Source organism: Thalassospira sp. MCCC 1A01148 (assembly GCF_001613795.1).
Classification (GTDB): domain Bacteria; phylum Pseudomonadota; class Alphaproteobacteria; order Rhodospirillales; family Thalassospiraceae; genus Thalassospira.
Map to the genome: position 1 here is coordinate 1 of NZ_LPVZ01000001.1, position 115,343 is coordinate 115,343.

Below are 115,343 nucleotides of genomic sequence, written 5' to 3' on the forward strand. Positions count from 1 at the left end.
GTGGATTTCGCGGACATCGTCCTCGGTCACGATCAGCGGCGGGCAGAGTGCAACCGTGTCATAGACATTGCGGCAAATAAGCCCATCTTCCGCGGCAAGGGCGACCACCTTGGCGGCAACAGCACCCGGTTTGCCAAATGGCTGTTTGGTTTTCTTGTCTGCCATCTCAAGGCCTGCAATCAGGCCAACACCGCGGATTTCACCAATCAGCGGATGATCGGCAAAGGCACGCAAACCATCCTGGAACATTGGTTCCAGACGTTTGGCATTGCCCATCAAATCGCGCTCTTCGATGATGTTGAGGTTTTCCAGACCAACTGCACAGGCAACCGGATGTCCGGTGCCGGTAAAGCCGTGGCCGAAATTGCCAAGCTTGGCGGTGTTATCGGCAATCGCGTTATAGACCTTGTCATTCACCACAATCGCGGCAAGCGGCATGTAGGACGAGGTAAGCTGTTTGGATGTCACCAGAATGTCCGGCGTGAAGCCGTATTTTTCGCAACCAAAGCGTTCGCCGGTCCGGCCAAAGCCGTTAATGACTTCATCGGACACGACCAGAATGTCGTACTTGTGGCAGATTTCAACCACACCCGGCCAATATCCCTCAGGCGGGGTCATCACACCACCGGCACCCATGACCGGTTCGCCGATAAAGCCAGCAATGGTTTCCGGGCCTTCGGCGATGATCGTGTCTTCAAGTTCCTTCAAAAGACGCGCGGTGAATTCGGTCTCGGACTCGCCTTCTTCGCCATAGCGCCAGTAATGCGGGCAGGTCAGATGCGTCACCGGAATGGCAGGAAGATCAAAGTCCTTCTGGTTGCCGGCAAGCCCGGTCAGGGAGCCCGATGCAATCGTAATCCCGTGATAGGCCTTGGTGCGCGACAGGAACTTCTTCTTTTCCGGGCGACCAAGGCCATTATTCAGGAACCACGCCATCTTGACGACGGTATCGTTGGCTTCCGACCCGGAATTGGTAAAGAACACGCGGTTCAGGCCTTCGGGCGTCATTTCCACCAGCTTTTCGGCCAGACGGATCGACGGCTCATGCGCCTTGTGCGCAAAGCTGTGATAGTACGGCAGGCGTTTAAGCTGCGCATAGGCGGCATCTGCCAGACGGGTTTCGGAAAAACCGACGGCAACCGACCACAGGCCAGCCAGCCCTTCGATATATTCCTTGCCTTCGCTGTCGGTGACGCGCGCGCCATTGCCCTCGGTCATGATCATCGGGCCCTTTTCCTCATGCAGGCGCATGTTGGTATAGGGATGCATTGAGTGGGCGACGTCCGAGATGCGGAGCGAATTCGGGCGATGGTTCATGTGAAACTCCCGTTTAAAAGATGATGCCCATGCTGGGGGCGGCGATTATGGGTGTAGTGTAATTGGTGGCGTTAAAATGCGCCATTGGTGAGATTGCAAATGGCGCGGATCAGGTTGGCTCAAGGGCCGGTGCCCGGACCCCCAGATAACCTGACAGGAACGATGCCAGCGACTTGGGCAATGCTGGCGAAAGATAACCGCCCTCTTGCACAAGAACGGTGGGGTAGCCTGCGGCCGCGATCTTTTCGCCCGCATGACGCAGCCCGTCCCAGGTTACTTTCATGCCCATTAACGGATCATCCTCATGGGTATCAAGCCCCAGGCCAAGAACCAGCGCATCCGGCTTGAAGGCGGCGACTCGCGTCAGTGCGGTATCAATGGCCGAAAGCCAAGCCGCATCGGTGGTGGTGCGAGGGAGGGGGAGATTGAGGTTATAACCCTCACCGGCCCCCGTGCCGGTTTCCCCGGCAAAGCCGGTAAAGAACGGGTAATAGTCCGTGGGATCCGCATGGATCGAAACCGTCAGGACATCATCACGGTCATAGAAAATATCCTGCGTCCCGTTGCCGTGATGAACATCGATATCCAGTACCGCAACGCGTTCATGCTTGGTGCGTAACCGTGCTGCTGCAATCGCGGCATTGTTCAAAAGACAATGACCTGCGGCAATTTCCGCACTGGTATGATGCCCGGCCGGGCGACACAGCGCATAGGCGTGGGGCGCGCCTGCCAGCACGGCGTCCGTTGCCGCAACCGCGCAATCGGCGGCCCGCACAGCTGCCCGCCAGCTATGCTTGCCGATCGGGGCGGATGTATCGCCCATATGCCAGCCGGCACGGGCCAGAATGGTTTCCGGATAGGATGATGTGGCAGCACGGGGGAACACATTGGGCACAACTTCCGGGCCAGCGTCGGGCAGTTTTTGCCAGTCGTCCCAGGCGGTTTCAAGGAAGTCGAGAAACCGTTTTGTATGGACGGCTTCCAGTGCCGCCTGTGGGGCAGGTGCGGGGGCAGTTACCGTAAGCGACAGCGCATCAAGCCCGGCAAGCAGAAGCCTTGCGCGTTCGGCCTGTTCGGCATTGCGCTGGATCTTGCCATAGGTCAGGCGAAACAGCGGATCATGCGTTTCGGTTTCGGGGGCGTAGAAGCATTTCATATAGAAGTCTTGCCTTCTTCGAGGATGCGGAACTGCTTGGTGACGATGCGTTGCGCCTCGCAAATGTGATAGCGGATCGCATCAATCGCCATCGCCGTATCTTGCGCACGCAATGCCTCAAGGATCGGCTCGTGGGTTTCCGCAATCTGGGTCGGATCATCGTAAAGCTGTCCGATCAGCATGATGCTGAATTCGGTTTCGATGGCGATCTGTTCAAACACCGTCAGGAATTTCGGGTTGCCACTGCCCGTACACATCAGACGGTGAAACTGCATGTCGGCTTCGACCTGGATGAAGATATCGGCATCAAGGGTCGCGACCCGGTGCAGTGCTTCAACCTGTGCACTAAGCGCGGCTTCCGTCTCTTCGTTCCAGTTTTGAACCAGCCGTTGGATTACCGCAATTTCGATGGCCAGACGCAGCTCATAGAGATCATCAAGCGCCTTGGCGGAAATCTGACGTACGAAAAAGCCCCGGTTTGGTTCGGATGTCACAAGCCCCGAGCTTTCCAATAAACGTGCGGCCTCACGGACAGGCGCGCGGCTCACACCCAGTTCGCGGGCCACAACCGATTCCGACAAACGTGCACCGGGTGCAAGCTTTCCGCTGACGATTGCCTTGCTCAGCAGTTTGGCGACGCGCTGTACGAGTCCCTCGCGATCAAGCTGTTGGAAGCCGGAAGATGGCTGTGTTTCTGTCATGTGCAAGCCTGATGAAGATGTGTCCGAGTTCTTTGTAATCAGCGCGTCGGCAATGCCAACGAATTTGTATGATTTAAAGCAGTCTAGGGAATGAATTGTAGATTGTCGACAATTTACTTGACTGGACAAAGATCATACCGCAGCCTTGAAGCAATCAAAAAAAGGCAACACGAAAGGGCGGCACTAATGCGCGACGGTGCGGGTGGTCAGACGATTTCTGAAATACGACGCGATCTGGCAGCGGCCTACCGGCTGATCTCGCTGGAGGGCATGGATGATGGCATCTATACCCATATTTCGGCACGACTCCCCTCGGGACCGGGGGGCGAACAACGCTTCCTGCTCAATCCTTATGGGCTGCGCTTTGACGAGGTCACCGCAGCCAATCTGGTTACCGTCGATGAAACCGGGGCTGTGATCGACGACCCCTATGGCGCGGGTGTGAATGCGGCGGGCTTTACCATTCATTCGGCGGTCCACATGGCGCGTCATGATGCGGCCTGTGTGCTTCATACCCACACGGTGGCCGGGGTCGCGGTATCTTCGAACAAGGAAGGCCTTTTGCCGCTTAATCAATGGTCGGCACAGTTCTATGACCGGATCGCTTTTCATGACTACGAGGGCCTTGCCCTTAACCTTGATGAACGTGCCCGCATCGTTGCGGATCTCGGGGATAAATCGGTCATGCTTCTGCGCAATCACGGAACGTTGCTTTTGGGGCGTTCCGTTGCCGAGGCGGTCAAGCTGGCCCTAAATCTTGAACGGTCCTGCAAGGCGCAGGTGGCGGCCCTTGGCATGGGGCTGACACCGGTTGTGCTCCCGCACGAGGTTGCAGAACACACCGCTGGCCAATACCAGTCAATGTACGACTCTTTTGAAAACAAGGGCAAATCAGACCCGGAATGGGCGGCCCAACTTCGCAGGCTGGACGCCTGCGCACCGGGTTACCTCGGGTAATCCATTCCACCTTGTCCAATGGCGGCACATGTCGGCTTTGGACAAGGTTAATTACGCAAAACAAAAACAACAAAAATCTGAAATCCAGAAAACAATCAGGGATTGCTATGAAATACCTAAAACTGAAAGCGACTACTTTCCTAATCGCTGCTTCCTTGGCGTCGCCTTTGGCCGCCCAGGAAGCTGGCGGTCGTCTTGACATCGTTGTTCAGCCCGAACCGCCGGGACTGATGCTTGGCCTCGTTCAGAACGGCCCGACCCAGCTTGTCGCGGGTGATATCTATGAAAGCCTTCTGCGCTATGACGGCGATCTGAACCCGATGCCGAGCCTGGCCAAAAGCTGGGAGATCTCCGAAGATGGTCTGACCTACACCTTCAAGCTTAACGAAGGTGTTAAATGGCATGACGGCGAAGATTTCACCGCAGAAGATGTTGTGTTCTCTGCCGATGTTTTCCTGCGTGAAACCCACGCGCGTCTGCGTGCATCGCTGGCGTATGTCGAAAGCATCACCGCCCCGGATCCGATGACGGTTGTCTTCAAACTCAAGGAACCGTTTGGTCCGTTCATCAACGCCTTTGAAAACGGCACCATGCCGATCGTGCCCAAGCACATCTACGAAGGTACTGATTTCGCCAACAACCCGGCAAACGCCAATCCGATTGGCACCGGCCCGTTCAAGTTCAAGGAATGGGTCAAGGGCAGCCACATTCATCTCGTCAAGAACGAGGACTACTATGTTGATGGCCTGCCATATCTGGATGAAGTCTACTACCGTGTGATCCCGGATGCTGCGGCCCGTGCGGTGGCGTTCGAGACCGGCGAAGTTGATGTTCTTCCGGGCGGTTCGGTCGAAAACTGGGATATCCCGCGTCTGGCCGAAATGGACGGTGTCTGTGTCACCGAAAAGGGCTGGGAATTCCTCGCACCGCTGGCATGGATGTGGCTTAACAACCGCGAAGGTCCGACCGCAAACGAGAAGTTCCGTCAGGCCGTCATGTACGCCATGGATCGTGAATTCATGCGCGACGTGGTCTGGAATGGCTATGGCAAGGTCGCGACCGGTCCGATCGCGTCGAGCACCAATTTCTATTCCGATGACGTGACCATTTATGATCACAACCCGGAAAAGGCCAAGGAACTGCTCGCCGAGATGGGCTATGACGGCGAACCGGTCAGCATCCTGCCGCTGCCATACGGTGAAACCTGGCAGCGCTGGGCCGAGGCTGTTCGTCAGAACCTCAGCGAAGTCGGGATCAATGTCGACATCGACAGTGCCGATGTTGCTGGCTGGAACGAAAAAACGTCCCAGTGGGATTACGACATGGCCTTCACCTATCTCTATCAGTACGGTGATCCGGCCCTTGGTGTATCGCGCAACTATACCGCCGATCGCATCAAGAAAGGCAGCCCGTGGAACAATGTCGAGGGCTATGAAAACCCGTCCCTTGATGAAAAATGGGCTGCTGCGGCAACCATGGTCACACCTGAAGAGCGCGAAGCAGCTTATCTCGAAATCCAGAAGGAAATCGTCGATGACGTGCCCGTTGCCTGGATGCAGGAGCTGACCTTCCCGACGATCTACCGTTGCAACGTCAACGACCTGGTGACGACGGCCATCGGTATCAATGACGGTCCGCGTAACGCCTGGATTGAAAAATGAGTCTGCGGGCGGGCCTCCATCGGCCCGCCCCTTTTTCTGACACCCCGCAGCAAGCGGGGCTTTCAAATACGGGATGCGACAGGGACATATGACCATTTTCGCTGTGATCGCTTCGCGGCTTTCCAAGGCTATTCTGACCTTGCTGGCCATTGCGATTCTAAACTTTTTCCTCATTCATGCAGCACCCGGTGACCCGGCTGTCGTGCTTGCGGGTGAAGCCGGTGCCGCCGACGAGCAGATGATCGAACAGCTGCGCGAACGCTTCGGGCTCGATCAGCCGCTTTATGTTCAGCTTGGCAAATACATCGCTGGTATTGTGCAACTTGATCTTGGCTATTCCTTCCGCCAGGGCGCACCGGTTGCCGAACTCATTGCTGATCGGCTGCCTGCCACACTGTTGCTCACCATGACCGCCTTTGTTGTTTCGCTTGCCTTTGGCATCGCCTTTGGCGTTGCCGCGGCTGCTCGCGTTGGCAAGCCATCCGATACTGTGCTGACGACGATGGCGCTTTTATTCTATGCAACACCACTTTACTGGCTGGCACTTATGGCTGTTTTGGTGTTTTCAGTATGGTTTGGATGGCTGCCGGGCTTCGGTTATGAAACTGTCGGTGCCAATTACACCGGTTTCGCCCGCGTCATTGATATCGCCAAACACCTGGTCCTGCCTGCCCTGACTTTGGGGCTGTTCTTCACAGCCGTTTACATGCGGATGGCGCGTGCCTCCATGCTTGAAGTCTCGCAGCTTGATTTCGTCAAGACCGCCAAGGCCAAAGGCCTGTCTGACCCTGTCATTCGCCGCCGCCACATCCTGCGCAACGCCATTTTGCCGGTGGTGACACTGGCGGGTCTGCAGGCCGGTCAGCTGGTCGGCGGGGCCGTTTTGACGGAAACCGTCTTTGCCTGGCCGGGTATTGGGCGTCTGATGTTCGAAAGCTTGGCTGCACGTGACTACAACACGATTTTGGGCGTGTTCCTTGTCTCTGCCGCCATGGTGATCCTGTTCAACATTGTGACCGACATTGTCTATCGCATTGTCGATCCCCGTATCGGAGCCCGTAGCTGACATGTGGAAACGTTTCAGAAGCAATATGGGCGCCATGATTGGTGTGGTCTTGCTGATCGCGGTTATCGTCATCGCCCTGATCGCCCCCTTGCTCTTTCCCGATGGGCCGTGGCAAATGGTCCAGCGCCCGTTCCTCGCCCCGTTTGCCGTTGATGGCTTGCCTTTGGGCACCGATACACTGGGCCGCAATGTTGCCGCCCAGCTGGCCTATGGTGCGCAGGTCTCCCTTTTGGTCGGGCTGGTTTCAACGCTTGTGGCACTGCTGATCGGTGTGCCGCTCGGTGCGCTGGCCGGGTTCTATGGTGGTTATGCCGATGAAGGTGCGATGCGCTTCACCGAATTCTTCCAGACCATCCCGAACTTCGCGTTGGCCATTGTGCTGGTGGCGATTTTTGAACCGACCCTGTTCTCGATCACGCTGGCGATTGCGATCGTCAGCTGGCCACCGGTTGCCCGCCTTGTGCGTGCCGAAGTCATGTCGGTCCGCACCCGCGAATTTGTTGATGCCGCACGGCTTGCCGGTCTTTCCAAACCGCGCATCCTGATCCAGCAGGTCCTGCCCAATACGGTATCCCCGATCATTGTGATGGCGTCCCTGATGGTGGCAACCGCGATCCTGCTTGAAAGCTCGCTTTCCTTCCTCGGGCTCGGTGATCCCAATGCAATGTCGTGGGGCTACATGATTGGTGCGGCCCGCACGGTCATCCGCACCAGCTGGTGGCTCAGCTTCTTCCCGGGCATTGCCATCGTGATCACTGTTTTGGCGCTCAACCTGATCGGTGAGGGACTCAATGATGCCTTCAATCCGCATCTGTCGCGAAAGGGCAAAGCATGAGTGAGACTCTGACAGTCGAACGGCTGACCATTGGTCTGCCCGAAGGGGCGGATCGCCCCTTTGCGGTCGAAAATGTCAGCCTGACCATCAACAAGGGGGAAATCCTTTGCGTGGTCGGTGAGTCCGGCTCTGGCAAGTCGATGACGGCCAATGCCCTGATGGGGCTTCTGCCCCAGGGGGTAGAGGTCAAATCCGGCCGTGCCCTGTTTGAATCCCGCGATGTTCTGCGTCTGTCCGAGGCCGACAAACAGGCCTTGCGCGGCGCACAGATCGCGATGATCTTTCAGGAACCCATGACGGCACTGAACCCGCTGATGCGCATTGGCGATCAGATATCCGAGGTCTTTGCCGCCCATGGTCTTTACACCCAGTCCGAACGGCGCAAACGTGCGCTTGATCTGGTGCGTGAAGTCGGCCTGCCCGACCCGGAAAAGATCATTCGGGCCTATCCGTTCCAGCTTTCCGGTGGTCAGCGCCAGCGCGCGATGATCGCCATGGCGCTTGCCCTGGAACCGAAACTCCTGATCGCGGATGAGCCGACAACCGCCCTTGATGTGACGACACAGGCACAGATCCTGAATCTTATTCTTGATCTGCGCGAACGGCGTGGCATGGCGGTGATGTTTATCACCCACGATTTTGGGGTGGTGGCCGAAATCGCCGATCAGGTGATTGTGATGCGTGAAGGCAAGGTTGTTGAACGCGGTGATGCGGCGGCAGTTCTTGATAACCCGCAGCACGAATACACCAAACGCCTGCTTGATGCGATTCCGACCGGAAAACTTCCGGAAGCCCGCGAACTAAGCGATACACCAGCGCTTGAAATCAAGAATCTGTGCAAAACTTTCCGGACGGGTGGCGGGCTGTTCAAGCCCGTGCGCGAAGTCCGGGCGGTGGATGATGTGTCGCTCACCGTGGCACGCGGCGAGGTGCTTGGTCTGGTGGGCGAGTCAGGCTCGGGCAAATCGACCCTTGGCAGAACCGCTGTGCGCCTTGTCACGCCCGACAGTGGGCATGTGATGGTTGGCGGTGTTGATCTTGCAGCCCTGTCCGAGGAAGAACTCCGTCGTCAGCGCAACAAGGTCCAGATGGTCTTTCAGGATCCCTATGCCTCGCTCAATCCGCGACAGCGGATCATGGGGGCCCTGACCGACGGCCCGATCAATCGCGGCGTGCCCAAGGAACAGGCACAGGCCAAAGCCCGCGAACTGCTTGAGATTGTCGGTCTGGGGGCTGATGCCGCCATGCGCTATCCGCACGAATTTTCCGGCGGGCAGCGCCAGCGCATCGGGATCGCCCGGGCCTTGGCAATGGAACCTGAACTGATCATCGCGGATGAGGCCGTCTCGGCCCTTGATGTGTCTATTCAGGCACAGGTGCTTGATCTGTTGCGCGAACTGCGTGAACGGCTGTCGCTTTCAATCCTGTTCATCACACATGATTTGCGGGTTGCAGCCCAGCTGTGTGACCGGATTGCGGTGATGCAAAAGGGTCGCTTGGTTGAAATCGGCCGGGTCGAGGACATCTTCCTGAACCCGCAGCAGGAATATACCCGCCAGCTTCTGGCTGCCGTTCCGGGTGCGGACTGGGCACAACCGGAAGAAGCCATGGCATGATTGGCGTTCTTTCCTGTAGCAGGCTCGATTTGCGGGGCATTTATGGCCCGCATTTCGAGGCCCTGGCACCCGAGCTTGACCTGCGTCTGCCAGATGAAATCGACCGGCCCGAAGATGTCAGCTTCATGGTCACCTTCATCCCGGCAGACGACGCGTTTGTTGCCTATCCCAATCTGCAGGCGGTCTATTCAATCGGGGCGGGGGTAGATGCGATCATGTCCTGTCCATCCCTGCCGCCCGGCTTGCCGGTTCACCGGGTCGAAGACCCCGATCAGGCGCGCCAGATGGCCGGTTTTGCGACCTTCCATGTGCTTTGGCATCATCGCAATATGGGCAATTACCTCGCCAATCAGAAAGCCGCCCATTGGGAACGCCATCTGACCGGCCTGTCGCCCAGGGCCCAGCGGATCGGTGTGGCGGGTTTTGGTCATATGGGCAGGGCTGTGGCCAAGGCACTGGTCGCACTTGGCTATCCGGTGGCAAGCTATTCCCGTTCCCGTCCGCAACCGGCCGAGGATGGCGTCACCCATTACACCGCCGGTGCATTTGATGATTTTCTCGCCCAAAGCGACATTCTGATCAATGTCCTGCCCCTGACCGAACAAACCAAAGGTCTATTTGGCACCAATACGCTGTCAAAACTGCCAAAGGGCGCGGCATTGATCCATCTTGGTCGCGGTGGACAGGTCGATGAGGCGGCCCTGATGGCAGCCCTTGATCGCGGGCATCTGTCGGGCGCGTCGCTTGATGTGTTTGATTCCGAACCCTTGCCGCCCGAACACCCGATCTGGACCCATCCCAAGGTTTTCGTCACCCCGCATGTTGCCAGCATCTGCGAACCGCAGACGACTGTCCTTTCCATTCGCCGGACCCAACTCCAACTCGTGCCCCTGTCGGCTTAACCAGCAAAGGTAGCGCCCCACATGACGACCCAGATGAGCATTGATCCGAACTCCCTTTCCGCCCGTGAATTGGCGCGCCGCATCAAAACCGGCGAACTCAGCGCGACTGCGGTCATTCGCGCGACGCTTGATCGTGTGGCGCGCATCAATCCGGGTATCAACGCCATCGTTCAGGATTGCGCAGCAGAGGCGATGAAAGATGCCGAGCATCTCGATGCCCGCATTGCTGCGGGGGATGAAGTTGGTCCGCTGGCCGGGGTGCCGGTCACGATCAAGGTGATTTCAGATCAGGCGGGCTATGCCACAACCAATGGCACGACGCTGGCGTCTGATCTGATTGCGACTCAGGACAGCCCGTTTTTGCGCAACATGCGCAACAAGGGCGCGATTGTCATCGGGCGCACCAACACACCGGCGTTTTCCTATCGCTGGTTTACCTCAAACAAGGTGCACGGCACGACGCTTAATCCCCACAACCCGGCCCTGACACCGGGCGGGTCATCGGGCGGGGCCGGCGCGGCCACGTCGGCGGGCTTGGGTCATATTGGTCATGGCACCGATATCGCGGGTTCTGTGCGCTACCCGGCCTATGCCTGCGGCATTCAGGGGTTGCGCCCGACCCATGGCCGCATTCCGATGTTCAACCAGACGGGTGGCGACCGCCCGATTGGCGGGCAATTGATGGCGGTATCGGGCCCGCTTGCGCGCAGTGTCGATGATCTCAGGCTCGGGCTGGAAGGCATGTCGGGTTACGCCCCCGAAGATGTCTGGAGCGTTCCGATGCCGCTGCGTGGTCCTGATTTTGTCAAACGTGTCGCGCTCGTGACCCATCCGGGCGGGATCAACACCGACCCAAGGATCGTCGCGGATCTGGAACGGGCGGCCGACATCTTCCGATCCGCGGGCTGGACTGTCGACACCCCGGAAATCCCCGAAATCCGCGAGGCCGTTCAACTGCAAATCGACCTCTGGCTTTCCGATGATCACGAGGCAAAACTCGCCGCCGCACGCAAGGAAGACGATCCGGGCGCGATTGCCCTGCTTGAACATTATGCTGACCGTGCGGCATCCATTGATATGGCAGCCTTCAGCCAGCTCTTCGTCCGCCGCGCGGCCCTTATTCGTGCCTGGCGGGCGTTTCTGGAAAACTATCCCGTCGTACTGATGCCGGTCTCGGCCGAACTGCCGTTCCGCAAGGATGAAGACCTCGAAGGCTCTGAAACCATCGCGCGCCTCTGGGAATCCCAACTCCCGCAAATCGCCATTCCGCTGCTCGGCTTGCCAGCCATCTCGATCTGCTCGGGCGTTGAAAACACCATCCCTTCGGGCGTTCAGCTCGTCAGCGCCCCCTGGCGCGAAGACATCTGCCTGACGGCCGGCGAAGTCCTGGAGCAAGGCTTCGGCCTGCCGCAGATAACCCTTTAACCTCAAAAGGGCCCGCTTTCGCGGACCCTTTTCTTGGTGTCGATGGGGGGCTTACCCAACCACATTGAACTCCGGCCCATAAGGATAGCCGGTGATGTTTTCATTGCCGTCTTCGGCGATCACCAGAATATCGTGTTCGCGATAGCCACCCGCACCCGGCTTTCCTTCGGCGATGGTCAGCATTGGCTCCATGCTGATCACCATGCCCGGTTCAAGAACCGTGTCGATATCCTCGCGCAGCTCAAGCCCGGCTTCGCGCCCATAGTAATGCGACAGCACGCCAAAGCTGTGGCCGTAACCAAATGTGCGATATTGCAGCAGATCACGCTCGGCAAAGAACGCATTGATCTTTTGCGTCACCTCGGCACAGGACGCACCGGGCTTAAGCAGGCTCATGCCATATTCATGTGCACCCACATTGGCGTTCCAGATATTGAGGCTAGCGTCATCCACCTCGCCAACGAACATCGTGCGTTCAAGGGCGGTGTAATAGCCCGAAATCATCGGGAAGGTGTTAAGCGACAGGATATCACCACGCGCAAGCTTGCGGGCCGTCACCGGGTTATGCGCCCCGTCGGTGTTGATCCCGGACTGGAACCAGACCCACGTATCGCGATATTCCGCATTCGGGAACCGCTTGGCGATTTCAAGCTCCATCGCATCACGTCCGGCCATGGCAACGTCAATTTCGCGCACCCCTTCCCTGATCGCGTCCCGGATGGCATAGCCGCCAACATCGGCAACCTGCGCACCATGGCGGATCAGTGCGATTTCTGCGGGCGATTTGTGCATGCGCTGGCGCATGGTCGCCGGCGCAATATCCTTGCTGTTTGACGGTTTGAGGAACTCATCCAAAAGCGCCTTTTGCGCGAGGTTGATATGATCGCCCTCATAGCCAATCACCTTGCCCGGCCCGGTCACCGACAGAATGGCGCGCCAGTAATTGTTTCGCTGCCAGTCGGTATAGGTGATGTTGTCGCCATGACAGCGCCGCCACGGCTGGGCGGCATCAATGCCGGCACTGATCGTGACACTTTCCGTTGCGGTGACGACAAGCCCGTAAGGCCGACCAAAGGCGCAATACAAAAAGCCCGAATAATAGGCGATGTTATGCATGGAGGTGAAAACACAGGCCTCAACCCCGGTATCGGCCATGTGTCTCCGCAAGCCCGCAAGACGGGCATCATATTCGGCCGCCGCAAACGGCAGGACGCGGTCACCTTGGTGAAAACGGTAAAATTCCGGGCGATCCATAAACGAGTTCCCTCTTTTACGCGCTGCGCATCAAAAGGGGCTGAGACCTCCCCTTGTGCAAACAGCGACAAAGCAAGATCCCGGCGTTCAGGATATGTATGGTGATGGTCGGGCGCGTGTTTCAGATCGTTTTTCACGCTGGCGACGCCATCGCCTGCCCTGGATGAACTTTGGCGATGGGCGCTTCCAATGGCAAGCAAATTTTACGCACCCATAGCATAGATCACAGCACGCCCCGCCTTGTTCCCATATGGTCACAATATCACAAGCAAAACGGGACCCCTTGTGTGCGCCTCACCATACGTTTGTATGGTTAACAGTACTTTTTTAACAGCTTGGCGCTTTACTGTCAGAGAACGAGGGTCAGGCCCTGAGCTTATAACGCAGGCAATCAACGGACACGCGGCGTGGCAGAAGAAAACGACGACGATAACGGTACGAGCGGCAGAACAGCCGCTCAGTCTGCGATGAAACGCATCGCCGCAAAGGAACGACGCGAAGCACTCCGCCGTCAGCGTCGACGGCGCATGATTGTGTTCGGGGTGTGTTTCTCTGTCGTGTTCCTGACCATTTTCGGCATCATCTATTCAATCAAGTCCAATCTGGACCTGAGCCGCAACATGGTGCGCAGCCCGGAAATCCGGATTCTCGGCTATGACGGTGCCCTGCTTGAAACCATCAAGGGGCATTACAGCCAGGATGTGTCTCTGACAACATTGCCCGAACGGGTTCAGAATGTCTTTGTCGCGGCGGCTGATCCGGACTTCTTTGATCATCTCGGGGTATCGGGCGCTGATTTCGCACGGATTTTCAGCACCCAAGATGCGCCGGGATCGACGATTACCATGAAAGTCGCGCGCAGCTTCTTCAAGCGCAAGGACAGTGGCCCCGGACGCCATATGCAGGAATTTCTGGTTGCCCTGTGGCTGGAATGGAATTTCAGCAAAAAGACGATTTTGCGCAGCTACCTTGAACGCAGCTATGTCGGGCGGGGTATTTTTGGCATTTCTGCGGCCTCCCGGCTTTGGTATGGTGGCCCGGCAGAGCGCATGACCCTGCATCAGGCCGCTGTTCTGGCCGCAGCCATCAGCGATCCGGAAACCTTCAATCCGCTGTTTTATCCGCGCGAAGCCGCCGAAGAAGCCAACAAGATTTTGGCCCGTCTGGGTCAATACAAGTTCATCGAGGCGGACCGTGTTTCGGCCTTGACCTTGATTGAGCCGCAACTTGATGTGCAATACGCCGAAAACGTGCTTTCGGGCTATGTCGTGGACATGGTGCTCGAAGAAGTTGCCGACATCGTCGGCTATAGCAGCCGTGACATCGACGTTCTCACCAGCATCGACTGGACAATCCAGAATCTGGCACAGCAAATTGTCCCCGAAGTCGCCAAATTGCGCATCAAGACGCGCGGCGCAAACCAGACCGGGCTGTTGTCGATCAGCCCCGAAGGACGCATTCGTGCGATGATCGGCGGTGCGGATTATTCACCATTCCAGCGCAACCGCGTGACCGAGGTTAGGCGTTCCGCCGGGCGCATGATCAAAATCGCCACCTATTATTATGCCCTGAATCAAAACAGCGACCCGGCGCAATGGGTGCGCGACAATCGCATGGCGGTGGGCGGCTGGCGGCCGATCAACCCGGATCATGACTATATGGGCATGATTTCACTGCGCGAGGCATTTGTACGCGACGTCAATACGGTACCAACCAGCCTGGCTGATCACTTCGGGCTATTGAATGTCCGGCAGTTTGCCCACGACATCGGGATCAAAAGTCCGCTTTCAACAGACATCCGGACCGTCGTCGGGCTCGACCCGGTCACCATTTCCGATATCACCGCCATCCATGCCCTGCCGCAAAACTCCGGCAAGCCGGTCCAGATGACCCTGATCAACAGGGTGTCATATACCGGCGATGACAGCGCGACACCGGTCTATCAGCGTGTTGACGCGGTTCAGGAAAAACAGCTGACCGACGAGGCCATTCAGGGATCATATGTGCTGTTTGCCAGTGTTACCGATCCGCAGGTGCGCCTTGATCGGCCCTTTGCCGGGTATGGAACGGTGGCCGGCGGGCGTTCTGATGCGTGGTATGTTGGCTTCTCGTCCGACCTGATTACAACGGTATGGGCTGGCAATGATGACGGGTCGCGCATGGACGTGCGCGGCGAGGTAGAGCTTGCGTCTTTGTGGCGGTTATTTATGCTGGATGCGCATGATGGATTGCCCATTCGTTCAATGGTCCGTGCATCATCAGAACGCCGTCGCGCAGGCGATGGCATAAAGGATCTGTGGAAGCACGATCAGGCAAGCAATAATAACTGATAAAACCGTCGCAGAACGGGGAGACGGGGGACTCCCTCCTCGGTTGGGACAAAAATTGACATTCGCCGGAAACAGCGGCGCGATCACCTGTTGGACGCGATTTTGGGGCGCGTTGACATAACCGGTGAGTTCGCGTGTGCCAGGGCCGGACCAGACCGATAGGTGCGTTTGTGGCGCAAAGAGAATTCAAAAGACAGAAAAGTGTCCGTAAGGGATCGAAAGGTTCCAAAAAGACCAAAAAACGGGTCAGCAGCGCGCGCAGGAAGGGCGGTGGTCTTTTTGCGCGCCTCGGCGATATGATTCCGGGGCCGGAAGCCATTGCAAAATTCATTGTGCTGGGCTCGATCTGGGTCATGGTTCTGGGCGGCGGGGTTGTTGCCTATTACGGCTATGGCCTGCCAGACAAGGTCAGCTTTGATGTCGCCAGCGAACGCAAACCATCCATCCGCGTGATCAGCATTGATGGCCAGAATCTGGCCGCCTATGGCAATCGATACGGAAACCCGGTCGAAGTGCGTGACCTTCCCGACTATGTCGGTCAGGCCTTTGTTTCCATCGAAGACCGCCGCTTTTATGACCATTTCGGCATTGATGTCGTCGGTATCATGCGTGCAGCCTGGGCCAACCTGACCGCCGGGCGCATTACCGAAGGCGGCAGCACCATCACCCAGCAGCTCGCCAAGAACCTGTTCCTGTCACCTGAACGTTCCTTTGGCCGCAAGATCGAAGAGGTGCTTCTGGCCATCTGGCTGGAGTTCAAGTTTGATAAGCAACAGATCCTGTCGCTGTACCTCAACCGCATTTATTTCGGATCGGGTGTTTATGGCATTGATGCCGCAGCACGCCATTATTTCGGCACCGATCCACGTCGTCTGAACCTGTATGAGGCGGCGGTTCTGGCCGGTCTGCCCAAGGCACCAAGCCGTTATAACCCGATGGTTGATCCCGAAATTGCCGCTGATCGCGCCAATGTTGTTCTGGCCGCGATGGCATCGACCGGGGCACTGACCAAGGCGCGCGCCGAACGCGCCAAACAGACCCGTGTACGAACCGCGCGTTCCGCTCAGAGCGGGCCGGGGGTTCGCTATTTCTCGGACTGGGTTCTTGATCGGGTGCGCGATTATGTTGGCTATGTCGATCAGGATCTTCTGGTTCATACCACGCTTGATTCCCGCCTTCAGGAAATCGCCGAGGAAAACCTGCTCCGTGCGCTCGAAAGCAACGGTGCCAAGGAACACAATGTCGGACAGGCTGCCCTTTTGGCGATGACGCCCGATGGGGCGGTGCGCGCCATGGTCGGTGGCCGTGATTATTTTGAAAGCCAGTATAACCGCGTCACACAGGCCCGCCGTCAACCGGGCTCGGTGTTCAAGCTGTTTGTCTATCTGGCCGGGCTTGAAAACGGTTTTGGCTCGAATGACTGGATGCGTGACGGACCGATCGTCATTGACGGGTGGGAGCCGCGCAACTTTGATCGCAAGCACCACGGCACCATGTCGATCCGCGATGCGGTGGCGACCTCGAACAACTCGATTGCCGTGCAGCTTGCCCTTGAGGTCGGCCTGGACAAGGTCATTCAAAAGGCCCGCGACATGGGCGTTTCATCGGAACTCAAACCGGAACCAAGCCTCGCCCTTGGCACCAGTGAAGTCTCGATGCTCGAGCTCACCGGCGCCTATGCCATCGTTGCCAATGGCGGTTTCGCCGTCTTCCCCCATGCGGTCAGCAAGATCACCGGCAAGGGGGGCGAAGTGCTGTATGAACGCTCTGACGACTTCCCGTCCCGTCTGATGAACCCGCTTCATGCCGGGGAAATGAACAACATGCTGGCCGCGGTCGTGTCCAAGGGCACCGGGCGCAACGCCATCATCGACCGCCCGGCCGCGGGCAAGACCGGCACGACGTCCGATTACCGCGATGCGTGGTTCATCGGCTACAGCTCCGATCTGGTTGCAGGCATCTGGATGGGCAATGACGATGGCAGTCCGATGGATGAACAGGTCACCGGCGGTGCGCTTCCCGCCGCCCTCTGGCGTGACTTCATGCTCCACGCCCACCAAAACATCCCGGTCCGGTCGCTTGGCAAAGCAGCCCTCGCGCGGTCTAAAAAGATCGGCGAAGACGACAGCTGGCGCGACTTCACCGCCGGCTACAGTTCGGGCAACAAGAAGCAGTAAGGCACCTAAAGTGTCTTTGGCGAAATTACAGGCGGTCTTCGGGCCGCCTGTTTTCGTTCAAACCTTTTCCTGTGCCGCCCCATCCGTCATTCCCGCGAATGCGGGAATCCACGATGGTTGCAACGTGCTCAGAGCTCCACCAACCGCTCTTCGACCGGTGACGACTGAACGATGGACGAGTTCGTCGCACCAAATGGCACGATCCGGTCGATGACGGCCTCCATCTCGGCGACGTCACGGACATGGGCGCGCGCAACAAAGCAATCTTCGCCAGAAACACGATCACAGGCAACGATCTGCGGGGTTTCCTGGATCGCCTTGATCATGTTCTTCATCTCGCCCGGCAGCGGCCGCGCACGGATCAGAATGGTCAGGCCATAGCCAAGCCGCGCCGGGTCAATGCGTGCGCCGTATCCCGTGATGATGCCGACATCCTCAAGACGCCGCACACGGTCCGCCACACTTGGGGCCGACAGGCCAACGCGGCGCGACAACTCGGCACGCGGAATGCGGGAATCGGCGCAAAGCTCGCGCAGAATTGCGGCGTCGATGCGATCAAGACCGGTTTCTACTGATCGAAGGTTATTGCTCATTTTTTCCTTCTTTCATGCATGTAATATCGCCTATGGGGTATCTGATCTCCATATTACGATCTGATTATACCTTGTATTGTAGGGGTATGACAAATCAAGCCCCCACAAAACCCGTCCTCACCAACGCCCCCGGCGCCACCGGTGCCATGTCGCGCATGTCCGAGGCCGTTCCCCCCGCATGTTTGGTTCGGCGTTTCCGCCGTTTTCCATTATCTCGGACCGGCTTTCGCAGTCCTGCTTTTCCCGGTCGTAGGTGTGCTTGGCGTTGCCTGGTTCCGCATTGCTTCGGCAGCCCTGATCTTTGCACCGATTACGAAGCCTTGGCGCACCTTCAAGAACGCGTCCCCCCGCGAGCGTATTCTGTTTCTTGCTCTTGGCGGCTGCCTTGCCGTGATGAACAGTTCTTTCTATCTGGCACTTGACCGGCTCCCGATGTCGCTGGTTGCCGCCATTGAATTCGTCGGCACCATCGGGATCGCGCTGTGGGGTTTGCGCACCGGGCGCAACTATCTGGCGTTCGCCCTCGCCGTCGTCGGTGTGGCGCTTCTGATCGACGTGCCATCGCTCATGGCGGCCGGCGGCCCTGCACTGATGTCTGATCTTCTGGGCCTGTTCTGGGCGGTGCTGAATGGCGCGCTTTTCGTTCTCTACATCATTCTCGGCCACAAGATTTCCGAAGGCGGCGCGTCCGGCGGGGTGGAGCGTCTGGGGGCGGCCATGACGGCGGCCTTCATCTTCGTAATGCCAATCGGCTACCTGCAAGCTCTCGAAGCCTTCGGCGCACCTTTGCTGGTGATGGCCGGGATTGGCGTGGGGATCTGCTCGTCTGTGATCCCCTATGTCTGCGATCAGCTCGCGATGGCCCGTCTGCCGCGCGCAAGCTTCGCCTTCCTGCTCGCCCTCCTGCCCGCATCTGCCACGATCATCGGTGCAATCGTCCTGCGCCAAATTCCAAGTGCGGTGGATGTCTTGGGCGTGGTCCTTGTCATGACAGGTGTCGCCGTTCAGAAACCCGCACCGATGCCCGTCCCGGCGGAGCCGCAAGATCATACCGTTTGATCTGTCCCCAGCCCATCTCTTCCGTCATTCCCGCGAAGGCGGGAATCCACGATGGGTGCAACGCTGTATGGATTCCGGGTCTGCGCTCCGCTTCGCCCGGAATGACGGTGCTGGCTACTGTGCGTTTCTCAACTGTCAGAACCCGTAGGCATTGTTGCGAGGAACCAACTTACGGTGCGGAGTAGCGTGTCGTCACGCTGCTATCCAGCGCAACCAGTTAACGGTAAAGCCGAAGTTTGTGGATGAAGTTGCCAACATTATCGGCAGGCGACTGGAGCAAAGAGGACCGAGACGACCTCGCAAAAGCACTGAAGATTTGGAAGTTCAAAATTAAATCTGTCCTCTTTTTTAGTGATTCCCCTTTTTTAAATTGCATACATTAAGGTGGAGCATACGCGGTCTCAAAAATTCGATCAGGGGGGAGACGATGTTGAAATTGAAGAAGGCAACCGGGCGTGAGAAAGGGCTAGTATACATCAACATTGCCTTAGCCGTTGCAGGATTAGCTTTCATGGCTTTTCTAACTTTCAGTGTATTATCAGGCGATCAGCGGATGCTGCAAGCGCACCCCAGTTGGACAGCTGCATTTTGCCTTTTGGCCGGGTTCTTCGTTGTGAATTTATGTCGTGGTCGATCAGCCAAGTTCTGGAAATGGATTGACCTACTCTGGATTTGTACTTTCCTAACTTCATTGCTGGCCACACTTTGGCTGCATCAACAAAGGGAGCTATGGACGGATTATCGTCAGAAGGTTTCTTTTTCTGTCAGGGAGCATTCGAATTTTCTCAGATTTTGGGACCATATTCATAGCAACTACTGCTCTGAAGAACCTGGTGATTATCTGGGTGCATGCCTGATTATCCAGTCTCATGGTCAGTGGGTTAAGTTGTTTTCCCGAACAGAAGATCATTTCACTGCGTTTGTACAGAAAGAGAAGAACTGGGAGAACCCAGGTGCGCCGGACGATTACTCTGAAATCTTGCCGGTCGCCGAATACTACGGAGAGAGCAGCCAAACCGCGATCAGCTTAGACCTCGATATGCTGTTGAAGCAGCTTGGCGACGTTGCTCAACAGGTCGAAGACTTGGATAAAGAAGGTTTGGTATTTCCACTGAAGCTGGACCAAAGTGGATTTGATCTCTTGGAAACACGCTTAATTGAGATGGGATTAAGGTTTCAAGTAAGTGCAGCAGAGCTTCACGGAAACACTGATCAGCTTCCTGCCAACTGGTTGAAAGTACGAAACCTAGCAGACATGGTTTATACAGTGCAGCGGTCACTTGAGAGCCTTGACAACCTCTCAGAATTTTATGAACAGGAACTTAAAGACCAAATACCAGTTTCCCAAGTCACCCCACTGCTCTTTGCTTGTTTCGTCTTCCCATTTCGGGTTGGGAAATCGTTCTACGACATCGCGGTTGAGAGGGACAAAGAAAAAGAAAATACTCCCATGCCGTCTTGAAGCGATCGAAGCATTCATTGAGGATAAAGTTCGACGGTGAGCACAGAAGAGTAGATCGTGCTCGTCAGCACAAAGGGACGGATTTACTTTTCTTTTTTTCGTTAAGAACAAAAAAAGACCGGCATCGAAAATCGAGCCGGCCTTGAGTTTGGCTTGCTTTGATCACATCGGGGGGGATGTGATCGGGAGTTTCTCACCTGTCAGAACCCCGTTGATGCAGCATCGGGTTGGGAGACATTCTGCTGCGGGGCGCCAACTGACAGTGCGGGTGGCGCATCGTCATGGTGAGATATCAGGCCGCGATGGCCTGATCCGTTAACGCCTCGAGGAACTCCAGACATTCCTCGATCTGCGAAATTTCAATGAACTCGTTGGGCTTGTGGGCCTGTCGGATGCTGCCCGGACCGCAGATGATCGACGGGATGTTGCCCTGCTTTTCAAATACGCCCCCTTCGGAGCCATATGACACCTTGCCCGAAATTTCCGGGATGATGTTGCTGACATAGGAAAAGGCGTCCGCATCCGTGCAATCACCCATGCCCGGATAGGAAAAGATCTTCTCAAAGCTAAACCCGGTATCGTCCGCCTTGGCCTTCATCTCCGCATCCAGGGTATTCATGATGGTCTGTTGCAGACCGGCAATCACGGCTTCGGCGTCATGGTCGGGCAGATGGCGAATTTCAAAGGTGAACTCGCAATATTCCGGGGTGACGTTGGTTGCCGTCCCGCCACTGATCGTCGTGGTCAGCATCGTGCTGTGCGGCACGGTGAAATCTTCGTCAAACGGGCCGTTTTCTTCGAAATCACGGGCCTGCTCGGCGATCAGGTTAATCGCGCGTGATGCATATTCGATGGCATTGACGTGATTGGGCGCAAAGGAACTGTGTCCGGCCGTACCCGTGACACCGACCCGCATGGAATATTTGCCCTTCTGGCCGTTAATCACCTTCATGTCGGTCGGCTCGCCAATGACGGCCAGACGCGGCGGGGTCTCCATCGCGGCCAGATGGTCGACCATCGATCCGACACCGATGCAGCCGACTTCCTCGTCATAGGACAGGCAAAGATGGAACGGGATTTCAAGATCACGTTTGACCAGTTCCGGGATCATCGCCAGCGCACAGGCTGAAAAGCCCTTCATGTCCGCCGCACCCCGACCATAAAGCTTGCCATCCCGCTCGGTCAGCTCAAACGCCGGGCTTACCCAGGTGGTCTCAAGCGCTGGCACCACATCGGTATGACCCGAAAGTGCAATGCCCGGCACCCCTTTGGGACCAATGGTCGCCAGAAGGTTGGCCTTCTGTCCGGTTTCGTCATGGAACAGGGTCGACTCAATGCCATAATCGGCGAGATAGTCGCGGACGAAATGGATCAGACCAAGATTGGAGTTTTTGCTGGTCGTGTCGAACGCCACCAGTTTGCCAAGCAGATCAATGGCATTGTGGAGACGCGACATGTTTGGTTTGGACATTTTAAAGCATGTTCCATTTAATGTACATCATTTTGCCGGAGACAGTCTTCTGTCCGGCAAGGAAAAGGCCCGCAGGGCGTAGTGGGGCTACGTTCAAGGGTTTTGACGCTGCGGGGCGGAAGACTGTACCGGCCCGCAGGGTTTGATTTTGGCGGCGTTTCGCGGCGTTACACCGTTTGACCGATGCGCCGCATCGCTCTGCACGCCGTGCCTTGCCATCCGACATGCCAAAATCAAACAAAATGCGGTAGATTAAATCGAACATGCTTTAATCTTTTTGCTCGATTTAATTCGCGGATGCGCTGTCGGCATTGCGGTTGTTGCGCCATTTCTTCCATTCGCGGCGAATGGTCAGAATGACGAACAGAACGGTCAGGGCAAAGAAGCCCCAGGAAATCCATGACTGGAAGAAGACGCCAAGATCACCGCGCGAAATCGCAAGCGACCGGCGCATATTGTCTTCAAACATCGGGCCAAGGATAAAGGCGATCAGGAACGGGGCTGCCGGGATGTTCAGCAACATCATGGCAAAGCCGACCACACCCATCACCAGAAGGACTGTGACATCAAACGGGCTGGCCCCGATGGAATAGATGCCATAAACGCACAGGATCAGAATGCAGGGCAAAAGCAGCGTCTGGGGAATGCGCGAAATCTTGGTAAAGGCACCGGCTGTTGCCTTGCCTGCGATAAACAGGAAGACAGAGCTAAACAGGATGCCGATAAACAGCGCATAGACATCGCCCAGATTGTTCTGGAACAGAAGCGGTCCCGGTGTCAGGCCATGGATCATGAACGCGCCCAGCATCACACCGGTAATCACATCCCCCGGCACGCCAAGGGCCAGAAGCGGGATCATGGTGGCACCACAAGACCCGTTATTGGCGGACTCGGATGCGGCAATGCCTTCAAGCTCACCCTCGCCGAACTTGTCACCGTTTTTCGACGTCCGGCGCGCTTCGCTATAGGAAAAGAAGGCGGCTGTCGACGGGCCAATGCCGGGGATCGCACCAAGGATCACGCCAATGATTGATCCGCGGAAAATCGATTTGATCGACCCGCGAAACTCCGCAAGGGTCAGGCGGTTATCGCCAAGCTTCATCGCATCGTTGTTTTCTTCCGGGCGGAAGACAACCATCTTGATCAGTTCCGGCAGGGCAAACAGACCGATCAGAACCGGCACCATGCCAAGACCCGATTTCATGTCTTCGGAAAGCGCGAACCGATAAGATCCGTAAATATCCTCGCCCACGGTCGCCAGAAGCAGGCCAAGACAGGCCGAAATGATCCCCAGAACCAGCGAACGGCCCGAAATACTTGCCACGATGGTCAATGAAAACGCCATCAGCATGAAGAATTCCGGCGGTCCGACCCGCAGCGCAAAGGTCGCCAGCGGAATGGCCAGGAAGAACAGCGAAATGTTCGAAATAAAGTCACCGATACAGCTTGATACCAGCGCGATATTCAGGGCCTTGCCACCCTTGCCGGCACGCGCCAGCGGATAACCGTCCAGCACCGTGCACGCGGCCGATGCCGTCCCCGGTGTCTTGATCAGAATGGCCGAAATCGACCCGCCATAGGTTGACCCTTTATACAGCGCCACCAAAAGCAAAATGCTGGTGACCGGCGGCAGGTAAAACGTAAAGGGCAGTGCCAGCGTCACGGCCATTGTTCCGGTCATGCCCGGAATGGCACCGATGATCACCCCGGCCCAGATCCCGGCAAACATCGCCAGAAAATTCGGAAGGGTCGCGACCGCCTCAAAGGCGTAAAGCAATTCATTCCACATAACGTTCGGGGCTCTCGGTTAAAGTGTTACGAGGTCAGAAAGGCTGAAAGACAACAGCTTGCCTTCGGGGAAGGGCGTGTGCGTGACCTTGGTAAACAGCAGATACAGCAAGACCGGGAAGATGATCGAAAGGCCGATCATCCAGAATTTGCGTTCGAAATTGCCCGTCATGATGAACAGCACGCCAAGCAACAACACCGTTGCCGGAACAAAACCGATCAGGGGCATGCCATAGACAAAGGCGGCAAACACGATCAAGACGCCAACAAAGCGCTGAATGTGGGTCTTGTTGCCAAGTACGCGACTGCCAAGACCTTCAACCTGATTGCGGCTGGCTTCGCGCATTTTGGGAAAGGCAAGAACAAGGGCAAGAACCCCCATCACCAGCCCGATCACCGCGACCACGCGCGGCCACATGTCAGGTGGCGGGGCAAAGCCCGGAATGAAAGACGGAACCTTCACATAGATCGGAATCAGAACGAACAGGATGACGGCAAAGAACACCGTGGCCACCAGTCCGGCATAGAAATCGCGATTTTGGTTCATGGTTCCGTCTCGCATCAAAAGTCTGAATTAAACGACGTTGGTAGGGTCGGGACCCTATCGCTTACTGGATGTAGCCAAACTTCTTGGCCATGCCGTTATAGAGCTCGTACTGGCTCTTGACGAAGGCGGCCGGGTCCTGATCACCAATGATCGAGGTCGAGCCACGCTTGGCGGCAAGGTCAAGCCACTGTTCGTCGGTTGCAACCTGACCCAGGATCTCGGTCCATTTCGCAACGACGTTTTCCGGAAGACCCTTCGGAGCATACAAACCGCTCCAGCCGCCAACCTGACCAGCCTGTGCATAGCCGAGTTCCTTGGCGGTCGGGACGTCCGGCAGTGCGGCCATGCGCTTGGGCGAATAAACCATCAGCGGACGCATTTTACCGGCTTCGATGTGGGGCATCAGTGAACCGGCAGCAATGGCCAGGAAGTCAACGTGACCGCCAAGAAGGGCAGCAGCCAAAGCAGAGCCGCCTTTGTATGGCACGAGGGTGGAAGCGGTCAGCGGGTCAAGACCAACGTCAGACAGCAATGCCTGAACCGTAAAGCCGTCAATCGCGGTGGGGCCGGATGCGGCATAGGTGGTTGCACCGTTGCTGTCTTTGATTTTGGCAATCAGCTCGTCGATGTTCTGGATGTCGGAATTGGCGTTAACAGCCAAAATCATCGGGGTTGCTTCAAGCATGCCAAGGAAGGTGTAGGCATCCCAGCCAACCGGGCTGTCGGTGTAAACAGCCGGATAAAGCGCCATGCCGACACGCGACAGAAGAAGGGTATAGCCATCCGGGTCCGCTTCGGAAACAAAGCGCGCGCCATTCATGCCGCCATTGCCGGTTTTGTTGACAACAACGACCGGCTGCCCGCCGGTATACTTGTTTGCGGTCTCTGCCAGCGCACGGGCGGCCAGGTCAGATGCACCGCCAGCGCCATACGGCGCGACCAGCGTCACGGCCTTCTCGGGATAGGCATCGGCCTGGGCTGTGGAAATCATGGTTGTCGTTGCAAGGATGGCAGCAGCAATGCCGGCTGCTTTTTTGAGCTGTCGAAACATTTTCATGTCTCCCTGGATGGTGGTGGCAGGATTGCCGGAGCTCAGACGGGTTTTCACTCTGTCTTTTGTTTTTGTGCCTTCCTGCATAACCAAAGCATAACTGGTGACGCAAAAAATTAATTCCAGTATAACTAAAATACATACTGAAAGACCCGGTGCGGATGAAAGCCGAATGTCGGAGAGAGTGATTTGAACCTGCGCGAACTTGAAAGTTTCAATGCCTTTATGACCCACGGTTCTGTAACGCGTGCGGCTCAGGCGATGAACATTTCCCAGCCGATGGTCAGCCGGTTGCTGAACAATTTTGAAAAATCGGTCGGGTTTGAACTGTTTACCCGCAAACGCAATCAGCTGACCGCCACCAGCGAGGCCCAGCAGTTCCATGCAACCGTGCTGCGATCTCTGAATGCCTTTCGCGAGGTTGAAACCCAGGCGCGTGCGATTGCCAATGATCAGCTCGGCGCAATCCGAATCGCCGCCCAGCCGATCTATGTCGATACTTATCTGCTTGATGTCATTGCAAAGTTCAAGCAGAACCACCCGAACGTTTCGATCAGTATTACTGATACGGGACTCGAAGGGATGCTTGATATGATTGCCACCCGGCAATGCGATCTGGGCATCGGGATTACCCTTGATCTGCAGGACCCCGATGTTGTGATCACCCCGCTTGCGCAATCACGGGCGGTGTGCCTGATGCCGGTTGATCACCGACTGGCAAAGTTTGAAACCATCGATATCGATTTGCTGCGCGGCGAGGATTTTGTCGAGCTGTCCATCGGCTCACCCTTGCGCACCAAGATCGACTATATCTTCCAGATTGCCGGCTGGCCGCGCAAAATCGCGGTCGAGGCCCGCACGATCCGGACAATCTCGCGCCTTGTTGAACGCAATGTCGGCATTGCTGTCAGCGACCCGTTCGCTGCCCTTCTGGCCGATACCGACAAGGTGGTCGCGCGGACTTTGACGCCCTCCATCGAATGGGATGTCGCGCTGTTTACCTCGTCACGTGAACTGAGCGCGGTGGAAAAAAGCTTTCTGGCATTCCTGCGGGCCGAATTGCCAAATCTGCGGGCGAGTGGCTGTATAGTATGAGGATTTGATGTGTCGGGTTTTCGCGGATGGTCTGTGAAACAGTGATTATTCAGAAATTTTGAATAATGCCCCGGATTATTCAATTTCCCTTATCGATTGCCAGCTTGGCGGCAAGCCCCAAAAAGATACATCCGGTCGCGATCTGAAAGGCGCGGGCAATCTTCGCAGATCGTGACAGAAGCTGGCCGATTTTCCCGGCAAAACTGCCCACCAGACAATTGATAATCGTCCCACCGATATTCAAAATCAGCCCGAAAATCAGGAACTGCAACAACACCGACCCGCGCGACGCATCGACAAACTGCGGAATAAACGCCAGCACAAAGACAATGATCTTGGGGTTCAGCAGGTTCACCACAATCCCGTCCCGCCATGCGGCAAACGCGCCGGAACGCTTGGTTTGTGCGGGTTTCAGGCGCTGATCTGTACTTCGAAACGCGCCAATCGCCAGCCACACCAGATAAGCAATCCCAGCCCAGCGCAACACATCAAGTGCCACCGGATGGGCCGCAACGAGTGCCGCCAGACCCAGTCCCGCAAGCATGGTGTGGATCAGCGCCCCCGTGGCAATCCCGAAACTTGCCGCATTGCCCGCCGCGGGTCCCGATTTGATGCCCTGACCCAGACAAAACAGCATGTCATTGCCCGGCGTCATGTTCAGCGCCAGCGCGGTGGGGATGAAAATCGCAAGGGTTTCAACAGGGATCAGCATATCGGGGCGTCTTTCCGAACGGAATATGGGGGATGCTTGTATTGCAGTTGGGGTCGGGTGGCGGCGCGCAATGTCAGGTTCCTGCGCCATAGCGATGCAGGGCTGGCCCGTTTTTCTTCAGCCAGTGTTGCTGCTTTTTTGACGGGCCATACAAATCATCAACCACGGCCCAGAACCGGGCAGAGTGATTAAGCTCCTGCAAATGCGCGACTTCGTGGGCGACGACGTAATCCAGCACATCCTCGGGGGCCAGCACCAGCCGCCAGCTGAATGACAGGTTGCCCGATGACGAACAACTGCCCCAGCGTGTCCGGGTGTCCTTTAGCGAGATGCGATTGACCTTTTTACTGATCTGTTCGGCATAGGCGTGCGCACGCGGGGCGATTTCAAGTTTGGCCTGTTTTTTCAGAAAATCGGTTACCCGGCGGTTGGTATGCTCGGGCTGGCCCGATACCCAGATGACGCCAGCTTCGACCCAGACTCCGCGCTTTGCATCGGGGACGGCGCGAATGGCGTGATCGTGGCCCAAAAACGGAATCCACGCGCCCGGCGCAAATTGCACCCGTTCGGGCAGGCGTTGCATGTGGGCGGTGACCCAGTCGCCGTGCTGATGGAGCATCGAAATCGCCATCTTGCGCGACACACCTTTGGGCACGACGATTTCAATGCCGTCAAATGTCGGATCGATGCGCAGCTTGAGTCGCGTCGCGCGCGCACTGGGGCGCAAACGGACCGGCAGCGGGCCGATTTTGGGCAGATCAATCTCGGTTTCTTCGGTATTCTTGAGCATTCGGTGCGGATTTTTCCAAAAGCGGGGCAAAAAGTGCGATCTTTTTGTGCCTTTTTGGAGCCAAGCCCATCTTGGGTCTTGCCCCTTAGTAGTGTTTTCCTATACTCCGCGCTCAAGGTCTAGGGCTCTTTATATAAAATCTGCGGGCTTTATATAAAGAGCCGACGGAGCCGCCTTCGGGGCGATCCGGGGCCTGACGCAATCAATGGATTGCGTCTGTGGCAGGGGCAGAAACCAACCATATTTTGGCTGTCCCTGAAGTGTAGTGAAAAAGAAAGGCGTCACTCCCATGAGCGATCAGGTCAAAAAGGTCGTCCTTGCCTATTCAGGCGGTCTGGATACCTCCATCATCCTGAAATGGCTTCGCGAACAGTATAACTGCGAAGTCGTGACCTTCACCGCCGACCTCGGCCAGGGCGAAGAGCTTGAGCCGGCCCGCAAAAAGGCAGAGATGTTCGGCGTCAAACAGATCTTTATCGAAGATCTGCGTGAAGAATTTGTCCGCGACTATGTCTTCCCGATGTTCCGCGCCAATGCACTTTATGAAGGTGTTTACCTGCTCGGTACCTCGATCGCGCGTCCGCTGATCGCCAAGCGCCAGATCGAGATTGCCAAGGAAGTCGGCGCCGATGCGGTATCCCATGGTGCCACCGGCAAAGGTAACGATCAGGTCCGTTTCGAGCTCGGCTATTATGGCCTGAAGCCGGATGTGAAGGTTATCGCACCGTGGCGTGAATGGGATCTGAATTCGCGTACAGCACTTCTGGACTTTGCCCAGAAGCACCAGATTCCGATTTCGGCCGACAAGGCCGGTGGCGATGAGCCGCCCTATTCGACCGATGCCAACCTTCTGCACATTTCCTATGAAGGCAAGGCGCTGGAAGACCCGTGGGTCAAGCCGGACGAAAACATGTTTGTCCGCACCGTTTCCCCGCAGAACGCACCTGATGCGATCACCACCATCGAAATCGAATTCGAAAAGGGTGACCCGGTTGCGATCAACGGCGAACGCATGAGCCCGGCTACCTTGCTGACCAAGCTCAATGAGCTGGCAGGCAAGAACGGTATCGGTCGTCTGGATCTGGTTGAAAACCGCTATGTCGGCATGAAATCGCGCGGTGTTTACGAAACCCCGGGCGGCACCATCCTTTTGACCGCGCACCGCGCAATGGAAAGCATCACGCTTGATCGTAATGCCGGTCACCTGAAGGACGAGCTGATGCCGCGTTATGCGGAGATGATCTATAACGGTTACTGGTGGTCGCCGGAACGTCAGGCCCTGCAGCGCCTGATCGACGATACCCAGCGTTCGGTCAACGGCACCGTGCGCCTTGATCTTTACAAAGGCAATGTCACGGTTACCGGCCGTAAGTCGCCGAACTCGATCTATTCGGAAGAACACGTCACGTTCGAAGCCGACACGGTCTATGACCAGCATGATGCAGAAGGCTTTATCAAGCTGAACGCACTGCGTCTGCGCCTTGGCTACGGCAATGACGACCTGAAATAATCGCACAGACTTTGTGTGACGGAGAACGAGGGGCGATTTCGCCCCTCGTTTTCGTTTCCAAGCCCGGCTATAACCGGGCGCATAACTTGTTCAGACAACTATATCGGTCATGCAGCGCTATAAATGCACCGTCGAATATGATGGCCGCCCCTATCACGGCTGGCAGTACCAGGACGAAGTGATTTCGGTTCAGAAGGTCTTTGAGGCCGCAATCGAAAAATTCGTCGGGACATTTGTGCGCGTCTATGTGTCGGGCCGGACCGATGCCGGGGTGCATGCGCTGGGGCAGGTGGTGCATTTCGACCTGCCGAAATATTACCCGGCGGACGCGGTGATGAATGCGATCAACCATCACCTGAAACCTGATCCGGTGGCGATCAAGCTGTGCGAGGAAGTCACTGAGGACTTCCATGCGCGCTTTTCATCAAAGAAGCGCTACTACATGTATCGCATCATCAACCGTCGCGCCCCGCTGACGTTTGAGGCCGGGCTTGCGTGGGGGATTTATAAGCCGCTTGATGTTGATGCCATGAATGAAGCGGCCCAGCACCTGATTGGCACGTTTGATTTCACAAGTTTCCGGGCCAGTGAATGTCAGGCCAAAAGTCCGATCAAGACGCTGGAAAAACTGGAAGTCACGCGCGGTATCGAAAACCCGCTTGAAATCCGGGTCCATACCGAAAGCCGGTCCTTCCTGCATCATCAGGTGCGCAACATGGTTGGCACACTGGTACTGGTCGGAAAGGGTAACTGGAAGCCGATTGACGTTAAATATGCGCTTGAGGCCTGCGACCGTGCCGCTGCTGGCCCGACGGCACCGGCCGACGGGCTTTATTTCGTCAAGGTCGATTACTGATCCCTAGAGCAATTTCCGTTTCGATCTAAACGGAAATTGCTCTAAGCGCCGATTATTCCGCGTCCTCGGCCTTGGTAAGGGCGGTGGCAACCTTGCCCAGCGCATCAAGAAACACCCGCTGTTCCAGACTGTTTAAGCCCGAAAGTGCGGTTTCGTTGACCTGATTGACGATGGTCTGAATGTCTGCGGCGTTTTTCCGCGCCTGATCGCTGAGCCGGATATGGGTAACGCGGCGATCATCAGAGTCCTTTTCGCGGGTGATCAGCCCGTCACGTTCCATCCGGTTCAAGGTCGCGGCCATGGTGGGCTGTTCGATGCTGGCATCGCGGGCCAACTGCTTTTGCGTGCGCGCACTGCCATCGGCAAGGGCGAAAAATACCGGCAGATAGCCGCTGCTTAGTCCAAGCGGCTTGAGTTTCTGATCAATGGCGCGCGCAAACAGGCGGGCGGCCCAGTTGGTCATGTATCCAGCGGATTGGCGGCGATCAAGGGGCATGGCAACTTCTCGACGATATAAATACATAGCTTGCTATATAATACATAGCGTGCTATTTAATTTGTGTACTGTACGCAATGACCCAACGGTTCGCGAGTGTTTTGTTCAGGCAACCGGTCGCGTTTTCCCGGTCACGTATGGTGACGAAATCGTGTGTGGCGCCACATCGTATCAACCTGTCTGAAAAGTGAGATTACGATGTCCACATTCAATCGTTTATTGCTGCGCCGCCTGCATCGTGTTGCGGGCATGGCAGCCCTTGGTTTTATTGCCAGCTTCTGGCTGGCGACGGTTATTGTTGAACTGCGCGGAAACATCGGCGAAATCACGCTGGTGAAGACGGCCATTGCGTGGGGATTGATCGGATTGATCCCTGTACTAATCGCAACGGGTGGGTCGGGTTTTGCCCTGTCGGGCGGGACGCCAAGCGGGATTCTCAAGACCAAGCTTCGCCGGATGCAGGTGATTGCGGCCAATGGCGTACTGGTGCTCGCACCTTCGGCGATTACGCTGGCCATACTTGCGCAACAGGGTCGGTTTGACGGCCTTTTTGTCGGCGTTCAGATTCTTGAGCTGCTGGCAGGTCTGATCAATATCTGGCTGATCGGATTAAACATCCGGGATGGACTGGCTTTGGCGAGATCGACGTAAAAAGGGGTGGGACATGTCCCACCCCTTTTGCCTGAATTCAGCACCAGTTTGCGTTACGAGTAGCCAAAGAACTCGAACAGTTCGGACTCATCGGGCAACTGTACCTTCCCGATGTCGGGGAATTCCTGACGCCAGATTTCCTTGGTGTAGTAATTGCGGTAATAGGCCGAATCCTTGCCCGCTTCCTTGGTCGATTTGGTCAGTTCCTGAAAGTTCTCGGTCGGGTTGGTCAGGTGCGGGCGAAGGCGCTCGAAAACGCCCTTTTGGTCGCTGACGAAATCTTCGAACTTGATGATTGTGTATCCGATTCCCTGCGCTTCAAGCTTGCCCATCAGATCACGATAGGATTTGAGCTTCTCGACATAGAGATCAAGCGGTTTGAACGTTTTGCTTTTCAAGTTATCGCGGATCACAGTTTCCCAGTTCATCTCCGAAAACGCGATCAGGTTGTCCGGCTTGGGCGTGAGGATATGATAGGGCTTTTGAAACAGGCCAATCAGCCATGACAGGGGATGGCGGGTGGTGAAGACAAAGTGGACATCATCGGTGATGGTGCTTGTGTCAAAATAGGTCGCAGCGTGTTTCCACTGTTGAAGGATCGGGCGGCCTTTGAAGGTCGCATCAATCAGCTGTTCGGATCCCTTTTTTGAAATGCCAAGCTGCATCATCATTGCAAGATTCTTGCGTGCGTCCGGGGAAATTTCGGCCAGAACGCTTGGATAGACGATAGAGCCGGAATTGCCGCGAATGACCGAAATCAGGGCGTTCGTACCGGTATTACGTTCGCCAAACACCTTGATATTCATGTCCGTTCCTTTGCGTGATGGGCTTTCTTGTTATGGCCCGTGCCCCTGTTCGTGTTGTTAGCATTCCGGTTTTATGGAAGCATTTCAAGAGGCATGGTCGCCTAGCCGAATATCCAGTGCCACAGGAACGGAATGGTCAATGCCGTGGCCAGGGTGTTGAGCCCCATGGCAAGGCCGGAAAAGGCCCCGGCGGTTTCATTGACCTGAAAGGCACGTGCGGTGCCGATGCCATGCGATGCCACCCCCATGGCAAAGCCGCGTGCCCGCCAGTCCTTGAGACGCGCCATATTCATCACCATCGGGCCAAGTGTGGCGCCGACAATGCCTGTGGCGATTACGCAAACCGCGGTCAGGGCCGGAACCCCGCCGATATTTTCGGCAATGCCCATCGCAACCGGTGTCGTGACCGATTTCGGGGCAAGGGAGGCCAGCGTTTCCGGGCTTGCGCCCAATGCCCAGGCCAGAATGACCGTGCTGGCACTGGCAACCAGGGATCCGAACAAAACGCCAAAGGCGATGACGGGCAGCGCGCGTTTAAGCGTTTCGGTCTGGCGAAACAGGGGTACGGCAAGGGCCACGGTCGCCGGACCCAACAGGAAGTGGACGAACTGCGCACCTTCGAAATAGGTGGCATAGGGGGTGCCGGTGGCTTTCAGCAACAGGGCAATCAGGGCAATCGCGATCACCACCGGATTGCAGATCGGGTTGCGATCACTTTTCTGATAGAGCCAGAAACCGATGGCATAGGCGACAAGCGTGATGGTCAGCCCTGTGAGCGGTTTGGCGGACAGGTAAACCCAAAGCTGGGTGATATCGGTCTCGTTCATTGCCCGTCCTCCAGACTTTCGCCCGGTTTGGCCTTGGGCAGCAGTTTCGACATCAAAAGCGCGGTCAGCACCATGGCGAGCAGGGTGGAGATGATCAGGGCTGCCGCAATCGGCAGCCAGTCACCTTTAAGGCGATCAATCTGGGTGACAACCCCGACACCGGCCGGAACGAACAGCAATGAGAAATGAATCAAAAGATTGTCGGCCGCATCTGTCAGCACCTTGGGCGGCTTGCGTTTGATCAGAAGACCAACAAACAGCAACACCAGACCAATGACCGGTCCGGGCACCGGCAGATCAAAAAGTTCCGAGACCACCTCGCCAAAGAGCTGGCAAACGAGGATCAGAGCAAAAGCAGCAATCACGGGCGACCTCCCCACGGGTACATGCATGTTTTTCTGCGCAAGACATAATACGTCCGGGGGTGTTCTACTTTTATTAATTACGCAAAACGCCCGTGCCGAGTGGGCACAGGCGTTTGAGATCGTTTGTTTTTGCGCTGTTTGGATGCCCGCCTACGCGGGCATGACGAAAATTGTTCCGTCGTTCCCGCGAAGGCGGGAACCTGTTGATAACGGCGTTACAGAATTTCCAGAACATTTTCCGGCGGACGGCCAAGAACGGCCTTGTCACCATTGACCACAATCGGGCGTTCAAGGGCGCGCGGGTGGGCACACAGGGCTTCGATCAACTCGTCGCCGCGCAGATCGGCAATGCCTTCTTCTTTGGCTTCTTTTTTGCGCAGGATGTCTTCGGGCTTCATGCCGAGCATATCAAGGATGCCTGAAAGTTCCTGTGGGGTGGGCGGGGTGTCGAGATAGGCGATCACATCGGGCGTGATGCCCTGTTCTTCGATCAGGGCCAGGGTCTGGCGCGATTTCGAGCAGCGCGGATTGTGGTAGATGCGGACCATCATGGGTGGGCTCTCCGTATCAGCGGGTGTCTGGGTGTTGTTTAGTGATACCCGGCTTTGGCGGGCTGATCAAATGCCGTCGATCATCGACAGCAGGTCTTCAAGTTCCTCGATCTCGCTATTGATGATGCGGGTGGCGGTGTCATAGCCAAAACCCTGTCGGGCAAGGGCGGCCATATCCTTGTCGCGTTTTTCTTCTCGGATGTCGGGGCGGCGCCACGGGCCAAGACGTCGGCGACGGGCATAGGCGGCGGCGGCGGCGATGTTCGGGTCCGTGCCGCGTACTTCTTCATAGGCGGCGTCATCGGCCTCGGCCTTGAGTTCGGCCAGGGCCGCATCGACCTGATCACTGGCAATGCCGCGCGATGACAGATCGGCGGCAATCACGCGGAGCGCCTTGCCCCGGCGCAGCAAGGAACGTGCGCGTCCCTTGGCATAGGCATCGTCATTGATGAATCCCGCCTTTTCGCAAGCCGAAAGCACCGAATTCATCCACGCGACGGCTTCGTCCGGGTCGGTGCCGTGTTCTGCGACCGACAGGCGAATTTTCCCGCGCATCAGCGTTTCAAGCCGGGCACGCGACGCAGCAAAGCGTTCGAGATACCAGGTGGCATAATTCATCAGATAGTCACGGGTGACCTTGCGCGGGCGTTTGGGCTCATATGACCGGGTTTTCGACTTTTTGTCTGATCGGCTTGAAAAACGCGCATTTCCGGCGGGCTTTTTTTCCGGCTCTGAGTCGCTGGTTTCCGGGCTTTGACGATGTTTGTCTCGCATGGCTGCCACTATGAATGAATTCACACCCTTGCAAGTGTGCCCCCACTCTCCCTATTTTACGCGCAATTGTCTGCATTTTTCCGAAGGAAATTCCATGAACGAGTCAGAGCAACCTGCTCTTGCCCCGCGTCATATGGGGGCTGTGAACTGGCTTGGACTTTGGACCCTTTATGCCAAAGAAGTCCGTCGGTTTTTGAATGTCTATTTGCAAACGGTTGCAGCACCAGTTGTGACCAGTCTGCTGTTTCTTGCTGTTTTCCTGCTGGCCCTTGGGCGTGCTGTTGAAACGGTGAACGGCATCGCGTTTGCCACCTTCCTCGCCCCGGGTCTGATCATGATGACCATGGTGCAGAATGCCTTTGCCAATACTTCCAGCTCGATCACGATTGCAAAGGTTCAGGGCAACATCGTTGATATCCTGATGCCGCCACTGTCGCCTGGTGAAATGGTTGCCGGTTTTGCCTTTGGTGCGGTGACGCGCGGGGTGGTTGTCGGCGTTGTGACGGCGATCTTCATGTCATTCTTTGTCGATGTCGCGATTCACAACATCTGGGCGATCTTGTATTTCGGTTTTTCGGCATCGCTGATGCTGTCGCTTTTGGGGATTGCCGGTGGCGTCTGGGCGGAGAAGTTTGACCATATCGCGGTTGTGACCAACTTTGTTGTCACACCGTTGTCGTTCCTGTCGGGCACGTTCTACAGCGCAGAAAGCCTGCCCGAAGCCGGTCAGGTGCTGGTGCATTTCAATCCGTTCTTCTACATGATTGACGGGTTCCGCTATGGCTTTACCGGGATTTCGGATGGCACGATCATGACCGGTGTTGTTGTGCTGGCGGCGGTAAATGCCGCCCTTTGGATGCTGTGCTATCGCATGATCAAAAGCGGCTACAAGCTCAAGGCCTAGGGCGCACAATTCGGCTTTTGGGCCAGCTAAATGACAAAACGGGCGGCATCGGTTTTATGGTGCCGCCCGTTTTGCTTTTCGCAGTTGCGATCAGAGAGACAAACTAAGGGGTTTTGCGGCGTTGACAGGGGGATGGAATCTCTTGATACTCCCCGGCTTCCCGGTATTCCGCTGGAACCTGACCAGATAGTCAGGAATGTGATTTTACCCGAATTGAGGAATAAGAAAGTGATTACTCCCGTCATGCCGACTTACGCGCGGGCCGATCTGGCCTTTGAGAAAGGTGAAGGACCTTATCTCTATGCGCAGGGCGGCCGACGATTCCTTGATTTCGGGACGGGTATTGCCGTCAATACGCTGGGGCACTCGCACCCGCATCTGGTTAAAAAACTGACCGAGCAGGTCGAAAAGCTTTGGCATACCTCGAACCTTTATCGGATTCCGGGGCAGGAAAAACTGGCCGAGCGGCTGGTGGCCAACAGCTTTGCCGATACGGTGTTTTTCTGTAACTCCGGGGCAGAGGCCAACGAGGCGGGCATCAAGATGCTCAGGCGCTATCAGCATGTGGCGGGCAATCCCGACAAGAACCGGATTTTGGTTGCGACCAATGCGTTCCATGGCAGAACCCTTGGCACGCTGACGGCGGGCTATAGCGACAAATATCGCGAAGGTTTCGGGCCGATGCCCGATGGCTTTGACCGGGTGGCGTTTGGCAACCTGAACGAGCTGCGCAATGCGATCACGCCCAATACCGGTGGTATCCTGATTGAGCCGATCCAGGGGGAAGGTGGTATTTGCCGCCCGCCGGAAGGCTATCTTGAAGGTGTGCGCAAGGCGGCGGACGAGTTTGGCATGCTGGTCATGTTTGACGAAGTTCAGACCGGTATCGGCCGGACGGGCAAGCTGTTTGCCTATGAATGGTCGGACATGGTGCCGGATATCATTTCCTCGGCCAAGGGGCTGGGCGGTGGTTTCCCGGTTGGGGCATTGCTTGCCAATGAAAAGGCGGCAAGTGCGATCCCGGCGGGTATGCATGGCACGACCTTTGGCGGTAACCCGCTTGCCATGGCGGCCGCCAATGCGGTGCTTGATGAAGTGCTCAAACCCGGTTTCATGGATCACGTTCTGGAAATGAGCCGTCTGATTGTTGATGGCCTTGAGGTGATTGAACGCAAGCATCCGGGCTTTATTGAAGAAGTGCGTGGCATGGGGCTGTTGCTGGGGATGAAAACCAAGCCGGCCAATGTTGATGTTGTTGCCAAACTGCGCGAGCTGAACCTTTTGACAGTACCCGCAGGGGACAATGTGGTGCGTATTTTGCCGCCGCTAAACATCACCAAAACCCATGTTGACGAAGCACTGGTTGCCATTGATGCAGCCGCGGCAGCCCTTGGCAGATAAGGGCGGGGAAGGAAATAAGACTATGACTGATATTCGCCATTTTCTTGATCTCGACAAAATGTCGGCAAGCGAGCTTAAAGATATTCTGGCCCTTGGCGACTCCGAGAAGGCCGGGAATGCACCGTTTGGGGTAAAACCGCTGGCGGGCAAGACGCTGGCTTTGATTTTTGAAAAACCTTCGACCCGTACGCGCGTGTCGTTCGAGGTTGGCATGCGCCAGCTTGGCGGCGATGTTGTCGTGCTTGATGCCGACAGCAGCCAGCTTGGCCGTGGGGAAACCATTGCCGATACCGCACGCGTTCTGTCGCGCTTTGTTGATGCGATCATGATCCGGACCACTGATGAGTCCAAGCTTCTGGAAATGGCAAAATATGCCACGGTGCCGGTGATCAACGGTCTGACCGATCAAAGCCACCCGTGCCAGATCATGGCCGATCTGATGACCATCAAGGAACATAAAGGCACGCTTGAGGGCCTTAAGTTCGCATGGCTTGGCGATGGCAATAACGTATCGGCATCCTTCATTCATGCCTCGCCGAAATTCGGCTTTGCGCTGGATATGGCCTGCCCGGCAGGCTATCGCCCCAATCAGGGCCTGATTGAAAGTGCCAATGCCGAAGGCGGCAAAGTGCGCCTGACCGATATGGACAGCGCGCTTGAAGGGGCCGATGTGGTCGTGACCGATTGCTGGGTCTCGATGGGGGATGAAGATTATGATGCCCGCATGGCGGCACTTGCCCCCTATCAGGTTAACGAGACCACCATGGCACAGGCCAAGGATGATGCGATCTTCATGCATTGCCTGCCGGCACATCGCAACGAGGAAGTCACCGATGCGGTGATCGACGGACCGCAGTCTGTTGTGTTTGACGAGGCGGAAAACCGCCTGCATGCACAAAAAGGGGTTCTGCTATACTGCCTGAACGGCTTGCCTTCCTGAGGATGTTGATTAAATAAGCATCAGAATTTCGGGGCGGACAGCGATGTTCGCCCCTTTGCTTTGGCGAGACATGGCTGGACAATGCGGTTCGGCCGTTGTTATACGCCCCGGAACACGTAAAAACGCGGAACCCGAAAATGCAGATCGCTGTCGATTTTTGCCAGCCCTTCACGCTGGATCATTCCAATATCCGTGGCCGCTTCACGCGCCTTGGCCCGACGGTGCAGACCATCATCGGCCAGCACAACTATCCGCCGCTTGCCAACCATCTGTTGGGCGAGATCATCGGCCTTGCCGTATTGCTGTCTTCCTCGCTGAAATATGAAGGGCTTTTTACCCTTCAGACCAGCTCGGACGGGCCGATCAGCATGCTGGTGGTTGATGTCGACAGTGCGGGCAATGTACGCGCCTGCCTGCGGGTGGATGAAGATCGCCTGAAAGCGATGATTGCCGAGGAAGAAGGCGGCGAAGAGGCGCTGCGCGGGCAGGTTCTGAAACTGATGGGGCGCGGGCATATTGCCTTTACGGTTGATCAGGGTGACGAGCATGACCGCTATCAGGGGATTGTCTCGCTTGAGGGTGAGACCCTGGCGCAATGTGCAGAGGCCTATTTCCGCCAGTCCGAACAGCTTGAAACGTCGTTCAAACTCGAAGTTCATCGCGGCGAGACCGCGGATGACTGGTGGGTCGGTGGGCTGTTCCTGCAAAAAATGCCGGTCAGCGCATCGGGCGATGCGAGCACCCCCGAAGAGGCTGAAAAGGTATCTGAAGACTGGAACCGGTCGACCATCCTGATGGCCAGTGCGACGGAAAACGAGCTGGTTGATATCTCGCTTTCGGCCCATGACCTGATCTGGCGCCTGTTCCATGACGAGGAACCGCGCGTCTTTGATCAGACCCAGCTTCAGTTCAAGTGCCGCTGTTCGCGCGAAAAGATCGAAGGTGCGCTTGTGACCTATCCGCTTGATGAGCTTTTGTCGATGCGCGAGGACGATACCGGCGAGGTCGGCGTATCGTGCCAGTTCTGCAATACGCGCTATGGCTTTAACGAGGCTGATCTGCGCGCACTGAAGGCGGACGCGCCGGACGCGGCATCACCGAAAATCTGATAAAGGCGTCAGCGGCTGTGATGCGCTGCTGTTCGTCACAGCCTTGCCTTAATCCTAAAGCAACGTCACCATGACAGGATCATCGTCCTGACGCGCCATGGTGGCGTTGTTTTTTTATGTGCGCGAATGAACGAACAAGCAAAGGAGATCGAAGACATGACGGTTTTGTCCATCAAGGGCCTGCGCGCCGTTGTTGCCGGGGCTGCACTTGCGCTGATGGCGGCTTGCACAAGTGGTCCGGTCGCGACCTATCCCGATGTGACATGGCGCCATCTTGATCCGATTGTCTTTGCTGCCGGTCCGATTGAAAAGGTCGCTGCATGGTCGAACACCGAGGATGGATCAATCCAGTCCTCCTTGCCGTTCAATCCGGGCCGTATGGCAATGAACTGGCCCGATGACCGCATCCAGACCGCAGGCACCAGTGACATGCTGCGTTATAGCGTGACCGAGGCATCAGTAACCTCGAATGCGCTTAAAACCACCAAGGGCATCAAGGGCGTGTTCACCGATGATCAGTCCGACAAGATTGACCTCAAGATCGCAGCCAAGCTTGAACTGCTTGCCGCCAACGGCACGCCCAAGGGTGAAGTCAGCGCGATGGCGGCCCGTTCGCGCACACTGTCTGAATCAATGTCGGTGTCAGAACGCGAACAGGCGATTTACGATGAGACAACCGCCCTTTTGATGGATCTGGACCGCGAGCTGGAACGCCAGATCAACAACAATATGGGGCGTTTCCTGTTGCAGTAGTCACTTACGGATATTCTTCGGACAAAAGAAAAGCCCGGCAGGAATTCTGCCGGGCTTTTTGATTTTGTGCAGGATGATATTAACGGAACATCATCACCGGGACATGGCAGGACCGGACCATTTCGGTGGTGGTGCTGCCGATGATCAGGTTGCGGATGCGCGAATGGCCATAGGCGCCCATGACCAGAAGGTCGATATTTTCCGCTTCGATCTTGTCCTTGATCACGTCTTCGGGCTCGCCCGATGCAAATCCGGCATCGACCGTGTAGCCCGCATTGCGCAGGATGCCTGCGGCTTCATCAAGCTTTGCCTGCAGCGTGTCGTTTGGCTTGCCAACCGAAAGCAACGTGCAGTGCAGGCCGGTAAACAGCTTGCCCGATGCAATGTGGCGGACAGCCTTCATCGCGCTTTCACCGCCATCAAAGGCAATCAGGAACTTGTTGATCGGCTTGAATGCGCGTGACGCGACAAGCACCGGTTTCTTGGCCGAACGCACAACCCGTTCCAGGTTCGAACCCAGATGCAATTTGGCAAAATCGGCGGCCTCGCCGCGTTTGCCGACCAGAATCAGATCGGCATCACCTTCGAACTCGGCGATGGTTTCGATGAGATCACCATGGCGCAGTTTGGTGGTAACCGTTTCAACACCCTGTTCGCTCAGCCCGGTCTTGGCTTCTTCAAGCAGCAGGCGACCGCGCTTGAGTTCGAGCTTGTTTTTCTGCTCGTCGAGATCCGCCAGCTCCTTGAGCAGTGCTGAACGGGCACCGAGTTTGAGGCTGCCACTCAGGTCGGCCGGTTCGGAATCGGTATTGCGCCGGCCCAGCACATGCATCAGTTCGACCGATGCGTCGGTGCGTTCTGCCACCCAGCGGGTCAGGTCGCATACACTTTGCGAATAGCCTGATCCATCGATCAGTGCGATCAGATGTGTCATGGATCGTTTCCTTTCCCAGTTTCCCTAGTGGCCCATCAGGCGTTCAAGCGCGCCGGGCTTGTCGTGGATGGCCAGTTTATCGACGATTGTCTCGCTGGCTTCATTGAGACCGATCAATTCGACCTCGGCCCCTTCACGGCGGAATTTGAGCACGACCATATCAAGGGCTGCAACACTTGAAATGTCCCAGATATGCGCGTGGCTGACATCAATCGTGACCTTGTCGAGCGCTTCGCGGAAATCAAATGCCTTGGTGAAGTCTTCGACCGAGGCAAAGAAGATCTGGCCGCGCACTTCATAGGTGCGGTGCGTGCTGTCATCCGACAGTGTGCTGGTAACACGGAAAATCTGCGCGATCTTCCAGGCAAAGAAGATACCCGAAAGCAACACACCGACCAGAACACCGATTGCAAGGTTGTGCGACCCCACCACCGTGATCACGGTGGCCAGCATTACGATCGACGAGCTGCGCGGATGGGTCTTGAGGTCCTTGATCGAGGACCAGCTGAATGTCCCGATCGACACCATGATCATGATCGCGACAAGGGCGGCCATCGGAATGATTGCCACCAGATCGCCCAGAACCACAATCAGGATCAGAAGGAAGATACCGGCAAGGAAGGTCGAAAGGCGGCAACGGCCACCCGATTTGACGTTGATCACCGACTGGCCGATCATCGCACAACCCGCCATACCGCCGATAAAGCCGGTAAAGAAGTTGGCGATCCCCTGACCATAGCATTCGCGCGTGCGGTTCGATGAGGTGTCGGTCAGATCATCAACGATCTGCGCCGTCATCAGACTTTCCAGAAGACCCACAGCCGCGACCGCCGCCGAATAGGGCAGGATGATCAGGAAGGTATCAAGGTTCAGCGGCACATCCGGGAAATAGATCGCCGGGAAGGCATCGGGCAGCGCGCCCATATCGCCCACAGTGCGCAGATCGGCATCGATAAAGAACGACAGGCCGGTCAGAACGACAATGCAAATCAGCGGCGAGGGGATGACCTTGGTGATGAGCGGGAACAGATAGATGATGGCAAGGCCACCTGCGACCATCACATAGGTCATGTAGCTGACATTGGTCAGTTCAGGCAGCTGGGCCATGAAGATCAGGATGGCGAGCGCATTGACAAAGCCGGTCATCACCGACTTGGAAACAAAGCGCATCAACGATCCCAGACGAAGTGCACCGGCCAGCATCTGAAGGACGCCCGCCAGAACGGTCGCGGCCAGCAGATAATCCAGCCCGTGTTCGCGCACAAGCGATCCCATCAGAACGGCGGTGGCGGCGGTGGCTGCCGAAATCATGCCCGGACGGCCGCCAAAGATGGCGGTGATCACGGCAATCGAGAAGGAGGCATAAAGCCCGACCTTCGGGTCAACACCGGCAATGATGGAAAAGGCAATGGCCTCCGGGATCAGGGCCAGCGCAACGACAAGGCCCGAAAGCACATCGGCGCGGATGTTGCCAAGCCATTCAGCCCGCAAACGCGGCAGAAAATCGCTATTCACAGAAAGTCTCCGTCTCGGTCAAGCCCGACTTTGTACCCGAATTTGCAATGGGTTATCCCCCGGGCTGGAATGTCATCAGGCGGTCTTCATGATCCGTCAGCCGGAAATTCAGCGACAGGTCTCCCCAAGACCATCCTGTTCGTTGCTGCATCGCAGCAGGCTGTACCTATACCAATTTAAAGAATGGCACAACCGTGACACGGATTTGTCAGGGCATTTTGGTAAGGCCGGACGGATAAAAAAACTGCCGGGCGCTGAAGTCCCGGCAGGCGCAGTTTGGCGGAGGCCACAAAACTTTTGCGGATGTTGCTAGCCGGTGGCGCGCTCGTCGATCTGGATCGCTGAGAGGAACTGGTCAATCTCGCTGCGAAGATTTGCCGCCTGAACGGAAAGCTCATGTGCCGCAGAGGTCACGTCGTCGGTTGCGTTTTCACTTTTACAGGCAGCATTTTGAACGCCATTGATGCTGTCGAGCACTTCGCGTGTGCCCTGTGCGGTGTCGCGGGCACGAAGTGCGATATTGCTGGTGGCTTCACCCTGCTTGGTAACGGCCTGGGCCACAGTGTTCGAGATCGAGTTGATTTCATCAATGACCTCGGAAATGTCGCGCATGGCGGTGACGGATTCCTGCGTTGCTTCCTGAATGGCGAGGATCTGTTCGCTGATTTCGCCGGTTGCACGGCTGGTTTGCGCAGCAAGGTTTTTGACTTCGTTGGCGACCACGGCAAAGCCTTTGCCCGCTTCGCCCGCGCGGGCAGCCTCAATCGTTGCGTTGAGGGCGAGAAGGTTGGTCTGGGATGCGATGTCACTGATCAGCGTGATGACTTCGCCGATTTTAACCGTACTTTCCGAAAGACTTTGCACCAGACGGTTGCTGTGTTCGGTTCGGGTGACGGCACCTTGGGCAATCGTGCTTGAGGTGCGAACATGATCGCCGATTTCCGCGACCGAGGTGGAGAGCTGGGTGGCGGCACTGGCAACCGAATTGATGTTATCCGCAGCACGTTCGACAATGGTGACCACACCACCGGCAAGCTGGGTGGTATCAGACACCGCACCGGACATGACATTGGCGGTGTTGCCCATCGATTCCGAGGCATGGCAAAGCGCCTGCACGACATTGTCAGCACGGGTGCGGAAGGTGTCGACCGCGTTGGCAACGGCGGTGGCGCGCGCCAGTTTTTCGCGGTTCTCCTCTTCGCGCTGACGGGTCAGGCGATCATTTTCCAGAAGGCTTTCTTTGAAATTGGCCAAGGCCTGCATGATGCGTGCGATTGCATTATTTCCCCGGGTTGGTGGAATTTCGGCATCAAGTTTTCCGGCGGCGAGCTTTTCCATCATGCACACCGCATGGGTTAACGGGCGGGTGATGCCCCGGCCCAATGACCAGCCGATAATGGTGGCGACGGCGGCAACGATGACAAGGATCAGCAAAGAAGCATTGCGCATATTGATTGTTGGGGCGAAGACTTCATCGGCGGAAACCGTTGCAAGAAGTGCCAGCCGGGAATCGATAATTTCCAGCGGGGTATAGGCCGAGACCACCATGGCGCCATCGAAATCATTCACCGTCATGGTGCCGGTTTGGCCGCCAAGGGCAAGGTCGACAGGGACGGCATTGATTTCACGAAGAAGGCTGGTCGGTTCGGCCATCAGGCGGGTGTCATTGCGCATCAAGCCGTCTGCGCCGACAAGATAGGTGTCACCGGTTTCACCAAGACCCTGTGCTGCCTGCAAGGTGCTGTTGATGCGGTCAACCGGGATCCGCACCGCCATGACACCAATCAGGTTTGACCCGGCTTCATCGTAAACCGGTGCTGCCATGAAGGCGGAAGGCTTGCCGTCTGCAAGGGTGTAGCGGGTAAAATCGATGAAACTGACGGTACCAGGTTTTGCATCGCGGGCGGCAGCAAAGACCTGCCCCAGACCGGACGTGGCATAGGCATCCTTTGACAGATCGACAGAAAAGTCGTCCGTCTTCGAAACACTGTAAAGCACGCTTCCTTGTGTTCCGATCAGATAGATATCGCCATAGGAGCGTTCACGGCGCAGCTGACGGAGCCATGGGTGATATTGTTTGTGGATGTCGGAATAGGTTGAGCCGTCCGGCGCCTGATCAAGCATGTCGCGCTCTGCTGCGTCATGCGGGTTCTGATCAATATAGAGATTGTGCAATGTTGCCATCGCGCTGCTGCCAAGGTCGGACCAGGCAAAATCGAAAATGGTGATGGATTGGCGAAGTGCTGGACTGGAGGCCTGCAGGATCAGGTCCTGTTCGATGGATCGGAAATAACCATCCAGCTCGCTTTGTCGCGCACTGACCACGGCAGAAAGTTTCTCGGTGGCGCCCATATTCAGGGCATCGCGCGCAATCAGATAGCTGGAAAGGGCGGTGGCCGCTGCCGCGAGAATGGCCAGAATGGCGATTGTCGTCGGGATGACGCGACGCAAAGACATAGAGGCAAGGAACGACACCAGACCCTCCTGACCGATTTCTGGAATGAGTGTTCAAATACTCAGTAAAGCAAAAATCCGATCCGGCGAATTCACATGCTTGTGTCCGGGGTGTGAGCGTGGGCGTGGTGCAAAACGAGAAAAGCCTGATCCCCGGTTGGCAGGGATCAGGCCATGTTTTCAAACCGTTCGGCTGTTTTCGCCTCAGGCGTTGTCGCGCAGGGCCTTGGCGATAGCCTCGCCACAGGTGACGGTGTTGGCCTTGCCACCAAGATCGGCGGTACGCAGGTTTTCATCCAAAAGCACGGTTTCGATTGCCTTCATGATCGCGTCATGGGCGTCGGTGTGACCAAGGTGATCAAGCATCATCGCGCCGGACCAGATCTGACCAATCGGGTTTGCGATACCCTTGCCGGCAATATCCGGGGCCGAACCATGGACCGGTTCGAACAGGGACGGGAATTTGCGTTCCGGGTTGATGTTGCCCGATGGCGCGATGCCGATTGTGCCCGTGCAGGCCGGGCCAAGGTCAGACAGGATATCGCCAAACAGGTTCGATGCCACCACCACGTCAAAGCGGTCCGGGTTCATCACAAACTGGGCGGTCAGAATATCGATATGGTATTTGTCCCAGGTGACGTCGGGATAGTTTTTCGCCATTTCGATCACGCGTTCATCCCAGTAGGGCATGGTGATCGAAATGCCGTTCGATTTGGTGGCCGAGGTTACGTGTTTGCGCGGGCGTTTCTGGGCCAGTTCGAAGGCATATTTAAGGATGCGATCAATGCCGGTGCGCGACATGACGGTTTCCTGAATGACGATTTCACGGTCCGTGCCGGGATACATCTTGCCCCCGACCGAGGAATATTCGCCTTCGGTGTTTTCGCGCACGACATAGAAATCAATATCGCCCGGTTTGCGGCCCGCGAGCGGAGAGGGCACGCCGGGCATCAGTTTGGCCGGGCGCAAATTGACATACTGGTCAAAGTCGCGGCGGAACATGATCAGCGAGCCCCACAGCGAAATGTGGTCCGGTACCGTATCGGGCCAGCCGACCGCGCCAAAGAAGATCGCATCGTGGGGTTCGATCTGTTCGCGCCAGTCATCGGGCATCATTTTGCCGTGCTTTTGGTAGTAGTCGCACGATCCGAATTCGAATTCATTAAACACCAGATCGAGGTCAAAGATTTCGGCCGCGGCCTTAAGCACGCGGATGCCTTCGGGCATGACTTCGGTTCCGATGCCGTCGCCGGCGATGACTGCGATTTTGTGGGTGGGGCGTGTCACGGTGCTGTTCTCCGCTGATGTGTGTTTTTGGTGGTTTTCAGTTTGGGGATTATTGCGTTGATCGGCCGTCACGTCGAGCCCTTGAAGCGATCCGGATTACAGTTCTGGTTACAGTTCTGATTACTGTCCGGATACAAGAAAGGCCCCCGCCATTGGCAGGGGCCTTTCCGTGTAAGGGTATCTGGCGACGATGGGTCGCCAGAGTTCAGCTCTTAACGATTCTGGCGGTTATCGATCAGGTCATCGACAACGCCCGGATCAGCAAGGGTCGAGGTATCACCAAGCTGGTCATATTCGTTCGCCGCAATCTTGCGCAGGATACGGCGCATGATTTTGCCCGAACGGGTTTTCGGCAGACCCGGTGACCACTGGATGTAGTCGGGGCTTGCGATCGGGCCGATTTCCTTGCGGACCCATTTGACCAGTTCGGCGCGCAGTTCGTCGGTCGGTTCCTCGCCAGCATTCAGGGTGACATAGGCATAGATGCCCTGACCCTTGATGTCGTGCGGGACGCCGACCACGGCGGCCTCTGCCACCTTGGAATGGGCGACCAGTGCGCTTTCAACTTCGGCGGTGCCCATACGGTGACCCGATACGTTGATCACGTCATCAACACGGCCGGTGATCCAGTAATAGCCATCATCATCACGACGTGCGCCGTCACCGGTGGTGTAGACGTTGTTGAAGGTGCTGAAATAGGTCTGGATGAAGCGTTCATGGTCACCATAGACCGTCCGCATCTGACCCGGCCAGCTGTCCTTGATGACAAGGTTGCCATCGGTTGCGCCGGTCAGTTCCTTGCCTTCGTTATCCAGAAGGGCTGGCTGAACGCCAAAGAACGGCAGGGTTGCCGAACCCGGTTTCAGGTCGGTCGCGCCCGGCAGCGGCGTAATCAGGATGCCGCCGGTTTCGGTCTGCCACCAGGTATCGACAATCGGGCAATTCTTTTTGCCGACATGTTCGTAATACCATTCCCAGGCTTCGGGGTTGATCGGCTCACCGACCGAACCAAGGATACGCAGGCTCGACAGATCGGCCTTGTTCACAAAGCTTTCGCCTTCGCGCATCAGGGCACGGATTGCCGTCGGTGCGGTGTAGAAGATGTTGACCTTGTGCTTTTCGCAAACCTGCCAGAAGCGCGATGCGTCCGGATAGCTCGGAACACCTTCAAACATCAGGGTCGTCGCACCATTGGCCAGCGGGCCATAAACGATATAGCTGTGACCGGTGACCCAGCCGACATCGGCCGTGCACCAGTAGATATCGCCTTCATGATAGTCGAAGACATATTCATGGGTCATGGAGGCATAGACGAGGTAACCGCCCGAGGTGTGCAGAACACCCTTCGGCTTGCCGGTCGAGCCCGAGGTATAAAGGACAAACAGCGGGTCTTCGGCGTTGACTTCGGTCGGCGGGCAGTCGGTAGAGGCTGCTTCGCAAACTTCGTGATACCAGACGTCGCGGGCATCGTTCCAGGCAACGTCCTTGCCGGTATGCTTGACGACGACCATTTTCTCGACCGATTTGACGCCCGGATGTGACAGGGCTTCGTCAGCATTGCGTTTCAGCGGGATGGAGCGGCCACCACGCAAACCTTCGTCAGAGGTGATAACGACTTTCGCACCGCAATCCTCGACACGGCCAGCCAGTGCTTCGGGCGAGAAACCGCCAAAGACGATGGAATGGATTGCGCCGATACGCGCACATGCCAGCATGGCAACGGCGGCCTCGGGGATCATCGGCAGATAGATAACAACGCGATCACCCTTGGCAACGCCCATCGTTTTCAGCGCATTGGCGAAACGGCACGTGCGCTCATAAAGGTCGCGATAGGTGATGTGTTCGGAAACGTTGGGGTCGTCGCCTTCGAAAATGATGGCGGTTTGATCGCCGCGTTTTTCAAGGTGACGGTCAAGGCAGTTGGCCGCAACGTTGAGCGTGCCGTCCTCATACCACTTGATATAGAGGTCTTTGGCATCGTAGCTGACGTTTTTGACGGTGCTATAGGGTTTGATCCAGTCAATGCGTTTGCCGTGTTCGCCCCAGAAGCCTTCCGGATCCTCGACCGACTGTTTGTACATGGCGTCGTATTTCGCCTTGTCGATCAGGGCGTTCTTTTTGATGTCGCCAGGTACGGGATAAACGTTCGCAGACATATGTGGCCTCTTGTTCGTTTCCTGTGGTCTCTAGGTCGGCACCGGGGTCCTGGGATGACTTTCCGAAGGTCTCGAAAAAGGCATCAGTCCGATGCAGTATTTCGGTGCGGTTCAGAAACTGCTTTGCCACCATGCCCGGTCCGGTGTGTGATCGGTCCCGGTAAAGGGCCCGGTAAAGGAAACGGGCACGGCAAAGTTAGTCCTGTCGCTTGCGCCCTATGCTAGTGCGCAGAAGGTATTGAGGGAATACAACTTAAGACGGGGGCGGCATGGTCCGGTTTGGTCCCCATGACGGGTCAAGTGACCCGGTTGCAGAACGTGAAACCGAACATCGCCGTCTTTCTGGGGGTGTTCGGTCGCTGGTTTTGGATCGTATTCCCTTATGGTATTGAAATATATCTGGAATTTTAATCTTCGCCAGTGAAGCCGATTACATTTTTTCCGTGCCCGGATATGGGGTTTGTCTGGTTCGGTTCTGGATTTGATGGAACAAAACAGATACAAAGACTGCAACACGTAATCGAATGGTGGGACAATGGATCCGATTTCTTTGGCAGCAGGTGCCCTTGGCGCATCTGTTCTGGCACTTGCCTTTAGCATCATGATGGTCAAGCGCATCAAGGATGCCGCCGAGGCCGAGACGGAGTCGCGCACAGCCCTTCTGACATCGCAGCTCGAACACGCCGAAAACACGCGCCGCGATCTTGCGACAGAGGTCGCGCAGATGCGTGAAAAGCTTTCCGATGCGTCGGAAAAGCGCGCCATTGCCGAAACAACGGCCAACCGGGTGCCGGTGCTTGAAGCCGAGGTGAAAGAGCTTCGCACCGCCCTTGATCAGTGGCGCGAAAAGGGGTCCGAGCTTGAAACAGCGCTTGAGAAAGAGCGCGAGGCCGCCAAGGAAAAGCTCGAGATGCTTGAAGATGCCAAGACCAAGCTGCTTGATAGCTTCAAGGCGTTGTCGTCCGATGCGCTCAAGATCAATAACGACGAGTTCATGAAGCTTGCGCGTGAAAACTTCTCGCGCCTGCAGGAAGGGGCCAAGGGCGATCTTGAAAAACGCCAGCAGGCGATTGATGGCCTTGTAAAACCCATCAAAGAACGCCTTGAAGCCTTTGATACCAAGGTTAATGAACTTGAAAAAAACCGCAAGGAAGCTTACGGCGAGCTGCGTGAGCAGGTCGGGACTTTGGTACAATCGCAACACAAATTGTCCAAGGAAACCCAGACGCTGAGTTCTGCCCTTCGGTCCAGTTCATCGGTGTCGGGCAAGTGGGGCGAGCTGCAGCTCAAGCGCATTGTCGAACTTGCCGGGATGCTCAAGCATTGTGACTTTGACGAGCAGGTGCATTTCAATACCGACGAAGGCGTTCAGAAACCCGACATGGTCATTCACCTGCCGGGCGGCAAGAACATCGTGGTCGATGCCAAGGCCCCGACATCAGCCTATCTTGAGGCGATTGACGAGAAATATGACGATGAACGCCGCGAAGCATTGATGGCGACCTATGTCACCAATGTGCGCAAGGTGATTACGGAACTTTCGAAGAAGTCCTATTGGAAGTCGGTGGACAGCCCGGAATTTGTTGTGCTGTTCCTGCCTGGTGAAAGCTTCTTCTCGGCCGCCCTTGAACGTGACCCGCGTTTGATCGAGGACAGCTTCCGCGATGGTGTGATCTTGGCGACACCCACCACGCTTCTGGGCTTGCTCAAGGCGGTGGCGTATGGCTGGCGTCAGGAAGCCCTGGCGGAAAGTGCGCGGGATATCAGTGAAATCGGCCAGCAACTGTTTGATCGCCTGGGCACGCTTGCCAAGAATTTCAGTTCCATGGGCAAGTCGCTTGAAAGCACAGTCAAGAATTACAACAAGACACTGGGCACGCTCGAAGGTTCGGTTCTGGTCTCGGCGCGCAAGCTCAAGGAAAAGCATATTGTTGCCGATGACCGCATGATCGAGGAACCAGCCCCGTCGGAAACCCATGTGCGTGACATCACCAAGATGGAATTGCTGGCTGGACCCGAAGACGGCGCAGAAGGTGCCAGTGACGATGCCACGCCCGACGCGCAAGAATAACGCGGTGCGTTAAGGCGGTTTTCATGGCGCAGGCATGGCAGCCATCACGCGCAAATCGGGCTGCTTGCTTGACTTGGGCGTGGGGAGACCTTATCTCGAAGCGCGAAATTCGCTATAATTATATATTTCATCAAGTTCGAAACCGGATCAGAGACCCATGGCCCTGCGTGAAATTCTTATCGTTCCAGACCCGCGCCTGAAAAAGGAATGCGAACCGGTCGAAGCCGTGAATGATGAGATCAAGACCCTTCTCGATGACATGCTTGAAACCATGTATGCGGCACCGGGCATTGGCCTTGCAGCACCGCAGATCGGGGTAATGAAGCGCGTGGTGGTCATGGATGTGTCCGATGACAAGGACAAGCCGGAACCGCTCAAACTGATCAATCCGGAAATCATCTGGGAATCTGAGGAAACCTCGATCTATCAGGAAGGATGCCTGTCGATCCCGGAACAATATGCCGATGTCGAACGCCCGGCCGAAGTCGGTATGCGCTATATGGATGAAAACGGCGAAACGCACGAGATCGAGGCAGACGGGTTGCTTGCGACCTGCATCCAGCACGAGATAGATCATCTGGATGGCGTTCTGTTCACCGATTATCTGAGCGCGCTCAAGCGCAACATGATCCTGAAAAAAGTCCAGAAGCTGCAGAAAACCAAGAAATCTGCCTGAGACTCTCGATCATTAAATGCATGCGAAGGGCCGGTTTTCCGGCCCTTTTGTTTTGCTCTGACGTCGACCAATATCGTCATTCCGCGCGGAGCAGAGCGCAGACCCGGAATCCATAACTTCCGGAGTTGTTGGCAGATTCCCGCCTTCGCGGGAATGACGATCCGAGCATTCACCCTTTGTCGTTCAAGGGCGACGTGGTTTCAGGTCGTCAGGGTTCAGTCCGACGATCCAACCCTCCCGTTCCAGAACACTTGGCGCCTTGGGCAGATGTTCAGGGCGGCGGCCTTCGGCAATTTCAATCAAGCCCATCACACCAATCAGCGCGTCAAAGGCATCATCCTTGCCGTGATCCGGACCAAAGCCATCCTTGATGTCGGCCCAGACCGCAGGACTGATTTCAATGCCCACGGCGCGGGCATCGTGGCGGAGTTTGTGCAGGTAGTTTTTGCGACTGTCCTGATTTGATTTAGTCAACTCACTTATATCAGTAAGCCAGCCATAAATCTCTCCGGGATAGGTTTCAATCAAGGTGACGCCGGGGGATTTGCTGCAGGCTTCAAGATCACCCGAAAACGGCCAGATGTTAAATCCGTCGGCATATCCCGGCATGATCAGGTGTTTGAGGCCGTGCAACATGCCCTTGCCGACCTGATTGGCCCCCAATGTCCAGAAGGCGGGGCAGGCGGCGTTGCGTGATGGGGCATCTTTGGGATTGGTGGTCCGTTCGCAGCGACGATGCAGGGCATCGAAGTCTGGCAGGCCCAATGCCGTGATCAGGTGATCACGTTTGACACTGCCTTTGGTGCCGGAATTTTGCGGATAGAATGGCCGGGTGTGCCGGATTTCATCCGGTGATTCGCAAACTTCAAAAAAATCCTGCCAATGATCGTCACCAAGCACGGCCAGAAGGCTTTTAAAGTCTTTGATATTCGCGCCATCATACCACGTGTCGAGAAATCCAATGGGTATATCAAGGCCCAGCCAGAGCGCGTCGGTCTTGCCATGGCTGGCAAGCGATTGGCGAAACTGATGGAGCATCCCGACCGGCTCGATGGCATGGATGTGCCACCCGGTTTCACGGCGGGTGGCTTTGGCGACCCAGCGACCTTTTGCCGACAGGCTCCAGTCTGCGTGCCAGATGTGGGTGACCGGGTATTTGGGCGATTGGGGTAAGGCTTGGCTTGTCATTTGGGCAGGATAACGCCAAATTGCCGCCAGAAGACTCAAAAGATGAATGGGATTGATATGACCAAGCTGCGCATTGCCTTTATGGGAACCCCGGACTTTGCCCTTGTGGCGCTGAAGGATCTGGTTGCAAGCGGGCATGACGTGGTGTGCGTCTATTCACAGCCGCCGCGTCCGGCGGGGCGCGGGCACAAGGAAACGCCAAGCCCGGTGCATGCCTGGGCCGCCGCGCAGGGGATTGAGGTCCGCCATCCGGTGTCGCTGAAATCGCCCGAAGAACAGCAGGCCTTTGCCGATCTTGATCTGGATGTTGCGGTGGTCGCGGCCTATGGCCTGATCCTGCCCAAGGCGATTTTGGATGCGCCAAAACACGGGTGTTTGAACATTCATGCGTCCCTTCTGCCGCGCTGGCGTGGCGCGGCGCCGATCCAGCGCGCCATTCTGGCCGGGGATGCGGCGACCGGGGTCACCATCATGCAGATGGATGTCGGGCTTGATACCGGTGACATGCTTCTGATTGGCGAACTGCCAATCACGACCGAGACCTATGCCAATGCCCTGCATGATGATCTCGCCAAGCTTGGCGGGAAGATGATTGTCGAGGCGCTTGAAAAGCTGCCCAAGGGGGAGCTTGTTGCCACCAAGCAGCCCGAAGAGGGTGTGACCTATGCCGCCAAGCTTGAACGTGCCGAGGCCAAGCTTGATTTCAATGATGACGCCGCAGCACTTGAGCGGAAAATCCGTGCCTTTACCCCGTGGCCGGGGGCCTATTTCGAGTTGGGGAAGGAACGCATCAAGGTGCAGGCGGCTGAAGTGATTGATCAGTCCGGCCCGGTGGGTGAGATCCTTGATGACAAGCTGACGATTGGCTGCGGCACCGGCGCGCTGCGTCCGACCCGCATTCAGCGTCCGGGCAAATCGGTGATGGATACCGATGCGGTGCTGCGCGGCTATGACAAGCTTGCAAAGGGAGTCGTTCTGGGCTGATGACAAACATTGCGACCCAGACAGTCGGTGATTTGACGATCCGGCCAGCCTTTAACCGCGATGGTGATGGCATTGCCGATCTGATCGCGCTGGTTTTTGCCGATTATCCCGGTTGCGTGTTTGATCGCGCCGCCGAATTCCCCGAACTTGATGCGATTGCCGATGACTTCAAGGCCGATGACGGCCGGATCTGGGTCGCGGTTGATGACCACGACCGCGTTCTGGGCTGTTTTGGCGTCAAATATGATGTGGCCCGCCGCGAAGGCGAGCTTCACAAGGTTTACCTGCATCCGGCTGTGCGCGGGCGGGGCATGGCGCAAAAACTGATGGCCAAGGCGTTGGCCTGGCTTGGTCAGACGCATCCCGAATGCGAAGCGGTGATGCTGTGGACCGATACGCGGTTTGAGGCCGGCCATCGGTTCTATGAAAAATGCGGCTTTGCGCGCACAGGCGAAAGCCGCATTCTGGATGATCTTTCCAACTCATCGGAGCTGCAGTTCCGGTTTGACTTCGCCGCCTATCAGAAAGCCCTGCCCTCCTAGGCGCTTGATCGGTCGGCTTAGGTGCGCTCTTTGGCGCGATCGCGTGCCGCGGCTGCGGTGTCGGTGGTGCCGTCGCTGTTGCGGGTGACCGCACGGGCATCGCGGAAGCCGAGCTCCCATGGCGGGACCGGGGTGAATTTTTCCGCCAGAAAGTCAACAAAGGCACGGACCTTTGGCGACAGGTGGCGTTTATGGGGATACACCGCCGAAATCCACGCCTGATCATGGACATATTCGGTCAGAACCGGGGTCAGACGACCGGTGCGGATATCTTCGTGCACAAGATATTCCGCCAGGCGCGCCATGCCCAGCCCGGCCAGAACCGCTTCGTGCAGCACGTCACCGTCATTGGCAGAGAAAGAGCCCTGCGCACGGAAGGATACATGGCCATCCGGGGTTTCGAAATGCCAGTCGTTAAAGCTTTCGCGCGATGACAGATGCAGACAGTTGTGGTTTTCAAGTTCCTGCGGCTTGCGCGGAATGCCGTTCTTTTCGAGATACTCCGGCGATGCCACGATCATGCGGCGGTTGACGGCATATTTACGCGCAATCAGCGATGAATCCTCAAGCGCCGACAGACGAATGGCAAGGTCGTAGCCATCGTTGACCAGATCGGTGAATTTGTCATCAAGGGTCAGTTCGATCCGAACATCAGGATAGCGCGCCAGGAATTCCGGGATCAGGGGCACCACCTGCATTTTGGTGAAGGCAACCGATGCGTTAATGCGCAATGTCCCGCGCGGGGCGGCATAAAGCTGTGTTACGACTTCTTCGGCTTCTTCGATCTCGTTCAGGATGGTGCGCGCGCGCTCATAAAAGGCACGGCCTTCTTCGGTCAGACTAAGCTGACGCGTGGTGCGCATCAAAAGACGCGCGCCGAGGCGATCCTCAAGGCGCGAGATGTATTTCGAGACGGCTGACGGTGACAGGCGCATTGTCCGGGCAGCGGCCGAGAAGCTTCCCTCCTCGACAGCATGGACAAAGATTTCCATTTCCGCGGCGCGATCCATATTTCAGCTTCCTATTTATGACGCTCATTCACAAGTAATGTGCATATTGAGGTAATTCTCTTTCCCCGTAAAGGAAATTACATTGAGTTCATCGAGAGCGACATGGGTCGCAACGAACGAAATTTCAGGAGGTCACCATGGCCACTTACGAAGAAATCACCACCCGTTACATCTCCACCACTGAAATCGAGGCAGGTGTACGCAAGGGTCAGCAGCTCCGCGCTGAATTCGTAGGCTCCTTCTTCCGCAACCTGTTCAAAGGTTCCGAGAAATCAGCCGACGTAAACCATCCGGCTGGCACCGTTGGCGGTGCTGCCTAACTGACGACCTAACTGCATGCGGTCGAGCGCCGATTGATTTTCCTCCCCAAGAGGTGCTCCCGCAGGCAGGGACTACGACTACGGTTTCTATCTAGCGTCTTCCTCCCTATTTGACGCTGTTTTCCCGACTGGCCCGGACACTTTTGTGTTCCGGGCCATTTTTTTGTTCGGGTCCGGGCCATTATCCCGAATGGCTTTCTTGCGGCGCAATGTTTGGCGGCACATAGAACCCTGGCCGTTCCGAGAACCAGGAGCCAATGCTGACCACAGTGGATGCAATCAGTGTAATGACCAGCATCATCGCAATCGAAATGTCGGCGGCAAACATCCAGCCATAAATTGCCGGTCCCATCGCGGATGCCAGAACCATCACGGCGGTCAACGTGCTGCGCACCGCACCGATTTCATCAAGCGGGACCAATTCCGGGATGATGGCAGTGCGCAGTGTCGTGGCAAAGCCGACCGTAATGCCCACCAGCCCCATATAAATCAGGATCACCCATGGCGTGGTTGTCAGGGCCAGAATGGCAATACCAACCATCATCGGGATCAGATGCCAGGGAAACAGGCGGCGGGCCGAATGCTTGTCAATCAGCGGACCACTGCCAAACGCGCCCAGCACCGATGTGATGGCAAAAACCGTGAACCCGGCGGCAAACCAACCCAGTTCAATTTCCTTGTGGGTGGAAATGGCCCCCTGATGGAAAAACAGGGCGGTCATGATCAGGGGCGGTGCAGCCAGCATCGGCATGCAGAACCAGACATACAGCGACTTGAACAGGCGCGGATGATCACTTGAAGCGTCAGGCGACGGGGACTCGGTGCTATCGGCGTTGGATGGGGCGGCGTTGGATGGGGCAGCGTTGGTTGCGGCAGATGTGTTTGGCGACTCGTTTGATTTTGCCGGTGATCTTGTGGGCGCCTTTCGGAACTTTGCATCGCCGCGAATAAGCCAGATCGCAGCCGGCAGCAGAATGACCAGAATGAAGACCGCCGACCCGGCATAGGTATAGCGCCAGCCAAAAGCGGCAATCAGGGCCAGCAAGGTCGCGGGCAGGATGGCCTCCGCCAGGGGGAAGCCGAAACTGGCAATCGCCAGCGCCCGTCCGCGACTGCGTGAAAAATACCGCGCGATGCCGGTCATGCTGACATGGCTCATCAAGCCTTGGCCGGCCAGACGCAGCACAAACAGGGCGGCAATCAGCATCCAGACATTGCCGGCGAGTGAAATCATCACACAGCCAAGTGCGAGAAGCGCCATGGTTGCCAAGCTGTAGGACAGGATATCCACCTTGTCGATCCAGCGGCCAACGACCGGCAGGCAAAGTGCGCTGGCAATGGTGATCCCGGCATAGATATTGGCAAATTCGGTTTCATTGAGTGCCAAGCTTGCCGAGATAAAGGGCACAAAAAGCGCAACCAGAAACGTCTGCCCGAACGAAGAGCCGAAACTGTGCAGCGCGCCAAAGGCCAGCTGGCGCGGTGCCTGACGGAGCAAGGTGAAAAATTGCATGCGGATTCCGGCAAGGTATGAGTGGGGCGCGCGATTTAAGGTCGAAATAGTATGAGGAATTTATCTGTGCGAACGCGGCCTGTCTACCTGCCCGCATGGATGGGGCGCGCAAAGAAAAAACCCGCAGCGGGAACTGCGGGCTTTGAGTTTCCTTGAGGAAGGAAAGGTTTAGCTTGCGGCGACTGCCGGTGTCGGGGTGTTCTTTTTGCCCTGCCACCAGTTAATGGCCAGAACCGCAAGAAGCACGACGGTGCCTGCGACTTCGGCGCGGAAGTCGGGATAGAATACGCCAATCGTCGCCGGAACGATGATGATCCGCGAGAACACATCCATGGTGGCAAACAGGAAGCCTTCAAGGGCGGCAGCAAAGGCAACCAGACACAGGATGGCGGTAAAGCCGGTCCACAGAACGAGTTCGATTGCGCCGCCTTCGATGATTTCCGGGTTAAACACCATGAAGGCCGGGATCAGATAGAGACCCTTGGCAAACTTCCACGCCTGCACACTGGTTTCCATGGGACTTGCGTTGGCAATGGCCGCCCCCGCAAAGCCCGCCAATGCAATGGGCGGTGTGACGTTACTGTCCTGCGAGTACCAGAAGACCACAAGATGGGCGATCAGAAGCGGGATGCCGAACTCGTTCGAAAGTGCCGGGCCAACCAGCACGATCAGCACAATATAGGATGCCGTCACCGGCAGGCCCATACCAAGGATCAGGCTGGCGATCAGCACCAGAATAAGTGCCAGAACGATGTTGCCACCCGAAAACGCGATCATCATGGATGAGAATTTCAGACCCAGACCGGTCAGGCCGACAACGCCGACAATGATCCCGGCAACCGCACAGGCCATGGAAACGGCAACGGCGTTCTTCGCACCAAGTTCAAGGGCCGCGATGGTGATTGCGATGCCCTTGCGAATGGCGGCAACCAGTTTGTCATGGCTTGGTCTTTCGCCATTTTGCGGGGCGACAATAAAGAACCACAGCGCATAGCGCAGGGCGGCGACGCCAATCACGGAAAGGATCGCCCAGAAGCCGACACGCATCGGCGATATGTTCAGCACCAGCAGGTAAATCAGCACACCCAGCGGCAAGATGAATTGCCAACCTTCCTTAAGGACCTGTTTCCAGTCGGGCAGTTCTTCGACCGGCATGCCGCGCATGCCCTGTTTCAGGGCAACGATATGCACGAACAGATAAACCGTGCCGAGATAGAGAACCGCCGGGAAAATCGAAACCAGAACGATTTCGAGGTAGGGGACCTGCGTATATTCGGAAATCAGGAAGGCACCCGCCCCCATCAGCGGCGGAGTGATCTGCCCGCCGGTGGAAGCAGCCGCTTCGACGCCGCCTGCCTGTGCCGGGCGATAGCCAAGGCGCTTCATCAGCGGAATGGTAAAAGCACCGGTCGTCACGACATTGGCAATGGCCGACCCGCTGATCGAACCCATACCGGCCGATGCCAGAACAGCGGCCTTGGCCGGACCACCGGGCTTTTTGCCCGTTGCGGCATAGGCCATGTCGATAAAGAATTTGCCGGCACCGGTCACTTCAAGGAATGCCCCGAACAGCACGAACATGAAGATATAGGTCGCAGCAACCCCCATCGGCAGGCCATAGATGCCTTCCTGACCGAGGTAAAGCTGACCAACCAGTCGATCAACGCTGTTGCCGCGATGGGACAGAATGCCCGGCAGCCATTCGCCGACCCAGGGCAGGGCACCGCGCGGACCCGACAGGGCATAGATGATGGCGACAATGCCGATCACGGTCATGCCAAGGCCGACTGCACGGCGGCTGGCTTCCAGCACGGTGACCGTGGCGATGACGCCGATGATCAGGTCGGTGTCGCTCCAGAAACCGGCGCGGTTGATAATTTCATCAAGATAGAAGGTCAGGTAGAAGCCCGTGGCAAAGGCACCGGCAAGGAAGGCGATATCAATCAGCCAGCCAAGTGCGCCGCGCTTTTTGTTGCTGCCAAACACCGGGAACATCAAAAAGGCCAGGAACATCACAAACGCAAGGTGGATACTGCGTTGATAGAACAGGCCAAGCGGTTCGATCCCTGCGCCATACATCTGGAACAAAGAAAGTGCGACTGCAACAATTGAAATTGCCCACATAACCATTCGTGGCTGTGGCAATTTATCCGTCATGGACGGAAGCGGTGCCGGTTCGGACATTAAACTTATTCCCCGGTATCAAGGCGGATGGTGACACGGGTGTGTTCAGCCATCTTTGAAAGGTTGATCTCGTCACTGTCTGTGACGATGCGATGATTTACCGCAAGTGACCCCACGCGTAGCACATAGGCGTTGCCGCGCACAGGTTCGTCGATATCTTCGATCCAGTATCCGCCCCCTTCTGCGCTGGTCAGAATACCACGACCCGGGTAATGACCAAGACCTGCAGCGAAGTCGGGCTGATAGGCGCGATGGAGAACCATCTTGCCCAGATCATCGACATAACAGTCGATTACGCCATCACCGGTCACAGAATGGTTCCAATACAGGCACCAGCCGGATTGACGTGGAATTTCGGTTCTGGCCAGAAGCGTCCCGTCCGCACCGATGACTTCAAGATGGTCAATCACGGTGCCGGGCTTGACGTGGTCCTGACGGGCCGGACCAGAACATGCCGCTATCAAGAGAAGAAGGGCGGCCAATAATGGCCGCCCAAACATTTGCAGAAGCATCCGATTACGGCATCAGCTTCGGCGGAATCGGCATGCCGGTTTCTTCGTAGTAACGAAGCGCACCCGGATGCATCGGGATCGGGGTCGAATTCAGAGCGAAATCAACCGTGGTGTCGTTTGCTGCCGGGTGGATGGCAATCAGTTCTTCGACCTTTTCAAACAGGGTCTTGGTGATCTGATAAGCCAGTTCCTCGTCCATTTCTTCGTTCACGAACAGAACGTTCGGGGTCGAAATGGTGTTAACCGGTGCGGTTACGCCTTCGTAGATGCCGGTACGCAGCGCGTACGGTGCGAAGGTCGGTTCTGCATCCAGTGCAGCAAGGATTTCGTCATCGGTCAGCGCGATCAGCTTGATGTCGCGCGTGGTTGCGAGGTTCAGGATCGAGCTGGTGGGCGGACCAACGCTCCAGAAACCGGCGTCGATGTCACCATCACGAAGGGCATCTGCGGTTTCGTTGAAGTTCAGGCGCTGTTCTTCGATGTCATCATAGGTGATGCCATTGGCGTTCAGCAGGGTCTGTGCCGAAACTTCGGTACCCGAACCCGGTGCGCCGACAGAAACGCGTTTGCCTTTAAGATCGGCAAGGCCGTTGATGCCGCTGTCAGCCATGGTGACGATCTGAACTGCGTTCGGATAGATCGATGCCAGGGCACGAACGTTATCAAGGGTGCGGCCTTCGAATTTGCCGGTGCCAGTGAAGCCGGCATAGACGGTATCGGCAAGACCGATCGCGATGTCACTGTCGCCGCGCGAAATCAGGCCCATGTTTTCAACAGACGCGCCGGTAACTTCGGCAACGGCGCTGGAACCATCGACATATTTGGTGATCAGTTCCGCAAGGCCACCGCCATACGGATAATAAGTGCCACCGGTACCACCGGTTGCGATTGACAGTTGCTGTGCCGACGCGGGTGCGGCGGTCAGCATCATGGCTGCGGCTGCTGCTGTAAGCAGAGTACGGAGCTTCATGACAGTCCTCCCTAGGGTTAACACTCTTAACGACAAATAGATCCAAAGGATCTTTCGAGAATATGATTCTTCACGTTCTTCGATGACCCGTTTGGCGGGCCTGTTGTTTTTGGGTTCTTGCGGTCACCTGAGCATGATCGCACCAAATGGTGCTGATCAGAATACAGGGCGCATTTCAGAACCATGTTTGAGAGATGATTTCAGACAGCCATTTGTTCCGTCCGAACTGGACAGGCTGTGTGGTTTCCTCCCTCGTGTTTTCGTCAGTTTATCATTTTGGGATTCTAATACGCAATGAGTATGCCAAAACCGGAATAAAAAATAATGATATAAATCAATATCTTATGGATTGGCGATTCTGCAATTCGGCATAATCTTGCCGATTTACCGAAATTGATCGGCGGAATCTTGCCGATTTATTGCGTGTGCGAGATAAATATCGCATTGCAACAATAGCTTAGGCCGATTTATCGCGCCGGATGTTGAGTTTTTTCATTTTTTCATTAAGCGTCCGGCGCGGGATGTCGAGTTCTTCCATCACGGATTTGACGTTGCCATCATGGCGATCCAGTGCGTCGCGGATGACGCGTTCCTCGAACTCGCGAAGCTGTTCGGCAAGGGCCAGATCCGTTGTTTGCGGGCCGGATGGTTCAAACCCGCCCTTGAACAGGCGTTTGAAGCGTTCTTCGGGACTGCCGACCAGAAGTACATAGCGTTCGGCCATGTTTTTAAGTTCGCGCACATTGCCTGACCAGTCATGCGCCCTGAGTTGTGCAATCAGGGTTGGCGTGACGCGCTCATAGGGGCGTTCAAACCGCTCGGCAGCGCGTTCGGCGAAGATGTCAAACAACAGCGCGACATCATCCTGGCGTTCGCGCAAGGGGGCAATGGACAGTTCAAAGGTGTTGATGCGAAACAGCAGGTCTTCGCGGAAATTGCGTTCGGCAACTGCGGCCACCAGATCCTCGTTGGTGGCGCAGATCAGACGGAAATCGACTTTTACCGGCGCATTGGAACCCAGACGCACCACTTCGCGCTGTTCAATCACACGGAGCAATTTGGCCTGAAGGGCCAGCGGCATGCTTGATATTTCATCAAGAAACAGCGTGCCGCCAATCGCATGTTCGATCCAGCCGATCCGTTGGCTTGCGGCACCGGTAAAGGCACCTTTTTCGTGGCCAAACAGTTCGCTTTCGGCCGTGCTTTCGGGGATGGCGGCACAGTTTACTGCGACAAACTTTTCATCGTGACGGTCGCTGAGATCATGGATGGCACGCGCGACCAGTTCCTTGCCGGTGCCGGTTTCGCCGGAAATCAGAACCGGGACTTCTGTTGGCGCGATATTGGCAATTTCATCCTTAAGATTGCGCATGGCGATTGAATTGCCGATCAGGCGCGAATCAAGGCTGCCGCGGCTTTCGATTTGACGCCTGAGATTTCGGTTTTCGATCACCAAACGGCGTTTTTCAATGGCGCGTTCCAGGCTTTCGACAATGTCTTTTGGTTCGAACGGTTTTTCGACGAAATCATAGGCGCCGCTTTTCATCGCCTCGACCGCCATCGGCACGTCGCCGTGGCCGGTCATCAGGATGATGGGAATGTCGGGATCGGCTGCCAGCACGGACCGGGTAAAGGTAATGCCATCAAGCTTGGGCATTTTGACATCGGTCAGGATCACCCCGGCAAATTCGGGATTGATGTCGTGCAATGCTTCGCGGGCGTCTTCGTACACCGTGACGTCGAAATCGGACAGTTCCAGCCATTGGGCAAGAGAGACGCGCATGGCCTCGTCATCATCGACAATGATGATGTGTGGCGTGATTTCCGGTGCGACGTCATTGTCTTGCGCGCGGTCTTTGGTGGTCACGGTGTTTTACCCTTGAGTAGCGGCAGGCGAACTTCGAAACAGGCCCCGGCGGTTTCGCTGTTATAGGCTTTTATGCTGCCGCCGAAGTCCCGCACAATGCCATAAGTTACCGAAAGTCCCAATCCCACGCCCTGACCGGGATCCTTGGTGGTGAAAAACGGATCAAACAAAAGAGACAGGGTTTCGTCATTCATGCCCGGCCCGGTATCGGTGATGCGCATGATGACATCGGTCCCGGACTCAGACAGGTCAATATAGATCCGCTTGGGTGCGCTGCCAGCCATGGCGTCAATCGCATTGCGGATAATGTTCACGCAAATCTGTTCGATGCGCACAAGGTCGGCGCGAATTACAAGCGGCGTATCGGGTTCATTGCATTCAATGCCGCATTCTTCCTGCTGTAATTGCGGGCTTAGCAATTGCAGGGCGTTATCAAGTGCGACCTTGAGATCGACCGGTTCCAGAACCCCTGTTGATTTGCGCGAGAATGTCTTGAGCTGGCCGGTGATGGCGCCCATCCGTTCGGTGAGTGCGGAGATTTGATTGATGTTCTGATCAAGCTTTTCGGTCTTGCCGCGTTCGATCATCAGTTTGGCACTGGCGCAAAATGTTCGGATGGCGGCAATCGGCTGGTTGATTTCGTGCGCAATGGCGGCCGACATCTGACCAAGGGCTGCGAGCTTTCCGGCCTGCACCAGTTCATTCTGGGTGCCGCGCAGTTCTTCCTCGGTTTTGCGCCGTTCGGTGATTTCTTCTTCAAGACGGGTGTTAAGCGCCTGAATACGTTCAAATTCAAGCGCTTCGCGCTGCGAGGCAAGCTTGAGTTCGCGTTCGCGCAGGAACAGGATCACCAGAATGATCATGCCCCCGGCGATCACCGCGATCAGCATGACCGCCCCTTGGCGGTCCGTAACCTGATCCATGGATGTCAGATAGAAAATCCGCCAGGCACTGCCGCGGATCGGTTTGCTGTCAAACAGGTAGCGATGCCCATCAATGGCGACGATGCCCGATCCCTTTGCCAGTTGCTGCCCGACATCAAGGGATGGCAGATCACGACCGGGATATTGCCGGTTGCTTTCGATCCGGGCACGGTCAGCCGGCGACAGCGGGGACAGTGTTTTGTATTTCCAGTCCCCCTGACTGGTCAGGGTAATCACCCCGTCGGCGTCGGAGACAAAAACGGTCTCGCCCGCGTCCTGCCAGTTCTGTTCAACTTCATCGAGTTCAAGTTTGACGACAACGACTCCGATGACCTCGTCATTGTCGCTGTCGCGGACCGGGTTGGAAATGAACAGGCCTGCCCGCCCGGTGGTGACCCCGATGCCAAAAAAGAACCCTTCGTTGCCCTGCAAGGACTGATTGAAATAGGGGCGGAAGGAATAGTCTTCGCCAACAAAGCTGTCTGGTGTGTTCCAGTTGCTTGAGGCCACGGTTTCACCGGTGTCATCAAGAATATAAAGCGCCGCTGCACCGGACTGATCATTGACCTGTTGAAGATACAGGTTGGCGGTTTGCGCCGTACTGCGATCTTTGACCGCGCGGGTGACCTGATGATGGCGGGCGACGACATAGGGGAGATAGCGATAGCGATCAATGGCCGCACGAAGCGAGCTGTCATACAGCGCCAGTCGGGCTTCGCCCGTGGTTTCAAGTTCGCGAATGGTCAGATTTCCGGTCGAGCTGACAGCCGCCCAAATCACCATTGCCGAAATAAACGTCCCGGCAAAGATCAGGGTTCCGCGGCTGAAATTGCTTAACCAATAGAAAATCGCGACCTCCCCCGGTGATCCGGGATCCTTTTGAAGTGCCGGGCGTTGGGCGTGGGATGACATATTTACGCCAATTAGGGAACGTGGCGACATAAAGTCAACAAATACAGATGACCAAGGGCCTTGAACGCACGTGTATTTGAAGGGCCTTATTTATGCCGCAAGTGGTTATTTTTTCGCCACATTGGAATGTAAATTGTATAGTCACCACACGAATGAGTGAAATGTATCTGTCCAGTAGATGAGGTCCAGGTGAGTAAGATCGCACTTGTTGATGACGACCGGAATATCCTGACGTCGGTTTCGATGGCGTTGGAAGAAGAAGGATATGAGGTCCTGACATACTCTGATGGTTCGGAGGCACTTCATGCCATCACGAAAGAAGAGCCTGATCTGGCGGTGCTTGATATCAAGATGCCCCGCATGGACGGACTGGAACTTCTGACCCATTTGCGCAAAAAAACCGAAATGCCGGTGATCTTCCTGACATCCAAGGATGACGAGGTTGATGAGCTGACTGGCCTGCGCATGGGGGCCGATGACTATATCAAGAAGCCGTTTTCCCAGCGTTTGCTGATTGAACGTATTCGCACCCTTCTGCGCCGCGCGGAAATCATGCGGGCTGGCGGCGTGCGTCCGAACGGGTCGGATGATGTTTTGCAGCGCGGTGATCTGGTGCTTGATCCGTCGCGCCATATGTGCAGCTGGAAGGGGCAGCATGTGAACCTGACCGTGACGGAGTTCTTGCTGATTCAGGCGCTGGCGAAACATCCGGGGCATGTGAAGAACCGCGATCAGTTGATTGATGCCGCCTATGGCGAGCACATCTATGTTGACGACCGCACGATTGACAGCCACATCAAGCGCCTGCGCAAAAAGTTCCGCGAGACCGACAAGGAATTCAAGGAAATCGAGACCCTTTATGGTGTGGGCTATCGTTATCGCGACACCGCCACGGTGGCGAGCTGACCAGAGATTTTCTGACGCGCCAACGCAATTGACGTTGGCGCGCATCCTTTTGCGGGCCCGATCAACGTCGGGCCGGTTATTGCAGGTTTGAATGAGCGATCTTGGGACTGGTGATCACGACCAGCACACAGGTCCGTCCGAAACCCGGGCGACACGGATAGAGGAACGCCACGGGCTTTTTTCGCCGTTGACCTGGCGGATTCTGGCCGTCAATGCGCTGGCACTTTTTGTGCTGGTGGCGGGTATCCTGTATCTGGGGCGCTACAAGCAGGAGCTTATTCATTCCGAACTGGAAGCCATGGCTGTTCAGGCGGAAATGTATGCGGCGGCCCTTTCGACATCGGCGGTCAGTTCCAGCGATGATGCGACCAACCGGGTGAAAATCGAGGTCGCGCGCGAAATGGTGCGCCGACTTGTGGGGATTACCGGCGCACGCACACGGCTGTTTGCCACCAATGGCAGCCTTTTGGCCGATAGCCGCAATATCCAGTCACTTGGTGCGGGCACCATTCAGGCCGAAGAACTTCCAGCACCGGGCGAAGAAGACGCCTTTGCCGATATCATGCGAAAACTCACCGATGGGATCCTGACCCTGTTTGAGGGGGAACAACCCCTGCCGCTTTATGTTGATCCGCCCGTGGCAAGTGCAGCGGATTATCCCGAAGTGCGCGCAGCTTTGGCGGGCTATTCGCGCGGGGTGGTGCGTGTGGACAGTCAGGGGCGCCGGGTTTTGTCCGTGTCAGTCCCGGTTGCGCGCTTTAAACAGGTTTTGGCATCGGTCATGCTGACCAAAAGCGGCGAGCCGATTGAAAACGCCCTGCACGCGGTACGCCTTGATATCCTGAAAATCTTTGTATTTGCCTTTGGCATCACCGTGTTGTTGTCGATCTATCTGGCGGGTGTGATTACGCGGCCGCTTAACCGTTTGGCCCGTGCGGCCGAACGCGTCCGGCGCAGCAAGAACCGCCAGTTCACCATTCCCGATCTTTCGGGGCGGCGTGATGAAATCGGCGATCTGTCAACGACACTGCGCGATATGACCGAAACGCTGTGGGATCGCATGGATGCGATTGAGCGTTTTGCCGCCGATGTTGCGCATGAAATCAAGAATCCGCTGACCTCGCTGCGCTCGGCGGTGGAAACCGCCACCCGCCTGAAGGATCCGGAACGCCAGCGCCGCCTGATGGAAATCATCGCCGAGGACGTGCAGCGCCTTGATCGCCTGATCAGTGATATTTCCGACTATTCGCGTATGGATGCCGAACTGTCGCGTGCCGAAAGCGAGGAAGTTGATCTGGGTGTGCTGCTTACGACATTGGGTGAGCTTTATAATGCCGATGTCGATGGTCCGCCGATCAAGGTTTCCGTTCCTGACAATCTGAATGTTCCCGCCCTTGAAAGCCGTTTGACGCAGGTGTTCAGGAACCTGATTTCCAACGCGATCACCTTTACCCCGGATGGCGGGGAAGTGCGCGTGCGCGCCTGGCGTGACAAGAACTGGGCGGTGATCACGATCGAGGATGACGGGCCGGGCATCCCGCCCGGCAAGGAAGAGGCAATCTTTAACAGGTTTTATACCGAGCGTCCGTCGAGCGAGAAATTCGGCCAGCATTCCGGCCTGGGACTTTCGATTTCAAAGCGAATCGTTGCTGCTCATAACGGTGAACTTACCGCACAGAATCGCATGGTTGATGACGTGATCAAAGGGGCGATCTTCACCATTCGCCTGCCGCTTGATTAAGTTTTTTTCTACCCAGAAGCGCGATTTTCCTATGCGCGAGGTTAAGTCAGCCGCCCTTGCTGCGTTTGGGGTTTGACAACCCAACTTCTGCCAAGCATCGTTTTCCATTATGTCCCAGCTTCATGCAAATTGTGTCCGGATCGGTGCCCATGCGGTGCTGTTGCGTGGACCATCCGGATCTGGAAAATCCGGGCTTTCGCTGCGTCTGATCGACGCTGGCGGCTTTCTTGTTTCCGATGATCGAACCGACCTTGTGGCGCGTGACGGGCGTTTGATTGCCAGTGCACCCGAACCGATTGCCGGATTATGCGAAGTGCGCGGCATCGGGGTTGTGCGTGGTCTGCCGCAAAAACCGGAAGGCGACGTGCGTGTTCTGATTGATCTGAGTTGCGCGCCAACGCAGGTCGAACGTATGCCGGAACAGGAACATGAAGAGTTTTGTGGTATTGAGATCCCGCGTTGGACATTATGTGCATCCGATCTGGCTATTGAGGCAAAGATCGGGGTAGCTTTGGCGCTCGCGACAGGTGAAATGACACTTGAAACGTAACCCACAGGAAGCCGTTTTGCAGAACTCTTCGATGAATTCTTCTGACAGTCAAAACAAGGCCCTTGGCGCATTTGATGGCAAAAGCGGCCTGGTTCTTGTGACCGGTGTGTCGGGTGCAGGGCGCACCACCACGCTTAAGATTTTGGAAGATTTCGGCTTTGATGCGGTCGATAACCTGCCGCTTCGGATGCTTTCTGCGCTGGTGCCCAGTGACTGTCGCCCGGAACAGCCGATTGCCATTGGCCTTGATATTCGCAGCAGAGATTTCGGTGTCGATCAGTTTGTCGATATTGTCGGCCGCTTGCGCAAGCAGACGGGCATGGATCCGTTGATGATCTATGTCGATGCAGACACAGCAGTATTGCAGCGCCGCTTTACCGAAACCAGACGCCCGCATCCGCTTAACCATGATCGGCCTTTGGTCGATGCGATTGAGCATGAAAAACGCCTGATGGCGCCGATTGCCGCCACGGCGGATATGCGCATTGATACATCGCGCCTGAAATCAGCCGAGCTTCGCAAGATCCTGCAGGACCAGTTTGATATTGGCGAAACCGAAGGGATGGCGATCTTTGTGCGCAGCTTTTCGTTCCGCCAGGGGGTGCCGGCAGAAGCCGATCTGGTTTTTGACGTTCGCTTTCTGCGCAACCCGCATTATGATCCCGAGCTTCGCCTGATGACCGGGATGAATGCGGCTGTGGGGCGATACATAGAAGAAGACCCGGATTTTGCCGGGTTTGTAAGCCGCCTTAAGGCAATGCTGGAGCCGATTTTGCCGCGTTATGCGCAGGAAGGTAAAAGCTATCTGACCATTGCGGTCGGATGCACAGGTGGTCAACATCGTTCGGTGTATATCGCGCGGTTACTCAATGACTGGATTGCTGATCTGGGGTATGACACACATCTCAGTCATCGGGACAAGCCGGACGAGCCGACCTCGGGGGAGTGATAAAATGGAGAATACTGCATGATCGGGATGGTGCTGGTCACCCACGGCGATCTCGCGAAAGAGTTCGTATCTGCCTTGCAGCATGTTGTTGGCGAACAGGAAAATGTCGAAGCGGTCTGTATCGGGCCGGATGACGACATGGAACAACGCCGTTCGGACATTCTTTCCAGCGTCGAAAAGGTCGATAGCGGCAAGGGCGTTGTCCTTCTGACCGACATGTTTGGCGGGACTCCGTCCAATCTGGCGATTTCCATTATGGAACAGGCAAATGTCGAGGTAATCGCAGGGGTTAATTTACCTTTGCTGATTAAACTCGCTTCTGTTCGCATCGATGGCACCCTGGCCGAAACGGTCAATGCGGCCCAGGATGCGGGGCGTAAATATATAAACGTTGCGTCGCGTCTGCTGAGCGGCGAGGAATAAGTCAGCAACAAAAAGAACAGGGCCGGATGCACCGGGACAGCGCATCTGGCTTGCGGGGACATAGATGGCGCAGAAGGAAAAACGCACTTTAACAATCAGCAACCAGCGCGGATTGCACGCGCGGGCGGCTGCGAAATTTGTTAAACTGGCAGGCGAATTCAAGTCGAGCATCATGGTGCGCAACCGCGGCACGGAAGTATCGGGTGTGTCGATCATGGGATTGATGATGCTGGCCGCATCCATCGGCACCGAGATCGAGGTTGAGGCCACAGGCCCGGACGCCACCCAGGCGATTGATGCGCTCAATGAACTGGTCGATGCCAAGTTCGACGAAGAATAAGAACCCACTGGTCACGATTTGAGGCCACGGGCGTCTGACTTTCGGGAAACAACAAGAACGAGTTGGTAGCGAAGGCTTGCAAGTTCCTCCGACGGAGCAAACCGTTTCAGATGAAAACACCTCGGGCGCTCGACGGGTCATTACCGGATTGGGCGCATCGGGCGGGATTGTTATCGGTCGCGCCTTTGTCCTGGATCGCCAGATCGTTCATGTCAGTCGCAAGCCGATTGCCCCGGATGCCGTTCAGGACGAGTGCAAACGCCTTCATGATGGTGTTGCCGAAAGCATTGATCAGCTCAAACGCCTGAAATCCCAATCATCGGCCAAGGAAAGTGCCGCATCCGAGGAACTTGGCTTTCTGCTGGATGCCTATATCCACATGCTGACGCAATCGCGTCTTGTGCGTGGTGCCGAAGAACTGATCGTTTCCAAAAAACTCAATGCCGTGCATGCGGTCAATGAAGTGATCGATGCCATTGCCGAACAGTTTTCCGGCATGGATGACAGCTATATCGCGGCGCGTGCGACCGACATTCGCGAGGTTGGCTTGCGCCTGATGCGCTGTCTGATGGGGGAAACCGACCGCGTCGTCGACAAGGCGCCAAGCGGCTCCATCCTGATTGCCGAGGATGTCAGTCCGGCCGATATGGCGCGCTTTGAACCGGGCCAGGTGACGGCCTTCGTCACGGCCCTTGGCGGGGCCGAGGGCCACACGGCGATTATGGCCCGTTCGCTTGGTATTCCTGCGGTTCTGGGGGCGACCGATATCATTCGCGGTGTGCGCGGTGGTGACCAGATCATTGTCGATGGCGGGCGCGGCGAAGTGATCATTGCGCCGACCGATGCCGATATCGAACATTATACCCAGCGCCGCGCGGATTGGCTGGCGGCGCGTGAAAAGCTGGCAAGCTTGCGCGATGTGCCGTCCGCCACGCGCGACGGGATTGATATCGATCTGCACGCCAATATCGAATTGCCCATTGAGCTGTCGGCAGCACTGGAAAACGGGGCGGCTGGCATCGGGCTGTTGCGCAGCGAGTTCATGTTCATGAACAAGGACTATCTGCCGGACGAGGACGAGCAATACGAAGAACTGGCCGACATCGTCAAACGCATGGGTGGCAAACCCGTCACCATCCGCACCCTTGATATCGGCGGTGAAAAACTGGCCGTCGCCCTTCAGAGCGAAATCGGGTCCGGCCCGAATCCGGCGCTTGGTTTGCGTGGCATCCGCTTGTCCTTGCGCAAAACCGAACTGCTTGAAGCCCAGTTTGCCGCCATCCTGCGTGCATCCCTGCATGGTCCGGTCCGGGTTCTGATCCCGATGGTGGTGAGCGTGCATGAAATGACCCGTGCCCGTCAGGTTTACGAGGCCGTGGCCAAGCGCCTGCGCAAGGATGGCCACCCGATCCCCGAAACCCTGCCGCCACTGGGCGCGATGATCGAAATTCCGGCAGCAGCCATTGCGGTGGATACGCTGGCGCGTGACAGCGATTTCTTTGCGATTGGCACCAATGACCTGACGCAATATACGCTGGCGATTGACCGGACCGATGATCAGGTGGCGGGGCTGTTTGATCCGCTGCATCCCGCTGTTTTACGCCTGATCCGTGATGTGATCCGGGTGGCGGGCGAACGCGATATTCCGGTCAGTGTCTGCGGCGAGATGGCCGGTGATCCGCGCTATGTGCCGCTGTTTATCGGGTTTGGCTTGCGCAATCTTTCGATGTCGCCGGTCAATCTGTTGCTGGTCAAGCAACGCTTGCGTCGCCTTGATAGCCGCAATTCCGAACATCAGGCCAACCGCGTAATGGAACAGTGGGACTCCGCGCGCATTGCCATGATGCTTGATGATTTTAACGATCTCGCCTGACAAATCCCGCCAGCCATAGCTTGTCGTCATCTGGACACATCCCAACATAGGGGGAGTTCCGGGCTCCTTATGTCGTTGTCGTCCGTGGTCGAAATGCCCCGGATTGCAAGGTGTGACGGGGGATGCATCGGTCTGAATTTGTGCAGGACACAAATTCACACAAAAAAGAACTTGAAAACGATATAAAGATATCTTTATATGTGTCCTATCGCGGTCGCGGATAGGACCGCAACAGAATTTATCGGCGTATCGGCGGGACATGGTCCCATGCGGATGCGCCATTACTGTTTGATTGGAGACAACATGTCGAACTTTACCGATTACAAGGTCGCGGACATCTCGCTGGCCGGTTGGGGCCGCAAGGAAATCGCGATTGCCGAAACCGAAATGCCGGGCCTGATGGCGCTGCGCGAAGAATATGGCAATGCAAAACCGCTGGCTGGCGCACGCATCGTCGGCTGCCTGCACATGACCATTCAGACCGCAGTTCTGATCGAGACCCTGACGGCCCTTGGCGCGGAAGTTCGCTGGTCTTCGTGCAACATCTTCTCGACCCAGGATCAGGCTGCTGCGGCAATGGCTGCTGCTGAGATCCCGGTATTTGCCTGGAAAGGCGAGACCGAGGAAGAATTCTGGTGGTGCATCGAGCAGACCATCGCGGGCCCGGACGGCTGGAAGCCGAACCTGATTCTTGATGATGGCGGCGACGTTACCCAGCTGATCCACGAAAAATATCCGGAACTTCTCGAAGACATCAAAGGTCTGTCGGAAGAAACCACCACCGGTGTGCACCGCCTCTATGAAATGGCGAAAAAAGGCACGCTCAAGGTTCCGGCGATCAACGTCAATGACTCGGTCACCAAGTCGAAATTCGACAACCTGTATGGCTGCCGTGAAAGCCTGGTTGATGGCATCAAGCGCGCAACCGACGTGATGGTTGCCGGCAAGGTCGCCGTTGTTGCCGGTTTCGGTGACGTGGGTAAGGGTTCGGCCGCGTCCATGCGCAGCCAGGGTGCACGTGTTCTTGTGACTGAAATCGATCCGATCTGCGCCCTGCAGGCCGCGATGGAAGGTTACGAAGTCACCACCATGGAAGACGCAGCTCCGGTTGGCGACATCTTTGTCACCACCACCGGTAACATCGACATCATCACGCTTGACCACATGCGTGCGATGAAAGACCGCGCAATCGTTTGCAACATCGGTCACTTCGATTCCGAAATCCAGATTGGTTCGCTCAAGAACTACAAGTGGGACAACGTCAAGCCGCAGGTTGACGAAGTCGAATTCCCGGATGGCAAGCGCCTGATCGTTCTGGCCGAAGGTCGTCTGGTCAACCTTGGTTGCGCAACCGGTCACCCGAGCTTCGTGATGTCGGCATCCTTCACCAACCAGGTGCTGGCCCAGATTGAACTGTGGAAAAACCACGCGAACTACGAAAACAAGGTTTATGTCCTGCCCAAACACCTTGATGAGAAAGTTGCAGCCCTGCATCTGGAACGTCTTGGTGTGAAACTGACCCAGCTTTCGTCCGAGCAGGCCGAATATATCGGCGTGCCGCAGGCGGGTCCGTTCAAGCCGGAACATTACCGCTACTAATTGGCATCTGCCGATTTGTATCAAAGCCGGTCCGCGTCTGCGGGCCGGCTTTTTTGTATGCAGATACACTGCAAATTGTTAGAAAAATTCAAACCAGTCAGATGGATCGCCATCATGCCCCAGCTCGAAATCGAGTATTCTGCCCAACTGCCGATCAAGGATGAATTATCCAAGCTTGCGGTTGATCTGCATTACGTGATTGCCCGCGAAGCCGATGCGGAACTGAGTTCTTTCAAGACCCGTATCACGCCGCTGGAAAATGTCGTGATCGGCGATGGCGACCCGAAAAACGCCATGGTGCATCTCGATATCCGGCTTTTGTCCGGGCGGATCAATACAGTGAAATTTGCCACGGGTGAGGCCGCCCTTGCCGCCCTGATTGACCGGCTGGAATGGCTGGTTGGCGATTATCAGGTGCAGTTCACCGTCGAGGTTCATGACCTTGATCGGGAAAACTATTTCAAGCACATCACCGAAAGGCCGCGATCGTCCTGAACAGCTGCCTGCAACGCGGTGCCTACATCAACAGGGCTTCGTGGATCGGATGATCCGCGCCATAGCGATCATTCAGCAATTTGATCAGCTCACGCGAGAAGCCCTTGCCAGCATCCAGAAGTGATCGCAGTTCGGCATCATTGCGATCATGTGGTCCGACGCCATCAAGGCGTGCACGGACTTCAGGATCGGAAAGTTCGCGCAGGAAACGGTCATAAAGCTCAAGTGCTGCCAGGCTTTTTTCACCAAATACGGTTTGCAGGCGCGTGATAGGTGGAAGCTGTAAAAGTTCCGACAGCTTTTCACGTTTACCTGCATAATCACGGCCTGCGGTTTCAGCTGCTGCGATAATGCCGCCGAAATAAAGCATCTTGCGTGAAAAAACCAGTTTCAGGCGCCGCGGTGCCCACGCCTTGCTGGCGTCGCCTTCGCGGGTCTTGATTTCAAAATCGACGCTGATGGTGCGGTAATAACGGATCACGTCATTGACCAGAAAACGCGCGATGGAATCGCGCGTCACGGAACTTGTGACGTAATTGGCGATCAGATCGTCAAAGAACTTGCGTTTGCCCGCCTCGTTATAGAGCCACTCACATTCCAGCAAAAACAGCAGCCGCCGCGTGGTGATCGAGTTGGTATCGCCATCAAGCCCGATGCGGTTCACCAGTTCCTCGGCCGTGATATAGGACGAAAACGGACCGTTTACCGCCGGTTTCTTGGTGACCATCTTGCCAAGGATATCGGCAACCTGTTGGTGCGGGGCCTGACTGCGTTCGGCTTCGCGGCCAATGATGAAGTAATCCAGATCGGATTGATCGGATGCCTCGTGGCGCCCATAGGACCCGGTCACCACCACGCAAAATGTATCGCCCGACAGGCTTTTGCCCAATGCATCGCGCATCTCGGCCAGACGGGTGGCCGAGTAGTGCTGATTGGTTGCGATGGTTTGCGGTAACAAGATCGGAGTTGTTCCTTGTTGCGACTCGTTGAAAACGGCCTGACCTGATCATTCCCTAACCTTTAAAGATTAAAAGGGCGTTTATCAGGATCTGTTTGAGTATCGCTGTAATCCGGGATTTTGTACCATCCGGACCAAAGTTGCACCGATCACCGGTGCTGTCGCGTTAGTCGAACAGGCTTGCCGCTGCTGCCTGCTGGGCCGGGTCGGTCAGGCTGCCGACGCGCCGCAGGAAGGAATGCTTTTCCTCGTAATAGCGTTTTGACAGATCGGCAAAGCAGCGGACTTCGACATCCTTGTTGATGTGAAATTCGCGCCGGGGCACCTTGGCCTCGTGCAGATCAAGGGTGCTGGCAGATGCGCTCATCTGATGGTCGACCGCGTCGGCAACGCCATCAAGCTCAATCCGGTTTTTAAGACTATGCAGGAATTTCTTGAAGGCCGGGTGGCTGTTCAGGAACGCCTTTTCGGTCAGCAGGAAATCATCGGCGGCAAAGTCCGGTGCGTTTTTGACAACAAATTCGCGGCACAGATGGTCGGTGGCAAAGCACATCGGACCAAAGATGAAATTGCGATAGATGTCCTCTTTCAGCTGCCAGAACTTGTCCAGGCGTTTCAGCGATTCTGCGTCCAGCTTGACGGCAGCTTCAAGCAACAGGCGCGGGTGGCAATGCACATGGTTGGGATGGACATAGGTCTTGGTGCGACTGATGCCCTCCAGCGTGTCGATATTGACCGGACCGGCAAACAGGGCGGCATGCGGGTGATCGGACTTTTTCGACAGAAGGGCGATCACTTCATCCGGGTCGACACCATGTTTGACCAGCAGATGATTGACCGACAGGTCCAGATCGACCTCGCCGGTGATGATCTGATTGGTCAGTTGATGGTGGTTGCGGTTAAAGCGCCTTGCAAATTCCGGTTCCAGCGTATGGGAAAACGGACCATGGCCGATATCATGCAAAAGGGCGGCTGCCCCCAAAAGATCGCAATCGGCATCCGATAACCCCATCAAACGGCAATAGCGTTGCGACAGCAATGCGACGCCAATCGTGTGGTCATAACGGGAATGACGGATATTGGCCGGGCGTCCGTTGGGGTGGAACAGATAATCAATGGCACCGAGAAACGAGATTTCGCGCAACCGTTCAAAGGCGGGGGATGCTATCAGTTTCTTGTGCAAGGGCCGGTCAAAGGCCGAGGCGATCTGGGCGCGTTTGAAATGATAGTTATATTGCGGCACATCGCGAAACAGCAGTTCCCATTCGGCGATATCAGCGGCATTGAAATTGGTATCAAACAGATCGCCGATTTCCGGGGCCGGTTTTGCCGCCGCCTTGAGCACGGCAGAGTCCTTTTGTGGCGCGGCCTGCTTGGGCTCTGCGCGCTGGGCAAAAAGATCTAACTGCGGTTTTGGGCTCATTTTAGGAATGGTTGATGTGCTCGGTTGAGAATGTGTGTCCCGCAGACATAAACGGAATCACTGGCCATGTGAATGAGTTTTGAGCCGAAGATTTCGCCATGAAACACGCCATCCGACAAGCCTGTTGCCGTGATGATGTGAAACGGTGGTAAAAGCACGACGTTTTCACCATAATAATAGCTCATAAACACAAACGGTTAACAACACGTGACACGGCGAGCATCCGAACAGGCATCCACACAGCTTCGCGCAGGCAAAAAGATAGTGGCGATCATGCGCAGACTGTCTGATTTGTCGCGTCCGGCCTTTTGGCGCAGCACGGGTGCGATGGTGGCGACGTTTGGTCTGTCGGTAACCGTCCACGCCCAGGAAAAATTCCGCCTCAATACCGCAACAAATGCCGGAGAGGGTACTGCGCCCGCTTTGGCCCAGGCGGATGGCATTGGTGCAACGATTTTCGGAAGCCTTGCAGGCCTAAGTGATCGCGACTGGCTTGTGGTTGGACTGGCGGCTGTCGGTGGCGCGGCGATTGCCGGATGGGTTGGTTGGCGGTTGTCGTTGCGCATGCGTCGCCATCTTGAAGAAGTCGAAGATCACGAACATGAACTGGCCGGTGAGACCGAGCTTTTCACCCAGCTTTTGTTTGCTGGTCCTGACCCGGTTTATTACTGGAGTCACCATGGCTTTGCCGAAGGTGCCAGTCCGTCGCTTAAACGGGCCTTTCAACTGGGGCATGACGGGCGTTTCCCCGATCTGCTCGACCTTCTGCGTGACGACGATGCCGATGCGCTAAAAGAACGGGTGCGTAACCTTAAATCAGGTCATGACAGGTTTGAGCTTTGGGTCACGACCATTGATGAACGCAAATTCCATGTGACCGGCATGGCCGCGCGCAAGGACCGGTCATCGGATGTGCTGGCGCATGGTTTGTGGTTCCGTGATGAAACGCGTCATTCGCGTGAACGCGAAAACCAGTTTGGCGATTTCCAATTGCTGAAGCACGAAGTATCGGGCCTGCGCCAGTTGCTTGACAGTCTGCCCTTTCCGGTCTGGCGTCGTGATGGTGAGCTTCGCCTGATTGATTGCAACATCGCCTATGCCGATGCGGTCGAACAGCAAACCATCGAAGATGCCCTGGCGACACAAGCTGAAATCGGCGCGGGTGTGATCCCCGATCACGGGCGGTCATTGGCGGCATCGGTTCAGCGCAATAATGAAAGCCTGACACGTGATTTCCATGTCGTCATTCGCGGTGATCGCAAATTGTTGCGGATTACCGAAATGCCGGCTGGCGGTGGGGATGAACCCGATGGTCTGATCGGGTTTGCGATTGATTGCACCCCGGTCGAAGAACTGCAGTCCGATCTGTCACGCCATATTCGCGCCCATGCCGAGGTACTTGAAAACCTTGGAACGGCGATTGCGGTTTATGGCGGGGACAAGGGGCTTATCTTCTTTAACACCGCGTTTACCAAGCTTTGGGATCTTGATGACGAATGGCTCTGGACCGAGCCGACCCATGATGATGTTTTGCGACGTTTGCGCGATGAACGCAAGCTACCCGAAGTCACCGATTTCACCCAGTTCCGCAATACCGAAAACCAGCGTTTCACCGATCTTCTCAAACCCGAAGAAGACCTGATGCATCTGCCCAATGGCATGACGTTGCGTCGCTTTATCTCGCCCCATCCGTTTGGCGGGCTGATGTTTGTCTATGAGGATGTCACCGACAAGCTGGTTCTGGAAAGTTCCTATAACACCCTGATTGCGGTTCAGCGTGAAACGCTTGAAAGCTTGCATGAAGCAGTTGGCGTGATCAGTGGCGATGGCCGGTTGCGGCTGTATAACCATGGCTTTGCCGATCTTTGGGGGCTTGAAAGCACATTCCTGGATGCCTCCCCGCATTTGGGCGACGTGGTCGAGAAATCCAAGGACTACTGGCGCGAACGTGATGACTGGGAAAAGTTTAAGAACCGCATGGTCGCACGCATCACCAACCATGAGCCGATGAATGGCCGCCTGGAACGTGCAGACAATTCGATCGTTGATTTTGCCATCGTGCCGCTGCCCGACGGGGCGGTGATGATGTCCTATATCGATGTGACCGATACCATCCGGGTTGAACGCGCGCTGCGTGAACGCAACGAGGCACTGCGCACCGCCGACCAGATGAAGTCGGACTTCATTTCGACCGTATCGCGTGAACTGACCAAGCCGCTTGATCACATCAATGGCGAATCTGATCGTTTGATCCCGCATCTGACCGGCAATGTGGCGCGGTCGGTTGAAACCATCCGTACCGAAGCCCAAAGCATGCTGGCGCTGGTTGATGACATGCGCGATCTGGCAACCCTTGGATCGGGGCAGGTCGCACTTGAGCTTGATACGGTTGATCCACGGCGTTTGCTGCGCTCGCTCGAAGCACTGACAAGGGCCCGACTGGCGGAGCTTAACGTATCGCTGCGTCTTTATTGTTCACGGCAGATCGGCTGGATGGTGGCCGATGAACGTCGACTGAAACAGGCACTGTTCATTCTGGTGACCAACGTGCTGCGCACCGCCCCCGAAGGCAGCGAAGTTTCCGTGATTGCGCGCCGCCGGGGCGAGGATATCGAGATTTCGATCTCGCTGTCGGACGAAGCGCCGCAACCGATGCTGTTTGAAGGCCTGCGCGATGGCGAATCCCCATCGGCCCGCCGTGCACTTGGCATGGCGATGGTGCGCGCCGTGGTCGAAATCCATGGCGGGCGCGTCAAGATCAGCCGCGATGGCCGCGAAATCGCCTGCATCCTGCCCGCGGGCGAGGAAAGCGATCTGGGTTAAGGCGAACGAAAATCACCCGGATACGAAAAAGGCGCCGTTTGGCGCCTTTTGTTTTGCAGGTCAGGCAGTGCTGCGGTTCAGACCGTAAACGGCACGTCCTTGCCGGCCACAAAGGCATCGATGTTATCAAGCGCACGGAAGCCCATGGCGTTGCGGGTCTCAACCGTGGCCGATCCCAGATGCGGCAACAGGAAGGTGTTGGCAAGGTCGCGATAGGCCGGTTCGATGTTCGGCTCACCCGCGAACACATCCAGCCCGGCTGCCGTCAGTTTACCCGATTTGAGCGCGGCAATCAGGTCCTGATCGTTGACGACATCGCCGCGTGCGGTGTTCACGATGATCGCGCCATCGGGCAGCTTGGCAATGAAATCTGAATTGACCATGCCGCGCGTTTCGGGCGTGGACGGGCAGTGCAGCGACAGGAAATCACAATAGGGCAAAAGGCCGTCGATGCTGTCGTGATAGGTCGCACCCATTTCCTGATCGGCGGGCAATTGGCGGCGGTTGTAATAATGGATATCCATATCAAAACCGCGCGCGCGTTTGGCAACCGCCTGGCCAATGCGCCCCATGCCAACGATGCCCAGTTTCTTGCCCGTCACTTGCGTTCCCATCAGATGGGTCGGACGCCAGCTTGACCAGGTGGCGTTGCGGACTTCTGCCTCCCCCTCGCTGGCACGGCGGGCAGCCCCAAGGATCAGAAGCCAGGCAATATCGGCGGTGGCATCGGTCAGCACACCCGGCGTATTGCCGATGATCACGCCCTTTTTCCTCGCGGCTGCCAGATCAATATGATCGGTCCCGACCGAGAAGGTGGCGATGATTCTCACGCTGTCGGAAAGATGATCAAAAAACTCGGCATCAATCGGATCGCCCACCGAAACAAGGGCGGCATCCGCGCCATGACACAGGGCCAGGATTTCGGCACGGGTCAGGGGATCGTCGTCTTCCTGGGTGCGGATGTCGTAACTTTCAGCAGCGCGCTTTGCAACGGCATCAGGCAGTCGGCGGGTGACGGCAAGAACGGGTTTCATCGTGTGTTTCTCCCTGAAGCGGTTTTGTTTTTAAGATGTCCTAGAATAGCTGCCCGACGGCCAGACGGATACCGATGGATGTGATCACCAGCGACAGCAGGAAATCGGCAAGAACAATGGTGCTGGCGGTCGGGATCGGGACCGACAGGGTCAGCTTGGCGATATAGACGCCATAAACCAGTGTTGCGATCACCGCGATAAAGACAAAACCACCGGCCCCCAGCGATGGGAAAAGAACGCCCAGCATCAAGGCCGCCAGATAAAGCCCCATCTGCAGCACGCTTGCCCAGTTATAAACCGTGATAAACGCGATATAGCGTTCCGCACGCCCCAGCATTGGAATGACGTGGAACATGATCAACGGGAAGGCGACCCATTTTATGACATAGGCGATGCTTTCAACCAGCATATAGCGGATGGCCGGGAAATCTTCCGGGGCATCGAAAATATCGTTCCAGCGCAACAGGACAAAGGCCGGAAACACAATGGCGGCCGCCAGAAATGAGCGCCAGAAGCCTTCGATTGAAAAATTAAAAAATCCAAGACCTTGTTCGTCGCCACGGGCAAGACGCCATGTGCCGTAAAGGGCGCGCAGGGTTTCGCTGGATGTACTCATCTGGGGCAATTTTCCGGATTTTGGGGCAACTCTGATCCCGATTGTCTAGCAGTCTGCCAAACGAAGGGAAACAGCTTATCGCTGATTGACCATCCTTCACAAGGTGGGGTTGCCAAACGTCTTTTCTCTGCACGGCCCGGCGGGCCTTTGACATGTGAAAACGAGGTGGCGGGATCAGGATGACGGACAATACGGACGAAGAATATGCGTTGCGCTTGTCCTATCTTGAACAGACCGATCCCAACTCGCTTGCGGTCGCGCGACTTTATCTTGAAATGGCCAGCAACCATCCCCCCGAAGAACGAGAAGCGGCATTGAAGCTGTTTGATGCTGCGGATGAAATTTTCTCTTTTCATTTGCCGACGGCGCGCGATGCTGCGGTGGCGGGGCTTGCGCTTAGTCTTAACAACCGCGCAGCGCTTGAGATCGAGGCGGGCGAATGGGACTGGGCGGTTGATGCTGCCTGTCAGGCGAACGAATTGCGGCAGGACCGGTTGCGCAATTGTGTCGGGCGCAGAGACGACAGCGAACGCCTTGATCTTGGTTATTCGCTGGCGGCTCTTGTTCTGGCCCTGCAAGGGGCGGGCAAGCTTGATCTGGCGCGCGATGCGGCCAGCGATGCGGTTGAAGTGCTTGGCACCTTTGCGGGGATGCGCAATCAGGATGCCTTTATCCTGCTGACCAAGCTGATCTGTATATATGCCGATCTGTGCAGCCGGACCGACCAGTTACCCAATGCGGGCGTATTGTTGCCGTTGGCAAAGGCATTTTATGGTGCGCGCGGCAAGCCCTAACAGCACCGCGCAAAGCAAAACGACCACAAGGACAAGGTTCTTATCCATGTGGTCGTTCTGTTGAAGGGGCCTGTTTGGTGGGATCAGCGGGTGCTGGCCACCGACCATGTCAGGGTGACGTCACTGTTTGCCGGAACATCGATTTCCCAACTGACCTGTCCGGGTTGCGGACGGTCGTGCTTGTGGCTTTCGGCAGTGACTTTCCAGTCAACCGGCAGATGTTCGCGGATGGTGATGGTTTCTGCACGATCACCGGTGTTGCTGATGGTCCATTCGAGATCGGCTTTGACCTCGTCTGGCAGGTTCGGACGCGCCTTGCGGTCAAGGGATGTGACATTGCGCGTGCCTGTCAGGTCGCTTGCCTTGCCCAGACGCAGGGTCGCATCGCGCCCAACCGGGGTGAGTGAAATCATGTCCTCGGACAGATAGCCGGTATCACCTGCCGGGGTTTTGGCATAGATGCGCACGATGCCATCGGGCCATGGACTTTTGGCATCTGTGCCGCCCGCATTGGTAATCTCGATTTCAAGATCCGGGCGTACGAACGTCTCAGAGCCGTTCTGACCCATATTATAGGCGTTGCTGGATGCGGTAAAAATCGCGTGGCGTTTGACCGGCAAGACCTGTGGGTCAAGCAGTGGTAAAATCACCGTATCGCCATCCTGCATCGAAAGACCGTCAAACGGACCATAAACATGCAGGTTTTCGAAACTTGCGCGGTCCGGTTCTTCATTGGACGGTGCGCCACCATCAGCCATGGCCGACATCATCATTTCGGTACGCGCAGCCTTGACCATCGGGGGCTGATGAACGCGGTTCGGGTCACCCGCAACCAGACGCAGGCTGGCGTTGTTATACTCGCTACCCGATGCGTTCATCACCTGGGCAATCGCGGTGAGTTTGAGCGTGTTTTCCCCGCGGTCATAATACGCGGTATAGGATGTATTCCAGCCAATGCCGCCCAGAAGGTATGCCATGGAAACATGATCCAGCGGGGCACTGGTGGCGATGTCCGCATCAAGGGTGGGTGTGGTGGTGAAGTCATCAGGCAACTCGGAAATAATCACCTGATCAAGCGCGACCCGTTCAATCCCGGCATCGGTTTGCACCAGGGCCACATGGGTCACCGCGACCAGCGTACCGTCGATCAGGTCATCTTCACGACGAATGGTGACGGTCTTGCCGATCTGATCACGTAGCAGGTCATCAAGGATGTTGGAACCGTTCGTGCGGTTACGCAGGGACATCCAGACAAGATCGGCGTCCCTTGCGCTGCCAAGCAGGAAGGAATCATTCATGATGGTGCGTGGCAGGCCATCAATGCGAAGGGTGCTTTGGCCTTCGGGGATGGATACGTCGCGTTGTTCGGCAATCAGCGAAAGATTGCCCGGATAAACGGTGAGCTGCAGGTTGGTACGGTCATCTGCAGACAGATCAACCGAGGGGCCCTGTGCGCGGGCAGCTTCGATATCCGGCCCGAAAAACACCGCCGAGCCCAACAAAGCGGCCAGTGCGAAACGATTGCGCAATGCTGCGGACATTCCCGATCCCTTTTTATGGTGGCATGCAAAGTTCTGCTTCAATCCTGCTACTTTTGCTTGAAAAAGTGGCAGGATCAAGGACATGTGGCGACGATTTGAAGAATCGGGCAAGGGCAGGCAGCACGAATGGCATGCGGCTAGATGTGCGGCTATTGGCACGTGCAATGGGGCTGAATGTCACAAAGAAAGACGACGGATCAGCCAAGCTCGTGATGGAAGGAATAGCCGCCAGCTTCGGGCAGGTGATGCTGATAGGCGGCTTGGCGACCGGTATCAATAATGATCGGGGCGCGAAGATTGACCGACATGCTAACCGGCCCGTCATCGGGTTTGTGCAGGGTAACGATCAGCAACACTGCGCCATCGTTCTTCTTGATGCCATGAATGGCAAAGGCCTGTTCAAGATGTTCTGGCCGGATGGTGTCGCTTTCAAGGTTATAGGGCGCAACAATAAAGGCCAGTTCCGGTTCGGTCAGGCATTGCATCAAAAGGAAGGCATTGCCGCTTTCTCCGGGGAAGCTGGCAAGGGCGAAAACGTTGTGATCAGGAAACCCCTTAAGCCCGGCCGGGAAGTAAATCGCCTTGTCCCAGACAAATTCCCGTTCGCCAAAAAGGGTGGTCAGTTTGACGGCGGACGGCACGGCATCCGTGGTCGTGGTGTTCGGGCCTGTCGTGGTCGCCATCGCGTCCTCCTGCTGATCCGTTTTCATGCTGCGCCAGAAGTTATCAAAGCATTTTGGATTGGTATGCCCGATATTCAAGGGTTTGGCAGACCAGGCAGCATTCTATCGCCCGTTTATTTAGCAGTTGTTAAAGAACACTCTGACAGGTTCGCTAAATCCTTTGACCTGAATTGTTTGCGTCTGCCCATAGCGCGCTAGCAGGGTTGGGGCCGCGACAGGCACTTCGCTGTGCAGGCGGTTGGCGAATTGTTCGCTCAGGACCGCATCGCTGCCAAGTTCGCGGGTGGCTTTTTCAAGCCGGGCAGCCAGATTAACCGTCGCCCCGATCACGGCAGGTGTCACAGCTTCGCGCTGGCCGATATCGCCAACAACCGCCGGACCGAAATTAAGACCCACGCCGATTTCAAGCGGCGCGCCACCGTTGGCCGGGTCTTCTGCCTGCCATTCGGCGACCTGGGCGATGATGGCCTGTGCGGCACAATAGGCGTTGGCAGCAGGGTGTTCGAGATCATCAAAGGCAGCGAAACTCGCCATCACGGCATCACCGATATATTTCTCGACAATCCCGCCATAGGCCCCGATTTGCGATGTGGCGATATAATGGAACTGGTTGAGAAAGCGCATGACTTCCTGTGGATCGCGCTTTTCGGCAAAGCGTGAAAAGCCAATAACATCGGCAAACAGAATGACGCATTCGCGCCGCTCACCCACGCGCACCGGTTCGTCACGATCAGCCAGCTGATCGGCAAGGACTGTCGGGAAATAGCGGGCCAGATTGCCATGCGCGCGTTCGGATGCAGCCGACTGGTTGATCAGAACCCGTAACCGCGAAACCATCACCGCACAGGCCAGCGTAAAGACGATGACAATGATCACCTGTTCGGCCAAGGCGGAAATATCGACAAATTCGGGCAGGTTATAGGTATCGATAATTTCCTGCTGCGTGGGGTTCCATTCATCGCCGAAATGCTGGGAGACGATGACGCCGGGCCGGGTCATCAACCACCAGATCGCCCCGCACCAAGATACAAACAGCCAGAAGCCAAACCACAGGATCAGGCGCGGCGAAAAGGTCATGATGATGATCGCCATCATGATCATGGAAAAGACCACGCCACGGTCGCGAACGACAAAGCCATACAGCCAGGCCGGTTGTTCCAGCAATGGATTGAGCGGATCGGGCACGACCGAGACATAGACGATCAGGACCGCATCAATCACCGCCAGCAGATAAATCATCCAGTATGACTTGTCGCCGCGAAAGGCGACGAAGAGCTGGACGAATACGCCGGGAACGAACCAGGCGAGAACCTCAAGCAGGGTGTAAAGCTTGCCGGTCGGGGAATCGGGTTTGCTAAACAGCAGCAGGATAAATGCCAGCAGGCAGATGCGCAGGAAGGCGACAAGGATCAGCCCGCGCTTTTCTTCGCGGGCAACAAGACGTTCAAAGATCGAATCCGAAGGTTCAGTTTTTGACGGCATCAGCAAGAAGTTGTTTCAGCCCTTCGCTGTCCTTGATGACCAGACGACCATCACGGCGCGTGATCATCCCCTGTTTTTCAAGTTCACGCAGTTTCTTGTTCACCGCTTCACGCGTGACACCCAGCATCAGGCCAAGTTCCTGTTGTGACAAGGGCAGGGCAATTCGGATGCCTTCGGGGTCCGGGCCGCCATGGCGTTCGGCCAGCCACAGGATACGCTTGATCAGGCGTGCCGTCAGATCCAGGAAGTTGGCATCTTCAAGCAGGTCACTGACCCAGCGCAGGCGACGGCACAGAAGGGCCGTGATGTGACGGCGCAGCGGTGCCTCGCGGTCAAAGATTTCAAAGAAATCATCGCGCGATATAAACAGGGTCCGGGTCGGGCCAACCGCCCGCGCGGTTGCGGTGCGGGGTTCCCCGTCAAGCAATGCGATTTCGCCAAAGACAGCACCGGGTGCAAGAACATTAAGGACGATTTCCTTGCCGGTTTCCGACACAGAGGAAATGCGAACCTTGCCCGCCTCAACCGCGTAAAGGCCGTCTGCCGGTGCACCCTTTTCAAACAGCAACTGCCCATCTTCCAGTCGTCGCACGGTTGCCTGGTTTGAAAGCTGTTCAAGCAGTTCGGGATCAAGATCCTCGAACAGGAAGCTGCCTGCCAGAATGCGCGAAGCGACTTTCGCAAGTTGCGGTGATTTGGGACCGGTTACACTGTTCACGGGGTTCACTTTGAAAAGGGTTTCGTTTCAGAGGGCGAATCGAAATATTTAACTGCCAAAGTAGCACAATTATCCTGTTTTGCTGCAAGCTGTTTTGCAAGCTGTCTCAGGCGGATGTACCTGTGGCCGCAGCGATTGTGCGCGCGGGCTTTAGCGCCGTTTTAGTTCTCTGTGGTTTGAAATTCAGGCTGCTCTCCCCCAAGCGTAAAGATGTTAAATCATCGCTTTTTGTCAGGAATTTGACGGTAAATCCGCTGCTGGCGCACGGACATGAATTGATTGCGATTGGTCTGAAAGCCTTGGTATCTGCGACTTTAGGCTAAAATATAGAACGTTTGACAAAATCTCCTATGTTTTTTAAATTATCCCAATTCCGAACAAGGGCCGCTTAGAACAAGAGTGTAAAAAGCAACCTCGGTCTGCGGATGTCGTTTTAATCGGGAGGAAGTAATGAAGATGATCTCCAAAGGTGCCTTGTTTGGCGCCGCTTCAATGGTCGCCGCGTCATTTGGTTTTAACGCGCAGGCAGCCGATGTGACCCTGAACTTTGCCCATGTTGACCCGGCAGAGTGGACCACCTCGAAAAAAGGTGCGGCGTCACAGGTCTTTAAAAACATTGTCGAAGCAGAATCCGGTGGCCGTATTGAGGTCGGACTGTTCCCGGCCGGTGCGCTGGGCGGTGAAACCGATCTGCTGCAGAATACACAGGACGGTACCCTTGCCATGTCGATGGTTTCCGGTCCGTTCTCCAAGGTCTGCCCTGAAGCGGCTGTTCTTGATATTCCTTATGTTTTCCCGAACGCCAACGTTGCGTGGAAAGTTCTGGATGGTGACTTCGGTGAAGAGCTTGCGGCTCACTGCCTGGAAAAAACTGGCCTGCGTACACTGGCTTATGGCGAAACCGGTTTCCGTAACTTTACCAACTCCCAGCGCGCGATTGCCGAGCCGAAAGACATGGAAGGTCTGAAAATCCGTGTCATGACCGTTCCGCTGTTCGTGGAAATGGTCAAGGCACTCGGCGGTGATCCGACCCCAATTCCGTGGCCGGAAGTTCCGACGGCACTGACCACTGGTACGGTTGATGGTCAGGAAAACCCGATCAGTGTGATCTACGCCAACAAGTTTTATGAAATGCAGAAATACCTGACGCTTGATCGTCATGTATATGGCACCGACTTCATTGTTATCAACGAAGCAACCTATCAGAGCCTTTCGGAAGCTGATCAGGCGCTTCTGCGTCGCGCAGCCGGTGTTGCATCGAACGTGGGCCGTGCGGTTCAGCAATTCAACTCTGCCGAAGGCGTTGCCAAACTGGCAGAGGAAGGCATGGAAGTAACCACCCCGACCGCCGAACAGCTCAAGATGTTCCGTGACGCGGCACAGCCAGCTGTCATCGAATGGCTCTCGGGTGAGATCGATGCTGCATGGATCGAAAAACTGCAAACTGCCGTTTCCGAAGCCGAAGCTTCAATGTAATCGGTGTTTGGCGGGTCGGGTGCTCCTCCTTGCACCTGACCTGCCCTTTTTTCCCGCTAACTTGCTTTTAGAAGCATAATAATAATTTTCAGAGTGATCCGGGGGAACCCATGCAGCGCACCGAAAATGCGTTTAAGCGTTTGCTCGCCGGGCTTTCGGGGTTGAGTATCCTCGTTGTCTTCGGTGTTGTTTTTGCCGGCAGTGTCAGCCGCTATCTGTTTTCTTCCCCGCTGCAATGGAGCGAAGAAGTCGCGAAATACGCGATGATCTATGGCTGCATGTTCGGTGTGGCCTATGCCTATCTGCAGGGTACCCAGATCACCTTCAGCATTGTTGTTGATACCATTCCCGCACGTATCCGCCGCAAGCTTGCAGTCATTGTTGATGCAGCGACGCTGGTTCTGGGCGGTATCCTTGCCTATGCAGGCTACGTATTTGCCGCCAAGCGCGGGGGTATTGTTGCCTCGGGCATTGGCATTCAGATGTATTGGGCGCAAATCGCCATTACCGTGGGTGGTGTCTGCCTCGTAATTGCAGCCGCCTTGCGTCTTGCTTCGTACTTCAAAGAGAATTCTGCGCGGGGTGAGGCATGATTACCGGTGTTACCCTTCTGACCCTGCTTGCAATTGGTGCGCCGGTCGCATTTGCAATCGCGCTTGGCCTTGTTGCCTATATCAGTACGGGCACGTTTGGCCTTGATCTTCTGCCGCAGCGTATTTTTGCCGGTCTGGACAGTTTCACAATTCTGGCAATCCCGCTGTTTGTGCTGGCGGGCGAGTTGATGAATGCCAGCGGCATCACATCGCGCGTGATCAACCTGGCCAATGCGCTTGTCGGGCACGCCAAGGCCGGTCTGGCGCAGGTCAACATCTGGTCTTCTGTGATCTTTGCCGGTCTTTCTGGGTCGGCGGTTGCCGATACATCCGCGATTGGGCGTATCTTTATTCCGTCAATGGAAAAAGAGGGCTATCCGCGCGATTTTGCCGCCGCCCTGACCGCCGCATCATCGGTGATCGGCCCGATCATTCCACCCAGTATCCCGGTGATTATCTATGCGCTGATCACCACCAATGTCTCTGTGCCTGCCCTGTTCCTTGCCGGGATTGTGCCGGGTGTTTTGCTGGCGCTTGCGCTGTCGGTTTATGTGCGGTTCTTTGTCAAAAACCACGCAAAACCGCGCGAACGCATGAATGTGGGCGAGAAGCTCAAAGCCATCTGGAATGGTCTTATTCCATTGTTCATGCCGGTCTTTGTGATTGGGTCGATCCTGGCGGGGATTGTCACGCCTACCGAGGCGGCAAGCTTTGCGGTGTTCTATGCGCTGGTTGTTGGGTTGTTCGTGTTTCGCGAACTGAAACCGGGCGATCTGCCGGCAATTTTCGCAGGCGCGATGCGCGATTCTTCAAGCATCCTGATCATTATGGCAACGGTTGCTGCGGCAAACTGGTTCATGACCTTTGCCGGTATTCCGCAAACCGTCAGCAAGTTCGTTCTGGGGTATGTCGACAGCCCGGTCACCTTCCTGATCCTGATCAACCTGATGCTGCTCGCTGTTGGTCTGGTGCTTGAGGGGATTGCTGCAATGCTGGTGCTGGTGCCGATCCTGCACCCGATTGCGCTTAGCCTTGGCATTGATCCGACCCATTTCGGGATCATTGTGATCTTTAACCTGATGATCGGCCTGATTACGCCGCCGATGGGGCTGTGTCTGTTCGTTGCAGACGCGGTGGCCGGTGTCGGGATGGCACGCATGATCCGCGCCATCATGCCGTTCTTTATCGTCGAACTGATGGTGTTGCTAATCATCACCTTTGTTCCGGGCATCGTTACATTCCTGCCCGAACTGTTTGGATTTTAGGATACCTGTCCATGTTGAAACTCGGTCTTATCGGTAAAGGCATTTCACGGAGTCAGTCGGCACGACTGCACGTATTGCTGGGCCGTATGTGCGGTATGGATGTCACGTACGAATACCTCGACAGTGATGTGATCAAGAATTTTGACCTGATCAAGCAGCTGACCACCTGTGCGGAAACCGGCTATGCCGGGGTTAATGTGACCCATCCTTACAAAACAAGTGCGCGCAAACTTATTACGCCGCGCAAACGTCTGCCCGAAGCCTTGGGTTCGGTGAACACGGTTGTTTTCCGCGACGATGGCTGGCGTGGCGATAATACCGACTTTGTCGGCTTCATGCGCGGGTATCGGGGGCAGTTCGGCGATGCCAAGCCGGGCACGGTTTTACAGATGGGTGCTGGTGGTGTCGGTCTTGCGACGGCCTTTGGCCTGCGCGGGCTTGGTGCGGACAAGATCCTGATCCATGAAAAGGACGCCGCGCGCGGTGAGGAACTGGTCGCGACCCTTGTTGCGGCCAATGCCAATGCGGCCTTTGTCGGTGAAGATGACCTTTCTGACGCGGTGCGCGCGTCCGATGGTTTGATCAACTGCACGCCGGTTGGCATGAACCAGTATCCGGGCTGTCCGTTTGATGCCGATCTGTTTGGTGGACAGAAATGGGCGTTTGATGCGGTCTATACTCCGGTTCAAACCGCGTTCCTGCGCGCCGCGGCCAAATCGGGCATTGAAGTCATGACCGGCTTTGAACTCTTCTTCTTTCAGGGTATTGAAGCATTTGAAGTTTTCAGCGGGGCAGAGATAGATGCCGACGCTGCAAGGGACGAATACTTCAATGCCTATCCCGAGGCATTGACAGGCTAGGGGAAGACATATGAGCAGCAGCACCGTTGCCGAGACAGTCTATAACGAAATTCGCGATGACATCCTGTATGGCGAATTGCAGCCGGGCGTGAAGCTTAAGCTTGAAGCGCTGCGCGAACGTTATAGCGTCGGGGTCAACACACTGCGTGAAGTGCTTAACCGTCTTGTCGCTTCGGGCTTTGTGTTTGTCGAAGGCCAGAAGGGCTTCCGGGTTGTTGAAACATCGCCATCCAATTTCAAGGAATTGACCGCGATGCGGCTTTTGCTTGAGCGCGATGGTCTGGCGGCCTCGATCAAGCATGGTGATGTGGAATGGGAAGCCCGGGTTGCGGCCGCCCATCACAAGCTTGCCGCTGTTGAAAAGCAGATGCTTGATCGTGACAGCCGTGAACTGACCGTACGCTGGAGCCAGTATGACCGCGAATTTCATCAGGCGCTGATTTCGGCCTGTGGCTCGAACCTGCATATGCGTCTGCACCACGAGATTTTCGATCAGTTCCGCCGTTATGTGGTGATCGAACTCAAAACCCATGGTTTCCGTGCCCAGGAAATCATCGATGAGCATCGCGAAATCTGTGAGCTGTCCCTTGCACGGGATCTGGATGGCGCGATTGCCAAACTGACCGACCATATCGAAACCTATCGGCGCCGTTCACAGCATTGATCTGCGCGCGGGCGTTGTCCCGCGATTGCTGCATCCTTCTGTGAATGTGCCGGTGCCCCACATGCATCCCGGAGGGATAAAATGCTGACCTCAATTGCCACAGTTTCACTGTCGGGCGATCTTCAGGAAAAACTCGATGCCATTGCCGCTGCCGGCTTTGACGGGGTCGAGATTTTTGAAAATGATCTTCTGTCCTTTGATGGATCGCCAGAAGATGTCGGCAAGACGATCCGTGATCTGGGTCTGAAACTGGTCACCTTCCAGCCGTTCCGCGATTTCGAAGGCATGCCCGAACCCCAGCGTACCCGCGCGTTCGAGCGCGCCGAGCGCAAGTTCGACCTGATGGAAGAACTGGGAACGGATCTTTTGATGGTCTGTTCGAACGTCTCCCCGCAATCATTGGGTGGGCTTGATCGCGCCGCCAGGGATCTGGCAGAGCTTGGTGATCGTGCGGCCAAACGTGGCCTGCGTGTCGCGTTCGAGGCCCTTTCATGGGGCAAGCATATCAGCGACTATCGCGACAGTTGGGAAGTCGTGCGGCGCGCCAATCACCCGAATGTTGGTCTTGTGCTTGATACCTTCCATATCATGGCGCGCAAGGTGCCGCTTGATGCGATTTCATCGATTCCGGGTGACAAGATTTTCCTCGTGCAAGTTGCCGATGCACCGATCCTTGAAATGGATGCCCTGTCCTGGAGCCGTCATTTCCGCTGCTTCCCGGGGCAGGGGGACTTCCCGCTCGGTGAATTCATGCGTAACCTTGCCATGACCGGTTATGACGGGCCGCTGTCGCTTGAGATTTTCAACGATCAGTTCCGCTCAAGCTCGACCAAGAACGTGGCCAAGGATGGCTTGCGCTCCCTGATCTATCTGGGCGACGGCATTGAAGGCGTTCAGGTTGGTGAAAAGGGCACAGCCCTGCCGCCCAAGGCGCATGCCAAGGAAGTCGGTTTTGTCGAGTTCGCGGTCGAGGAAGAAAATGCCGAAAAGCTTGCCACGCTTTTCGCAGCCCTTGGCTTTGAAAAACGCGGCAGTCACAAAACCAAAGCGGTGACCTGGTGGAAACAGGGTGACATCAATCTTGTGATCAATTGTGACAAGGATGGCTTTGCGCATTCCTATAACATCGTGCATGGCCCGTCGGTCTGTGCGGTGGGGCTTAAGGTTGATGATGCCAAGGCAACGATGGATCGTGCGCAATCATTGCTTGCCGCACCCTTCAGTCAGGCGGTTGGCAAAGGCGAAATTGAAATGCCGGCCATCCGGGGTGTTGGCGGCAGCCTTGTTTACTTCCTTGATGATCACAGCGAACTTTCGCGTATCTGGGATGTCGAGTTCGAACCCGAAAAGGGCACGGACGCAGACGCCGGAAAGGCGAAACTTCGCAAGGTCGACCATGTGTCATACTCGATGCAGTATGAGGAAATGCTGACCTGGCTTTTGTATTTCACCTCGATCTTTGATCTCGGCAAAATGCCGACCCTCGATATCCCTGATCCGGGCGGGCTTGTGCAAAGTCAGGTGGTGCAAAGTGATGCGGTGCGTCTGATCCTCAATGGTTCGCAAAGCCCGCATACCCAGCATTCCCAGTTCCTCAACGAGTTCTTTGGCAGCGGTGTGCAGCATCTGGCCTTTGCCAGCGACGATATCTTTGCATCAGTGGATTACTGCAGGGCGCATGGGGTTGAAATCCTGCCGATCCCGGAAAACTATTATGACGATATCGAAGCACGTTTCGGGCTGGAGCCGGAACTTCTTGATCGGTTGCGCGCACGTAATATTCTTTATGATCGTGACGATGAAGGTGAGTATTATCAGGTCTATACGCGGACCTTTGCCAATCGATTCTTCTTTGAATTGGTGGAGCGTCGCGCGTATCGTGGCTTCGGGGCGGCCAATGCGCCGATCCGGCTTGCGTCACAGACGCGCATGAACCGTCGTAACGATGCGGCGAAATAACCACAGGGCACCAAGCGCATAAAGGCGGGAACAAGGAAATGAGCGTGCAGGAAATTCTAGTCATCAATGGACCGAACCTGAACCTGCTAGGGCAGCGCCAGCCAGAGATTTACGGCTATGACACGCTGGCCTCGATTGAGGAAAAGTGCAGTGCGCTTGCCACGGAACTTGGTGTTTCGGTGCGTTTTGGCCAGTCCAACCACGAGGGTGCGATCATTGACATGATCCACGAGGCCCGCACCAAATCAGCCGCCCTGATCATCAATGCCGGTGCCTATACCCATACATCCATTGCGATCCATGACGCTCTCAAGACCTTTGAGGGCTATATCATCGAGCTGCATATTTCCAACCCGCACGCGCGCGAGGAATTCCGCCATACCAGCTGGATCAGCCCGGTCGCCGATGCGGTGATGGCCGGGGCTGGTGCCTATGGCTATGAGCTGGCAACACGCCTTGCTGCAGAAAAGATCGCGGCGGCCTGAAAAAAGCTCTGAATTATTCAATCCTGTCTCGGTGAGGTTCTTTGATTCCGCCCGAAGAAAATTTGAATAATCACGACATTGACAGTAATCGTCATTCCCGCAAAGCCTGCCCCCGCGAAGGCGGGGGGCGGGAATCCAGTCTGCTTGCGGCGATATGGATTCCGGGTCTGTGCTCCGCTTCGCCCGGAATGATGGCCGATCTTTAGACGGAACTGCGTGACCGCAACGCGGCCGCCAGTGTGCCGTCATCAAGATAATCAAGCTCACCACCCACCGGCACGCCATGGGCAAGGCGGGTGACCTTGACCCCGGTTTCCATCAGCCGTTCGGTGATGTAATGCGCGGTTGTCTGGCCATCGACCGTGGCGTTGGTGGCAAGGATTACCTCGGCCACAGCATTTTCGCGCACGCGATTGACCAGCTGATCGATTTTAAGGTCATCCGGACCGACACCATCAAGTGGTGACAGGGTGCCGCCCAGAACATGATAGCGCCCCTTGAACGCGGCACCGCGTTCCAGCGCCCAAAGGTCCTGAACTTCCTCGACCACACAGATCGTCTCCGAGCTGCGGTTGTGATCGGCACAGATATGGCAGGGATCGGTGACATCAATATTGCCGCAATTGGAGCAGGTCGTCATGACCTCGGCCGTGGCATGGAGTGCGTCGGCCAGCGGGATCATCAAGGTTTCGGGTTTCTTGAGCATCTGCAAAACCGCACGCCGTGCCGAACGCGGCCCAAGGCCGGGCAGGCGTGAAAGCAGTTTGATCAGATTTTCAATTTCCCGTCCGGTCATCATGACCCCGTGCTGGTAAAGTTTGATCGTTACATATTGCTTGTATCAAAAACAAAGAGCGGCGCAATGCCACCCTTTGCCGCGTACCTTTAATGTACGAAATTTATCGCGTGTCCGATGAAAGATCAGAATGGCAGTTTGAAGCCTTCCGGCAGGTTCATGCCGCCGGTGACGTCTTTCATCTTTTCCTGAACGGCAGCCTCGACCTTGACCTTGGCGTCGTTATAGGCGGCAACGATCAGGTCTTCGAGGACTTCGGTGTCTTCGGGGTCAACAATGCTTTTATCAAGCGAAAGGCCGCGCATTTCGCCTTTGCCATTGAGCATCACTTTGACCATGCCCGCACCGGACTGGCCTTCGATTTCGAGTTCAACCAGTCCTTCCTGCATTTCCTGCATTTTGGACTGCATCTGCTGGGCCTGTTTGAGCATCCCTGCAAGGTTCTTCATAGCTCGTCGTCTCCTTCGAGATAAAATGCGTCGTCATATACGGAACCGCTTTCGTCCTCTTCACCCTCGGGATTTTCCTGTCCGGGTGGCAGGTGGACGGCAACGATTTTTGCTTTGGGTAAACCATCAAGAATGGCCCTGACCAGCGGATCTTGCGAGGCATCCGCCTTGCGCTGTTCAAGGGCTTCAAGTTCCTGTTCCTTAAGGGTCGGTGCCCCTTCTTCGCGCTCCGACACACTGACCAGCCAACGATTTCCGGTCAGGCCATTAAGCGCCTTGATCAGTTTGGTCGAAAGGTCCGATCCTGCCCCGCGTGCCGGGCGAAATTCGATGCGACCCGGCTCATACTTCACCAGATGCATATAGTTTTTGACCTGCATGGCAAGACCGGTGGTTTCACGGTCCTTGCCAAGCAACTCGGCAACTTCTTCGAACGTTTCGGGCATCCTGGCATAGACAGGTTGTTCGACCTGTTCGGGTTCGCCAAGCGGGTCGGGTCGGCGCTGTGCCACGGCAGCTGCACCACCGCCGCCACCATTGACCACCTGCATGCGGGGCCCTGGGCCGCCGCTACCGCCGCCATTGCCACCGCCTTGCGGTGCACCGCCGCCATTGCCGGCATTGTTCATATCCTGACGGAGCTTCTTGATCAGGTCACCGGGCGGTGGCATTTCCGCGGCATAGGCCAGACGGATCAGGATCATTTCAGCGGCCTGAATGGGGGATGGCGCAATCCGCGTTTCTTCAAGCCCCTTAAGCAACATTTGCCACGCGCGGGTCAGTTGCGGCATGGCAAGCTTGGCGGCGATTTCCTTGCCGCGTTCGCGTTCGATCTGTGACACGCCGGGATCATTGGCCGCATCAGGCGACAGCTTTACCCGGGTCAGCCAGTGGGTCAGATCGAGCATATCCTGCAACATCACCGGCGGATCACCGCCAAGGGCATATTGCGCGCCCAAAAGGTCGAGCGCCTCGTTAATCTCGCCCTTCATGGTGTGATCAAACAAATCGAATATGCGTGACCGGTCCGAAAGGCCCAGCATGTCACGCACCTGCTGGGTGGTGACCTTGCCCGCACCATGCGAAATCGCCTGGTCTAGCAAGCTCATGCCATCGCGCACCGATCCATCGGCGGCACGCGCGATCAGGGTGACGGCTTCTTCTTCGATCTCGGCATTTTCAAGCCCGGCGATGCGGCCATAGTGCGCGGCCAGTTCATCGGTCTGCACGCGGCGCAAGTCAAAGCGCTGACAGCGCGACAGGACCGTGATCGGGATTTTGCGGATTTCGGTGGTGGCAAAGATGAATTTCACATGCTCTGGCGGTTCTTCAAGCGTTTTGAGAAGCGCGTTAAACGCACTTTTCGAAAGCATGTGCACTTCATCGATGATGTAGATCTTGTAGCGCGCCGAAGTCGGGCGATAGCGCACACCTTCGATCAGTTCGCGAATGTCATCCACACCGGTGCGCGACGCCGCATCCATTTCCAGAACATCAACATGGCGGTCTTCGGCAATCGCGCGGCAATGCTCACAGACACCGCATGGCTCGATCGTTGCGCCGCCATTGCCGTCTGCGCCAATGCAGTTCAGCGCACGCGCAATGATACGCGCGGTTGTGGTTTTACCAATACCGCGCACCCCGGTCAGGATGAAGGCATGGGCCAGTCGGCCGCTTTCAAGCGCGTTTGACAGCGTCTTGACCATCGGCCCGTGGCCGATCAGCTCATCAAAGGATTTCGGGCGGTATTTGCGCGCAAGAACCTGATATTCGCTTTTGGCTTCGGGTTCGGCCACAGCAGCGGGGGCGGTTGTTTCCGCACCGGTACTTTCTGATGCCGTTTCACCTTCTGGCGCTGTTTCGCTCGCGGTCTCGATCTGATCGCTCATTCATCCGGTCCGGACTGTTTTAATTCTCAGTTGGTTTTAGCAGCTTCGCGACCGTATGGGAAAGGCCAAGTGGGAAATTTCCCATACAAAAAGCCTTCTGCCCGCGAATGTCAGGGGCATGGCAAATATCAGCGATTTCAAAGGGAGAAATGAAAGGGTGAGAGACTGAACAGCGACCCGGAAAAACTCGTTACGGCTGCTACCTTCCGGTCCTGACCGGGTTGGCGAGCGGTCCGTCCACTGCCAGCCTCTCGCCCCCTATATCGCGCAAGCGTTCACAAAACGCAAGGGGGCATTCGGAATTTTAGTGCTGCGCGCACGTCATCAGTTGCATGCAGGGTCCGCATCGCGGGTGCCGTTTGATACCCGGCCGTCGCGATTGTCGCGCGCCCAGCTCGAAAGCGCGTTGCGCGCCGCATTTGCCGCCGTATTGGCAGGCAACAGAATGTTCCAGTGTCCTACCGGATCATTATCATATTCAACCTGATAGCCGTCAGGTCCGGAAAGGTCATAGGTTTCATCGACCACCGGGTCACCGTCCACGACGGCGGTAAAACGGAACAGGCATGGCTTGTTGTTATTGTTGCCAATGTTGTCTGCGTCGAAGTTTGAAACACCGCCACCGCGATAGGTAAATTCACCATTTGAAAGATTGGCCCGCCCGGTGTTGGCGTTGCTCAGGCCGACACCATGATAAATATCCACATCTGCATGGGCCGGGTTTTCAAAGGTAACCTGCACGGACAGCGCACCAATGATGAATGCGCCATAGGCTGTGAGTTTTGAAAGCATGATTGTTTTCCTTTCTATGTGCTGTGATTAGCAGGGAAAACGACGAGGCCCCGTCATGGATGTGAAGGAAATTGGCATGGCTTTGCCTGCGGTCGGAACGTTGATCGGGGAGATCGCAGTTGTCTTTTATGCGCGCAGCTTTAAAGTCTGAGCCAAATTTTGGCCGATAGGTAAATCGGTCGCTGCAGCCGAGTTTTTGAAAGAAGGAGCACCAGGGGTCATGACAAGGCAATTCTTCGAAGCCGCTGATCTTGATCGTGATGCGAGCCTTCGAAAATCTGAGAACTGGCAACAGCTTCTGTTGGCCGAGGAGTCGCTGCGCATCCTGATTTGTCATGCGGGTGATCCACTTTTTGCCTGGCCCGAAGACATGGATGCCCACGAGCTTGTGGTACTGGGTGCCCCGGCGGTGCCGCATCTTGATGTCGATCTGTATGGCGGGGAGTGGATTTACCTTGGCCGCGATGTTGGCGGGCCAGTGATCGCGGTGGATATTGCCCCGGTGGTTTCAGATCGTGAAGAGGCCGTGCGCAAGCTGGGTGGTGGTTTTGGCGACATGCGCACCCGCATGGCGTGCCTGTCCGTTGACGAGGCCGCCCTTGCTGCGCAGGCGCGCGCCATCTTTCACTGGCATCAGGGGCATAAATTCTGCGGCGCCTGCGGGTATCCCAACGCGGTGGTCGAGGCGGGCTATCGCCTGCAATGCACCAATCCGGTTTGTGGCAAGCCCCATTTCCCGCGGACCGATCCGGCGGTAATCATGCTGATTCACCATCAGGATCATGTGTTGCTGGCGCGCTCTCCCCAATTCCTGCCCGGTATGGTGTCTGTGCTGGCGGGTTTTGTGGAGCCGGGCGAGAGCCTTGAACAAGCCGTGGCGCGTGAGGTGTTCGAGGAAGTCGGGATCAAGATCAAGCGTCCGGAGTATGTGGCGTCGCAACCCTGGCCGTTTCCGGGCTCGCTTATGCTGGGGTTTGTGGCGGAGGCCGAAACCACAGACCTTGTTCTTGATGACGAAGAAATAGAATTTGCGATGTGGGTGCATCGCGATGATGTGCAAAACCTTCCTGAAAAGGACATTAATTTACCCCGCCCGATTTCAATTGCGCGCTTCCTTCTGGAAAATTGGTGCGCGGGACGCATATAGTATCCAAAGCGTCTTTTTTCACCGTTTTGATGGTGGGCATGCCTTTGCCGTTCGTCAGCAAGTTTCGGGGGAGCATTTTGATACCTATGCGTTTGGCACGTAATGCGGCGTTGAGCGGCTTTGTCTTGGGCATGCTTCTGGTTCTTTCCGGGGGGATGGTTGCCAAAGCCCATGAACCGATACCGGTCAAGGTCGGCGCCTATGAATATGGGGTTGTCTATTTTTATCAGGATGGTGAACCCCGCGGCATGGCGCCGAGCCTGATTGATCTTCTGAATGATTTTCAGGATGAGTACGCGTTTGAGCTTTCCGAAACGTCATCGCGACGGCGCTATCAGGCCGTGGTCGATGGCGAGGTCGATCTTGTCCTGCTTGAAAGCTCGAAATGGGACTGGGAAAACTATGATGTCCGGTTCTCTGGCCCGATCGTTCAGGAAGAGGATCTCTATGTCGCGCTGGCTGATCGCGGAAATGCCGAAGCACTGTTTTCCGATATCGCCAGCTATCCGATGCTTTGCGTGCTGGGTTTCCATTACGGGTTTGCCGATTTCAACGCAGATCCGGCGTATCTGCGTCAGAATTTCGATGTCTTGCTGCGCTATAACGAAAAAGAAGTTCTTGCAGGATTGTTGGCCGGAGAAGCACCGATCGGTATCGTATCCGCAGGCTTTTTGGCCGCGCAATTCGGCGAGATTCCCGGTTTGCGCAATAGTCTTGTGATCGCCGATCAGCCCGATGCAACCTATGATCTGGTGTCGGTGCTCTCGGAGGGTTCGGCCATTCCGCTTGAGCGGTTCAATCAGCTGGTATCCGAGCTGCGTGCCACCGGCGAGGTGGAAAGATTGTGGCAGCAATTTCGGGCGGGCCTTGCCGGATAGCCCCTAGTCCAGAGGCGGAATACGGGCAATGACATTGCGCCGCAAAGCGTCGGGACGTTCCCGCCAGGCAACGATGCCCTTTTCACTTTCGGCATATTTTGACGCCAGTTCACACAGATCATCAATCATGCTGTCTGGATCGACATTGCCGTAAACATATCCCCACTTTCCCGATCCGTTCAGCGCGACCGAGCAGCCAGAATTGCAATTGGTCAGACATTCAACTGCCTTGAGCTCGAACGGCAGTTCGCGCTTGGCACAGATTTCTTGCATGCGTTTGAACAATGTCTGGCCATGCCGCGGATTTGTTGATGCCTCGGCGTTTGAGGCCGTGCAGGTGGTGCAGATGTTCAGGCGTGGCTTGGTCGTCATGCGGGTCATTTTATCCAAAATGGGGGTAAGCGATCAGGGCGCGCATCCAATCAGCTTGCGACCGGTCTGGTCAAGTCATCATCAAGATGATGGGCAACATATTCCTGAATGGCACCGGCCAGTTGGCGGCTCACCAGTGGATGGGAATCCTCGGCCAGCATGACGGCCACACCAACCGCGGGCAGCGGCGGGAAACCGTCACGGGAATCCAAAATCTTAAACTCGTCGGAGACACTGGCCGCCGCAAGGGCAGCAACACCCAGCCCGTTGCGCACCAGATGCAAAAGTGACGCCGCCTGACGCGAGGTGGCATACAGCGTGAAAGGCCGATTGGATTTGGAAAATGCATCAATTGCCCACGCATGAAACTTGCAATCCTCAGCAGGCAAAACCAGTGGCAGTGGATCGAGCTTGTGTTGCTTGTGCAGCGGTGAAGATGCCCAGACACCGGGCTCGTGACGCAGGAAATATCCTTCTTCGCCCTTTTCGGACCGACTGATGATCGACAGGTCAAGTTCGCCCTGATCAAGCATTCGGCGCAAAAGGATCGTCGGGTTAACCGATACAAAGAACCGCGCATTCGGATAGGCCGTGCTGATGGCCCGCAAGACAACGGGCAGGATCTTTTGCGCGTAATCATCAGGGCAGCCAATACGGATCGGGCGGCTGGCATCCTGGGCGCGTAACTTGCCCATGGCTTCGTCTTGCAGCGACAGAATGCGGCGTGCATAGCCGACAAAGGTAATGCCTTCATGGGTCAGTTGGACATTGCGACCGTCACGTTCGAACAGTTTGTTATCAACCAGTTCTTCAAGGCGCTTCATCTGCATGGAAAAGGCCGATGGTGTGCGCCCGATACGGTCGGCTGCACGATTGAAACTGCCGCATTCGGCAAAGGCCACGAAACTTCGTAACAGGTCGGAATCCATATGGCGTCCCTTTGATCAGAAAGTTTGATCAAGAATCTTGAACAATTGGATCAAAACTATTCGATTGTCGGAATGCGATCCAGCGGCAAATATCAAACCCGGCCGGCCAATGCAGTTTTCAGTGAATGCTTTAACGCATGTGCCACAAGGAATATCACGATGATTTTGAACGATTATTTGATGTCGGGGAACGGCTATAAGGTCCGTTTGCTGCTTTCGATTCTGGGTCAACCGTTTGAATATGTTGAACGCGACATCATGAAGGGCGAAACCCGCACGCCGGAGTATCTTGAAAAGATCAACCCGCACGGCAAGATCCCGACCCTTGTGCTGGATGACGGTCGGACATTGGCCGAAAGCAACGCCATTCTGACCTATCTGGCCGAAGGAACCAACTTTATCCCCCGGGACGCTTATGAACGGGCCGAGATGATGAGTTGGCTATTCTTTGAGCAATATGATCATGAGCCCAACGTGGCTGTTCTGATTTCCTGGCACGAGATCAAAGGATTGCCTGACAATGCCGATATCCTGGAGCCGATGAAACAGGCCGGGGCGAAACGTGCGCTTGAGCTGATGGAAAAGCGGTTGTCGGGTCACAACTGGCTGGTGGGTGAGGCGCTCAGCATTGCGGACATTTCGCTATATGCCTACACGCACCGGGCCGAGCTTGGCAAAATCAGCCTTGCACCTTATCCCGGCATTCGCGCTTGGCTTGACCGGATAGCAGCACTTCCGGGCTATGTACCGATCACCTGGACGCCATAAGACTGAAAAGAAGCCACCACAAACAGGCTATTGCCCATGGGGTTGGGGATCGGGGGATTATTATCCCTGTCTGTGGTGGCTAAGTACCCTGACGTAATTAAGGGGAAACGTCAGGGTGGCGGTCAGGCAGATTTCAAAAGTTTTTCGGGCAAAAGAGGATCGGTTTGTGCCGCAGAACCCCGTGCCCTGAAGCGCATAAAGGCATCTTCGACATTGGGCGCGTCGGTCAGCATTTCCGGCCCGCCGGGCATGGCGTTCAGGTAATGGATCATTGGCATGATCATCATGTCCGGGATGGTAAAGCGATCACCGCATATCCAGCCATCTGCGTAAGCCGGATCAAGGACAGAAAGATTATGACGGATGATATCGGCCATCCGGTTCATCTGGATGGCAAATCCCGGATCATGGCGCTTGGCATCGTCGGTTAGAACCATCGGAATGACGAAATTACGGATGATGTTCTGATCAAGCCGTGTCATGGCAAGGCTGATCCACTGGTTCATCCGCGCCACTTTTTGCGCACTTACAGGACGAAGCAGCGGGCCCGGAAACCGGTCATCGACATAACGACAGATCGCGGCGGTTTCATACAGCACAAAGGGGCCGTCATTCAGGACCGGTACCTTGCCAAACGGATTGCTGCGCAACAGTTCGGGCGTTGGCGGATGTCCCGGGGTCTGGACATTTTTGGTGCTGAATTCAAAGGCGATTTCCTTTTCCAGACAGGCAATACGAACAGTGCGTGTAAGATTGCTGCGCGGCATTCCGATGATTGTCACGACCGACATGGCAAGGTCCCTTTTTGCTAGGTGAGCTTGCCCACAGCATTACGTCGGCCATAATATGTTCAAGAACATATTATTATGATGTGTCATGATTGCATTCTGTCCAGGGCCGGATGCCCGAACACGCGGTGGAGATTGAAATGCCCTATAGCCCGTCCCACAAACCGAAAACCCGTATCCGCATCGTTAATGCGGCCAGCGCGTTGTTCAAAAAGCACGGGTTTGAAAATGTCACGATTGATCAGGTCATGGCGGCTGCCGGGCTGACACGTGGCGGGTTCTATGCGCATTTCAAAAACAAGGAAGATCTGTTTGTCGCCTGTGTGGAAAACGGCATGTCGCTTTTATCGTCACCCGTGTTGGCGAAATTGCGCAAGGCAGAGTTATCCGGCGACGACTGGGTGACATCCTTTGCGGAACTTTATCTGTCGCGGGTGCATATTGATAATCCCGACCTTGGATGTGCTTTGCCGACATTATCGACAGAGGTATCGCGTTCCGGTGACCTGGCACGGGCAGCGTTTTCAAAGCTGATTGAACAGGCATCAGGCAAGCTCGCCTGGAAGCTGGCAAAGGAGGATGGCGTTCCGGGTATGGATAAACCGGTGCCGGTTGACGGCGAGTCCGTGCTGCCGGATGTCCCCGACGGCTATCGCCGGGAAGCCACATCAATGCTGGCGATGATGGTTGGTGCGGTTGTGCTGGGTCGTGCGGTCGATGATGACACTGCCGACGATATTCTGGCGTCCACGCGCGATACGATCGTGCAATCGCGGGACCGACTGCCAAAAGAAGCCGGTCTCAAGACCGGCTGATCAGTCGTAGAAACCTGACAGGATTTCCGCATAGATCTTCACAAGGTTTTCGATGTCATCGACCATGGCGTGTTCATCGACCTTGTGCATGCTTTGCCCGACCAGACCGAATTCAGCGACCTCGGTGTATTTCTGAATGAAGCGCGCATCGGATGTGCCGCCCGTCGTGCTCATTTCCGGGCGTTTGCCGGTAACCTTTTCCGAAGCATCGGCAATCAGGCTTGCGAGTTTGCCCGGCGTGGACAGGAACGCCTCGCCAGAAATCTTGACCCTGAGATCGTGCGCACCGGCATGCTCGGCACAGACATCCTCAATCCATTTTTTAAGATCCGCACCCTTGTGCTGATCGTTAAAGCGGATGTTGAACGCGGCGCTGACCTTGGCGGGCACCACATTGGTTGCGGTATTGCCCGCATCGACGGTGGTGATTTCAAGATTGCTGGGCTGGAAATGATCGGTGCCCTGATCAAGTTCACGCGAATTAAGCACATCCAGCGTCTTGATCATGCGCGGAACCGGATTGTCCGCCAGATGCGGATAGGCGACGTGGCCCTGTGCGCCATAAACCGTCAGCCAGCCGGTGATGGAGCCACGGCGGCCAACCTTCATCATCTCGCCCAGATATTTCGGGTTGGTCGGTTCGCCCACCAGACAGGCGTCAAATTTTTCGCCCTGCTGATCACACCATTCGACCAGCTTGACCGTGCCGTTGATCGCGTCGGCTTCTTCGTCACCGGTGATCAGGAACGAGATGCTTTCATCAAAATCCGGATTGGCAGCAAGAAAGGCGTCAACGCCGCCAACAAAGCAGGCGATACCGGTTTTCATATCAACCGCACCCCGGCCAAACAGACGGCCGTCTTTGACTTCGCCACCGAACGGATCAACCGTCCATGCGCCAGCATCGCCAGCCGGGACGACATCCGTATGCCCGGCAAAACAGAAATTGCGGCCCTTGGTCCCAAGACGGGCATAAAGGTTGTCGATCGCGTCACTGCCATCACCGTCAAAGACCTTGCGCGTGCAATCAAAGCCGCGTGCCTCAAGCGCCTTTTGCAACACATCAAGCGCGCCTTCATCGGCAGGTGTTACCGACGGGCAGCGGATCAGGGATTGTGCAAGTTCAAGGGCGGTCGACATTGGCACTCTCTTGGTCTTTGGGTGTTAGGCAGTAATAGGAATTTTAGCCTATTTTATATGTTTCATGTGAAACATATCAGGAACAAATATACATTAAGGGGCGAAACAGCCATCCGTTTCGCCCCTTATATCATGATCACATTGCGTGTCGCAGATCAGTCGCGCAGCAGTTCGTTGATCGAGGTTTTCGAGCGGGTCTTTTCATCAACACGTTTGATGATGACCGCGCAATACAGGCTCGGCCCCGGGGTGCCATCGGGAAGCGGCTTGCCCGGAATGCTGCCCGGAACGACCACGGAATATGCCGGAACGCGACCGACAAAGGTCTCGCCGGTGGTGCGGTCGATGATTTTGGTCGATGCGCCGATGAAGACACCCATCGAAATGACAGCACCTTCTTCGACAATCACACCTTCAACGATTTCCGAACGCGCCCCGATGAAAGCATTGTCTTCGATGATGACCGGACCGGCCTGAAGCGGCTCAAGCACGCCACCGATACCCGCACCACCCGACAGGTGAACGTTCTTGCCGATCTGTGCGCAGGAACCAACAGTCGCCCAGGTGTCGACCATGACGCCGGTATCAACATAGGCGCCCAGGTTCACAAAGGACGGCATCAAAACGGTGCCCGGTGCGACATAGGCCGAGCGGCGCACGATGCTGCCTGGGACCGCGCGGAAACCGGCTTCCTTGAATTGGGCATCGCCCCAACCTTCGAACTTGGACGGGACCTTGTCCCACCAGTTGGTGTTTTCGCCCGGACCGCCTGCGATGGTGGTCATGTCATTGAGGCGGAACGACAGCAGAACTGCCTTTTTCGCCCACTGATTGACGACCCATTTGCCATCAACCTTTTCGGCAACGCGCAGTTCGCCGGAATCCATCGCGCGAAGCGATTGTTCAACAGCTTTGCGGATTTCGCCCTGGGTGGCGGAATTGATTTCGTCGCGGTTTTCCCAGGCGACGTTGATCACGCCTTCAAGCTCTGTCTTGTTCATGTTTCGAAGGTCCTTGCGGTCAGCCAAAATTGCGTCGGCGGAGAATGGTCAAAGCCGACCTTGAAGTCAACTCCGCCAGTTTACGTAGAAATGCCTGTTTAAGGCAGATTTCCGTTCCTGATCCCTGTTTTGCCCGTCTATCCCGTCCAATGGGCGCGATAGAAATAAACGATCAGAAGGCCAAGCTCAATCCTGGAACGATGACAAATCGGCCAAGTCGGCAATTTGATCCGCCAGGGGCATCCGCGTCAGGCGCCTTTGGACAATCCACGCAAGAAGTCGACAAGATCATCCGTTTCATGATCAATGCGCGGATCATCGCGCCCATCCTGTGCCCATTCGATATCGGTATGCACCCAGACGGTCGTCATACCCATATCCTTGGCAGGCAGCAGGTTTTTGGCCATGTCTTCGAAATAGACAGCCCGGGTCGGATCAATGCCATCGCGCGCCAAAAGCCGGTCATAGGGTTCCTGCTTTGGCTTGGGGATATAATTGGCATCGACAATGTCAAAGATGGTTTCGAAATGATCTGAAATGCCCAAGCGGTCCATCACCCGTTCGGCATGGCCACGCGATGCATTGGTAAAGATCAGTTTTCGGCCCGGAAGATCATCAAGTGCAGTTGCCAAATCCGGTGCCGGTGACACCACCGACAGATCAATGTCATGGACCTTGGCCAGATAATCAGCCGGATCAACTTCATGTTCGCTCATCAGGCCGCGTAAGGTGGTGCCATAGCGATGGAAATAGTCCTTTTGCACCCGATAGGCTTCGCTGGCTTCAAGCTTCAGCGCATCGCGGACATACTGTCCAATCAGATCAGAAACCTGCGAAAACAGATTGCAGGCCGCCGGATAAAGCGTGTTGTCGAGATCAAAGATCAGCACGCTGTCATCATTAAGGCGGGGCAGTGCGGATGTGCGTTTCGGGGCGGTGGTCATGAACGGGGCCTTCCACAGTATGCATAGGTCGATGACGGGTCAGGGCGCCGACATTTGTAAGCGATCCTTACGGTCTTGCAAACCATCAGGATCACTCATTGACGTGTTCATGCATTCTGACATTGCGTCGGTGGGTATGTGCCACGCCGAGATATGGCCGCAGGGGTTTAAATTTTCCCGCAAGACCAAACATATAGAGTGCTTTTGGCCGGTCCGATGTCCGGGACGTTGGTGCGTGAAATCGTGCGTCCGGTTTGACCGGTCTTGTTTGTCTGAAGAGGTTTTCGGCTTTTTGTAAAACCATTGTTAATCAGGATCGGTTGATGATTGGCAAAAGACACAAAGAAAATCAGGACGGTTTCCGTGTTCGGGGGAAGGGGAAATTGTCTTTAGATCCAGGCAGTGTGAGAGGGTGCGTTGGATAAACTTATAAAAGCTCGGACAACCGAACTTCGAAATGAAAGAAACCGTTTTGCGGCTTTGGCCTTTGTCTGGGGGGACCTTCTTCTTGAGCTGGACGGCGATCTGAAGATTGTTTTTGCCTCTGGCGCATCAGACGGCATTCTTGGTCAGCAACCACAGGACCTGGCGGGCAAACCGTTTACCGGGTTTTTGTCAAAGCAGTTCAGGCCACTGGTAACCGAAATGTTGCAGGTCGCACGTCGACGCGGGCGGATGGATAACATTCAGGTGCGGTTTAACCAGCAAGGCGAATTGTTAAGCCCGCCCGTTTCCATGAGCGGCTATTTCCTGCCGGATCTTGGCGATCATTTCTTTGTCGCATTGCGTGTGACGATCAATGCGCTGTCACCCGATATTGCCGCCACCCTTCAGCGCGACAACGCCACGGGGCTTCTGGATGAGGAAAGCCTGTCAAAGGTCGTCACGGAACGGTTGATGGCGCGCCGTGAAACCGGGATCGAGCACAAATTTACCCTGATGACCCTGAATGCGTTTGATCCGCTATGCGCGCGGATGAAACAGATCGAACAGGCTGAAATGATGGCCAGCGTCGGTGCCTTTTTGCGTGCCCATTCGGTCGCGGGCGACACGGCCGGGCGACTGGGGACTGAACAATTTGGCATGTTGCATCGCGCCGATGTGCCGATTGGCGATCTTGAAAAACGGATCGGGGAATGCATTCGTGATGCCGATCCGGCAGGGGTGGGTGTCGATGTCAGTTCGACAGTGACCGATTTTACAACAGAGATTATTCCACCTGGCGATCTGGCGCGGGGTGTTTTGTACTCGATCCGGCGATTCTGTGACCGTCAGGAACACAGTTTTACCTTCTCGCGGTTGATGGGGCAGGCCGACAATCTGGTCAACAACACTTTTTCCGCGATGCAGGATTTCGGCATGCGGGTCGATCAACTGAAGTTCGATACGGTCTATCAGCCGATCGTGCGCCTGCCGACAGCCGAGATCCACCATTTCGAGGTTCTGGTGCGGTTCTATGATGATGACGGCAATCTGATCCCGACTGAACAGCTGATTACCTTTGCCGAACAGGTCAATATGGTCCACCGTCTTGATCTGGCGATGTTGCGCAGAAACATCAAATGGATCAGATCACAACTTGATGAGGGTATTACAGTTCGGGTTGCCGTGAATATTTCCGGTCATTCAATTGAAAACCCGGATTTCTGCCGGTCTGTGATCGCGCTTTTTGAACGGAATCGCGACGCCCTTGGTCAATTGATGCTTGAGGTTACTGAAACAGCCGAAATCAACGACATCGATACCGCGGCGAAGTGGATAAGCCGTTTCCGAGAGTTCGGTGTTGAAATCTGTCTGGATGATTTCGGCACTGGCGCGTCGAACTTCCGCTATCTGAGTGCGATGGATATTGATTATGTGAAGATTGATGGTGAATCGATCCGCCAATCGACCAAGACAGCCAAGGGATTGGCGTTCCTGCGGTCACTGGTCGAGTTATGCCACGAGATCAATGTCGAAGTGGTCGCTGAAATGATCGAAACCGACAAGATGCGCGAGCTGGTTACCAAGGCCGGGTTTGATTATGCCCAAGGGTATCTTTTCGGAAAGCCCGAAGCCGATATCACACTTTACTGGCGCGATGCAGCTGCCCGACGTTGACGCACGGGGGTGACGCACAGGGTTGAAGCCGGGCTTTGGATTGTTTGGGGCCACGGGCGCAAGCGTTTTTGGTTAATGCCCAAGGTCTGGACCGGGTGTGATCAGTCTTGTAGTGGCGGGCCGTCTTTGCGGGTCACCCCGTACTTTGCGAGGATGCTGTCAAACAATCCATTCTCACGAATGGTGGTCAGGCCGGTATTGAGTTCGTTAAGCAGTGCTGCTGGATTTTTAGCATTGCGCGAAATGCAGGAATAATAGGGATTGTTGGAAATTATCTTGTCTTGAATAGACTTGATTCCGGGAAGCTGCCGGTCTGGATTGCGCAATTCGTGATCCATGGGGGCCTTGTAACTCAGGGCCACGTCCAGCCGGCGTGAAAGCAACATATCAATCAGTGTGGCTTCACTGTTGACCAGCAGCACATCCAGTCCGGCGTCACGTGCGGATGCCTCAAGGCTATAGCCGTTGACGATGCCAACGGTCATGTCCTGGGCGTCCTTGATTTCCTCAAGCGTTTTCAGGTTGTTGGTTCCGACGGCATAGAATGCCACCCGGACATGTCCCAGCAAATTGGAATAGAAAAACTCATCTTCACGTTCGGGCAGGTAGCTGCATGAACACAGTCCATCAACCTGACCGCTGTTGGCCATGAAATACGCCCGCCGCCACGGATAGAACGGTGTAATCAGGGTAATGTTACGTGTGGCAAAGGCAGCACGCAAAATCTCGACATCATAGCCTGGCTTGGCTGGATCCTCGCCGATTTTGGATGGCGGAAACGGATTACAGGCAAGCGTAACGGTGTCTTGATTGCCGGGCGGAGAGATCAGTGTATTTTGCGCAGCGACCGGCGCTGCCCCATAGAAATACAGGAACAGTGCAAGACAGGCCGGGAAAAGCGAAAGGCGCAATACTACGTCCACGTCGGCCAGAAGGCGACGCGAGAAAAGGTATGGGATAGAAGCAGCCCTTTTCATCTCGACTACGCTTTAATTGTTCCAAATTCTATAGCGAGATCAAAATACTAACAGGTTTATCGCCAATTGTGCGAACGGAATCTCGCACCGCAATCAAACGGTGGCACCGGGGCCAAAGAAAAAGGCCGGTGACAAGCACCGGCCTTTTTGCAGATTGACGCCTGATATTATTCGGCGGCTTTTACTTCGGCACTGCTGCGAATTGCAGCGGCGCGTACACCGTCGTCAACATGTTCTTCGAACTTCGCGAAGTTCTTTTCGAACAGGCCAGTCAGGTTTGCTGCGGCCTTGTCATAGGCGGCTTTGTCCTTCCAGCTTTCGCGCGGGTTAAGCACGTCTGCCGGAATGTTGCCGCACGCCGTCGGATATTCCAGACCGAAGAACGGGTCGGTTGCGAATTCGGCATTTTCGAGATCACCATTCAGTGCTGCATTCAGCAGACCACGGGTGTAAGCGATCTTCATGCGCGAACCAACGCCATAGCCGCCACCGGACCAGCCGGTGTTGACAAGCCAGCAATTGGCTTCGTGCTTTTCCATCATTTCGCCAAGCAGCTTGGCATAGACCGACGGATGACGCGGCATGAACGGCGCACCAAAGCAGGCAGAGAAGGCCGCAGTCGGTTCCTTGACACCTTTTTCGGTACCGGCAACTTTTGCGGTATAGCCCGACAGGAAGTGATACATCGCCTGTGCCGAGGACAGTTTTGCAATCGGGGGCAGAACCCCGAACGCATCACAGGTCAGCATGATGATGTTTTTCGGATGGTTGCCACGGCCGTCTTCCGATGCATTCGGAATGAATTCGATCGGATAGGAAGAGCGGGTGTTTTCGGTGTGACGGGCATCGTCGAGATCAAGCTCGCGCGACTGCTTGTTCATCACAACGTTTTCAAGCACGGTTCCGAAACGCTCGGTCGTGGCATGAATTTCCGGTTCGGCTTCTTTGGAAAGCTTGATGACTTTCGCATAGCAGCCGCCTTCGAAGTTAAACACGCCATCTTCGCCCCAGCCATGTTCGTCATCACCGATCAGGGTGCGCGACGCATCGGCAGAAAGGGTGGTTTTACCCGTGCCCGACAGGCCAAAGAAGATGGCGGTGTCGCCGTCCTTGCCCATATTGGCCGAGCAATGCATCGGCATGACGCCCTTGGCCGGCAGGATGTGGTTAAGAACCGAGAAGATCGACTTCTTCATTTCACCGGCATACCAAGTGCCGCCAATGATAACCATTTTGCGTTCGAAGCTGACCATCACGAAGACGTCGGAGCGGGTGCCGTCGACTTCCGGATCCGCCTGAAGGCCCGGTGCATGAAGAATGGTGAATTCTGGCGAGAAGTCGCGCAGTTCCTCTTTTTGCGGCTGGATAAACATGTTCCGCGCAAAAAGGTTATGCCATGCATTTTCGTTGATCACACGTACCGGCAGGCGGAAACGCGGATCGGAACCGGCAAAGCAATCCTGAACGAACAGCTCGGTGCCCTGGAAATATGCGCGCACTTTCTGATACAGGCGCTCAAATACGTCCGGGCTGACCGGGCGGTTTACATCGCCCCAGTCAATATCTGCCTTGGTGCTTTCTTCTTCGACGATGAAGCGATCCAGCGGGGAACGGCCGGTATGTTCGCCGGTCAGGGCGACAAAGGCACCGCCTTTGGCGATTTTACCTTCGTTGCGACGGATCGCATGTTCATAAAGGCCGGCAGCGTCGAGGTTCCAGTGAACGGCGCCAAGGTTTTTGAGGCCATGAGTTTCAAGGCCTACACGGCTGACAACGGGTCCTGATTGCAGCACGAATCTCTCCTGGTGGGAATTAAAAGAGCTGGGGGTTAATGTCCTATTCCACACAACAAATTGTGGGTAATTCATTGCGTTGAGACATATTGTTACAAAGGTGTCTTAAAAGCAACCGCTCCTTTTGCCTAATACCTAGGAAAACGTAAGCGTTTTTGCGTTTGCGAAAATTACCTTTTCAGGGTCGCGGGTTTAATGTTCGGAATGCAAATAGTCCGATTTATGCGCGTGATTTTTTGCACATTTCGACCAAAATATCGCGTGCGTCACCCGGAGTCCGGATCGGTGCGGGGAAGTCGATTCTGAGCATGTCGGGATTGCCTGTCTTGGCGGTCAAAACCATGCCGTCGCAATCAATCGCATGCATCTTCCATCCCGTGTTCGGGTCGGCGTTGCTGAAATGCCCGACGATGTCGCAAAGTGCATCAAGATGATCAGCATTCATATGGGCAACGATATCGTCATGCCCGTCAGTCAGTGCCTGACAGTCCGGCAGGATCAGTTTATCGCCAGGCAGGCGGCGTTGTTTGCCAAATCCGCCAACCCAGTAGGCTGCATCGACAGAAACCCGATAGAACCCGAAATCGGCAAAGTCGGCATACTGGGCAGCATCCGGATTGGCGCGCAGATAGCACGCGCGAATTGCCGGGGCATCATCACGCACAGCACGCCCAAATACGGTCAGACGTGCCGTATCCGTTTCAATCATCGCAGCCCCGTCTGCCAAAGTTGGCGGCGGGGTAAACAAAAGGGAAACCCGGTCGTCGGCCAGAATGTGACGGGTGTGATCTGCCAGTTCGGAAATCAGCAACAGCGGGGTGCCGTCGATGTAAATGGCCGGAACCACCATCGAGGTGACGGGCCAGCCGTCTTCGACCTGCTTGTGGCCAATTGCAATTGTTGCCAGGGTCGCGTGGTTTGCAGCGCGCATCAAATGACGCAGTGATGTTGCAGAAGCTGTGCTTTCTGACATTCCCGGTTCCTTCTTTGTCTTATGGCAAACTAATTGCCGCAATCAGGTCGGGCAAGTGGTTGAAAGAAGAAGCACCGGCAGGGGATCAGTCTTGACTGGACTTGGCGGGAGTGTTGGCCTTGCGCTTTTGCGCGCTGGCGATAACGCGCTTTTTGGCACCGTCGCTCATACTCATCCAGGCGCCGATTTCATCACCGGTGCGATAACACCCCATACAATGGCCCGCTTTCGGGTCGAGCACACAGGTGCCAATGCAAGGCGATTTGATGGGCATGATGATGGGCCTATAACCGGAAAAACAGGATTTCAGCGCCATAAAAAGCAGTTTCGCGCGCAGCAATCAAGTGGGGGATCGTGCTGCGCGCGAAACAAAATCGTTTATGGCCGTTTGTGGTCTAAACCTTGTCGGTTAGAGGCGATTGAACCATTCGCGGACCTGACGGTCAGCTTCTTCGCGTTCAATGCCATAAGCTTCCTGAATCCGGCCGACCAGTTTGTCTTGCTGGCCATCAATGGCATCGACATCATCGTCGGTCAGGCGACCCCATTGTTTTTTAATGTCACCGGTAAGCTGTTTCCAACGTCCTTCGATTTGGTCCCAATTCATGATTGTCTCCTGCTTTGGTTTGAGGTTTGCTCGATCAAGGGATGTTGTGCCCTTTGTATGATTCAACGAAACAGCCGCATTCTTGTTCCAGCTTGTTTGGCCCGGCGGGACACAGCATTGCCAGTGGTGTGCTTGCCTTATGGGGCCTGTGGGGGTATAGCCCCTACAGTTTCTGTTCATGGAGTTGTTTTCGCACCGGCCCGTATCGGCGGGCTGTGTTGTGCGGTACGGAGGAAGATATGCGCGGCTATTTCGGGATTGGAATTGAAGGGGCAAGCAAGCCTTTGAATGTGGGCACCCTGTTTCGTTCCGCCCACGCCTTTGGCGCAAGCTTTGCGTTTACGGTGGATGCAGCGTTTCGACAGGAACGCTCCAACATTACCGACACGTCAAAGTCGGGCGAACAGATGCCCTATTACCATTTCCCGGATCACGACAACATGTTGCTGCCATCGGGGTGCCGCTTGGTTGGCATTGAACTGACCCCCGATGCGATTGAGCTGCCAAGCTTCAAGCATCCGTCGCAGGCCGCCTATATTCTTGGCCCGGAACGCGGAAACCTGTCTGATGAAATGCAGGAAAAATGCGATTTCATCATCAAGATCCCGATGAGCTTCTGTGTCAATGTGGCGATTGCCGCCAATATCGTGATGTATGACCGCCTGATCAATCTCGGCCGGTTTGCGCCGCGCCCGGTGCGCGCTGGTGGCCCGACCGAACCAAAGCCCGAAGGACAGTATGGCGGCTGGATTTCTCGGACCCGTGAAAAGCGCAAGGGTGATCCGGAAAAGTTCCGCCAGGCCCCGCCGCCGGATTATTCGGTGATTGACGGTTCGCTTGATGACGACGACGCCTAGAGCGCATCTATCAGGAGTTTGGCAGGTGGTTGGCCTGTTCGAGCTGTTGGTGGGCATAGCGGGCAGGCGGTTGCCCTACCTTGCGCGAAAAGGCCACGCTAAACGCGCTGGTTGATCCATACCCGACTTTTTCGGCAATTTCCGCAAGGTTGTATTCGCGCTGTCGCAGCATGGATTTGGCAAGTGATATCCGCCAGTTCAAAATATATTCCATGGGTGCCAGACCCAGCTTGCGATTGAATTTTGTAAAGAAGGCGGAACGCGACATTCCTGCTGCCCGCGCAAGATCAGCAACCGTCCAGACGGTTTGTGGTGCTGCGTGGATTTGACGCAGGGCGCGGGCGATTTTCGGGTCTGAAAGCCCTTTTACCAGCCCTTTGCTGTCACTGGTTTCACCGGCCGAACGCAAAGTTTCAATCAGCAATACCTGTAGCAGATGATCAAGAACAACATCGCGTGCCGGGCGCGCAGCCAGTGCTTCTTCGCGCACCAGTTTGGCAATGTTTTCAAGGCGTCGTTCTTTGCGCACGACAAAAAAGTCCGGCAACAAGGAAACCAGTAATTCAGCATCCGGTGCACCAAACTGGCAGTAACCGATCAGGAGCCGGACGTCTGGTGCGCAATCGGTTTGTCCCAGCCGAACAGTTGCGTTTGCTTGAACAACCGGTTCGGTCTCCAGGCCGACGGGGGCGTGTGGATTGTTGCTCGACATTGCAAAATTGTAGGCTGCCGGAACAAGCACAAAATCCCCGTCCTCAAGATTAATCGGGTCATGCCCGTCGACATCGAGAAAACAGCTTCCGGCAAGGACCAAGCAGTAAAAGGCGTTGCCAACTTCGCTGCGTTGGACGCGCCACGCACCGGATGCATCGACCTGCTTCGAATGGCGGGCACTTGGTTGAAGCAGTGCGATCATTTCGGCAAGGGGATCGGGCAATCTGTACTCTCACTAAATAAACATGGACTTCCTGTTATAGTACGTACAGTTTCTGACGTCTAGGATGTGCCCATTCCAATTGCGAAAATGAGGCACCGATATGAATAGCGTAATGATCACCGGATGTTCTTCAGGGTTCGGCCATGCGATTGCGTGCGCCTTTCTGGACCGTGGCTGGCGGGTGGTTGCAACCATGCGCACCCCGCGCGCCGACCTTTTTCCGGCATCGGAGAACCTTCTTGTTTTACCCTTTGATGTGACTGACGAGGACAGCATCGGACGTGCGGTCGCAGCGGCCGGACAGATTGATGTGCTGGTCAATAATGCCGGGATTGGGTGGCTGAATGCGTTGGAAGGGACGTCAGATGACGTCATCCGCACGATTTTTGAAACCAACACATTTGGGACAATGGCAATGACCCGCGAGGTGCTGGCGCAATTTCGCGCGCAAGGATCGGGCGTGGTTATCAATGTGTCGTCGTCAACAGCTTTGGCGCCGATGGATCTGCTGTCGGTCTATGGCGCGAGCAAGGCGGCGGTAAACCATTTCACCGAAACACTGGCGCTTGAGCTGCCGCCGTTTGGCATTCGGGCGCGGTTGGTCGTCCCGGGGCATGCGCCAGAAACACCGTTCGGGACCACGGCTAAACTGCGCATCAAAGATGCCGGTGGTTTCCCCGAAGCATATCAGGATCATGTTACCAAGGTTTTTGCCAAGCTTGAGCAATCATCAGACGGTTTGATGACCACAGTCGAAGACGTAGTGGATGCTGTCTGGCAGGCGGCAACCGACCCGGACAGTCCCATTCGGATACTTGCAGGTGCCGATACCAAGGCGATCGTTGGCTGAGATTGTCCGGCAGCCCCAAAAAGAAAAGCAACGGCCGCGAGGGAGGAGCGCGGCCGTTGCTGTGTTTGATCTGCGGGTTTGCGGTGCCTTTACAGGGGGGGGCTTGGCACGCCACGCAGATCAGGGTGTCGTGATGGGTGTCAGGCGGCCTTGTGATCGGTCGCTGTATCTTCCTTGTTTGTCGTGTCGTCCTGTTCGGGTTCTTCGATCTCGTCATCAGGGCGCTGGCCATGCGGGTTGCGCAAAAGGTTTGCGATCATGCGCATGCCGACATCGCCCTGAAGGGTGAGCAGGCTTTCAGGGTGGAACTGAACGGCACTGATCGGCAGGCTTTTGTGGCGGATTCCCATGATGACGCCATCGTCACTGCGCGCGGTGACTTCGATATCCGCTGGCATTTCAGCCGCCTTGGCAAACAGGGAATGGTAGCGCCCGACAACGATGTCTTCGGGCAGTCCATCAAACAGCGGATCGGTTGTATCGAGTTTCACCTTTGACGGTTTGCCATGCATCGGTGTGACAAGTTGCCCCAGTGATCCGCCAAAGAATTCGACAATTCCCTGTAATCCAAGGCAAACCCCGAACACCGGCAGCCCGGCAGCAAGAGCGCGTTCGATACTATCACGCAGGTGATAGTCTTCCGGGCGCCCGGGACCCGGCGACAGGAACACCAGATCAGGTTTGAAATCCTCGAACGCCTGATCGGGGAAGCCCGGACGAAGTGTGAGGGTTTCTGCCCCCGTGGCGCGGATGTAACTGGCAAGGTTCTGCACAAAGCTGTCTTCGTGATCGATCAGCAGCACGCGTTTGCCAACGCCAGATACCGTCGGATCAAGGGGAAGCTCATCCTTGGCATCGCGGGTGACGGCATCAATCATTGCCGATGCCTTCAGCACGGTTTCGGCTTCTTCGGCGTCCGGTTCGCTATCAAACAGAAGCGTCGCGCCAGCCCGGACTTCGGCGACACCCTGTTTAAGGCGGACAGTACGCAGCGTCAGGCCAGTGTTCAGATCGCCATTGCACAAAACCGCCCCAATCGCCCCGCCATACCAGGCGCGGGAACTGCGTTCGACGGTTTCGATATGTTTCATCGCGGCGCGTTTGGGCGCGCCGGTCACGGTCACGGCCCAGCAATGGGTCAGGAAGGCATCGAGCGCATCAAACCCGTCACGCAGGCGGCCTTCGACGTGATCGACCGTGTGGATCAGGCGCGAATACATTTCGATCTGACGCCGACCCAGAATGCGGATGCTGCCCGGTTTGCAGACGCGCGCCTTGTCGTTGCGGTCGACATCGGTGCACATGGTGAGTTCCGATTCTTCCTTGGCGGAGTTCAAAAGAGTTCGGATGTTTTCGGCATCCTCA

105 protein-coding genes, 1 other RNA gene and 1 pseudogene (1 of these 107 running past the window's edge) are annotated in these 115,343 nt (G+C 56.0%); 51 read left to right on the forward strand and 56 right to left on the reverse strand.

Translation table 11 applies throughout. From position 1 onward, the window contains the following. The 3 genes from AUQ43_RS00005 to AUQ43_RS00015 form a co-directional block, all read right to left on the reverse strand. The coding region (locus tag AUQ43_RS00005) for an aspartate aminotransferase family protein (protein ID WP_062953700.1) at nucleotides 1-1,317 on the reverse strand (1,317 nt) is incomplete at its 3' end. A 109-nt stretch (nucleotides 1,318-1,426) separates the two neighbouring features. Further along, nucleotides 1,427-2,473, reverse strand: a complete 1,047-nt coding sequence (locus tag AUQ43_RS00010; RefSeq protein WP_062953595.1) for a histone deacetylase family protein — start codon at nucleotides 2,471-2,473, stop codon at nucleotides 1,427-1,429. After that, on the reverse strand, nucleotides 2,470-3,174 hold the full coding sequence (locus tag AUQ43_RS00015) for a GntR family transcriptional regulator (RefSeq protein ID WP_062953596.1): 705 nt from the start codon (nucleotides 3,172-3,174) through the stop codon (nucleotides 2,470-2,472). The genes AUQ43_RS00010 and AUQ43_RS00015 overlap by 4 nt, the downstream gene beginning before the upstream one ends. Nucleotides 3,175-3,360: 186 nt before the next feature. On the opposite strand from AUQ43_RS00015, the gene AUQ43_RS00020 reads away from it, so the two are divergent. The 7 genes from AUQ43_RS00020 to AUQ43_RS00050 all read left to right on the forward strand — a co-directional run bounded on the left by AUQ43_RS00020 (nucleotide 3,361) and on the right by AUQ43_RS00050 (nucleotide 11,636). Continuing rightward, nucleotides 3,361-4,131 (forward strand): class II aldolase/adducin family protein, encoded by a 771-nt coding sequence (locus AUQ43_RS00020; RefSeq protein WP_062953597.1) that lies wholly within the window; start codon nucleotides 3,361-3,363, stop codon nucleotides 4,129-4,131. A gap of 107 nt (nucleotides 4,132-4,238) precedes the next feature. Beyond that, nucleotides 4,239-5,792 (forward strand): ABC transporter substrate-binding protein, encoded by a 1,554-nt coding sequence (locus tag AUQ43_RS00025; RefSeq protein ID WP_062953598.1) that lies wholly within the window; start codon nucleotides 4,239-4,241, stop codon nucleotides 5,790-5,792. 88 nt (nucleotides 5,793-5,880) lie between these two features. Beyond that, on the forward strand, nucleotides 5,881-6,858 hold the full coding sequence (locus AUQ43_RS00030) for an ABC transporter permease (RefSeq protein WP_062953599.1): 978 nt from the start codon (nucleotides 5,881-5,883) through the stop codon (nucleotides 6,856-6,858). Nucleotide 6,859: 1 nt separating this feature from the next. Then, nucleotides 6,860-7,693, forward strand: coding sequence for an ABC transporter permease (locus AUQ43_RS00035; protein ID WP_084271919.1), 834 nt, complete (start codon nucleotides 6,860-6,862; stop codon nucleotides 7,691-7,693). Then, nucleotides 7,690-9,309 carry an ABC transporter ATP-binding protein gene (locus AUQ43_RS00040; RefSeq protein WP_062953600.1) on the forward strand — a complete coding sequence of 540 codons (1,620 nt, stop codon included), beginning with the start codon at nucleotides 7,690-7,692 and terminating at the stop codon, nucleotides 9,307-9,309. Before AUQ43_RS00035 ends, AUQ43_RS00040 begins: the two co-directional genes overlap by 4 nt. After that, nucleotides 9,306-10,211 (forward strand): glyoxylate/hydroxypyruvate reductase A, encoded by a 906-nt coding sequence (locus AUQ43_RS00045; protein ID WP_062953601.1) that lies wholly within the window; start codon nucleotides 9,306-9,308, stop codon nucleotides 10,209-10,211. Before AUQ43_RS00040 ends, AUQ43_RS00045 begins: the two co-directional genes overlap by 4 nt. Nucleotides 10,212-10,232: 21 nt before the next feature. Further along, the gene (locus AUQ43_RS00050) at nucleotides 10,233-11,636 is read left to right on the forward strand and encodes an amidase family protein (RefSeq protein WP_232310532.1); all 1,404 of its coding nucleotides are present in this window, start codon (nucleotides 10,233-10,235) and stop codon (nucleotides 11,634-11,636) included. Between the two features lie 51 nt (nucleotides 11,637-11,687). Here the strand turns inward: AUQ43_RS00050 and AUQ43_RS00055 are convergent, their stop codons facing one another. Continuing rightward, complete coding sequence (locus AUQ43_RS00055) at nucleotides 11,688-12,890, reverse strand: M24 family metallopeptidase (RefSeq protein WP_062953602.1); 1,203 nt, start codon at nucleotides 12,888-12,890, stop codon at nucleotides 11,688-11,690. Nucleotides 12,891-13,297: 407 nt separating this feature from the next. On the opposite strand from AUQ43_RS00055, the gene AUQ43_RS00060 reads away from it, so the two are divergent. Both AUQ43_RS00060 and AUQ43_RS00065 read left to right on the forward strand, forming a co-directional pair. Further along, on the forward strand, nucleotides 13,298-15,220 hold the full coding sequence (locus AUQ43_RS00060; RefSeq protein WP_062953603.1) for a transglycosylase domain-containing protein: 1,923 nt from the start codon (nucleotides 13,298-13,300) through the stop codon (nucleotides 15,218-15,220). A 296-nt stretch (nucleotides 15,221-15,516) separates the two neighbouring features. After that, entirely contained in the window at nucleotides 15,517-17,397 is a 1,881-nt protein-coding gene (locus AUQ43_RS00065) for a transglycosylase domain-containing protein (protein WP_232310533.1), read from the forward strand. A 128-nt stretch (nucleotides 17,398-17,525) separates the two neighbouring features. Here AUQ43_RS00065 and AUQ43_RS00070 read toward each other — a convergent pair whose 3' ends face one another. Further along, nucleotides 17,526-17,990: an Lrp/AsnC family transcriptional regulator gene (locus AUQ43_RS00070; protein WP_062953604.1), complete on the reverse strand. Its 465-nt coding sequence runs from the start codon at nucleotides 17,988-17,990 to the stop codon at nucleotides 17,526-17,528. A 255-nt stretch (nucleotides 17,991-18,245) separates the two neighbouring features. Between AUQ43_RS00070 and AUQ43_RS00075 the strand changes: the two genes are divergently transcribed. Then, entirely contained in the window at nucleotides 18,246-19,049 is an 804-nt protein-coding gene (locus tag AUQ43_RS00075) for a DMT family transporter (protein ID WP_198157124.1), read from the forward strand. Nucleotides 19,050-19,476: 427 nt separating this feature from the next. Next, a complete protein-coding gene (locus tag AUQ43_RS00080) occupies nucleotides 19,477-20,511 on the forward strand; it encodes a hypothetical protein (protein WP_062953606.1) in 1,035 nt (344 codons plus the stop codon). A 292-nt stretch (nucleotides 20,512-20,803) separates the two neighbouring features. Here the strand turns inward: AUQ43_RS00080 and argE are convergent, their stop codons facing one another. The 4 genes from argE to AUQ43_RS00105 all read right to left on the reverse strand — a co-directional run bounded on the left by argE (nucleotide 20,804) and on the right by AUQ43_RS00105 (nucleotide 25,368). Then, entirely contained in the window at nucleotides 20,804-21,982 is a 1,179-nt protein-coding gene (argE, locus tag AUQ43_RS00085; protein ID WP_062953607.1) for an acetylornithine deacetylase, read from the reverse strand. 286 nt (nucleotides 21,983-22,268) lie between these two features. After that, nucleotides 22,269-23,771 (reverse strand): tripartite tricarboxylate transporter permease, encoded by a 1,503-nt coding sequence (locus AUQ43_RS00095; protein WP_062953609.1) that lies wholly within the window; start codon nucleotides 23,769-23,771, stop codon nucleotides 22,269-22,271. An 18-nt stretch (nucleotides 23,772-23,789) separates the two neighbouring features. Continuing rightward, entirely contained in the window at nucleotides 23,790-24,317 is a 528-nt protein-coding gene (locus AUQ43_RS00100; protein WP_062953610.1) for a tripartite tricarboxylate transporter TctB family protein, read from the reverse strand. Between the two features lie 61 nt (nucleotides 24,318-24,378). After that, nucleotides 24,379-25,368, reverse strand: coding sequence for a tripartite tricarboxylate transporter substrate binding protein (locus tag AUQ43_RS00105; protein ID WP_062953704.1), 990 nt, complete (start codon nucleotides 25,366-25,368; stop codon nucleotides 24,379-24,381). A gap of 189 nt (nucleotides 25,369-25,557) precedes the next feature. On the opposite strand from AUQ43_RS00105, the gene AUQ43_RS00110 reads away from it, so the two are divergent. After that, entirely contained in the window at nucleotides 25,558-26,463 is a 906-nt protein-coding gene (locus AUQ43_RS00110; protein ID WP_062953611.1) for a LysR family transcriptional regulator, read from the forward strand. A 79-nt stretch (nucleotides 26,464-26,542) separates the two neighbouring features. Here AUQ43_RS00110 and AUQ43_RS00115 read toward each other — a convergent pair whose 3' ends face one another. Then, nucleotides 26,543-27,175, reverse strand: a complete 633-nt coding sequence (locus AUQ43_RS00115) for a LysE family translocator (protein WP_062953612.1) — start codon at nucleotides 27,173-27,175, stop codon at nucleotides 26,543-26,545. Nucleotides 27,176-27,248: 73 nt separating this feature from the next. Then, nucleotides 27,249-27,965, reverse strand: coding sequence for a M48 family metallopeptidase (locus AUQ43_RS00120; protein ID WP_062953613.1), 717 nt, complete (start codon nucleotides 27,963-27,965; stop codon nucleotides 27,249-27,251). Between the two features lie 289 nt (nucleotides 27,966-28,254). Here AUQ43_RS00120 and AUQ43_RS00125 point away from each other — a divergent pair, with 289 nt between their 5' ends. Continuing rightward, complete coding sequence (locus AUQ43_RS00125; protein ID WP_062953614.1) at nucleotides 28,255-29,475, forward strand: argininosuccinate synthase; 1,221 nt, start codon at nucleotides 28,255-28,257, stop codon at nucleotides 29,473-29,475. A 109-nt stretch (nucleotides 29,476-29,584) separates the two neighbouring features. Continuing rightward, nucleotides 29,585-30,331, forward strand: a complete 747-nt coding sequence (gene truA, locus AUQ43_RS00130) for a tRNA pseudouridine(38-40) synthase TruA (protein ID WP_062953615.1) — start codon at nucleotides 29,585-29,587, stop codon at nucleotides 30,329-30,331. Between the two features lie 52 nt (nucleotides 30,332-30,383). On the opposite strand, the gene AUQ43_RS00135 is transcribed toward truA, so the two are convergent. After that, nucleotides 30,384-30,827: a MarR family winged helix-turn-helix transcriptional regulator gene (locus tag AUQ43_RS00135; protein WP_062953616.1), complete on the reverse strand. Its 444-nt coding sequence runs from the start codon at nucleotides 30,825-30,827 to the stop codon at nucleotides 30,384-30,386. A gap of 198 nt (nucleotides 30,828-31,025) precedes the next feature. Between AUQ43_RS00135 and AUQ43_RS00140 the strand changes: the two genes are divergently transcribed. Beyond that, nucleotides 31,026-31,478: a hypothetical protein gene (locus AUQ43_RS00140; protein ID WP_232310534.1), complete on the forward strand. Its 453-nt coding sequence runs from the start codon at nucleotides 31,026-31,028 to the stop codon at nucleotides 31,476-31,478. Between the two features lie 53 nt (nucleotides 31,479-31,531). On the opposite strand, the gene AUQ43_RS00145 is transcribed toward AUQ43_RS00140, so the two are convergent. The 5 genes from AUQ43_RS00145 to AUQ43_RS00165 form a co-directional block, all read right to left on the reverse strand. Beyond that, nucleotides 31,532-32,284, reverse strand: coding sequence for a hypothetical protein (locus tag AUQ43_RS00145; protein ID WP_062953617.1), 753 nt, complete (start codon nucleotides 32,282-32,284; stop codon nucleotides 31,532-31,534). A 101-nt stretch (nucleotides 32,285-32,385) separates the two neighbouring features. Continuing rightward, on the reverse strand, nucleotides 32,386-33,111 hold the full coding sequence (locus tag AUQ43_RS00150; protein ID WP_062953618.1) for an LrgB family protein: 726 nt from the start codon (nucleotides 33,109-33,111) through the stop codon (nucleotides 32,386-32,388). Next, nucleotides 33,108-33,476, reverse strand: coding sequence for a CidA/LrgA family protein (locus AUQ43_RS00155; protein WP_062953619.1), 369 nt, complete (start codon nucleotides 33,474-33,476; stop codon nucleotides 33,108-33,110). The genes AUQ43_RS00150 and AUQ43_RS00155 overlap by 4 nt, the downstream gene beginning before the upstream one ends. A 215-nt stretch (nucleotides 33,477-33,691) precedes the next feature. After that, nucleotides 33,692-34,027 (reverse strand): arsenate reductase (glutaredoxin), encoded by a 336-nt coding sequence (arsC, locus tag AUQ43_RS00160; protein ID WP_062953620.1) that lies wholly within the window; start codon nucleotides 34,025-34,027, stop codon nucleotides 33,692-33,694. A gap of 66 nt (nucleotides 34,028-34,093) precedes the next feature. Next, nucleotides 34,094-34,801, reverse strand: a complete 708-nt coding sequence (locus AUQ43_RS00165) for a regulatory protein RecX (RefSeq protein ID WP_062953621.1) — start codon at nucleotides 34,799-34,801, stop codon at nucleotides 34,094-34,096. A 94-nt stretch (nucleotides 34,802-34,895) separates the two neighbouring features. Here AUQ43_RS00165 and AUQ43_RS00170 point away from each other — a divergent pair, with 94 nt between their 5' ends. The 5 genes from AUQ43_RS00170 (at nucleotide 34,896) to AUQ43_RS00190 (ending at nucleotide 39,908) form a co-directional block, all read left to right on the forward strand. Further along, entirely contained in the window at nucleotides 34,896-35,705 is an 810-nt protein-coding gene (locus AUQ43_RS00170; protein ID WP_062953622.1) for an ABC transporter permease, read from the forward strand. A 243-nt stretch (nucleotides 35,706-35,948) separates the two neighbouring features. Next, nucleotides 35,949-37,106, forward strand: a complete 1,158-nt coding sequence (locus AUQ43_RS00175) for an aspartate aminotransferase family protein (protein ID WP_062953623.1) — start codon at nucleotides 35,949-35,951, stop codon at nucleotides 37,104-37,106. Nucleotides 37,107-37,128: 22 nt separating this feature from the next. Then, nucleotides 37,129-38,046 (forward strand): ornithine carbamoyltransferase, encoded by a 918-nt coding sequence (argF, locus tag AUQ43_RS00180; protein ID WP_062953706.1) that lies wholly within the window; start codon nucleotides 37,129-37,131, stop codon nucleotides 38,044-38,046. A gap of 137 nt (nucleotides 38,047-38,183) precedes the next feature. Then, nucleotides 38,184-39,155: an Hsp33 family molecular chaperone HslO gene (locus AUQ43_RS00185; RefSeq protein WP_062953624.1), complete on the forward strand. Its 972-nt coding sequence runs from the start codon at nucleotides 38,184-38,186 to the stop codon at nucleotides 39,153-39,155. A gap of 126 nt (nucleotides 39,156-39,281) precedes the next feature. Continuing rightward, complete coding sequence (locus AUQ43_RS00190; RefSeq protein WP_232310535.1) at nucleotides 39,282-39,908, forward strand: hypothetical protein; 627 nt, start codon at nucleotides 39,282-39,284, stop codon at nucleotides 39,906-39,908. A 79-nt stretch (nucleotides 39,909-39,987) separates the two neighbouring features. Here the strand turns inward: AUQ43_RS00190 and AUQ43_RS00195 are convergent, their stop codons facing one another. The 5 genes from AUQ43_RS00195 to acs form a co-directional block, all read right to left on the reverse strand. After that, entirely contained in the window at nucleotides 39,988-40,842 is an 855-nt protein-coding gene (locus tag AUQ43_RS00195; protein ID WP_062953625.1) for a universal stress protein, read from the reverse strand. 24 nt (nucleotides 40,843-40,866) lie between these two features. Next, nucleotides 40,867-42,357, reverse strand: a complete 1,491-nt coding sequence (locus tag AUQ43_RS00200) for a SulP family inorganic anion transporter (protein WP_062953626.1) — start codon at nucleotides 42,355-42,357, stop codon at nucleotides 40,867-40,869. A gap of 309 nt (nucleotides 42,358-42,666) precedes the next feature. After that, nucleotides 42,667-44,832, reverse strand: a complete 2,166-nt coding sequence (locus AUQ43_RS00205) for a methyl-accepting chemotaxis protein (RefSeq protein ID WP_147250440.1) — start codon at nucleotides 44,830-44,832, stop codon at nucleotides 42,667-42,669. A gap of 183 nt (nucleotides 44,833-45,015) precedes the next feature. Further along, nucleotides 45,016-46,098, reverse strand: a complete 1,083-nt coding sequence (locus AUQ43_RS00210; protein ID WP_062953708.1) for a tartrate dehydrogenase — start codon at nucleotides 46,096-46,098, stop codon at nucleotides 45,016-45,018. Nucleotides 46,099-46,310: 212 nt separating this feature from the next. Beyond that, on the reverse strand, nucleotides 46,311-48,254 hold the full coding sequence (gene acs / locus AUQ43_RS00215; RefSeq protein ID WP_062953628.1) for an acetate--CoA ligase: 1,944 nt from the start codon (nucleotides 48,252-48,254) through the stop codon (nucleotides 46,311-46,313). A 535-nt stretch (nucleotides 48,255-48,789) separates the two neighbouring features. Here acs and rmuC point away from each other — a divergent pair. Next, nucleotides 48,790-50,325 carry a DNA recombination protein RmuC gene (gene rmuC / locus AUQ43_RS00220; protein ID WP_062953629.1) on the forward strand — a complete coding sequence of 512 codons (1,536 nt, stop codon included), beginning with the start codon at nucleotides 48,790-48,792 and terminating at the stop codon, nucleotides 50,323-50,325. 157 nt (nucleotides 50,326-50,482) lie between these two features. Further along, the gene (def, locus tag AUQ43_RS00225) at nucleotides 50,483-51,001 is read left to right on the forward strand and encodes a peptide deformylase (protein WP_062953630.1); all 519 of its coding nucleotides are present in this window, start codon (nucleotides 50,483-50,485) and stop codon (nucleotides 50,999-51,001) included. A gap of 183 nt (nucleotides 51,002-51,184) precedes the next feature. On the opposite strand, the gene AUQ43_RS00230 is transcribed toward def, so the two are convergent. Further along, nucleotides 51,185-52,189, reverse strand: coding sequence for a hypothetical protein (locus AUQ43_RS00230; protein WP_062953631.1), 1,005 nt, complete (start codon nucleotides 52,187-52,189; stop codon nucleotides 51,185-51,187). A gap of 57 nt (nucleotides 52,190-52,246) precedes the next feature. Here AUQ43_RS00230 and fmt point away from each other — a divergent pair, with 57 nt between their 5' ends. Next, nucleotides 52,247-53,173 carry a methionyl-tRNA formyltransferase gene (gene fmt / locus AUQ43_RS00235; RefSeq protein WP_062953709.1) on the forward strand — a complete coding sequence of 309 codons (927 nt, stop codon included), beginning with the start codon at nucleotides 52,247-52,249 and terminating at the stop codon, nucleotides 53,171-53,173. Beyond that, nucleotides 53,173-53,715, forward strand: a complete 543-nt coding sequence (locus AUQ43_RS00240) for a GNAT family N-acetyltransferase (protein WP_062953632.1) — start codon at nucleotides 53,173-53,175, stop codon at nucleotides 53,713-53,715. The genes fmt and AUQ43_RS00240 overlap by 1 nt, the downstream gene beginning before the upstream one ends. A gap of 17 nt (nucleotides 53,716-53,732) precedes the next feature. On the opposite strand, the gene AUQ43_RS00245 is transcribed toward AUQ43_RS00240, so the two are convergent. Then, nucleotides 53,733-54,725, reverse strand: coding sequence for a LysR family transcriptional regulator (locus AUQ43_RS00245; protein WP_062953633.1), 993 nt, complete (start codon nucleotides 54,723-54,725; stop codon nucleotides 53,733-53,735). A gap of 137 nt (nucleotides 54,726-54,862) precedes the next feature. Between AUQ43_RS00245 and AUQ43_RS00250 the strand changes: the two genes are divergently transcribed. Beyond that, a complete protein-coding gene (locus AUQ43_RS00250) occupies nucleotides 54,863-55,045 on the forward strand; it encodes a hypothetical protein (RefSeq protein ID WP_008889045.1) in 183 nt (60 codons plus the stop codon). 181 nt (nucleotides 55,046-55,226) lie between these two features. Here AUQ43_RS00250 and AUQ43_RS00255 read toward each other — a convergent pair whose 3' ends face one another. The 6 genes from AUQ43_RS00255 to AUQ43_RS00280 form a co-directional block, all read right to left on the reverse strand. After that, nucleotides 55,227-56,558, reverse strand: coding sequence for an MFS transporter (locus AUQ43_RS00255; protein ID WP_062953634.1), 1,332 nt, complete (start codon nucleotides 56,556-56,558; stop codon nucleotides 55,227-55,229). 168 nt (nucleotides 56,559-56,726) lie between these two features. Continuing rightward, a complete protein-coding gene (locus AUQ43_RS00260; protein WP_062953635.1) occupies nucleotides 56,727-58,742 on the reverse strand; it encodes a TRAP transporter permease in 2,016 nt (671 codons plus the stop codon). 5 nt (nucleotides 58,743-58,747) lie between these two features. Beyond that, a complete protein-coding gene (locus AUQ43_RS00265; RefSeq protein WP_232310536.1) occupies nucleotides 58,748-59,224 on the reverse strand; it encodes a DUF1850 domain-containing protein in 477 nt (158 codons plus the stop codon). Nucleotides 59,225-59,258: 34 nt separating this feature from the next. Beyond that, entirely contained in the window at nucleotides 59,259-60,224 is a 966-nt protein-coding gene (locus AUQ43_RS00270; RefSeq protein ID WP_062953637.1) for a TAXI family TRAP transporter solute-binding subunit, read from the reverse strand. Between the two features lie 457 nt (nucleotides 60,225-60,681). Next, nucleotides 60,682-62,091, reverse strand: coding sequence for a sigma-54 dependent transcriptional regulator (locus AUQ43_RS00275; RefSeq protein ID WP_198157125.1), 1,410 nt, complete (start codon nucleotides 62,089-62,091; stop codon nucleotides 60,682-60,684). Next, nucleotides 62,088-63,926: an ATP-binding protein gene (locus AUQ43_RS00280; RefSeq protein WP_084271921.1), complete on the reverse strand. Its 1,839-nt coding sequence runs from the start codon at nucleotides 63,924-63,926 to the stop codon at nucleotides 62,088-62,090. Before AUQ43_RS00280 ends, AUQ43_RS00275 begins: the two co-directional genes overlap by 4 nt. A 189-nt stretch (nucleotides 63,927-64,115) precedes the next feature. Here AUQ43_RS00280 and AUQ43_RS00285 point away from each other — a divergent pair, with 189 nt between their 5' ends. From AUQ43_RS00285 to AUQ43_RS00325, 9 genes are all read left to right on the forward strand, one after another. Further along, nucleotides 64,116-64,832, forward strand: a complete 717-nt coding sequence (locus AUQ43_RS00285; protein ID WP_084271922.1) for a response regulator transcription factor — start codon at nucleotides 64,116-64,118, stop codon at nucleotides 64,830-64,832. Nucleotides 64,833-64,923: 91 nt separating this feature from the next. Further along, entirely contained in the window at nucleotides 64,924-66,573 is a 1,650-nt protein-coding gene (locus AUQ43_RS00290) for a stimulus-sensing domain-containing protein (protein ID WP_232310537.1), read from the forward strand. A 109-nt stretch (nucleotides 66,574-66,682) separates the two neighbouring features. Continuing rightward, the gene (locus AUQ43_RS00295) at nucleotides 66,683-67,123 is read left to right on the forward strand and encodes an HPr kinase/phosphorylase (protein WP_062953638.1); all 441 of its coding nucleotides are present in this window, start codon (nucleotides 66,683-66,685) and stop codon (nucleotides 67,121-67,123) included. Beyond that, the gene (gene rapZ / locus AUQ43_RS00300) at nucleotides 67,113-68,072 is read left to right on the forward strand and encodes an RNase adapter RapZ (protein ID WP_232310538.1); all 960 of its coding nucleotides are present in this window, start codon (nucleotides 67,113-67,115) and stop codon (nucleotides 68,070-68,072) included. The genes AUQ43_RS00295 and rapZ overlap by 11 nt, the downstream gene beginning before the upstream one ends. Nucleotides 68,073-68,090: 18 nt before the next feature. Continuing rightward, nucleotides 68,091-68,495, forward strand: a complete 405-nt coding sequence (locus AUQ43_RS00305) for a PTS sugar transporter subunit IIA (protein WP_062953639.1) — start codon at nucleotides 68,091-68,093, stop codon at nucleotides 68,493-68,495. Nucleotides 68,496-68,559: 64 nt separating this feature from the next. Beyond that, nucleotides 68,560-68,835 carry an HPr family phosphocarrier protein gene (locus AUQ43_RS00310; protein ID WP_062953640.1) on the forward strand — a complete coding sequence of 92 codons (276 nt, stop codon included), beginning with the start codon at nucleotides 68,560-68,562 and terminating at the stop codon, nucleotides 68,833-68,835. A gap of 76 nt (nucleotides 68,836-68,911) precedes the next feature. Beyond that, complete coding sequence (ptsP, locus tag AUQ43_RS00315) at nucleotides 68,912-70,708, forward strand: phosphoenolpyruvate--protein phosphotransferase (RefSeq protein WP_062953641.1); 1,797 nt, start codon at nucleotides 68,912-68,914, stop codon at nucleotides 70,706-70,708. Between the two features lie 303 nt (nucleotides 70,709-71,011). Beyond that, nucleotides 71,012-72,307, forward strand: a complete 1,296-nt coding sequence (gene ahcY / locus AUQ43_RS00320) for an adenosylhomocysteinase (protein ID WP_062953715.1) — start codon at nucleotides 71,012-71,014, stop codon at nucleotides 72,305-72,307. A 114-nt stretch (nucleotides 72,308-72,421) separates the two neighbouring features. Continuing rightward, a complete protein-coding gene (locus AUQ43_RS00325; protein ID WP_062953642.1) occupies nucleotides 72,422-72,802 on the forward strand; it encodes a 5-carboxymethyl-2-hydroxymuconate Delta-isomerase in 381 nt (126 codons plus the stop codon). A gap of 22 nt (nucleotides 72,803-72,824) precedes the next feature. On the opposite strand, the pseudogene AUQ43_RS00330 reads toward AUQ43_RS00325, so the two are convergent. Then, nucleotides 72,825-73,766: pseudogene (locus AUQ43_RS00330) on the reverse strand (DUF294 nucleotidyltransferase-like domain-containing protein); the annotation flags it as partial. A gap of 160 nt (nucleotides 73,767-73,926) precedes the next feature. Next, nucleotides 73,927-75,183, reverse strand: a complete 1,257-nt coding sequence (locus AUQ43_RS00335) for an HD domain-containing protein (protein WP_232310539.1) — start codon at nucleotides 75,181-75,183, stop codon at nucleotides 73,927-73,929. 273 nt (nucleotides 75,184-75,456) lie between these two features. On the opposite strand from AUQ43_RS00335, the gene AUQ43_RS00345 reads away from it, so the two are divergent. Continuing rightward, on the forward strand, nucleotides 75,457-78,006 hold the full coding sequence (locus AUQ43_RS00345; RefSeq protein ID WP_062953645.1) for a PAS domain-containing sensor histidine kinase: 2,550 nt from the start codon (nucleotides 75,457-75,459) through the stop codon (nucleotides 78,004-78,006). A 77-nt stretch (nucleotides 78,007-78,083) separates the two neighbouring features. Here AUQ43_RS00345 and AUQ43_RS00350 read toward each other — a convergent pair whose 3' ends face one another. Together AUQ43_RS00350 and AUQ43_RS00355 are read right to left on the reverse strand one after the other, a co-directional pair. Beyond that, the gene (locus AUQ43_RS00350) at nucleotides 78,084-79,040 is read right to left on the reverse strand and encodes a D-glycerate dehydrogenase (RefSeq protein WP_062953646.1); all 957 of its coding nucleotides are present in this window, start codon (nucleotides 79,038-79,040) and stop codon (nucleotides 78,084-78,086) included. A 40-nt stretch (nucleotides 79,041-79,080) separates the two neighbouring features. Further along, the gene (locus tag AUQ43_RS00355) at nucleotides 79,081-79,656 is read right to left on the reverse strand and encodes a hypothetical protein (protein WP_062953647.1); all 576 of its coding nucleotides are present in this window, start codon (nucleotides 79,654-79,656) and stop codon (nucleotides 79,081-79,083) included. Between the two features lie 179 nt (nucleotides 79,657-79,835). On the opposite strand from AUQ43_RS00355, the gene AUQ43_RS00360 reads away from it, so the two are divergent. Beyond that, entirely contained in the window at nucleotides 79,836-80,450 is a 615-nt protein-coding gene (locus AUQ43_RS00360; RefSeq protein WP_062953648.1) for a hypothetical protein, read from the forward strand. Nucleotides 80,451-80,533: 83 nt separating this feature from the next. On the opposite strand, the gene AUQ43_RS00365 is transcribed toward AUQ43_RS00360, so the two are convergent. From AUQ43_RS00365 to AUQ43_RS00380, 4 genes are all read right to left on the reverse strand, one after another. Next, nucleotides 80,534-81,991 carry a DUF4139 domain-containing protein gene (locus AUQ43_RS00365; RefSeq protein ID WP_062953649.1) on the reverse strand — a complete coding sequence of 486 codons (1,458 nt, stop codon included), beginning with the start codon at nucleotides 81,989-81,991 and terminating at the stop codon, nucleotides 80,534-80,536. A gap of 197 nt (nucleotides 81,992-82,188) precedes the next feature. Beyond that, entirely contained in the window at nucleotides 82,189-82,674 is a 486-nt protein-coding gene (fliW, locus tag AUQ43_RS00370) for a flagellar assembly protein FliW (protein WP_181838541.1), read from the reverse strand. 117 nt (nucleotides 82,675-82,791) lie between these two features. Further along, a complete protein-coding gene (locus AUQ43_RS00375; protein WP_062953651.1) occupies nucleotides 82,792-84,156 on the reverse strand; it encodes an adenylate/guanylate cyclase domain-containing protein in 1,365 nt (454 codons plus the stop codon). Then, on the reverse strand, nucleotides 84,140-84,874 hold the full coding sequence (locus tag AUQ43_RS00380; protein ID WP_044830191.1) for a Crp/Fnr family transcriptional regulator: 735 nt from the start codon (nucleotides 84,872-84,874) through the stop codon (nucleotides 84,140-84,142). Before AUQ43_RS00380 ends, AUQ43_RS00375 begins: the two co-directional genes overlap by 17 nt. Nucleotides 84,875-84,996: 122 nt before the next feature. Here AUQ43_RS00380 and AUQ43_RS20185 point away from each other — a divergent pair, with 122 nt between their 5' ends. From AUQ43_RS20185 to aroQ, 8 genes are all read left to right on the forward strand, one after another. Next, nucleotides 84,997-85,197: a hypothetical protein gene (locus AUQ43_RS20185; protein WP_147250439.1), complete on the forward strand. Its 201-nt coding sequence runs from the start codon at nucleotides 84,997-84,999 to the stop codon at nucleotides 85,195-85,197. 127 nt (nucleotides 85,198-85,324) lie between these two features. Next, a complete protein-coding gene (locus AUQ43_RS00385; RefSeq protein WP_062953652.1) occupies nucleotides 85,325-86,350 on the forward strand; it encodes a DctP family TRAP transporter solute-binding subunit in 1,026 nt (341 codons plus the stop codon). Nucleotides 86,351-86,460: 110 nt separating this feature from the next. Next, a complete protein-coding gene (locus AUQ43_RS00390) occupies nucleotides 86,461-86,943 on the forward strand; it encodes a TRAP transporter small permease (RefSeq protein ID WP_062953653.1) in 483 nt (160 codons plus the stop codon). Further along, nucleotides 86,940-88,208, forward strand: coding sequence for a TRAP transporter large permease (locus AUQ43_RS00395; RefSeq protein WP_062953654.1), 1,269 nt, complete (start codon nucleotides 86,940-86,942; stop codon nucleotides 88,206-88,208). Before AUQ43_RS00390 ends, AUQ43_RS00395 begins: the two co-directional genes overlap by 4 nt. 11 nt (nucleotides 88,209-88,219) lie before the next feature. Then, nucleotides 88,220-89,068, forward strand: a complete 849-nt coding sequence (locus tag AUQ43_RS00400) for a shikimate dehydrogenase (RefSeq protein WP_062953655.1) — start codon at nucleotides 88,220-88,222, stop codon at nucleotides 89,066-89,068. A 10-nt stretch (nucleotides 89,069-89,078) separates the two neighbouring features. Beyond that, nucleotides 89,079-89,732 (forward strand): GntR family transcriptional regulator, encoded by a 654-nt coding sequence (locus AUQ43_RS00405; protein ID WP_062953656.1) that lies wholly within the window; start codon nucleotides 89,079-89,081, stop codon nucleotides 89,730-89,732. Between the two features lie 81 nt (nucleotides 89,733-89,813). Continuing rightward, entirely contained in the window at nucleotides 89,814-91,691 is a 1,878-nt protein-coding gene (locus AUQ43_RS00410) for a bifunctional sugar phosphate isomerase/epimerase/4-hydroxyphenylpyruvate dioxygenase family protein (RefSeq protein WP_062953657.1), read from the forward strand. A gap of 38 nt (nucleotides 91,692-91,729) precedes the next feature. Continuing rightward, nucleotides 91,730-92,176 (forward strand): type II 3-dehydroquinate dehydratase, encoded by a 447-nt coding sequence (gene aroQ, locus AUQ43_RS00415; RefSeq protein ID WP_062953658.1) that lies wholly within the window; start codon nucleotides 91,730-91,732, stop codon nucleotides 92,174-92,176. A 202-nt stretch (nucleotides 92,177-92,378) separates the two neighbouring features. On the opposite strand, the gene recR is transcribed toward aroQ, so the two are convergent. The 5 genes from recR to AUQ43_RS00440 all read right to left on the reverse strand — a co-directional run bounded on the left by recR (nucleotide 92,379) and on the right by AUQ43_RS00440 (nucleotide 96,102). Further along, nucleotides 92,379-92,972, reverse strand: coding sequence for a recombination mediator RecR (recR, locus tag AUQ43_RS00420; protein ID WP_062953717.1), 594 nt, complete (start codon nucleotides 92,970-92,972; stop codon nucleotides 92,379-92,381). 125 nt (nucleotides 92,973-93,097) lie between these two features. Next, complete coding sequence (locus AUQ43_RS00425; RefSeq protein WP_044830201.1) at nucleotides 93,098-93,421, reverse strand: YbaB/EbfC family nucleoid-associated protein; 324 nt, start codon at nucleotides 93,419-93,421, stop codon at nucleotides 93,098-93,100. Next, nucleotides 93,418-95,310, reverse strand: a complete 1,893-nt coding sequence (locus AUQ43_RS00430) for a DNA polymerase III subunit gamma/tau (RefSeq protein ID WP_062953659.1) — start codon at nucleotides 95,308-95,310, stop codon at nucleotides 93,418-93,420. The genes AUQ43_RS00425 and AUQ43_RS00430 overlap by 4 nt, the downstream gene beginning before the upstream one ends. A 157-nt stretch (nucleotides 95,311-95,467) precedes the next feature. Next, nucleotides 95,468-95,562, reverse strand: an RNA gene (ffs, locus tag AUQ43_RS00435) — signal recognition particle sRNA small type. A gap of 72 nt (nucleotides 95,563-95,634) precedes the next feature. Further along, a complete protein-coding gene (locus AUQ43_RS00440; protein WP_062953660.1) occupies nucleotides 95,635-96,102 on the reverse strand; it encodes a hypothetical protein in 468 nt (155 codons plus the stop codon). A gap of 220 nt (nucleotides 96,103-96,322) precedes the next feature. Between AUQ43_RS00440 and nudC the strand changes: the two genes are divergently transcribed. Together nudC and AUQ43_RS00450 are read left to right on the forward strand one after the other, a co-directional pair. Next, nucleotides 96,323-97,249: an NAD(+) diphosphatase gene (nudC, locus tag AUQ43_RS00445; RefSeq protein ID WP_062953661.1), complete on the forward strand. Its 927-nt coding sequence runs from the start codon at nucleotides 96,323-96,325 to the stop codon at nucleotides 97,247-97,249. An 86-nt stretch (nucleotides 97,250-97,335) separates the two neighbouring features. After that, on the forward strand, nucleotides 97,336-98,127 hold the full coding sequence (locus AUQ43_RS00450) for an ABC transporter substrate-binding protein (RefSeq protein WP_062953662.1): 792 nt from the start codon (nucleotides 97,336-97,338) through the stop codon (nucleotides 98,125-98,127). Nucleotides 98,128-98,130: 3 nt separating this feature from the next. Here AUQ43_RS00450 and AUQ43_RS00455 read toward each other — a convergent pair whose 3' ends face one another. Together AUQ43_RS00455 and AUQ43_RS00460 are read right to left on the reverse strand one after the other, a co-directional pair. Further along, nucleotides 98,131-98,499: a DUF1636 domain-containing protein gene (locus AUQ43_RS00455; RefSeq protein WP_232310540.1), complete on the reverse strand. Its 369-nt coding sequence runs from the start codon at nucleotides 98,497-98,499 to the stop codon at nucleotides 98,131-98,133. A gap of 50 nt (nucleotides 98,500-98,549) precedes the next feature. Further along, nucleotides 98,550-99,428, reverse strand: coding sequence for a LysR family transcriptional regulator (locus AUQ43_RS00460; protein WP_062953664.1), 879 nt, complete (start codon nucleotides 99,426-99,428; stop codon nucleotides 98,550-98,552). A 159-nt stretch (nucleotides 99,429-99,587) separates the two neighbouring features. On the opposite strand from AUQ43_RS00460, the gene AUQ43_RS00465 reads away from it, so the two are divergent. Then, nucleotides 99,588-100,196 carry a glutathione S-transferase family protein gene (locus tag AUQ43_RS00465; protein ID WP_062953718.1) on the forward strand — a complete coding sequence of 203 codons (609 nt, stop codon included), beginning with the start codon at nucleotides 99,588-99,590 and terminating at the stop codon, nucleotides 100,194-100,196. A gap of 122 nt (nucleotides 100,197-100,318) precedes the next feature. On the opposite strand, the gene AUQ43_RS00470 is transcribed toward AUQ43_RS00465, so the two are convergent. Continuing rightward, complete coding sequence (locus AUQ43_RS00470; RefSeq protein ID WP_062953665.1) at nucleotides 100,319-100,987, reverse strand: glutathione S-transferase family protein; 669 nt, start codon at nucleotides 100,985-100,987, stop codon at nucleotides 100,319-100,321. 89 nt (nucleotides 100,988-101,076) lie between these two features. Between AUQ43_RS00470 and AUQ43_RS00475 the strand changes: the two genes are divergently transcribed. After that, nucleotides 101,077-101,799 carry a TetR/AcrR family transcriptional regulator gene (locus tag AUQ43_RS00475; protein WP_232310541.1) on the forward strand — a complete coding sequence of 241 codons (723 nt, stop codon included), beginning with the start codon at nucleotides 101,077-101,079 and terminating at the stop codon, nucleotides 101,797-101,799. Here the strand turns inward: AUQ43_RS00475 and dapE are convergent, their stop codons facing one another. The 3 genes from dapE to AUQ43_RS00490 all read right to left on the reverse strand — a co-directional run bounded on the left by dapE (nucleotide 101,800) and on the right by AUQ43_RS00490 (nucleotide 104,884). After that, entirely contained in the window at nucleotides 101,800-102,939 is a 1,140-nt protein-coding gene (dapE, locus tag AUQ43_RS00480) for a succinyl-diaminopimelate desuccinylase (protein WP_062953666.1), read from the reverse strand. A gap of 155 nt (nucleotides 102,940-103,094) precedes the next feature. After that, nucleotides 103,095-103,940: a 2,3,4,5-tetrahydropyridine-2,6-dicarboxylate N-succinyltransferase gene (gene dapD / locus AUQ43_RS00485; protein WP_062953667.1), complete on the reverse strand. Its 846-nt coding sequence runs from the start codon at nucleotides 103,938-103,940 to the stop codon at nucleotides 103,095-103,097. Nucleotides 103,941-104,188: 248 nt separating this feature from the next. After that, on the reverse strand, nucleotides 104,189-104,884 hold the full coding sequence (locus tag AUQ43_RS00490) for a pyrimidine 5'-nucleotidase (RefSeq protein WP_062953668.1): 696 nt from the start codon (nucleotides 104,882-104,884) through the stop codon (nucleotides 104,189-104,191). Nucleotides 104,885-105,301: 417 nt separating this feature from the next. Here AUQ43_RS00490 and AUQ43_RS00495 point away from each other — a divergent pair, with 417 nt between their 5' ends. Beyond that, nucleotides 105,302-106,984, forward strand: coding sequence for an EAL domain-containing protein (locus AUQ43_RS00495; protein WP_062953669.1), 1,683 nt, complete (start codon nucleotides 105,302-105,304; stop codon nucleotides 106,982-106,984). Nucleotides 106,985-107,085: 101 nt separating this feature from the next. Here the strand turns inward: AUQ43_RS00495 and AUQ43_RS00500 are convergent, their stop codons facing one another. The 5 genes from AUQ43_RS00500 to AUQ43_RS00520 all read right to left on the reverse strand — a co-directional run bounded on the left by AUQ43_RS00500 (nucleotide 107,086) and on the right by AUQ43_RS00520 (nucleotide 111,334). Beyond that, the gene (locus tag AUQ43_RS00500; protein ID WP_084271925.1) at nucleotides 107,086-107,961 is read right to left on the reverse strand and encodes an ABC transporter substrate-binding protein; all 876 of its coding nucleotides are present in this window, start codon (nucleotides 107,959-107,961) and stop codon (nucleotides 107,086-107,088) included. Nucleotides 107,962-108,128: 167 nt separating this feature from the next. Then, nucleotides 108,129-109,754, reverse strand: coding sequence for a phosphoenolpyruvate carboxykinase (locus AUQ43_RS00505; protein WP_062953671.1), 1,626 nt, complete (start codon nucleotides 109,752-109,754; stop codon nucleotides 108,129-108,131). Between the two features lie 220 nt (nucleotides 109,755-109,974). Then, the gene (locus tag AUQ43_RS00510) at nucleotides 109,975-110,727 is read right to left on the reverse strand and encodes a HugZ family protein (protein ID WP_062953672.1); all 753 of its coding nucleotides are present in this window, start codon (nucleotides 110,725-110,727) and stop codon (nucleotides 109,975-109,977) included. A gap of 85 nt (nucleotides 110,728-110,812) precedes the next feature. Beyond that, nucleotides 110,813-111,043 carry a DUF1289 domain-containing protein gene (locus tag AUQ43_RS00515; RefSeq protein WP_232310542.1) on the reverse strand — a complete coding sequence of 77 codons (231 nt, stop codon included), beginning with the start codon at nucleotides 111,041-111,043 and terminating at the stop codon, nucleotides 110,813-110,815. A 93-nt stretch (nucleotides 111,044-111,136) separates the two neighbouring features. Next, a complete protein-coding gene (locus AUQ43_RS00520; RefSeq protein WP_062953673.1) occupies nucleotides 111,137-111,334 on the reverse strand; it encodes a CsbD family protein in 198 nt (65 codons plus the stop codon). 239 nt (nucleotides 111,335-111,573) lie between these two features. Between AUQ43_RS00520 and AUQ43_RS00525 the strand changes: the two genes are divergently transcribed. Continuing rightward, nucleotides 111,574-112,191: an RNA methyltransferase gene (locus AUQ43_RS00525; protein WP_062953674.1), complete on the forward strand. Its 618-nt coding sequence runs from the start codon at nucleotides 111,574-111,576 to the stop codon at nucleotides 112,189-112,191. Nucleotides 112,192-112,201: 10 nt separating this feature from the next. Here the strand turns inward: AUQ43_RS00525 and AUQ43_RS00530 are convergent, their stop codons facing one another. Continuing rightward, the gene (locus AUQ43_RS00530) at nucleotides 112,202-113,128 is read right to left on the reverse strand and encodes an AraC family transcriptional regulator (RefSeq protein ID WP_062953675.1); all 927 of its coding nucleotides are present in this window, start codon (nucleotides 113,126-113,128) and stop codon (nucleotides 112,202-112,204) included. A gap of 100 nt (nucleotides 113,129-113,228) precedes the next feature. Between AUQ43_RS00530 and AUQ43_RS00535 the strand changes: the two genes are divergently transcribed. Then, on the forward strand, nucleotides 113,229-113,978 hold the full coding sequence (locus tag AUQ43_RS00535; protein WP_062953676.1) for an SDR family oxidoreductase: 750 nt from the start codon (nucleotides 113,229-113,231) through the stop codon (nucleotides 113,976-113,978). A 140-nt stretch (nucleotides 113,979-114,118) separates the two neighbouring features. Here the strand turns inward: AUQ43_RS00535 and AUQ43_RS00540 are convergent, their stop codons facing one another. Next, nucleotides 114,119-115,343: the 3' portion of an anthranilate synthase component I gene (locus AUQ43_RS00540; protein ID WP_062953677.1), read on the reverse strand. 1,040 nt of this gene lie beyond the right edge of the window; only the last 1,225 of its 2,265 coding nucleotides appear in the window; the start codon falls outside the window, past its right edge; it ends in the stop codon at nucleotides 114,119-114,121.

Coding starts and splice junctions, on each gene's coding strand:
- AUQ43_RS00010 (WP_062953595.1), bottom strand. CDS start 2,473: ATGAAATGCTTCTACGCCCCCGAAACCGAAACGCATGATCCGCTGTTT.
- AUQ43_RS00015 (WP_062953596.1), bottom strand. CDS start 3,174: ATGACAGAAACACAGCCATCTTCCGGCTTCCAACAGCTTGATCGCGAG.
- AUQ43_RS00020 (WP_062953597.1), top strand. CDS start 3,361: ATGCGCGACGGTGCGGGTGGTCAGACGATTTCTGAAATACGACGCGAT.
- AUQ43_RS00025 (WP_062953598.1), top strand. CDS start 4,239: ATGAAATACCTAAAACTGAAAGCGACTACTTTCCTAATCGCTGCTTCC.
- AUQ43_RS00030 (WP_062953599.1), top strand. CDS start 5,881: ATGACCATTTTCGCTGTGATCGCTTCGCGGCTTTCCAAGGCTATTCTG.
- AUQ43_RS00035 (WP_084271919.1), top strand. CDS start 6,860: ATGTGGAAACGTTTCAGAAGCAATATGGGCGCCATGATTGGTGTGGTC.
- AUQ43_RS00040 (WP_062953600.1), top strand. CDS start 7,690: ATGAGTGAGACTCTGACAGTCGAACGGCTGACCATTGGTCTGCCCGAA.
- AUQ43_RS00045 (WP_062953601.1), top strand. CDS start 9,306: ATGATTGGCGTTCTTTCCTGTAGCAGGCTCGATTTGCGGGGCATTTAT.
- AUQ43_RS00050 (WP_232310532.1), top strand. CDS start 10,233: ATGACGACCCAGATGAGCATTGATCCGAACTCCCTTTCCGCCCGTGAA.
- AUQ43_RS00055 (WP_062953602.1), bottom strand. CDS start 12,890: ATGGATCGCCCGGAATTTTACCGTTTTCACCAAGGTGACCGCGTCCTG.
- AUQ43_RS00065 (WP_232310533.1), top strand. CDS start 15,517: ATGATTCCGGGGCCGGAAGCCATTGCAAAATTCATTGTGCTGGGCTCG.
- AUQ43_RS00070 (WP_062953604.1), bottom strand. CDS start 17,990: ATGAGCAATAACCTTCGATCAGTAGAAACCGGTCTTGATCGCATCGAC.
- AUQ43_RS00080 (WP_062953606.1), top strand. CDS start 19,477: ATGTTGAAATTGAAGAAGGCAACCGGGCGTGAGAAAGGGCTAGTATAC.
- argE (WP_062953607.1), bottom strand. CDS start 21,982: ATGTCCAAACCAAACATGTCGCGTCTCCACAATGCCATTGATCTGCTT.
- AUQ43_RS00095 (WP_062953609.1), bottom strand. CDS start 23,771: ATGTGGAATGAATTGCTTTACGCCTTTGAGGCGGTCGCGACCCTTCCG.
- AUQ43_RS00100 (WP_062953610.1), bottom strand. CDS start 24,317: ATGAACCAAAATCGCGATTTCTATGCCGGACTGGTGGCCACGGTGTTC.
- AUQ43_RS00105 (WP_062953704.1), bottom strand. CDS start 25,368: ATGTTTCGACAGCTCAAAAAAGCAGCCGGCATTGCTGCTGCCATCCTT.
- AUQ43_RS00115 (WP_062953612.1), bottom strand. CDS start 27,175: ATGCTGATCCCTGTTGAAACCCTTGCGATTTTCATCCCCACCGCGCTG.
- AUQ43_RS00120 (WP_062953613.1), bottom strand. CDS start 27,965: ATGCTCAAGAATACCGAAGAAACCGAGATTGATCTGCCCAAAATCGGC.
- AUQ43_RS00125 (WP_062953614.1), top strand. CDS start 28,255: ATGAGCGATCAGGTCAAAAAGGTCGTCCTTGCCTATTCAGGCGGTCTG.
- truA (WP_062953615.1), top strand. CDS start 29,585: ATGCAGCGCTATAAATGCACCGTCGAATATGATGGCCGCCCCTATCAC.
- AUQ43_RS00135 (WP_062953616.1), bottom strand. CDS start 30,827: ATGCCCCTTGATCGCCGCCAATCCGCTGGATACATGACCAACTGGGCC.
- AUQ43_RS00140 (WP_232310534.1), top strand. CDS start 31,026: ATGTCCACATTCAATCGTTTATTGCTGCGCCGCCTGCATCGTGTTGCG.
- AUQ43_RS00145 (WP_062953617.1), bottom strand. CDS start 32,284: ATGAATATCAAGGTGTTTGGCGAACGTAATACCGGTACGAACGCCCTG.
- AUQ43_RS00150 (WP_062953618.1), bottom strand. CDS start 33,111: ATGAACGAGACCGATATCACCCAGCTTTGGGTTTACCTGTCCGCCAAA.
- arsC (WP_062953620.1), bottom strand. CDS start 34,027: ATGATGGTCCGCATCTACCACAATCCGCGCTGCTCGAAATCGCGCCAG.
- AUQ43_RS00165 (WP_062953621.1), bottom strand. CDS start 34,801: ATGCGAGACAAACATCGTCAAAGCCCGGAAACCAGCGACTCAGAGCCG.
- AUQ43_RS00170 (WP_062953622.1), top strand. CDS start 34,896: ATGAACGAGTCAGAGCAACCTGCTCTTGCCCCGCGTCATATGGGGGCT.
- AUQ43_RS00175 (WP_062953623.1), top strand. CDS start 35,949: ATGCCGACTTACGCGCGGGCCGATCTGGCCTTTGAGAAAGGTGAAGGA.
- argF (WP_062953706.1), top strand. CDS start 37,129: ATGACTGATATTCGCCATTTTCTTGATCTCGACAAAATGTCGGCAAGC.
- AUQ43_RS00185 (WP_062953624.1), top strand. CDS start 38,184: ATGCAGATCGCTGTCGATTTTTGCCAGCCCTTCACGCTGGATCATTCC.
- AUQ43_RS00190 (WP_232310535.1), top strand. CDS start 39,282: ATGAACGAACAAGCAAAGGAGATCGAAGACATGACGGTTTTGTCCATC.
- AUQ43_RS00195 (WP_062953625.1), bottom strand. CDS start 40,842: ATGACACATCTGATCGCACTGATCGATGGATCAGGCTATTCGCAAAGT.
- acs (WP_062953628.1), bottom strand. CDS start 48,254: ATGTCTGCGAACGTTTATCCCGTACCTGGCGACATCAAAAAGAACGCC.
- rmuC (WP_062953629.1), top strand. CDS start 48,790: ATGGATCCGATTTCTTTGGCAGCAGGTGCCCTTGGCGCATCTGTTCTG.
- def (WP_062953630.1), top strand. CDS start 50,483: ATGGCCCTGCGTGAAATTCTTATCGTTCCAGACCCGCGCCTGAAAAAG.
- AUQ43_RS00230 (WP_062953631.1), bottom strand. CDS start 52,189: ATGACAAGCCAAGCCTTACCCCAATCGCCCAAATACCCGGTCACCCAC.
- fmt (WP_062953709.1), top strand. CDS start 52,247: ATGACCAAGCTGCGCATTGCCTTTATGGGAACCCCGGACTTTGCCCTT.
- AUQ43_RS00240 (WP_062953632.1), top strand. CDS start 53,173: ATGACAAACATTGCGACCCAGACAGTCGGTGATTTGACGATCCGGCCA.
- AUQ43_RS00245 (WP_062953633.1), bottom strand. CDS start 54,725: ATGGATCGCGCCGCGGAAATGGAAATCTTTGTCCATGCTGTCGAGGAG.
- AUQ43_RS00250 (WP_008889045.1), top strand. CDS start 54,863: ATGGCCACTTACGAAGAAATCACCACCCGTTACATCTCCACCACTGAA.
- AUQ43_RS00255 (WP_062953634.1), bottom strand. CDS start 56,558: ATGCAATTTTTCACCTTGCTCCGTCAGGCACCGCGCCAGCTGGCCTTT.
- AUQ43_RS00260 (WP_062953635.1), bottom strand. CDS start 58,742: ATGTCCGAACCGGCACCGCTTCCGTCCATGACGGATAAATTGCCACAG.
- AUQ43_RS00270 (WP_062953637.1), bottom strand. CDS start 60,224: ATGAAGCTCCGTACTCTGCTTACAGCAGCAGCCGCAGCCATGATGCTG.
- AUQ43_RS00280 (WP_084271921.1), bottom strand. CDS start 63,926: ATGTCATCCCACGCCCAACGCCCGGCACTTCAAAAGGATCCCGGATCA.
- AUQ43_RS00290 (WP_232310537.1), top strand. CDS start 64,924: ATGAGCGATCTTGGGACTGGTGATCACGACCAGCACACAGGTCCGTCC.
- AUQ43_RS00295 (WP_062953638.1), top strand. CDS start 66,683: ATGTCCCAGCTTCATGCAAATTGTGTCCGGATCGGTGCCCATGCGGTG.
- AUQ43_RS00305 (WP_062953639.1), top strand. CDS start 68,091: ATGATCGGGATGGTGCTGGTCACCCACGGCGATCTCGCGAAAGAGTTC.
- AUQ43_RS00310 (WP_062953640.1), top strand. CDS start 68,560: ATGGCGCAGAAGGAAAAACGCACTTTAACAATCAGCAACCAGCGCGGA.
- ahcY (WP_062953715.1), top strand. CDS start 71,012: ATGTCGAACTTTACCGATTACAAGGTCGCGGACATCTCGCTGGCCGGT.
- AUQ43_RS00325 (WP_062953642.1), top strand. CDS start 72,422: ATGCCCCAGCTCGAAATCGAGTATTCTGCCCAACTGCCGATCAAGGAT.
- AUQ43_RS00335 (WP_232310539.1), bottom strand. CDS start 75,183: ATGAGCCCAAAACCGCAGTTAGATCTTTTTGCCCAGCGCGCAGAGCCC.
- AUQ43_RS00345 (WP_062953645.1), top strand. CDS start 75,457: ATGCGCAGACTGTCTGATTTGTCGCGTCCGGCCTTTTGGCGCAGCACG.
- AUQ43_RS00350 (WP_062953646.1), bottom strand. CDS start 79,040: ATGAAACCCGTTCTTGCCGTCACCCGCCGACTGCCTGATGCCGTTGCA.
- AUQ43_RS00355 (WP_062953647.1), bottom strand. CDS start 79,656: ATGAGTACATCCAGCGAAACCCTGCGCGCCCTTTACGGCACATGGCGT.
- AUQ43_RS00360 (WP_062953648.1), top strand. CDS start 79,836: ATGACGGACAATACGGACGAAGAATATGCGTTGCGCTTGTCCTATCTT.
- AUQ43_RS00365 (WP_062953649.1), bottom strand. CDS start 81,991: ATGTCCGCAGCATTGCGCAATCGTTTCGCACTGGCCGCTTTGTTGGGC.
- fliW (WP_181838541.1), bottom strand. CDS start 82,674: ATGGCGACCACGACAGGCCCGAACACCACGACCACGGATGCCGTGCCG.
- AUQ43_RS00375 (WP_062953651.1), bottom strand. CDS start 84,156: ATGCCGTCAAAAACTGAACCTTCGGATTCGATCTTTGAACGTCTTGTT.
- AUQ43_RS00385 (WP_062953652.1), top strand. CDS start 85,325: ATGAAGATGATCTCCAAAGGTGCCTTGTTTGGCGCCGCTTCAATGGTC.
- AUQ43_RS00390 (WP_062953653.1), top strand. CDS start 86,461: ATGCAGCGCACCGAAAATGCGTTTAAGCGTTTGCTCGCCGGGCTTTCG.
- AUQ43_RS00395 (WP_062953654.1), top strand. CDS start 86,940: ATGATTACCGGTGTTACCCTTCTGACCCTGCTTGCAATTGGTGCGCCG.
- AUQ43_RS00400 (WP_062953655.1), top strand. CDS start 88,220: ATGTTGAAACTCGGTCTTATCGGTAAAGGCATTTCACGGAGTCAGTCG.
- AUQ43_RS00405 (WP_062953656.1), top strand. CDS start 89,079: ATGAGCAGCAGCACCGTTGCCGAGACAGTCTATAACGAAATTCGCGAT.
- AUQ43_RS00410 (WP_062953657.1), top strand. CDS start 89,814: ATGCTGACCTCAATTGCCACAGTTTCACTGTCGGGCGATCTTCAGGAA.
- aroQ (WP_062953658.1), top strand. CDS start 91,730: ATGAGCGTGCAGGAAATTCTAGTCATCAATGGACCGAACCTGAACCTG.
- recR (WP_062953717.1), bottom strand. CDS start 92,972: ATGACCGGACGGGAAATTGAAAATCTGATCAAACTGCTTTCACGCCTG.
- AUQ43_RS00425 (WP_044830201.1), bottom strand. CDS start 93,421: ATGAAGAACCTTGCAGGGATGCTCAAACAGGCCCAGCAGATGCAGTCC.
- AUQ43_RS00430 (WP_062953659.1), bottom strand. CDS start 95,310: ATGAGCGATCAGATCGAGACCGCGAGCGAAACAGCGCCAGAAGGTGAA.
- AUQ43_RS00440 (WP_062953660.1), bottom strand. CDS start 96,102: ATGCTTTCAAAACTCACAGCCTATGGCGCATTCATCATTGGTGCGCTG.
- nudC (WP_062953661.1), top strand. CDS start 96,323: ATGACAAGGCAATTCTTCGAAGCCGCTGATCTTGATCGTGATGCGAGC.
- AUQ43_RS00450 (WP_062953662.1), top strand. CDS start 97,336: ATGCGTTTGGCACGTAATGCGGCGTTGAGCGGCTTTGTCTTGGGCATG.
- AUQ43_RS00455 (WP_232310540.1), bottom strand. CDS start 98,499: ATGACGACCAAGCCACGCCTGAACATCTGCACCACCTGCACGGCCTCA.
- AUQ43_RS00460 (WP_062953664.1), bottom strand. CDS start 99,428: ATGGATTCCGACCTGTTACGAAGTTTCGTGGCCTTTGCCGAATGCGGC.
- AUQ43_RS00465 (WP_062953718.1), top strand. CDS start 99,588: ATGATTTTGAACGATTATTTGATGTCGGGGAACGGCTATAAGGTCCGT.
- AUQ43_RS00470 (WP_062953665.1), bottom strand. CDS start 100,987: ATGTCGGTCGTGACAATCATCGGAATGCCGCGCAGCAATCTTACACGC.
- dapE (WP_062953666.1), bottom strand. CDS start 102,939: ATGTCGACCGCCCTTGAACTTGCACAATCCCTGATCCGCTGCCCGTCG.
- dapD (WP_062953667.1), bottom strand. CDS start 103,940: ATGAACAAGACAGAGCTTGAAGGCGTGATCAACGTCGCCTGGGAAAAC.
- AUQ43_RS00490 (WP_062953668.1), bottom strand. CDS start 104,884: ATGACCACCGCCCCGAAACGCACATCCGCACTGCCCCGCCTTAATGAT.
- AUQ43_RS00500 (WP_084271925.1), bottom strand. CDS start 107,961: ATGAAAAGGGCTGCTTCTATCCCATACCTTTTCTCGCGTCGCCTTCTG.
- AUQ43_RS00510 (WP_062953672.1), bottom strand. CDS start 110,727: ATGTCAGAAAGCACAGCTTCTGCAACATCACTGCGTCATTTGATGCGC.
- AUQ43_RS00515 (WP_232310542.1), bottom strand. CDS start 111,043: ATGGCGCTGAAATCCTGTTTTTCCGGTTATAGGCCCATCATCATGCCC.
- AUQ43_RS00520 (WP_062953673.1), bottom strand. CDS start 111,334: ATGAATTGGGACCAAATCGAAGGACGTTGGAAACAGCTTACCGGTGAC.
- AUQ43_RS00525 (WP_062953674.1), top strand. CDS start 111,574: ATGCGCGGCTATTTCGGGATTGGAATTGAAGGGGCAAGCAAGCCTTTG.
- AUQ43_RS00535 (WP_062953676.1), top strand. CDS start 113,229: ATGAATAGCGTAATGATCACCGGATGTTCTTCAGGGTTCGGCCATGCG.